Annotated in this window: 99 protein-coding genes and 1 riboswitch (2 of these 100 running past the window's edge); of the genes, 64 read left to right on the top strand and 35 right to left on the bottom strand. The window is 72.6% G+C overall.

Annotated features, from left to right (window positions below; genetic code table 11):
• A protein-coding gene (locus tag ACIB24_RS11205) for a GMC oxidoreductase (RefSeq protein WP_398279680.1) crosses the window boundary here: on the bottom strand, window positions 1–490 show its start. The gene continues 1157 nt to the left of window position 1, outside the view; 490 of the gene's 1647 nt are visible here — the first part of the coding sequence; its start codon is at window positions 488–490; its stop codon lies off the left edge, out of view.
• A 279-nt stretch (window positions 491–769) separates the two neighbouring features.
• Between ACIB24_RS11205 and ACIB24_RS11200 the strand changes: the two genes are divergently transcribed.
• From ACIB24_RS11200 to ACIB24_RS11190, 3 genes are all read left to right on the top strand, one after another.
• Window positions 770–1006, top strand: a complete 237-nt coding sequence (locus ACIB24_RS11200; protein ID WP_398279678.1) for a DUF3046 domain-containing protein — start codon at window positions 770–772, stop codon at window positions 1004–1006.
• Between the two features lie 220 nt (window positions 1007–1226).
• Window positions 1227–2273: a recombinase RecA gene (recA, locus tag ACIB24_RS11195; protein ID WP_398279675.1), complete on the top strand. Its 1047-nt coding sequence runs from the start codon at window positions 1227–1229 to the stop codon at window positions 2271–2273.
• Window positions 2212–2841: a regulatory protein RecX gene (locus tag ACIB24_RS11190; protein ID WP_398279672.1), complete on the top strand. Its 630-nt coding sequence runs from the start codon at window positions 2212–2214 to the stop codon at window positions 2839–2841. Before recA ends, ACIB24_RS11190 begins: the two co-directional genes overlap by 62 nt.
• Before the next feature lie 30 nt (window positions 2842–2871).
• Here the strand turns inward: ACIB24_RS11190 and ACIB24_RS11185 are convergent, their stop codons facing one another.
• Complete coding sequence (locus ACIB24_RS11185; protein ID WP_398279670.1) at window positions 2872–3675, bottom strand: DUF2510 domain-containing protein; 804 nt, start codon at window positions 3673–3675, stop codon at window positions 2872–2874.
• Between the two features lie 5 nt (window positions 3676–3680).
• Window positions 3681–4394 (bottom strand): TVP38/TMEM64 family protein, encoded by a 714-nt coding sequence (locus ACIB24_RS11180; protein ID WP_398279667.1) that lies wholly within the window; start codon window positions 4392–4394, stop codon window positions 3681–3683.
• Window positions 4395–4486: 92 nt separating this feature from the next.
• Between ACIB24_RS11180 and lpdA the strand changes: the two genes are divergently transcribed.
• From lpdA to ACIB24_RS11145, 7 genes are all read left to right on the top strand, one after another.
• Complete coding sequence (lpdA, locus tag ACIB24_RS11175) at window positions 4487–5887, top strand: dihydrolipoyl dehydrogenase (protein ID WP_398279664.1); 1401 nt, start codon at window positions 4487–4489, stop codon at window positions 5885–5887.
• Between the two features lie 9 nt (window positions 5888–5896).
• Window positions 5897–7354 (top strand): flavin-containing monooxygenase, encoded by a 1458-nt coding sequence (locus tag ACIB24_RS11170; RefSeq protein WP_398279661.1) that lies wholly within the window; start codon window positions 5897–5899, stop codon window positions 7352–7354.
• A 21-nt stretch (window positions 7355–7375) separates the two neighbouring features.
• Entirely contained in the window at window positions 7376–8899 is a 1524-nt protein-coding gene (gene miaB / locus ACIB24_RS11165) for a tRNA (N6-isopentenyl adenosine(37)-C2)-methylthiotransferase MiaB (protein ID WP_398279658.1), read from the top strand.
• A gap of 110 nt (window positions 8900–9009) precedes the next feature.
• Entirely contained in the window at window positions 9010–10035 is a 1026-nt protein-coding gene (locus tag ACIB24_RS11160; RefSeq protein WP_398279655.1) for a 3-oxoacyl-ACP synthase III family protein, read from the top strand.
• Between the two features lie 5 nt (window positions 10036–10040).
• Window positions 10041–11711: an AMP-binding protein gene (locus ACIB24_RS11155; protein WP_398279652.1), complete on the top strand. Its 1671-nt coding sequence runs from the start codon at window positions 10041–10043 to the stop codon at window positions 11709–11711.
• Window positions 11712–11740: 29 nt separating this feature from the next.
• On the top strand, window positions 11741–12019 hold the full coding sequence (locus ACIB24_RS11150; protein ID WP_398279649.1) for a hypothetical protein: 279 nt from the start codon (window positions 11741–11743) through the stop codon (window positions 12017–12019).
• A 4-nt stretch (window positions 12020–12023) separates the two neighbouring features.
• A complete protein-coding gene (locus ACIB24_RS11145) occupies window positions 12024–12863 on the top strand; it encodes an SDR family NAD(P)-dependent oxidoreductase (RefSeq protein ID WP_398279646.1) in 840 nt (279 codons plus the stop codon).
• A gap of 3 nt (window positions 12864–12866) precedes the next feature.
• Here ACIB24_RS11145 and ACIB24_RS11140 read toward each other — a convergent pair whose 3' ends face one another.
• Window positions 12867–14531: a CocE/NonD family hydrolase gene (locus ACIB24_RS11140; RefSeq protein WP_398279643.1), complete on the bottom strand. Its 1665-nt coding sequence runs from the start codon at window positions 14529–14531 to the stop codon at window positions 12867–12869.
• Window positions 14532–14677: 146 nt separating this feature from the next.
• Between ACIB24_RS11140 and ACIB24_RS11135 the strand changes: the two genes are divergently transcribed.
• The 3 genes from ACIB24_RS11135 to dapF are packed head-to-tail and all read left to right on the top strand — an operon-like array spanning window position 14678 to window position 17123.
• Window positions 14678–15259, top strand: a complete 582-nt coding sequence (locus ACIB24_RS11135; protein WP_398279640.1) for a hypothetical protein — start codon at window positions 14678–14680, stop codon at window positions 15257–15259.
• Complete coding sequence (miaA, locus tag ACIB24_RS11130) at window positions 15259–16185, top strand: tRNA (adenosine(37)-N6)-dimethylallyltransferase MiaA (RefSeq protein ID WP_398279637.1); 927 nt, start codon at window positions 15259–15261, stop codon at window positions 16183–16185. Before ACIB24_RS11135 ends, miaA begins: the two co-directional genes overlap by 1 nt.
• Window positions 16182–17123 carry a diaminopimelate epimerase gene (gene dapF / locus ACIB24_RS11125; protein WP_398279634.1) on the top strand — a complete coding sequence of 314 codons (942 nt, stop codon included), beginning with the start codon at window positions 16182–16184 and terminating at the stop codon, window positions 17121–17123. The genes miaA and dapF overlap by 4 nt, the downstream gene beginning before the upstream one ends.
• 7 nt (window positions 17124–17130) lie before the next feature.
• Here the strand turns inward: dapF and ACIB24_RS11120 are convergent, their stop codons facing one another.
• A complete protein-coding gene (locus tag ACIB24_RS11120) occupies window positions 17131–17742 on the bottom strand; it encodes a class I SAM-dependent methyltransferase (RefSeq protein ID WP_398279631.1) in 612 nt (203 codons plus the stop codon).
• A 69-nt stretch (window positions 17743–17811) separates the two neighbouring features.
• On the opposite strand from ACIB24_RS11120, the gene hflX reads away from it, so the two are divergent.
• The 3 genes from hflX to ACIB24_RS11105 all read left to right on the top strand — a co-directional run bounded on the left by hflX (window position 17812) and on the right by ACIB24_RS11105 (window position 21909).
• Entirely contained in the window at window positions 17812–19272 is a 1461-nt protein-coding gene (gene hflX / locus ACIB24_RS11115; RefSeq protein WP_398279628.1) for a GTPase HflX, read from the top strand.
• A gap of 237 nt (window positions 19273–19509) precedes the next feature.
• Window positions 19510–20124, top strand: coding sequence for a DUF6230 family protein (locus tag ACIB24_RS11110; RefSeq protein WP_398279625.1), 615 nt, complete (start codon window positions 19510–19512; stop codon window positions 20122–20124).
• Between the two features lie 168 nt (window positions 20125–20292).
• Window positions 20293–21909 (top strand): DUF6114 domain-containing protein, encoded by a 1617-nt coding sequence (locus tag ACIB24_RS11105; RefSeq protein WP_398279623.1) that lies wholly within the window; start codon window positions 20293–20295, stop codon window positions 21907–21909.
• A gap of 72 nt (window positions 21910–21981) precedes the next feature.
• Here the strand turns inward: ACIB24_RS11105 and ACIB24_RS11100 are convergent, their stop codons facing one another.
• Window positions 21982–22383 carry an ATP-binding protein gene (locus ACIB24_RS11100; RefSeq protein ID WP_398279620.1) on the bottom strand — a complete coding sequence of 134 codons (402 nt, stop codon included), beginning with the start codon at window positions 22381–22383 and terminating at the stop codon, window positions 21982–21984.
• Between the two features lie 205 nt (window positions 22384–22588).
• Between ACIB24_RS11100 and ACIB24_RS11095 the strand changes: the two genes are divergently transcribed.
• Window positions 22589–24694, top strand: coding sequence for an ATP-dependent DNA helicase (locus ACIB24_RS11095; RefSeq protein WP_398279617.1), 2106 nt, complete (start codon window positions 22589–22591; stop codon window positions 24692–24694).
• Here ACIB24_RS11095 and ACIB24_RS11090 read toward each other — a convergent pair.
• Together ACIB24_RS11090 and ACIB24_RS11085 are read right to left on the bottom strand one after the other, a co-directional pair.
• Entirely contained in the window at window positions 24691–24930 is a 240-nt protein-coding gene (locus ACIB24_RS11090) for an acyl carrier protein (protein WP_398279614.1), read from the bottom strand. The genes ACIB24_RS11095 and ACIB24_RS11090 overlap by 4 nt on opposite strands.
• A 141-nt stretch (window positions 24931–25071) precedes the next feature.
• Complete coding sequence (locus ACIB24_RS11085; protein WP_398279612.1) at window positions 25072–25449, bottom strand: LysM peptidoglycan-binding domain-containing protein; 378 nt, start codon at window positions 25447–25449, stop codon at window positions 25072–25074.
• Window positions 25450–25640: 191 nt separating this feature from the next.
• On the opposite strand from ACIB24_RS11085, the gene lexA reads away from it, so the two are divergent.
• The 6 genes from lexA (at window position 25641) to ACIB24_RS11055 (ending at window position 36108) form a co-directional block, all read left to right on the top strand.
• Window positions 25641–26387, top strand: coding sequence for a transcriptional repressor LexA (lexA, locus tag ACIB24_RS11080; protein ID WP_398279609.1), 747 nt, complete (start codon window positions 25641–25643; stop codon window positions 26385–26387).
• A 400-nt stretch (window positions 26388–26787) separates the two neighbouring features.
• Window positions 26788–27261 carry a transcriptional regulator NrdR gene (gene nrdR / locus ACIB24_RS11075; protein ID WP_398279606.1) on the top strand — a complete coding sequence of 158 codons (474 nt, stop codon included), beginning with the start codon at window positions 26788–26790 and terminating at the stop codon, window positions 27259–27261.
• A gap of 92 nt (window positions 27262–27353) precedes the next feature.
• A complete protein-coding gene (locus tag ACIB24_RS11070) occupies window positions 27354–30299 on the top strand; it encodes a vitamin B12-dependent ribonucleotide reductase (RefSeq protein ID WP_398279603.1) in 2946 nt (981 codons plus the stop codon).
• 126 nt (window positions 30300–30425) lie between these two features.
• On the top strand, window positions 30426–31910 hold the full coding sequence (locus ACIB24_RS11065; protein WP_398279600.1) for a DUF3375 domain-containing protein: 1485 nt from the start codon (window positions 30426–30428) through the stop codon (window positions 31908–31910).
• A complete protein-coding gene (locus ACIB24_RS11060) occupies window positions 31907–32617 on the top strand; it encodes a DUF4194 domain-containing protein (protein ID WP_398279597.1) in 711 nt (236 codons plus the stop codon). Before ACIB24_RS11065 ends, ACIB24_RS11060 begins: the two co-directional genes overlap by 4 nt.
• Window positions 32614–36108 carry an ATP-binding protein gene (locus tag ACIB24_RS11055; protein ID WP_398279594.1) on the top strand — a complete coding sequence of 1165 codons (3495 nt, stop codon included), beginning with the start codon at window positions 32614–32616 and terminating at the stop codon, window positions 36106–36108. The genes ACIB24_RS11060 and ACIB24_RS11055 overlap by 4 nt, the downstream gene beginning before the upstream one ends.
• Window positions 36109–36259: 151 nt before the next feature.
• Here ACIB24_RS11055 and ACIB24_RS11050 read toward each other — a convergent pair whose 3' ends face one another.
• On the bottom strand, window positions 36260–37333 hold the full coding sequence (locus ACIB24_RS11050) for a 5'-3' exonuclease (protein ID WP_398280409.1): 1074 nt from the start codon (window positions 37331–37333) through the stop codon (window positions 36260–36262).
• 207 nt (window positions 37334–37540) lie between these two features.
• On the opposite strand from ACIB24_RS11050, the gene ACIB24_RS11045 reads away from it, so the two are divergent.
• Window positions 37541–37984, top strand: coding sequence for a MarR family winged helix-turn-helix transcriptional regulator (locus ACIB24_RS11045; RefSeq protein WP_398280406.1), 444 nt, complete (start codon window positions 37541–37543; stop codon window positions 37982–37984).
• Window positions 37985–38037: 53 nt separating this feature from the next.
• The gene (locus ACIB24_RS11040) at window positions 38038–38541 is read left to right on the top strand and encodes a DUF2505 domain-containing protein (protein ID WP_398279591.1); all 504 of its coding nucleotides are present in this window, start codon (window positions 38038–38040) and stop codon (window positions 38539–38541) included.
• On the opposite strand, the gene hrpA is transcribed toward ACIB24_RS11040, so the two are convergent.
• A complete protein-coding gene (gene hrpA, locus ACIB24_RS11035) occupies window positions 38538–42572 on the bottom strand; it encodes an ATP-dependent RNA helicase HrpA (RefSeq protein WP_398279588.1) in 4035 nt (1344 codons plus the stop codon). The genes ACIB24_RS11040 and hrpA overlap by 4 nt on opposite strands.
• Before the next feature lie 102 nt (window positions 42573–42674).
• Between hrpA and ACIB24_RS11030 the strand changes: the two genes are divergently transcribed.
• Window positions 42675–43142, top strand: a complete 468-nt coding sequence (locus ACIB24_RS11030) for a Rieske (2Fe-2S) protein (protein ID WP_398279585.1) — start codon at window positions 42675–42677, stop codon at window positions 43140–43142.
• 30 nt (window positions 43143–43172) lie between these two features.
• Here the strand turns inward: ACIB24_RS11030 and ACIB24_RS11025 are convergent, their stop codons facing one another.
• Both ACIB24_RS11025 and ACIB24_RS11020 read right to left on the bottom strand, forming a co-directional pair.
• Window positions 43173–43910: a M50 family metallopeptidase gene (locus ACIB24_RS11025; protein ID WP_398280403.1), complete on the bottom strand. Its 738-nt coding sequence runs from the start codon at window positions 43908–43910 to the stop codon at window positions 43173–43175.
• Window positions 43911–43912: 2 nt separating this feature from the next.
• Entirely contained in the window at window positions 43913–44899 is a 987-nt protein-coding gene (locus ACIB24_RS11020; protein WP_398279582.1) for a magnesium transporter CorA family protein, read from the bottom strand.
• A gap of 73 nt (window positions 44900–44972) precedes the next feature.
• Here ACIB24_RS11020 and ACIB24_RS11015 point away from each other — a divergent pair, with 73 nt between their 5' ends.
• Window positions 44973–45743, top strand: a complete 771-nt coding sequence (locus tag ACIB24_RS11015) for a MerR family transcriptional regulator (RefSeq protein WP_398279579.1) — start codon at window positions 44973–44975, stop codon at window positions 45741–45743.
• 63 nt (window positions 45744–45806) lie between these two features.
• On the opposite strand, the gene ACIB24_RS11010 is transcribed toward ACIB24_RS11015, so the two are convergent.
• Together ACIB24_RS11010 and ACIB24_RS11005 are read right to left on the bottom strand one after the other, a co-directional pair.
• Window positions 45807–47141: a glycosyltransferase family 87 protein gene (locus ACIB24_RS11010; protein ID WP_398279576.1), complete on the bottom strand. Its 1335-nt coding sequence runs from the start codon at window positions 47139–47141 to the stop codon at window positions 45807–45809.
• A 2-nt stretch (window positions 47142–47143) separates the two neighbouring features.
• Window positions 47144–49030 (bottom strand): penicillin-binding transpeptidase domain-containing protein, encoded by a 1887-nt coding sequence (locus tag ACIB24_RS11005; RefSeq protein WP_398279573.1) that lies wholly within the window; start codon window positions 49028–49030, stop codon window positions 47144–47146.
• An 88-nt stretch (window positions 49031–49118) separates the two neighbouring features.
• Here ACIB24_RS11005 and ACIB24_RS11000 point away from each other — a divergent pair, with 88 nt between their 5' ends.
• The 6 genes from ACIB24_RS11000 (at window position 49119) to ACIB24_RS10975 (ending at window position 55971) form a co-directional block, all read left to right on the top strand.
• Window positions 49119–50825, top strand: coding sequence for an alkaline phosphatase D family protein (locus tag ACIB24_RS11000; RefSeq protein WP_398279570.1), 1707 nt, complete (start codon window positions 49119–49121; stop codon window positions 50823–50825).
• A 91-nt stretch (window positions 50826–50916) separates the two neighbouring features.
• A complete protein-coding gene (locus ACIB24_RS10995) occupies window positions 50917–51663 on the top strand; it encodes a PadR family transcriptional regulator (protein WP_398279567.1) in 747 nt (248 codons plus the stop codon).
• Window positions 51664–51809: 146 nt separating this feature from the next.
• Window positions 51810–52733, top strand: coding sequence for a proteasome assembly chaperone family protein (locus ACIB24_RS10990; protein ID WP_398279564.1), 924 nt, complete (start codon window positions 51810–51812; stop codon window positions 52731–52733).
• Between the two features lie 10 nt (window positions 52734–52743).
• Entirely contained in the window at window positions 52744–53196 is a 453-nt protein-coding gene (locus ACIB24_RS10985; RefSeq protein WP_398279561.1) for a flavodoxin family protein, read from the top strand.
• Between the two features lie 119 nt (window positions 53197–53315).
• Window positions 53316–54629 carry a methyl-accepting chemotaxis protein gene (locus ACIB24_RS10980; protein WP_398279558.1) on the top strand — a complete coding sequence of 438 codons (1314 nt, stop codon included), beginning with the start codon at window positions 53316–53318 and terminating at the stop codon, window positions 54627–54629.
• 58 nt (window positions 54630–54687) lie between these two features.
• Window positions 54688–55971, top strand: a complete 1284-nt coding sequence (locus tag ACIB24_RS10975) for an MFS transporter (RefSeq protein WP_398279555.1) — start codon at window positions 54688–54690, stop codon at window positions 55969–55971.
• On the opposite strand, the gene ACIB24_RS10970 is transcribed toward ACIB24_RS10975, so the two are convergent.
• The 3 genes from ACIB24_RS10970 to ACIB24_RS10960 all read right to left on the bottom strand — a co-directional run bounded on the left by ACIB24_RS10970 (window position 55968) and on the right by ACIB24_RS10960 (window position 59565).
• Window positions 55968–56972 carry an alkaline phosphatase D family protein gene (locus ACIB24_RS10970; protein WP_398279552.1) on the bottom strand — a complete coding sequence of 335 codons (1005 nt, stop codon included), beginning with the start codon at window positions 56970–56972 and terminating at the stop codon, window positions 55968–55970. The two genes, ACIB24_RS10975 and ACIB24_RS10970, sit on opposite strands and share 4 nt — an antisense overlap.
• The gene (locus ACIB24_RS10965) at window positions 56969–57919 is read right to left on the bottom strand and encodes a phosphatase PAP2 family protein (RefSeq protein ID WP_398279549.1); all 951 of its coding nucleotides are present in this window, start codon (window positions 57917–57919) and stop codon (window positions 56969–56971) included. Before ACIB24_RS10965 ends, ACIB24_RS10970 begins: the two co-directional genes overlap by 4 nt.
• 68 nt (window positions 57920–57987) lie before the next feature.
• Window positions 57988–59565 (bottom strand): ATP-dependent DNA ligase, encoded by a 1578-nt coding sequence (locus ACIB24_RS10960; RefSeq protein WP_398279546.1) that lies wholly within the window; start codon window positions 59563–59565, stop codon window positions 57988–57990.
• 132 nt (window positions 59566–59697) lie between these two features.
• On the opposite strand from ACIB24_RS10960, the gene ACIB24_RS10955 reads away from it, so the two are divergent.
• The gene (locus ACIB24_RS10955) at window positions 59698–60669 is read left to right on the top strand and encodes a peptidoglycan-binding protein (RefSeq protein ID WP_398279543.1); all 972 of its coding nucleotides are present in this window, start codon (window positions 59698–59700) and stop codon (window positions 60667–60669) included.
• Window positions 60670–60675: 6 nt separating this feature from the next.
• On the opposite strand, the gene ACIB24_RS10950 is transcribed toward ACIB24_RS10955, so the two are convergent.
• The 3 genes from ACIB24_RS10950 to ACIB24_RS10940 are packed head-to-tail and all read right to left on the bottom strand — an operon-like array spanning window position 60676 to window position 63963.
• Entirely contained in the window at window positions 60676–62310 is a 1635-nt protein-coding gene (locus tag ACIB24_RS10950) for an ABC-F family ATP-binding cassette domain-containing protein (RefSeq protein ID WP_398279540.1), read from the bottom strand.
• Between the two features lie 11 nt (window positions 62311–62321).
• Window positions 62322–62717 carry a YccF domain-containing protein gene (locus ACIB24_RS10945; protein WP_398280400.1) on the bottom strand — a complete coding sequence of 132 codons (396 nt, stop codon included), beginning with the start codon at window positions 62715–62717 and terminating at the stop codon, window positions 62322–62324.
• Window positions 62718–62739: 22 nt separating this feature from the next.
• On the bottom strand, window positions 62740–63963 hold the full coding sequence (locus tag ACIB24_RS10940) for a pyrophosphate--fructose-6-phosphate 1-phosphotransferase (RefSeq protein ID WP_398279537.1): 1224 nt from the start codon (window positions 63961–63963) through the stop codon (window positions 62740–62742).
• A gap of 89 nt (window positions 63964–64052) precedes the next feature.
• Between ACIB24_RS10940 and mgrA the strand changes: the two genes are divergently transcribed.
• Window positions 64053–65093, top strand: a complete 1041-nt coding sequence (gene mgrA / locus ACIB24_RS10935) for an L-glyceraldehyde 3-phosphate reductase (protein ID WP_398279534.1) — start codon at window positions 64053–64055, stop codon at window positions 65091–65093.
• On the opposite strand, the gene ACIB24_RS10930 is transcribed toward mgrA, so the two are convergent.
• From ACIB24_RS10930 to ACIB24_RS10915, 4 genes are all read right to left on the bottom strand, one after another.
• A complete protein-coding gene (locus ACIB24_RS10930; protein ID WP_398279531.1) occupies window positions 65062–65724 on the bottom strand; it encodes a hemopexin repeat-containing protein in 663 nt (220 codons plus the stop codon). The genes mgrA and ACIB24_RS10930 overlap by 32 nt on opposite strands.
• 89 nt (window positions 65725–65813) lie before the next feature.
• On the bottom strand, window positions 65814–66293 hold the full coding sequence (locus ACIB24_RS10925; protein ID WP_398279528.1) for a hypothetical protein: 480 nt from the start codon (window positions 66291–66293) through the stop codon (window positions 65814–65816).
• Between the two features lie 4 nt (window positions 66294–66297).
• Entirely contained in the window at window positions 66298–66870 is a 573-nt protein-coding gene (locus ACIB24_RS10920) for an RNA polymerase sigma factor (RefSeq protein ID WP_398279525.1), read from the bottom strand.
• Between the two features lie 15 nt (window positions 66871–66885).
• On the bottom strand, window positions 66886–68196 hold the full coding sequence (locus tag ACIB24_RS10915; RefSeq protein WP_398279522.1) for a S8 family peptidase: 1311 nt from the start codon (window positions 68194–68196) through the stop codon (window positions 66886–66888).
• A gap of 122 nt (window positions 68197–68318) precedes the next feature.
• Here ACIB24_RS10915 and ACIB24_RS10910 point away from each other — a divergent pair, with 122 nt between their 5' ends.
• Window positions 68319–70949 (top strand): CHAT domain-containing tetratricopeptide repeat protein, encoded by a 2631-nt coding sequence (locus ACIB24_RS10910; protein ID WP_398279519.1) that lies wholly within the window; start codon window positions 68319–68321, stop codon window positions 70947–70949.
• Between the two features lie 146 nt (window positions 70950–71095).
• On the opposite strand, the gene ACIB24_RS10905 is transcribed toward ACIB24_RS10910, so the two are convergent.
• From ACIB24_RS10905 to ACIB24_RS10885, 5 genes are all read right to left on the bottom strand, one after another.
• On the bottom strand, window positions 71096–71608 hold the full coding sequence (locus ACIB24_RS10905) for a Pycsar system effector family protein (protein WP_398279516.1): 513 nt from the start codon (window positions 71606–71608) through the stop codon (window positions 71096–71098).
• Window positions 71609–71650: 42 nt separating this feature from the next.
• Window positions 71651–72301, bottom strand: coding sequence for a GOLPH3/VPS74 family protein (locus ACIB24_RS10900; protein ID WP_398279513.1), 651 nt, complete (start codon window positions 72299–72301; stop codon window positions 71651–71653).
• Entirely contained in the window at window positions 72291–72512 is a 222-nt protein-coding gene (locus tag ACIB24_RS10895) for a hypothetical protein (protein ID WP_398279510.1), read from the bottom strand. The genes ACIB24_RS10900 and ACIB24_RS10895 overlap by 11 nt, the downstream gene beginning before the upstream one ends.
• Window positions 72513–72527: 15 nt before the next feature.
• Window positions 72528–73445: an SPFH domain-containing protein gene (locus ACIB24_RS10890; RefSeq protein ID WP_398279507.1), complete on the bottom strand. Its 918-nt coding sequence runs from the start codon at window positions 73443–73445 to the stop codon at window positions 72528–72530.
• An 83-nt stretch (window positions 73446–73528) separates the two neighbouring features.
• Window positions 73529–74557 carry an alpha/beta fold hydrolase gene (locus ACIB24_RS10885; protein ID WP_398279504.1) on the bottom strand — a complete coding sequence of 343 codons (1029 nt, stop codon included), beginning with the start codon at window positions 74555–74557 and terminating at the stop codon, window positions 73529–73531.
• Between the two features lie 269 nt (window positions 74558–74826).
• Here ACIB24_RS10885 and ACIB24_RS10880 point away from each other — a divergent pair, with 269 nt between their 5' ends.
• The 5 genes from ACIB24_RS10880 to metX all read left to right on the top strand — a co-directional run bounded on the left by ACIB24_RS10880 (window position 74827) and on the right by metX (window position 81635).
• Complete coding sequence (locus tag ACIB24_RS10880) at window positions 74827–76536, top strand: diguanylate cyclase (protein WP_398279501.1); 1710 nt, start codon at window positions 74827–74829, stop codon at window positions 76534–76536.
• Between the two features lie 63 nt (window positions 76537–76599).
• On the top strand, window positions 76600–77511 hold the full coding sequence (locus tag ACIB24_RS10875; protein ID WP_398279498.1) for a matrixin family metalloprotease: 912 nt from the start codon (window positions 76600–76602) through the stop codon (window positions 77509–77511).
• 104 nt (window positions 77512–77615) lie between these two features.
• Window positions 77616–78821 (top strand): DUF4192 domain-containing protein, encoded by a 1206-nt coding sequence (locus ACIB24_RS10870; protein WP_398279495.1) that lies wholly within the window; start codon window positions 77616–77618, stop codon window positions 78819–78821.
• Between the two features lie 73 nt (window positions 78822–78894).
• Window positions 78895–79019, top strand: a riboswitch (SAM riboswitch).
• A gap of 80 nt (window positions 79020–79099) precedes the next feature.
• The gene (locus ACIB24_RS10865) at window positions 79100–80416 is read left to right on the top strand and encodes a bifunctional o-acetylhomoserine/o-acetylserine sulfhydrylase (protein WP_398279492.1); all 1317 of its coding nucleotides are present in this window, start codon (window positions 79100–79102) and stop codon (window positions 80414–80416) included.
• A gap of 37 nt (window positions 80417–80453) precedes the next feature.
• Window positions 80454–81635, top strand: a complete 1182-nt coding sequence (metX, locus tag ACIB24_RS10860; protein WP_398279489.1) for a homoserine O-acetyltransferase MetX — start codon at window positions 80454–80456, stop codon at window positions 81633–81635.
• Window positions 81636–81710: 75 nt separating this feature from the next.
• Here metX and ACIB24_RS10855 read toward each other — a convergent pair whose 3' ends face one another.
• The gene (locus ACIB24_RS10855) at window positions 81711–82196 is read right to left on the bottom strand and encodes an NUDIX domain-containing protein (RefSeq protein ID WP_398279486.1); all 486 of its coding nucleotides are present in this window, start codon (window positions 82194–82196) and stop codon (window positions 81711–81713) included.
• Between the two features lie 80 nt (window positions 82197–82276).
• Between ACIB24_RS10855 and ACIB24_RS10850 the strand changes: the two genes are divergently transcribed.
• From ACIB24_RS10850 to ACIB24_RS10820, 7 genes are all read left to right on the top strand, one after another.
• Window positions 82277–82729 (top strand): universal stress protein, encoded by a 453-nt coding sequence (locus ACIB24_RS10850; RefSeq protein ID WP_398279483.1) that lies wholly within the window; start codon window positions 82277–82279, stop codon window positions 82727–82729.
• A gap of 19 nt (window positions 82730–82748) precedes the next feature.
• Window positions 82749–83324, top strand: coding sequence for an HhH-GPD-type base excision DNA repair protein (locus ACIB24_RS10845; protein ID WP_398279480.1), 576 nt, complete (start codon window positions 82749–82751; stop codon window positions 83322–83324).
• 322 nt (window positions 83325–83646) lie between these two features.
• Entirely contained in the window at window positions 83647–85296 is a 1650-nt protein-coding gene (locus tag ACIB24_RS10840; protein WP_449619055.1) for an RNA polymerase sigma factor, read from the top strand.
• A gap of 16 nt (window positions 85297–85312) precedes the next feature.
• Entirely contained in the window at window positions 85313–86023 is a 711-nt protein-coding gene (locus ACIB24_RS10835; protein ID WP_398279475.1) for a response regulator transcription factor, read from the top strand.
• A gap of 10 nt (window positions 86024–86033) precedes the next feature.
• Window positions 86034–87176, top strand: coding sequence for a HAMP domain-containing sensor histidine kinase (locus ACIB24_RS10830; protein ID WP_398279472.1), 1143 nt, complete (start codon window positions 86034–86036; stop codon window positions 87174–87176).
• A 10-nt stretch (window positions 87177–87186) separates the two neighbouring features.
• Complete coding sequence (locus ACIB24_RS10825; RefSeq protein WP_398279469.1) at window positions 87187–88713, top strand: DUF4153 domain-containing protein; 1527 nt, start codon at window positions 87187–87189, stop codon at window positions 88711–88713.
• A 40-nt stretch (window positions 88714–88753) separates the two neighbouring features.
• Window positions 88754–91177: an ABC transporter permease gene (locus ACIB24_RS10820; protein WP_398279466.1), complete on the top strand. Its 2424-nt coding sequence runs from the start codon at window positions 88754–88756 to the stop codon at window positions 91175–91177.
• Window positions 91178–91180: 3 nt separating this feature from the next.
• Here the strand turns inward: ACIB24_RS10820 and ACIB24_RS10815 are convergent, their stop codons facing one another.
• Both ACIB24_RS10815 and ACIB24_RS10810 read right to left on the bottom strand, forming a co-directional pair.
• Complete coding sequence (locus tag ACIB24_RS10815) at window positions 91181–91657, bottom strand: DUF456 domain-containing protein (RefSeq protein WP_398279463.1); 477 nt, start codon at window positions 91655–91657, stop codon at window positions 91181–91183.
• 36 nt (window positions 91658–91693) lie between these two features.
• Window positions 91694–91924, bottom strand: a complete 231-nt coding sequence (locus ACIB24_RS10810; protein WP_398279460.1) for a DUF7455 domain-containing protein — start codon at window positions 91922–91924, stop codon at window positions 91694–91696.
• A gap of 270 nt (window positions 91925–92194) precedes the next feature.
• Here ACIB24_RS10810 and ACIB24_RS10805 point away from each other — a divergent pair, with 270 nt between their 5' ends.
• The 3 genes from ACIB24_RS10805 (at window position 92195) to ACIB24_RS10795 (ending at window position 96880) form a co-directional block, all read left to right on the top strand.
• Window positions 92195–94303, top strand: a complete 2109-nt coding sequence (locus ACIB24_RS10805) for a type IIA DNA topoisomerase subunit B (RefSeq protein ID WP_398279457.1) — start codon at window positions 92195–92197, stop codon at window positions 94301–94303.
• Between the two features lie 22 nt (window positions 94304–94325).
• Window positions 94326–95348 (top strand): GNAT family N-acetyltransferase, encoded by a 1023-nt coding sequence (locus ACIB24_RS10800; RefSeq protein WP_398279454.1) that lies wholly within the window; start codon window positions 94326–94328, stop codon window positions 95346–95348.
• 143 nt (window positions 95349–95491) lie between these two features.
• Entirely contained in the window at window positions 95492–96880 is a 1389-nt protein-coding gene (locus ACIB24_RS10795; protein WP_398279451.1) for a glycosyltransferase, read from the top strand.
• Here ACIB24_RS10795 and ACIB24_RS10790 read toward each other — a convergent pair.
• Together ACIB24_RS10790 and ACIB24_RS10785 are read right to left on the bottom strand one after the other, a co-directional pair.
• On the bottom strand, window positions 96862–99975 hold the full coding sequence (locus ACIB24_RS10790) for an AAA family ATPase (protein ID WP_398279448.1): 3114 nt from the start codon (window positions 99973–99975) through the stop codon (window positions 96862–96864). The genes ACIB24_RS10795 and ACIB24_RS10790 overlap by 19 nt on opposite strands.
• Window positions 99976–99979: 4 nt before the next feature.
• Complete coding sequence (locus tag ACIB24_RS10785; protein ID WP_398279445.1) at window positions 99980–101212, bottom strand: exonuclease SbcCD subunit D; 1233 nt, start codon at window positions 101210–101212, stop codon at window positions 99980–99982.
• 143 nt (window positions 101213–101355) lie between these two features.
• Between ACIB24_RS10785 and ACIB24_RS10780 the strand changes: the two genes are divergently transcribed.
• The 8 genes from ACIB24_RS10780 (at window position 101356) to ACIB24_RS10745 (ending at window position 109042) form a co-directional block, all read left to right on the top strand.
• Complete coding sequence (locus ACIB24_RS10780; RefSeq protein ID WP_398279442.1) at window positions 101356–102828, top strand: glutamate--cysteine ligase; 1473 nt, start codon at window positions 101356–101358, stop codon at window positions 102826–102828.
• A gap of 93 nt (window positions 102829–102921) precedes the next feature.
• Window positions 102922–103545 (top strand): ECF RNA polymerase sigma factor SigK, encoded by a 624-nt coding sequence (gene sigK, locus ACIB24_RS10775; RefSeq protein ID WP_398279439.1) that lies wholly within the window; start codon window positions 102922–102924, stop codon window positions 103543–103545.
• On the top strand, window positions 103538–104233 hold the full coding sequence (locus tag ACIB24_RS10770; RefSeq protein ID WP_398279436.1) for an anti-sigma factor: 696 nt from the start codon (window positions 103538–103540) through the stop codon (window positions 104231–104233). Before sigK ends, ACIB24_RS10770 begins: the two co-directional genes overlap by 8 nt.
• 59 nt (window positions 104234–104292) lie before the next feature.
• Window positions 104293–105816 (top strand): molybdopterin-dependent oxidoreductase, encoded by a 1524-nt coding sequence (locus ACIB24_RS10765; RefSeq protein WP_398279433.1) that lies wholly within the window; start codon window positions 104293–104295, stop codon window positions 105814–105816.
• Window positions 105817–106017: 201 nt separating this feature from the next.
• Window positions 106018–106665: a fasciclin domain-containing protein gene (locus tag ACIB24_RS10760; protein WP_398279430.1), complete on the top strand. Its 648-nt coding sequence runs from the start codon at window positions 106018–106020 to the stop codon at window positions 106663–106665.
• Window positions 106666–106788: 123 nt separating this feature from the next.
• Window positions 106789–107436, top strand: coding sequence for a fasciclin domain-containing protein (locus ACIB24_RS10755; protein WP_398279427.1), 648 nt, complete (start codon window positions 106789–106791; stop codon window positions 107434–107436).
• 20 nt (window positions 107437–107456) lie between these two features.
• On the top strand, window positions 107457–108665 hold the full coding sequence (locus tag ACIB24_RS10750) for a cytochrome P450 (protein WP_398279424.1): 1209 nt from the start codon (window positions 107457–107459) through the stop codon (window positions 108663–108665).
• 35 nt (window positions 108666–108700) lie between these two features.
• Window positions 108701–109042, top strand: a complete 342-nt coding sequence (locus ACIB24_RS10745) for a TFIIB-type zinc ribbon-containing protein (protein ID WP_398279421.1) — start codon at window positions 108701–108703, stop codon at window positions 109040–109042.
• Here the strand turns inward: ACIB24_RS10745 and ACIB24_RS10740 are convergent.
• A complete protein-coding gene (locus ACIB24_RS10740) occupies window positions 109032–109886 on the bottom strand; it encodes a phosphotransferase family protein (protein WP_398279418.1) in 855 nt (284 codons plus the stop codon). The two genes, ACIB24_RS10745 and ACIB24_RS10740, sit on opposite strands and share 11 nt — an antisense overlap.
• Before the next feature lie 137 nt (window positions 109887–110023).
• On the opposite strand from ACIB24_RS10740, the gene ACIB24_RS10735 reads away from it, so the two are divergent.
• The 5 genes from ACIB24_RS10735 to ACIB24_RS10715 all read left to right on the top strand — a co-directional run.
• Window positions 110024–111715 (top strand): hypothetical protein, encoded by a 1692-nt coding sequence (locus tag ACIB24_RS10735; protein WP_398279415.1) that lies wholly within the window; start codon window positions 110024–110026, stop codon window positions 111713–111715.
• 106 nt (window positions 111716–111821) lie between these two features.
• On the top strand, window positions 111822–112817 hold the full coding sequence (gene bioB / locus ACIB24_RS10730) for a biotin synthase BioB (RefSeq protein ID WP_398279412.1): 996 nt from the start codon (window positions 111822–111824) through the stop codon (window positions 112815–112817).
• A 13-nt stretch (window positions 112818–112830) separates the two neighbouring features.
• Window positions 112831–113043 carry a biotin synthase auxiliary protein BsaP gene (gene bsaP / locus ACIB24_RS10725; protein ID WP_398279409.1) on the top strand — a complete coding sequence of 71 codons (213 nt, stop codon included), beginning with the start codon at window positions 112831–112833 and terminating at the stop codon, window positions 113041–113043.
• A gap of 10 nt (window positions 113044–113053) precedes the next feature.
• A complete protein-coding gene (locus tag ACIB24_RS10720) occupies window positions 113054–114364 on the top strand; it encodes an adenosylmethionine--8-amino-7-oxononanoate transaminase (protein ID WP_398279406.1) in 1311 nt (436 codons plus the stop codon).
• Window positions 114361–115006, top strand: the 5' portion of a protein-coding gene (locus ACIB24_RS10715) for an 8-amino-7-oxononanoate synthase (protein WP_398279403.1). Its footprint extends 497 nt past the window's final position; the window shows 646 of its 1143 coding nt (coding positions 1–646); the start codon lies at window positions 114361–114363; its stop codon lies beyond the right edge, outside the window. The genes ACIB24_RS10720 and ACIB24_RS10715 overlap by 4 nt, the downstream gene beginning before the upstream one ends.

Here is a 115006-nt window from a genome sequence, read left to right as displayed (position 1 = left end):
TCGTGGCGCCGGTGTAGACGATGGAGCCACCGCCCACGGCCGCACCGTGCCAGACGTCGAGGCCGTCGAACTCGGTGACGTCGAGGACGCCGCCGAAGTCGTCGAAGCTGTTGGTCAGGCCGGAGACCCCGGTGAACTTCGTCCGGTGCCAGAAGCCGCGGCCGTCCGGGTTCGCGTCGGTGGTGAAGATGTTGCGGTTCAGGTCGTTCGGCCAGCGCGAGCCGCGCTCCAGGACGGCGGTCTGGACGCCGGCCTGGCCCAGGCGGTACGCCGTGACGGCGGCACCGAAGCCCGAGCCGATGACGATCGCCTTGTTGGTGGCGGGGGCGTCCGGGAGGGCCTTGAAGATCTCCGGGACGAGGAGCTTGTACTTCGCGACCTGGATCGGGTTGGCGGCCTCGGCCTCGGCGGCGGTCGCGACGCCGACGGACGTGACGGCGGCGGCGGCACCGGTCGCACCGGCAGCCTTCATGAAAGTTCGACGATCCACAGTGATCTCCAAACGGCGTCTTCGTGTCAGGGAGTCCGGGACGTCGTTCGCGCAGGTGGCTTCCTGCGGAGGTGGTCGCCGGGGGACGAACTGGCCATACCTGGCCAGGGCAAGCGTCATCGGTGCCCCCGGGCGGACCTGGGGATGCCGGTCTGCCGACCGGGCCGGGCGGCAACATAACTCGTGACGGGCGCCACAAGCTACCCTTCAGTAAGAATTCGTTTCGGGGTGGTTTCGGACCGAGATTCTTCCGTCGCCGGCGGGTGGCATGCTCGAGGCGTGCGGCAGAGCGAGTTCTGGAACCTGGTGGACGGCGAGTTCGGCGCCGCCCGCGGACGGCTGCTCGCACGCGAGCACGTGCTGCTCGACCTGGGCGGACGCACCGCCGAGCAGGCCCTGGCGGACGGCGATCCGCCCGTCCGCGACGTGTGGTTCGCGCTGGCGCGCTCGCTCGACGTCCCGCAGTCGCGCATCTGGGGCTCGGACGACGCCCCGCCCCGTTCCCGGGGCCGCTGAACTTCTCGCGGCCCTCCCGGCGTGTCGCGCGCCGGAACTCCCTCACGTCGAACATCTGTTCGGATACCGTGACGGGCACGTCCTGCGATCCACACCCGCTCGACCGGCCCGTCGTCCACAGCCTCACCGCTCGTGGAACCGGACTGTCGGTGGTCGGTCCTAGCGTCGGGGCGACGAGAAGACGAACGAGCTCAGACTCGGCTAGCCCAGAGGTGAGGACATGCCCGCTCCCGCAGACCGCGAAAAGGCCCTAGAGACCGCTCTCGCCCAGATCGACCGCCAGTTCGGCAAGGGGTCGGTCATGCGCCTGGGTGACGACGTGCGCCCGCCGATCGAAGTGATCCCGACGGGGGCCATCGCGCTCGACGTCGCGCTCGGCATCGGCGGCCTGCCGCGCGGCCGGGTGATCGAGATCTACGGTCCGGAGTCGTCCGGTAAGACGACGGTCGCGCTGCACGCCGTGGCCAGCGCCCAGCGCCAGGGCGGGATCGCGGCGTTCATCGACGCCGAGCACGCGCTCGACCCGGAGTACGCCAAGAAGCTCGGCGTCGACACCGACTCGCTGCTGGTCTCCCAGCCCGACACGGGTGAGCAGGCGCTCGAGATCGCCGACATGCTGATCCGGTCCGGCGCGCTCGACATCATCGTCATCGACTCGGTCGCGGCCCTCGTGCCGAAGGCTGAGATCGAGGGCGAGATGGGCGACAGCCACGTCGGCCTCCAGGCCCGGTTGATGTCGCAGGCCCTCCGGAAGATCACCGGTGCGCTGAACAACTCCGGCACGACCGCCATCTTCATCAACCAGCTGCGCGAGAAGATCGGCGTCATGTTCGGCTCGCCCGAGACGACGACCGGTGGTCGGGCGCTGAAGTTCTACGCCTCGGTCCGCCTCGACGTGCGGCGCATCGAGACCCTGAAGGACGGGTCCGACGCGGTCGGCAACCGGACTCGGGTGAAGGTCGTGAAGAACAAGGTCAGCCCGCCGTTCAAGCAGGCCGAGTTCGACATCATCTACGGCCAGGGCATCTCTCGCGAGGGCGGCCTGATCGACATGGGCGTGGAGCACGGCTTCGTCCGCAAGTCCGGTGCCTGGTACACGTACGAGGGCGACCAGCTCGGCCAGGGCAAGGAGAACGCCCGCAACTTCCTGCGGGACAACCCCGACCTCGGCAACGAGCTGGAGAAGAAGATCAAGGAGAAGCTCGGTGTCGGAGCCACCCTCGACGCGCCGGTCGAGACGGCCGTCGAAGCACCGGTCGAGTTCTGAAGCTTCCGGGTCGCGAGCGGGCGCCGGTTCCGGGGCGGTCCCGGCCTCCGCTCGTGACCCGGAGACCCGCGACCCTCTGGAGCTCGGTCGTGAGATCGCGCTGCGGCAGTTGAGCATGGGCCCGCGCACACGGGCCCAGCTGGCCACGTCGCTGCGGCGCAAGGGCATCCCCGAACCGGCGGTCGAGGCGGTCCTCGACCGGTTCGAGGAGGTCCAGCTCGTCGACGACGGGGAGTTCGCGCGGCAGTGGGTGGAGTCCCGGCACCACGGTCGGGGCCTCGCCCGCCGCGCGCTCGCCCACGAGCTACGCCAGCGCGGGGTCGAGGGGGAACTCGTGAAACAGGCGGTGGCCCAGGTCGCCCCCGAGGACGAGCTGGCCGCCGCGCGCGAACTGGTGCGCCGCCGGGCCCCCGGCATGGCCCGCGACGACCCGCAGCGGCGGGTGCGCCGGCTGGCGGGCATGCTCGCCCGCAAGGGGTACGGCCCGGGCGTCGCCATGCAGGCCATCCGCGAGCAGCTGGCCGCCGACGACGAGGCGGCCGCAGCCCTCGAGGCAGAGTTCGACTAGAGGCCCGGTTCGACTAGAGGCCCGGTTCGACTAGGCGGAACCGACCAGCTGGGCGTGCGCCTCGAGCGACTGTTTGATGACGGCGCGGCCCAGCAGCATCTGCGCGACCCCCGCCACCGTGCCCAGCGCCACGACCACCGCGCCCGCGGGCAGCGCGACGAACGCGATCCCGACCCCGACGGTGCCCAGCACGAGGTGGGCCAGGTAGGCCGTGAACCAGAGCCGAGCCGTGCGCCGGGCCGGGTTCCCGGGCGGGAACAGGTCGCGCAGGCCCTGGTAGGGGAACCAGAGGCTGATGACCGGGACGAAGAAGCCGGCGACGGTCCAGCCGGGGGAGTGCGTGGCCGGCAGCCCCGCGCGCCGCGCCAGCAGCGCGGCCCGGTAGACCCAGATCGCGAACAGGATGCGCACGACGATCAGCGCGAGCCAGAGCAGCTGGGTGAACCCCTGCGTCACCTCGAGGCCGCGCGGCATCTCCGGGAGCGGCGGCGGGGCGGAGGACCCGCTCTCGGCCGCGTCGAAGATCAGCCGGAGGCTGTCGCGCATCCAGGGCACCAGGTCGCGCAGCATCAGCAGCGCGAGCGCGTCGTAGGCGACGACGAGGACGACGCCGACCAGCTGGGCCAGTCCCGCCCGTCGTCCGCCCGCCCGCTCCGACTCCAGGTCCGCCTGGGCGCTCATCGGCGGCGGGGCGAGGATTCCCGGCGCCGCGGCCGGCGGGGTGGCGGCCGGGGCGGCCGCCGGCAGGGGGGCGGTGTGCTCGGTCCAGCGTTCGCCGTCCCAGTAGCGCAGCCGCGTCGGATCGTTCGGGTCCGGGAACCAGGCGGCACTCACGCCGCTCACGGTAGCGGCTCGTGCTCCTGGCGACGGACCCACAGCAGGAGCGCGAGGCCCAGGGCGCCGGCGCCGGCCATGACGGCCAGCGCGAGGCCCCCTCCGGCGGACAGCGGGTCGTCGGCGTTGGCCCCCACGAGCGCGTAGGCGAGCGCCCAGGGCAGTGAGCCGATCAAGGTGCCGGTCAGGACGGTGCGCAGCCGGAACCCCAGGGCCCCGTAGCCGTAGGAGGACCAGGCATCCGGCAGGCCGGGACCGGCCCGTTGCACCACGACGACGGCCAGACCGAAGCGGTCCCGCCGAGCCTCCAACCAGGCCAGCTGCCCCGGGGGTACGAAGCTGCGCACAGCGTCGTACCCGGCCAGTCGGCCGACGGTCACGGCGAAGGTGGCGCTGATCAGCGACGCGAGGAGGTTGGCGACGGTGCCGAGCAGCGGCCCGTACAGGATGCCCGACGCCGCCCCGAGCACCGGCCGCGGCAGCATCACCGATTCCAGCAGGCCGGCGGCCAGGGCCCACAGCAGCAGACCCGCCGTCCCCTGCTCGTCGGCCCAGGCGCGCACCGCCGACACGTCGGGAGTCGCGCCGAGCAGGACGGCCGTCAGGGCCCCGAGCAGTGCGAGCACGAGCAGGGCGAGCCGCAGCCGCGCCCCGCGACGCCGGGGTGCTGGGGGTGGGCCGGTTGACTCGTCGTGACCCGTCGGCTCGTCCTCGTTCATCGTCGTCCTGTTGTACCGGGTGTGACACGCGAGTCACCGTGCTCAGGACTCCGGAGGCCGTCGGGGATGTTGGGAGGGATATGGTCGACAGCATGACTTCGCACTTCGACGTGGTTGTTCTCGGTGCCGGTCCCGGAGGGTACGTCGCGGCGATCCGCGCGGCCCAGCTCGGTCTGAAGACGGCGATCGTCGAGAAGCAGTACTGGGGCGGTGTCTGCCTCAACGTCGGGTGCATCCCGTCCAAGGCGCTGCTGCGCAACGCGGAGCTGGCGCACATCGTGAAGAACGAGGCCGACTTCTTCGGCCTCAGCTTCCCCGGCGGCGTCACCGCCGACTACGGCTCCGCGTTCAAGCGCAGCCGTGAGGTCGCCGACGGCCGGGTCAAGGGCGTGCACTTCCTGATGAAGAAGAACAAGATCACCCAGTTCGACGGCTGGGGCACCTTCACGGACGCCAAGACCCTCAGCGTCGCGAAGAACGACGGCAGCACCGAGACCGTCACCTTCGACAACGTCATCGTCGCGGCGGGCGCCACCACCCGGCTGCTGCCCGGCACCCAGCTGTCGGACAAGGTCGTCACCTACGAGGAGCAGATCCTCACCGACAGCCTGCCCGGCAGCATCGTGATCGCCGGGGCCGGCGCGATCGGCGTCGAGTTCGGGTACGTGCTGCACAACTACGGCGTCCAGGTCACCATCGTCGAGTTCCTCGACCGGATGGTCCCGACGGAGGACGAGGAGGTCTCCAAGGAGCTGCTGCGCCGGTACAAGCGGCTCGGCATCGACGTGCGCCTCTCCACCCGGGTCGAGTCCATCGACGACTCGGGCGACACCGTCAAGGTCACCGTCTCGTCGGGCGGCCAGCAGAGCGTCATCGAGGCCGACAAGGTCCTGCAGGCGATCGGGTTCGCCCCGCGCACCCAGGGCTACGGCCTGGAGAACACGGGCGTCGCGCTGACCGAGCGCGGCGCGATCGCCGTCGACGGCCGCGGCCGCACCAACGTCGAGGGCGTCTACGCGATCGGCGACGTCACCGCGAAGCTGATGCTCGCGCACGCCGCGGAGGCGATGGGCGTGATCACGGCCGAGACCATCGCCGGCGCCGAGACGATGGAGCTGGACTTCGCGATGATCCCGCGGGCCACCTACTGCCAGCCGCAGATCGCCAGCTTCGGCTACACCGAGGCGCAGGCCCGCGAGGCCGGGTACGACGTCAAGGTCGCCAAGTTCCCGTTCCAGGCCAACGGCAAGGCTCACGGCCTGGGTGACCCGGGCGGGTTCGTGAAGCTGATCAGCGACGCGAAGTACGGCGAGCTCATCGGCGGGCACCTGATCGGGCCCGACGTCACCGAGCTGCTGCCCGAGCTGACCCTGGCCCAGAAGTGGGACCTCACGGTCCACGAGGTGTCCCGCAACGTGCACGCCCACCCGACCCTCGGCGAGGCGATCCAGGAAGCGGTGCACGGTCTTTCGGGACACATGATCAACTTCTAGTCTGCGTGGATGCCCCCACGTGACCTGTCCGTCCTGATCATCGGCGCCGGGGCGGGCGGGCTCGCGGCGGCCGCGGCCATGCGGCGGGACGGCGTTCGCGACCTGACCGTCGTCGAGCAGGCCGGCGAGGTCGGCGGCGTGTGGGCGGCCAACACGTACCCGGGCGCGCAGTGCGACGTCCCCTCGCACCTGTACTCCCTCTCGTTCCGGCCGAACCCGCGCTGGTCGCGCACCTACGGCGACGGCCCGGAGATCCTCGAGAACCTGCGCGACGTCGTCCGGGCCCACGGCCTCGAGCCGTACCTGCGCCTGCGCACCACGGTGCGCCGGGCCCGCTGGGACGACGGGGGCTGGCTCGTCGAGCTCGACCATCCCGAGGAGGGCCTCACCGAGGTGCGGGCGGACGTCGTCATCGCCGCGACCGGGCAGCTGAGCCGCCCCGCGGTGCCGGCCCTCGACGGTCTCGAGTCGTTCTCCGGCCAGGCTTTTCACAGCGCCGACTGGCCGGCGGAGCTCGACCTGAACGGGAAACGGGTGGCCGTCGTGGGGACGGGCGCCAGCGCCGTGCAGTTCGTGCCCCGGATCGTCGAGGCGGCGCAGCGGGTCACGGTGTTCCAGCGGTCGGCGCCGTACATCGTCGGCAAGGCGGACCGCCCCTACCGTGAGTGGGAGAAGGCCGCCTACGCGCGGGTGCCCGGGCTGCTGAGGCTGAGCCGGCTGCGCCAGTACCTCTGGAACGAGATGCTGGGCCTCGGGTTCGTGAAGTACCCCGTGCTCATGCGGTTCGCCGAGGTCGGCTGGCGGCTCCGGCTGCTGCGCGCCGTCCGCGACCGGTCGCTGCGGCGCAAGCTCACGCCCGACTACCGGATGGGCTGCAAGCGCATCCTGCGCGCCCCCGACTGGTACCGGACGCTGGTCCGGCCCGACGTCGACCTGGTCACCGAGCCGATCAGCGGCGTCACCCCCGAGGGCGTGCGCACCGCGGACGGCGCGCTGCACGAGGCCGACGTGTTGATCTTCGGCACCGGCTTCGAGACCACCGACTTCCTCGCCCCGATCGAGATCACCGGACCGGACGGCGTGACGCTGGCCGAGCGCTGGCGGGACGGCGCGACGGCCTACCTCGGCACCGTGGTCGCCGGCTTCCCGAACCTGTTCACCCTCTACGGGCCGGGCACGAACCTGGGCAACACCTCGATCCTGCTGATGATCGAGGCGCAGCTGGGCTGGGTGCGGCAGGCGCTGCGCCGGCTGCGCTCGGGCGGTGCCGAGACCATCGAGGTGCGGCCCGAGGTGCAACAGGCATACCTCGACTGGTTCCACGCGGCGAGCGCGGGCACGATCTGGGAGACCGGGTGCCGCAGCTGGTACCTCGTCGACGGGCACAACGTGAACAACTGGCCCGACTCGGCCCACGCCTTCCGTCGCCGGCTGCGCCGCCTCGACCCGGCGGACCTGATCTCCTGAGGGACGTATCCTGGGCTGGCCATGAGCACCCAGACCGTTGAAGCCGCGCGCACCTACGAGGTGCGCACGTTCGGCTGCCAGATGAACGTGCACGACTCCGAACGCATCTCAGGGCTGCTCGACGCCGCCGGGTACGCCCCCGTCGAGCAGGGCGAGCAGGCCGACGTGGTCGTGTTCAACACCTGCGCGGTGAGGGAGAACGCCGACAACCGGCTGTACGGCAACCTCGGCCAGCTGGTCCCGGTGAAGAACGCCCGCGACGGCATGCAGATCGCGGTCGGCGGCTGCCTGGCCCAGAAGGACCGCGACACCATCGTGTCGAAGGCGCCCTGGGTCGACGTCGTGTTCGGCACCCACAACGTCGGGTCGCTGCCCGCGCTGCTGGAGCGCGCCCGGCACAACACGGAGGCCCAGGTCGAGATCCTGGAGAGCCTCGAGGTCTTCCCGTCCACCCTGCCGACGCGGCGCGAGTCGGCGGCGTCCGGCTGGGTGAGCATCAGCGTGGGCTGCAACAACACGTGCACGTTCTGCATCGTGCCGAGCCTGCGGGGCGCCGAGCGGGACCGCCGGCCCGGCGACATCCTGGCCGAGGTCGAGGCCCTGGTCGCCGACGGCGCGGTCGAGGTCACGCTGCTGGGGCAGAACGTGAACACGTACGGGGTGGACTTCGACGACCCGGCCGACCGGCGCAGCGCCTTCGCCGACCTCCTGCGCGCGGTCGGGAAGGTGCCCGGGCTGGAACGGGTCCGGTTCACCAGCCCGCACCCGTCGTCCTTCACCGACGACGTGATCGAGGCGATGGCGCAGACGCCCACGGTGATGCCGCAGCTGCACATGCCGCTCCAGTCGGGCTCCGACCGGGTGCTGAAGGCGATGCGCCGTTCGTACCGCTCGTCCCGGTTCCTGGGCATCCTCGAGCGGGTCCGGGCGGCCATCCCCGACGCGGCGATCTCGACCGACATCATCGTGGGCTTCCCCGGCGAGACCGAGGAGGACTTCCAGGCCACCCTCGACGTGGTCGCGCAGGCCCGGTTCGCGCAGGCGTTCACCTTCCAGTACTCGCCCCGCCCGGGCACCCCGGCGGCGACCTACGCCGACCAGGTCCCGAAGGCCGTCGTCCAGGAACGCTACGAGCGGCTCGTCGCGCTGCAGGAGGAGATCTCCTGGGCGGCGGCGAAGGAGCTGGTCGGGCGGCGGGTGGAGCTGCTGGTCGTGCCCGACGGCGGCGGCCGCAAGGACTCCGCCCACCAGCGCCTGTCGGGCCGCGGCCCGGACAACCGACTCGTGCACTTCGCCGTCCCCGCGGGTGGCGAGCTACCGCGCCCGGGTGACTTCGCGACCGTCGAGATCACCTACGCGGCGCCGCACCACCTGGTCGCCGACCCGGTGCCCGCGGACGTGTACGCCGTGCGGCGTTCCCCGGCCGGGGACGCCTGGGACCGGCGCCAGGCCGAGAGCTGCGGGACGGGCAGCCGGACGGCGTCCGCCCCCTCGGGTGGGCCGGTTCCGGTCACGCTCGGTGTGCCCACCCTCCGCCGTAGCTGATATCCGCCGGGAGACCGTCCGGGTGGTTTACACCCACCGCCGTCACGGTTAGCCTCGTGTGTTCCTACTCACGGGTAGCGTAGCCCTGGGCAGTCGATGGAGGGTTCCTGGTGCGAGCGGTCGTTACCGGTGTCGGGCACTACCTGCCGGAGAACGTCGTCACCACGGGTGATGTCGAGGAACGTCTCCGGGGCAACGGGTTCAAGATCCCGTCCGGGCTGGTCCAGCTGCTGACCGGGGTGAAGTCGCGGCACTACGCCGCCGACGACCAGGCGTCGTCCGACCTGGCCGCCGAGGCCGGCCGCGCCGCCCTCGACCGGGCCGGCATCGACCCCGAGGCCCTCGACCTGATGATCTTCGCCGGGGCCTCGCACGACGTGGCCGAGCCGTCGACCGCGGCGATCACGCAGAGCAAGATCGGTTGCCGCAACGCGGCGACGATGGACGTCAAGAGCGCCTGCAACAGCTTCATCAACGGGGTCGACGTCGCCGCCTCGATGATCGAGACCGGCCGGGCCACCAAGGTCCTGGTCACCACCGGTGAGGTCATCACGCCCGTGATCGACTGGAACATCGAGAGCATGGCCGACCTGCGCCGCAAGTTCGCCGGGCTCACCCTCGGTGACGCGGGCGGGGCCATGGTGCTCGAGGCCCGGCAGGACGACGGGGAGGACCCGGCCACGGCGTCCGGGGTGCGGGCCGGTGACTTCATGACCGACGGCGAGTACTGGCGGCTGTGCACCGTGCTGGGGGGCGGCTCGCTGGTGCGCAACGGCGCGCCCGAGGCGATGGTCTTCGACTGCAAGAGCGACGAGCTCGGGGCGCTCGCGCTGAAGCACCTGCCCGACATCTTCCCGAAGACCCTCGAGCGGCTGAACTGGCGCTCGGACGAGGTCTCCCTGGTCGTCCCGCACCAGGTGTCGCGCTCGGTGGTCATCGAGCTCGCCCGCCGGTGGGACTACCCGACGGAGCGGTGCATGATCACGGTCGGTCAGTACGGCAACTGCGCGGCGGCCAGCATCCCGCTGGCGCTCAGCCTGGCGGTCGAGGAGGGCCGGGTGGCCAAGGGCGACAAGATCGCACTGGTGGGCGGGGCGGCGGGGTTCAGCGCCGGCGTCGTGCCGATCGTTTGGTGACGCCCGTGGGTGTGCGTTCCGGGATCGGCGGTGTGGCCACCACGACCGTCCTCGACCTGCTCGCCGAGGCGGCCACGGGTACCGGGGTGTGTCGCTTCGAGCCGTCCGGGGTGGAGAAGTCGCTGGGCGCCATGTGGCAGGACGCCGAGCAGGTGGCCCGCTGGTTGCGGGCCCGGACCGGCACCGGCGGCCGGATCGGTGCTTTCCTGACCAACACCGAGAACTGCCCGGCCGTGGTGATCGGCACCTGGTTGTCCGGCAACGACCTGGTCTCGCTGCCGTATCCGGGCCGGGGGGCCGACCTCGAGTCGTTCATCCGCCAGATCGAGCTCATGTGCGAGCTGTCCGGCGTGCAGCTGTTGCTGCTCGACGACGCCTACCGCGGCCTGCTGCCGCCGATGTCGGTCCCGACGGCCGCCTTCGGCGAGGCGGTGGCCGGCGCGGGTTCAGAAGCGCTGCCGGACCTGCCCACCTTCAGCCCGGCGGGCGCCGGCGCGGAGGCCGGCGGTGGCGGGCTCGTGCAGTTCACGTCGGGCAGCCTGGGCAACCCCAAGGGGGTCGTGCTGACCGGCCAGGCGCTGGCCGTGAACATCATCGACATCCTCGACGCGATCGAGGTCGGTCCCGGGGACCGGGCGGGCAGCTGGCTGCCGCTGTCGCACGACATGGGCTTCGTGGGCATGTTCCTGGCCTGCCTGGCGGCCAACGCCCCCCGGGTCGGCGGAGACATGCTGGTCCTGCAGACCCCCGAGTCGTTCCTGGCCGATCCGGCCTCCTGGTTGCGCCTGTGCGCGACCCACGGGGTCACGCACACGACCGGGCCGAACTTCGCCTTCGAGCTGTCGGTGAAGGCGGCGCCGATGCTGGCCGGGCTCGACCTGTCCCGGTTGCGGGTGTGCATCACGGGCGCCGAACGGGTCAAGGCCGACACGGTCGCCCGGTTCACGGAGACGTTCGCCCCGATGGGGCTCTCGCCCGAGGTGATCTGCCCTGCTTACGGCATGGCCGAGGCCTCGCTGGCCGTCACCATCAGCCGGCCCGCCGACGTCTGGCGGACGTCGGTCCGCCCCGGCACGGAGACGCTGGCCGGTGGGCCGGTGCTCGACGTCGGCAACGGCAGCCTCCTGGAGCGGGTCGACCTGCGCATCGTCGACGACGCCGGCCGCCCCACCGACGGGGTCGGCGACGTGCAGATCCGGGGCGCGTCCCTGTTCAGCGACTACCTCGGCGCCGAGCGCCGGCTGACGCCCGAGGGCTGGTTCCCGACCCGCGACGTCGGGTACCTCGCCGACGGTGAACTGTTCCTGGTCGGGCGGGCCGACGAGAGCATCATCGTCGGGGGCCGCAACCTGTACTCCACCGACATCGAGCAGGCCGTCCGGCACGACGCGGTGCGGGCCGGCTGCCTGGCGGCGCTGCCCACGCTGGACGGGTACGGCCTGGTCGCCGAACCGGTCCGGGCCGCCTCGGCGGACGGCGACCTCACCCGGTTGCGGGCGATCTGCCGTGAGCTGGCCTCCGACGCCGCCCGCCAGTTCGGCGCCCGGCCCGAGTTCGTGGGCTTCGTCGAGCGCGGGCAGCTGATGAAGACCCCCAGCGGCAAGCTGCGCCGGCTGTCCATGGTGGCCGCGCTGGACGCGGGAGAGTTGCCCCTGATCGCCTCGATCGGGCGCTGACCGAGTAGGACCCGAGAAGGAGAGTCCCCATGAGCGCCACTGTCACCGACGACGAGCTGATCGGCTTCGTCCGCGGCTACGTCCGCGACAACGGTCTCGTCGACGAGGCCGAGGTCGACGCCATCACGGTCACGACGACCCTCGACAGCCTCGGCCTCGACTCCATCGGCACGGCCGAGATGCTGCTCGGCGCCCGCGCGGAACTCGTTGCCGCCGGCCGGATCTCGCCCGACGCGACGTTGCTCGACCTGCCCGTGGTGACCACGGTCGGCGACCTCGGCGGGCTGCTGCGCGCGTTGGAGGGCTGAGGCGATGAGCGCCACCCTCGCGGGCAAGGTCGCCCTCGTGACCGGCGGCAACCGCGGGCTCGGGGCGGCCTGCGTGCGGGAGCTGGCGGCCCGCGGCGCGACCGTCGCCGTGCTGGCCCGCGACCCCGAGGCGGCCGCGGTCGTCGTCAAGGAGCTGCCAGGGGAGGGGCACCTGGCCCTGCCGGGTGACGTGACCCGCCAGGAGACCCTCGATGCGGCGGTGGCCACGGTCCTGGCCGAGCGCGGGCAGCTGAACGTCGTGGTGGCCAACGCCGGCGTCAACCGGCACGGCAGCCTCGGCGAGGTGACCGGTGACGAGTACGCCGAGGTCGTGAACACCAACCTGATCGGCACGTACCGCACGGCCCGGGCCACCGCCGACGCGCTGGCCGCCGGGCGCGGCTACCTCATGATCGTCTCCTCGGTCGCCGCGTTCGCCGCGGTCGGCGGGATGGCGCCCTACGCCAGCTCGAAGGCCGGGCTCGAGATGCTCGCCCACACGTTGTGGCTCGACCTGGCCCCGCGCGGGGTGGACGTCGGCACCGTCGTCCCGACCTGGATCACCACCGACATGCTCGCCGAGGCCGAGGCCGGGATCGACGACTTCGCCGAGCTGCGCAACACCACCGAGGGGCTGCTGTCGATGTACACCGACGGCGTCCCCGGGGGCCCGCTGGGCGGCAGCGTGAGCGCCGAGGAGTGCGCCACCCGCATCGTCGACGGCATCGAGGCGCGCGAGCGCCGGATCTGGATCCCGCCGATCCTCGAGGAGATCTGGCGCCTCGGCCCGCTGCTGAACTCTCCGCTGGGTGAGATCCTCACCCGCAAGCTGCTGGAGAGCTGAGCCCTACTTCCCGAGCTGCGAAGTCACGGTCAGCGGCGTCGCGGCCGACGAGACCAGCCTGATCGTCGAACCCTTCGGGTTCTCGCTGGCGTACACCGGGTCCCCGGTGCTGAGGCCCACCGCGAGCCGGTGACCGGCCGGAACGTTGTACGCGGTCGGCTGCAGGGGGAACGAGATCCGCAGGGGCTGGCCGGCCTTCACGTTCTTGAAGGTGTACGGGCGGTGCGAGATCAGGTAGCCGGTGCCGCCCGGGGCCCCCGCGTCGGAGTCGTACAGGTAGGCGACCAGGGTGCCCCGGGTGGCCGACGGCACGATCGTGAAGCTGACCGTCGTGTCGCCGCGCAGCACGAGCGGGGAGGCCTGCTTCGGGCCGACCCACAGGGCGGCCTTGCTGCGGTCGGTGGCCCACAGCAGGTCCGACGGCGGCCGTCCGGTCAGGGCCTCCTGGGCGAACCCGGCGATCGGCGCGCCGAGGCCGCCCGCGACGTCGCCACCCGCCTTGAGGGTCGTCGTCCACGAGGTCGCGGCACCGGTGGTCATCCCGCCGGTCGGCTGGACCAGCCCGGTCGGCGCGGTCAGGGTGAGCGTCTGCGTGCCCGTCGTCATCGCGGCCAGGTTCGGGTAGGTCTCGTTCGCGGGCTTCGCCCCGGAACTGCGCGGCTTGATCCACACCGGGGGCGCCGTCGTGACCGAGGTCGGCTGGCCCATCAGGTAGGTCTGCATCCAGTCGTAGAGGTGGTCGTACTCGACCGTCGCCGGGCCGACCCCGATCGCGCCGGGCACCTCGTTGATGACGTGGTCGCCGGGCCGGATCTCCAGCCGCTTCGGCACGGTCAGCTTGTTGTAGAACTCGGTCATCTGGTCGGTGCCGTAGGCGATGTCGTTCCACGACGTGGCCAGGTAGACGGCGGGGTGGTTCTTGTTGATCGCGTCCGTCATGAACAGGGGCGAGCGGGTCTTCAACGAGGCCAGCGCGTCGGCGATCTCGGTGCCCTTGGGCTCCTTGCCGGTGAGCAGGGCCTGGAACCCGGTCTTCAGCTCGGGGGAGAGCTTCCCGGCGATGACGGCGCCGAACCACAGCCCGGCGATCAGCACGGTGGCACGGGTCCCGTTGGGGGTGGCGGTGCGGGGCAGGTCGGAGAAGCCCTCGAGGGAGCCGACCGCCTTCAGTCGCGGCTCGTAGGCCGAGGCGAGCAGCGAGAGCCCGGCGCCGTAGGAGAGCCCGAACATGCCGACCTTGTTCGTGTCGGCGTTCACGTTCTTCCCGGCCCAGTCGATCAGGTCGCTGACGTCGTGGATGTCGTTGGGGCCCGCCAGCTCGACCTGACCCTGAGACTCCTTGAAGCCGCGGGTCGCGTAGTTGATCGCGATCATCCCGCGCTTCGCGAGAACGCCTGCGGCAACCTGCATCTGACCCTTCTCGCCACCCCAGGCGGAGGGGATCAGGACGAGCGGCTGCTTGCCGGTGACGCCCTTCGGGACGACCACGAGGGCGGTCAGGACGATGCCGTCGCGCATCGTCATCTTGTAGGTCTTGCTCACCGTCTTGTAGACCGGCGGCAGCTCGGGGGCGGCCTGCGCGGGGGAGGCCGGGCCGGACAGGCCCGTGACGGCCAGGGCCGCGCCCACCAGGACGGCGACCGCCGCACGTGCGATCCGTCGGCTCACCTGTCGCGGCATAATGCGTCCTCCTGGCACGTCCCTGTGTCCTGACTCGATCACCTGCAGTTACCGGCAAGTAACCAGGCTCTGGACCCTACCCGACGTGACGGCGGTCTCAGAAGGTTTCCCGGCCTCTTCACTAGGGTGAGCCCGTGCTAGCCGCGGCCGTCGTCCCGCACCCGCCCCTGCTCGTGCCCGCGCTCGCCGCCGGGCGCGCCCCCGAACTGGCCGGCCTGCTGGCCGCCTGCGACGCAGGCGTGGCCGACCTGCTGGCCGTCGCGCCGCAGGTGATCGTCCTCGTCGGGGCCGGTGAGCGCACCACCCGGCACCTGCGCAACGCCTGGGGCACCTTCGCGGGGTTCGGGGTGGACGTGGCCGTCAGCCCGGTCCCGGGTGTCGAGCCGGCCGCCCTCCCGCGGCTGCCGCTGCCGTTGACGATCGGTCGCTGGCTGCTGGAACGCGCCGGCTGGCGCGGCGAGGTGGTGTGCCAGGAAGTGGCCGCGGGGGCCACGCAGCAGCAGTGCGCGGACGTCGCCCGCGGGCTGGTCGGCGAGCTCCCGGCCGGTGCGGCCTGGCTCGCGCTCGCCGACGGCGACGACCTCACGAACCACCCCGCCGTGATGGTGCTGGCCGCGGCGCAGGACGGTGCCCGGCGCGAACGCGAGCTCGTGCAGTACGACGACACCCCCTACGACGTGCGGTACCGGGTCGCCGGCTGGCGGCTCGTGCCCTGATGGACCACCTGATGGGCGACCGGATCGTCGCCGTCGTCGGGGCCACCGCGACCGGGAAGTCCGACCTGGCCCTGGACCTGGCCGAACGCCTCGACGGGGAGATCGTCAACGCCGACGCCCTCCAGCTGTACCGGGGGATGGACATCGGCACCGCCAAGGTGCCCCTCGAGGACCGCCGCGGCGTCCCGCACCACCTGCTCGACGTCCTCGACGTCACCCAGGAGGCCGCGCTCGCGGCCTATCAGCGCGACGCGCGCGCGGCGATCGGCGAGATCCACGCCCGCGGGCGGGTCGCCGTCCTGACCGGAGGTTCGGGCCTGTACGTGCGCGCCGCGCTGGACCGGCTGGAGATCCCGCCGACCGACCCGGCCGTGCGCCGGCGGCTGGAGGCCGAGGCGGCCGATGCCGGGGCCCCGGCCATGCACGCGCGGCTCGCCGAGCGGGACCCGGCCGCGGCGGCGGCCATCCTGCCGGGCAACGTGCGTCGCGTCGTCCGCGCCTTGGAGGTGATCGAACTGACCGGCCGCCCGTTCAGCGCCACCCTGCCCACGCGTGAGTACGCCGCCCCCGCGGTGCAACTCGGGCTCGAGGCGCCCCGCGAGGAGCTCGACGTCCGGATCGCCGCCCGGGTCGAGCGGATGTGGGCGGCCGGGTTGGTGGCCGAGACCGAACGGCTGCTGGGGCTCGGCCTGCGGACGGGCCGGACGGCGGGGCGCGCCATCGGGTACGTCCAGGCCGTGCAGTTCCTGGACGGTGAACTGAGCGAGACCCGGGCCCGTGAGGACACGGTCACGGGCACCCGGCGGCTGGCCCGGCGGCAGGAGTCGTGGTTCCGGGCCGACCCGCGGGTGCGGTGGCTGCCCTACACGGCGCCCGACCTGCTCGAGCGGGCGCTCGCGGCGGCTCGCGTACCCTCGACCCCGTGAGCGGTCGACGGGTCAGGTTCGCCAAGGGGCACGGCACCCAGAACGACTTCGTGCTGCTCGACGACCCGGACGCCGCGCTCGACCTCGCCCCGGCCCTCGTGCGCACCCTGGCCGACCGGCACACCGGGCTCGGCGGCGACGGCGTGATCCGGGTGGTCCGCAGCGCGGCCCTGGCCGACGAGGAACCGACGGCCAAGGAGGCCGCCGCCGCCGGGGCGGACTGGTTCATGGACTACCGCAACGCCGACGGATCGGTCGCCGAGATGTGCGGCAACGGCGTCCGCGTGCTCGTCGCCTACCTGCTCAAGGAGGGGCGCCTCCTGCTGCCCGAGGGGGCGACCGGCGCCGTCGGGACGCGCGGCGGGGTGAAGGCGGTGCGCCGGGAGGGCGGCCCGGACGGCGAGATCTTCGCGGTCGGGATGGGCCCGTGGCGGGTGGACGGTGGGGGCGCGGCCGTGGCGGCCGGCGGCGACGTCACCGTCCGGGTGGGCATCCTCACGGGCGCGGAACTGCCTGCGCTGCCGGGGCTTTCGGTCGACCTGGGGAACCCGCACGTCGTCGTCCTGCTGCCCGACCTGGACACCCTGAGGTCGCTGGACCTGTCCGTGGCGCCACGCGTCGAGCCGGTGCCGCCGCACGGTGCGAACGTCGAGTTCGTCGTGCCCACGGGCGAGGGTCAGCTGGCCATGCGCGTGCACGAACGGGGCGTCGGGGAGACCCGCTCCTGCGGGACCGGGGCCGTGGCGGCCGCCGCCGCCGTGCGGGCCTTCGAGCTCGGCGTCCCCGGCGCGGCGGTCCCCGACGAGTGGCTGCTCGACGTGCCCGGTGGGCGCGTGCGGGTGCGGTTCACCCCGGGGGACGGCTCGGACGGCGGGGCCGCCTCGGAGCTGGCCGGGCCCGCCCGGCTCGTGGCCGAGGGTGAGCTCCTGCACCTTTAGTCTTTGTCTAGCCTTGGCCCGGTCCTCGGGTGACCCTCAGGACGCGGTATCCCTTGGCGCTGCCGGCCCGCACGACGCTCCAGCCGTCGCCCAGCTCGCCCGCGAGCCAGGCGTGCAGGGAGTCGGCGCCGAGGTTGCGCTGCACCACCAGGTGCGCCTGGCCGCCCGGCACCAGGCGGGGCAGCCAGCGCAGCAGCAGCGCGTGCAGTTCCGCCTTGCCGATCCGGATCGGCGGGTTCGACCAGATCGCCGCGAAGCGCACGTCGTCCGGTACGTCGTCCGGCCGGACGGCCCGCACGCGCACCCCGGCCCGTCCGGCGTTCTCGGTGGTCAGGGCGAGCGCGCGCTCGTTCACGTCCACCGCCCACACCGTCGCGTCGGGCTGCAGCAGCGCCTGGGTGATGGCCACCGGCCCCCAACCGCAGCCGAGGTCGAGCACGTCCCCGGGCGGCGGCGGGGGAACCTCGCGGAACAGCACGCGCGTTCCCAGGTCGAGGCGGTCGCCGCTGAACACACCCCCGGCCGTGTGCAGGGTGAGTTCGCGTCCGGCCAGGGTGACGTCCAGCTCGCGGGTCTCGGCCGGGCCGGACGGCGTCCGGAAGTAGTGCTGCTGTTCCACCGTTACACCGTAACGAGGGCGGCGAAATGCGGTCGCGGGGTGGTTCGACGAGCTGGGAAGCTGGGGTACGTGGAAGAAGATTCGGGACGTAGCGCGGCGGTCGAGCGCATCCTCTCCCGGGCCGGTACGGCCGTCGCCGAGGGGCGCACCCAGCACCACGAGCGCGACGGTGAGCAGGCCGACCTGGCCGATCGCCAGGCGTTGCGCCGGGTGGCCGGCCTGTCGACCGAGCTCGAGGACGTCACCGAGGTCGAGTACCGGCAGCTGCGCCTGGAGCGGGTCGTGCTGGCCGGGGTGTACAGCGCCGGGACGGCCACGGAGGCGGAGAACAACCTGCGCGAACTGGCGGCGCTGGCCGAGACGGCCGGGTCGAGCGTGCTGGACGGCGTGCTGCAGCGGCGGCCCGCACCCGACCCCGGGACGTTCCTCGGGTCCGGCAAGGCGGAGGAGTTGCGCGCGCTCGTCTCGGCGGCGGGGGCCGACACCGTGATCTGTGACGGCGAGCTGTCGCCCTCGCAGCGGCGCGGCCTGGAGGACCTGGTGAAGGTCAAGGTCATCGACCGGACGGCGCTGATCCTCGACATCTTCGCCCAGCACGCCACCTCCAAGGAGGGCAAGGCGCAGGTCGAGCTGGCGCAGTACGAGTACCTGCTGCCCCGGCTGCGAGGCTGGGGTGAGTCGATGTCCCGCCAGGCCGGTGGCCAGGCGGCCGGCGGTGTCGGCATCGGCTCGCGCGGGCCGGGGGAGACGAAGATCGAGCTGGACCGGCGCCGGATCCGGACGAAGATGGCCAAACTCCGCCGCGAGATCGCGGCCATGAAGACGGCCCGGGTGACCAAGCGCGACAGCCGGCGGCGCAACGCCGTCCCCTCGGTGGCCATCGCGGGGTACACGAACGCCGGCAAGTCGAGCCTCCTGAACCGGCTGACGGGGGCCGGGGTGCTGGTGGAGAACGCGCTGTTCGCCACGCTGGACCCGACGGTGCGCCGGGCCCGGACGGAGGACGGCCGGGTCTACACGCTCACCGACACCGTCGGATTCGTCCGGCAGCTGCCCACCCAGCTGGTCGAGGCCTTCCGCTCCACGCTGGAGGAGGTCGCGGAGGCGGACGTCGTCCTGCACGTCGTCGACGGGAGCCATCCCGACCCGCTCGGTCAGCTGTCCGCGGTGCGTTCCGTGCTGCTGGAAGTGGGTGCCCAGGACCTGCCCGAGCTGGTGGTGGTGAACAAGGCCGACGCCGCCGACCCGGACGTGCTGGCCGAACTGCTGCGCCGGGAGACCGACGCGGTCGTGGTCTCCGCGCGCACCGGCGACGGCCTGGACAAGCTCCGCGATCGGCTGTCCGGGCTACTGCCGCACCCGGAGGTGACCCTCGAGGTGCTGATCCCGTTCGACCGTGGTGACCTGGTGTCGCGGGTCCACGCGGAGGCGGAGGTACTCGCCCAGGAACACACGGCGAGCGGCACCCGCCTCCGGGCCCGCGTGTCGCCCACGCTGGCCCGGTTACTGAATGCAGCCTCGACGGGCTGAAATCAGCATAAACTTGACGGATCAGGTTTACCCTCAGTAACAGGCGTCGCACCTGATGTCAGATCTGCCCGCCACTCGAACGTATGTGACAACTTCGTGACGTGACTTTGCGCGTTCCGCTGGAATGTCTACTCGTAGGTAGCCTAGGTTGTGTTCGTCACACCCCTGGGGCGCGACTGGTCGCCCATCCCTGACAGAGTGGGCGTACGTGCCTAAGACGACATATGGAGGTCAACGGTGACTGTTGAGAAGAGTGCTGGGCGCCGGAAGACCGCGACCCACTGGAAGCGGTTCGGGCTCATCGCGGTCCCCGCTTTCGTCGTTTCCGGGGCGATGCTCGCCGCCACCGGCACCGGGGCGGTCGCCGCTTCGTTCGCCATCGCCGGCACGAACTTCAAGATCCACGCCAACAAGCTGCACGGCGAGGGCATGACGCAGTACGGCACGGTCGACAAGACCGTCGACGGCAAGAGCCAGGCCGTGGCCGTCAACGCCTTCAAGAAGGTCGAGCTGTACAGCCTCTGCCAGTCGATGGTGATCCCGACCCCGGTCAAGGACATCACCATCAAGCTGACCGCGGGCTCGGACACGGACCCGGTCGAGGCCACCAACATGGTCACCGACCTCGACCTGCTGCAGGGTGACGTGGTCTTCAACAACCCGCGCATCGGCATCGACGCCTCGACGTCGGACCGCGGCCCGGTCTCCGGCGACAAGGGCGCCTTCTCCCTCGACGCCACCTCGGTCGACATCAACGACGTCGACATCCAGGCGTGGGCCACCACGGCCGGCACCTTCAAGCTCAAGGGCCTGAAGATGACCGCCGCCTTCGGCAAGGACGAGTGCTTCTAGTACCTCCTGGGTTCTGAGCCCAGCGGTGTGGCCCGGCTCCTGAGGTCTTCAGGAGCCGGGTGCACCGGCCGAAGCAACTCAAGCTGGAGTGCAACGGAATGCCCAACGACCTGCGCAGCACCGACGCTGCGAAGATCGACGCCGTAGGGAGAGCGGAGGCGAGCTGGAATGGCCAGCCGTAAGGAGGCCTTCGCCGCTTGGCGTCGCGAACGGCCCTTCTGGGGCGCGACCCTCGCCATCGCCGCCGGCCTGGAGATCTACTCGGTCGCCATGGCCCCGATGCACGTGGTGGTCATGCAGGGCCTGCCCGGCCTGCTGACGATCTTCATCGCGCTCGTCGCGGTGATCATGGGCGCCATCACGCTCGCCCAGCCCCCGCAGCGCGTGATCACCGGTTGGGTGATCCTCGTCCTCGGACCGCTGAGCATCCTGGCCACGAACCTCGGGGGTTTCGTGATCGGGATGATCCTGCTGGTCGTGGGCGGGTCGCTCGTGCTGTCGTGGGAGCCCCTCGGGGCCGAGGTCCGTGAATTCGACGACCCGGTCCCCGCGGAGGACGTCTCACCGGTCGCTGCGGCCGGTTACGAGACCGAGACGACCGTGGCCGACCCGTACGAGTCGAACGAGGCGAACGAGTCGAACGAGGACTACTCCTACGACGACTCGTACCAGGGCTCGCACCGGTCCTCCACGTGGGCCGACGAGACCGAGGCGGACGCGGAGCCGGCGCCCGTCGCCGAGCCGGTGAGCCGTTCGGCGTTCGATGACTACTCGTACTCGTCGGGCACGTCGAGCTCCTCCTACTCGGCGGAGCCGGCCGCCCCGGCGGCGGCGCCCAGCGCCGCGGACGAATCCGACGAATCGGAGCGTCCGATGCGCAACCCGTGGCGTTCCCGCATCCCGACCCCCGAGTCGTCCGAGCTGGAGCCGCCCAAGGCCCAGGTCCGGTCGACCCTGCTGGTCCCGCTGGTCATCGCCGCGATCGCCGTGTCCGGCATCGTCGCGGCGCCGGCCCAGGCGGCCGGCAACGCCCAGGCGGGCCTGTTCGACTGGCTGATCCCCCCGGCTCAGCCGGCGCCGTCCGCCTCGGCCAGCCCGTCGCCCTCGGCGACGCCCTCCGCCTCGGCCAGCGCCGGGACGGGCGGCACCAAGATCGGTGGCATCACGATCCCCGGTCTGGGCGGCAACAAGGCCGACGGCAAGTCGACGGACGGCGACGTGGCGGCGGCGGCGAACTGCCCGGACACCGTCACGAGCGCCACCCAGCCCGGGGCGGCGGCCGACAAGGCGGCCTCCGAGCTGAAGGCGTGCACCGCCGCGCAGAAGGCCGCCGGTGACACGGCGGTGAAGAAGGCGGCCGCCCCCGACTTCGTGGTCGCGAACAGCAGCTCCAAGCTCAACGCGAAGCGCCTCACCCTGAACGGCTTCGCCTACCAGGGCACCACGACGGTCACGAAGGCCAACGGCGACACCGTCAAGGTGTTGAAGATGCACGCTTCGAAGCTGGTCGTGAGCGGCATGGAGCAGTCCTACGAGTTCGACGGGCACACGGTTCTGATCACGGACCCCAAGGACGACGTCACCATCTACAACGTCGACCTGTACGTGAAGAAGATGTCGGGCAGCCTCTTCGGGCTGATCCCGACGACGTTCACCCCGGACCTGCCGAACGTCCAGCTGCCGGCCCTGCCGCTCCAGGTCTTCATCACGAACGGCGTCGCCGACGTGGCGCTCGTGAAGGCCGAGAAGATCACGCTGCCGAGCCTGGTGTCGACGGTCGATTGACCCCCGCAGTCCCATCGCAGAACCCGGTCGACCCCTGGTCGGCCGGGTTCTGCGCTGTCCGGAAGCCTTGTCTCACAGGGCGTGCGGGTCGGCGCGCGGCACGTCGAGCGTGACGGTGATCGTGGCGCCGCCGGTAGGGCGCGCCTCGACCGAGACGCCTCGGGCCAGCTGCGCGACGAGGTAGAGCCCGCGTCCGCCGGTGGCCAGCGGATCCTGCGGCAGCACCCACGGCAGGTCCTCGGTCCCCGGCCCGTGGTCGACCACCTCGAGCTGTGGGTACCGGCCGTCCCAGCTCAGGCAGACCCGGGCCGGGCCGCTCGTGTGGACGACGACGTTGGAGAGCAGCTCGCCGACCACGAGCTCGGCCGAGTCGAGGTCGCTGCCGGGGACCGCGGCGTCCCGCAGGGCCTGGGTGATCAGGTGCCGGATCGTGCGCGCGGACCCGGCGTCCCCCGGGCCCAGCGACCACTCCACGCTCACTCCTCGGCCGGCGGAACCGACCGGCCCGTCGTCGCGGTTCTGTTGCCTCGCGCCACCCATGCGCCGCCCCTGAAACCTCGACTGTGGCGCGCCGCCTGGTGATCGGAACGCTCTGTACGAACGGTGCCAGGTCGGCGCGTCCGACACGGGCGGACCGTGGGCATTCAGCAGTTCAGTGGAGGCAGGTTAGGGTTCTTTGGTGCCCGGAGATCACGAGCCGAAGGATGCCGCGCTCGGGCGGGCGGACGTCCCGGTCCTGTTGTCGGCGGCGGTGGCCTCGATCGGCGGCTCGCCGCGTCCGGGTCAGCTCGCGATGGCCGAGTCGGTCGCCAAGGCCGTCGATGCGCACGAGCACCTCCTGGTCCAGGCCGGCACGGGCACCGGCAAGTCACTGGGGTACCTGGTGCCCGCGGCCGCGCACGCCGTCGAGTCCGGCGGGCCCGTGGTCGTGGCGACCGCGACCTTGACCCTGCAGGCGCAGATCGTCGAGCGTGACCTGCCGCGGCTGGCCGACGCACTCGAACCCGCCCTCGGCCGGCGGCTGACCTGGCAGCTGGTGAAGGGGCGCAGCAACTACCTGTGCCGGCACAAGCTGGAGGGCGGCTTCCCGCAGGACGCGCTGTTCGACGTCCCCGACGCAGGCGATGCCACGGAGGCGGCCGACCACCCGGACCCGGCGCCCGCCGCCGTGACCGGACAGTGGATCGGTGCGGGCCCGTCGCGACTGGGCCGGGAGGTGGTGCGGCTGCGGGAGTGGGCCGAGACCACGACCACGGGCGACCGCGACGAGCTGGTGCCCGGCGTCTCGGAGCGGGCCTGGCGGCAGGTCTCGGTGACCGCGCACGAGTGTCTCGGCGCGACCCGCTGCCCGCAGGCCCTGCAGTGCCACGTCGAGATCGCCCGGGAACGGGCCCGCGACGTCGACGTCATCGTCACCAACCATGCGTTCGTCGCGATCGACGCCTTCGGGGGCGGGCACATCCTGCCCGAGCACGACGTCCTGGTCGTCGACGAGGCCCACGAGCTGCCCGACCGGGTCACGTCGGTGATCACCGACGAGCTGACCGCCTCGGGCGTGGAGGCCGCGGCCCGGGCGGCGCGCCGGGCCGGGCTGGCCGACACCGACTCCCTCACGCTGGCCGGCGAGACGTTCGGCGACGTGCTGGCGTCCCTGCCGGCGGGGCGGCTGGAGCAGGGCCTGCCGGAGGGGCTGCAGGCGGCCGTCGTGGCGTTGCGGGATGCCGCCCGGGCCCTGATGTCGCTGCTCGGCCAGGGCGAGAAGGACAAGGCCAAGGACTCGACCGACGGAACCGCCGACGGGGCAAGGCAACTCGCGCGCGCCGCGGTCGGTGAGGTGTTCGACGTGACCGAGCGGCTGGCCGGGGGAGCGGGGGGCCCGGGCAGCTTCGACGTGGTCTGGGTGTCGCGGTCGCGGCGCCCGTCGGGCCCGGGGGACGGCGGGGAGCGGATCGGGTTGCACGTGGCGCCCCTGTCGGTCGCCGGGTTGCTGCGGGAGCGGATCTTCTCGGACCGGTCGGTGGTGCTGACCTCGGCGACACTCTCGCTCGGGGGCTCGTTCGACTCCATGGCCGGTTCGCTGGGCCTGGCCGGTGACGAGTCGCCACCGTGGTCCGGACTCGACGTGGGCAGCCCGTTCGACTACCCGCGCCAGGCGATCCTCTACGTGGCCAAGACGCTGCCACCGCCGGGCCGCGACGGGTTGCCCGCGGCCGTGCTCGACGAGCTCGAGACCCTGATCCGGGCTGCCGGCGGGCGCACCCTCGGCCTGTTCTCCTCGCGACGGGCCGCGGAGGAGGCGGCCGACGCGTTGCGCGACCGGCTCGACGTGCCGATCCTGTGCCAGGGCGACGACACCACCGCGACGTTGGTCCGGACCTTCGCCGCGGAGCCGGAGACCTGCCTGTTCGGGACGCTGTCGTTGTGGCAGGGCGTCGACGTGCCGGGCGCCTCGTGCCAGCTGGTGGTGGTCGACCGGATCCCGTTCCCGCGGCCCGACGACCCGTTGCAGTCGGCCCGGGCCCGCGCCGTCAGCGAGGCGGGTGGCAACGGCTTCATGGCCGTCTCGGCCGTGCACGCGGCGCTCCGGCTGGCCCAGGGGGTGGGGCGCCTGGTGCGTTCGGACGACGACCGCGGGGTGGTGGCGGTGCTCGACCCGCGCCTGGCGACGGCCCGCTACGGCGGTTTCCTGCGCTCCTCGTTGCCGCCGTTCTGGTCGACGACGGACCGGGAGGTCGTGCTCGGAGCGTTGCGCAGGCTCGACGAGCGGGCCAAGGGTTCGAGCTAGGAGAGTGACACGCGGACCGCGGTGGTCAGGTCGGCGTAGGTGTGCAGCCCGTCGAGGAAGTCGTCGGGGAAGCGGACGTCGAGCGCGCGGCCCATCTCGGCCAGCAGCGCGACGGCCTGCTCGTCATCGATCATGCATTCGTACAGGTCGAGGTCGGCGGTCACGTCGTCGGGCGGGACCTGCAGCTGTCTGGCGACGACCGCGCGGACCATCAGATCCATCGTCGGATCACTCACGTGCCAATCCCTTCGGGGACTGAAGTACAGCCCTCCAGGGACTGCTGGACACCGGGACCATACCCGCAGGCTGCGCCCTGGCGGCGGAGAAGGACGCCCGGATCAGCCGTTGACCCGACGAATCGGGTCGAACTCCCCGGCTCAGGCCTGTGCGGGCACGGCGAGCCTCTGACCGACCTGGACGGCGGCCGTGGGCAGCGCGTTCAGCTCGATCAGCGCGTTCACGGTGTCGCGGCGGTCGACCCCCGGTGCCACCTCACCGGCGATCTGCCAGAGCGTCTCGCCCGGCAGCACCACGTGATAGCCGACCGGGACCTGGTGCACGTCGCTACCCGCCTGCGCGGTGCCGCTGAGCAGCAGGGCCCCCAGCACGACCGCGAGCAGCAGCCCGGTGGCCACGAGGAACCCGACGAGGCGCCGGCCACGGGCGGTCAGCCGCAGCGTGGAGGACCTCAGGGCCGGCGCCGGGACGACTGTGCCGACGGTGCCGACGGTACGGGGTGCGACGAGGGTGCTCACGGCGGCCTCCTGCTGGCTCGATCTTCGAACAACTGTCCGTCGAACGGGCGTTCGATCGAACAGGTGTATGTCTATCAGGCGGCACCGACAGAATCGAGACACGTTCGAACACGTGTTTGATTGTGTCGCGTCCGGCCCCTACGGTGATCGCGAAGACAGAGGTTGTCCGCCGGCTCACCAGGGAGGTCGTCATGACAGGTCGTGACCCGCAGGAGGAGGCCGGTGCCCAGGTGCACACGCTGCCCGACGGCCCACCCGGGGGCGACGGGCTGACGGCCCGCCAGCGGCGCGTCCTGGAGACCATCCGGTCGGCGGTCGAGCGGCGCGGCTACCCGCCGAGCATGCGGGAGATCGGCGAGGCGGTCGGCCTGACCAGCCCCAGCAGCGTCGCGCACCAGCTCACGGCCCTGGAGCGCAAGGGCTACCTGCGGCGCGACCCGAACCGGCCGCGGGCCATCGAGGTCATCCTGCCCGGCGAGTCCGGTCGCGTGGAGGTCCAGGTCGGCGAGGGCGCCGGCCTCGGGGTGGGCCTGGGTGAGGGGGCGGCCGGCGACGATCGCCCGGCACCGGCGTACGTCCCGGTCGTGGGGCGCATCGCGGCCGGTGGCCCGATCCTGGCCGAGCAGGCCGTCGACGAGGTGTTCCCGCTGCCCCGCCAGCTGGTCGGCGAGGGTGAGTTGTTCCTGCTGAAGGTGGTCGGCGACTCGATGATCGAGGCGGCGATCTGCGACGGCGACTGGGTGGCCGTGCGCCGGCAGCCCGTGGCCGAGCAGGGCGAGGTGGTCGCGGCCATGATCGACGGTGAGGCGACCGTGAAGACTTTCAAGCGGCGCGACGGTCACATCTGGCTGCTGCCGGCTAACCAGGCCTACCAGCCGATCCCCGGTGATGACGCCACGATCCTCGGCCGCGTCGTCGCCGTCATGCGCCGGGTCTGAGCGCGCGTCAGGTCCCACGCGAAGGTTCGCCGAGCGCCCGGTGCCCCGTCCGCGGGGGCCGGGCGTTCGTCGTCCCGCCCGTCCAGGGGGCGAACGGATGAGCCCCGAACTCATCACGGCGGGTAGAGTTTTGGTTGCGCAAAGTCACGAAGCCGTCGTGACCAGCGGCGGTCCCGCAGGCCGGCCCGGATTCCTCGCGACTTCCGAGCGACGCGGGCGTGGCAGGGTTGCGCCTCCTGGGGTTGAGGCTTAACGTCTACCCCCAGATGTTGTAGTTACACCGATGTGTTTCACCCAGATGTAGTCGCTCTTCCGCCTCGTACGTGGAAGGGGTCGGGGCGCCCGGGTGTTCTACGGAGTGCGACTGCGATACAGGTCGGGATCGCTGAGGAGGGTCGAGATGAACTGCCCGTTCTGCCGTCACGGTGACTCCCGGGTCGTCGATTCCCGCAGCACCGACGACGGCACCGCCATCCGGCGGCGCCGCCAGTGCCCGGAGTGCGGCCGCCGGTTCAGCACGGTCGAGACGGCCAGCCTCACCGTCGTGAAGCGTTCCGGGGCGAGCGAGCCGTTCAGTCGCTCGAAGATCATCACGGGCGTCCGCAAGGCCTGCCAGGGCCGCCCGGTGAGCGAGGACGACCTGGCCCACCTCGCCCAGCGCGTGGAGGAGACCATCCGCAGCACCGGGTGCGCCGAGATCGACGCGCACGAGGTGGGGCTGACCATCCTGGCTCCGCTGCGGGAGCTCGACGAGGTGGCGTACCTGCGGTTCGCCAGCGTCTACCAGGCGTTCGACAACCTCGAGGACTTCGAGTCGGCGATCACGCTGCTGCGGGCCGAACGCGAGCCCACGGGTGTGGAGCCACCCACATGAACCACCGCCGGCGGCGGGGCTGGGGAAGGTTTCGTCGCCGGCGGTCACCAAGCAACTCATACGTCCACTCGCACGATAAGGGGAATTCCAGCATGACGGAGACGGCTTCCGGCCGACCCGCGCATGACGCGCGACAGGGTTCCGAGCACGGCGACGCACCCCGGGTCCAGACCACCGGCCTGACCATCGACCGCGTGTACACCACCGAGGGGGTCCACCCCTACGACGAGGTGACGTGGGAGCGGCGGGACGTCGTCCAGACCAACTGGAAGTCCGGCGAGACGATCTTCGAGCAGAAGAACGTCGAGTTCCCGGAGTTCTGGTCGGTCAACGCCTCGACGATCGTCACCACCAAGTACTTCCGGGGGGCGGTCGGTACCGACGCGCGAGAGTGGAGCCTCCGTCAGCTGATCGACCGGGTCGTCCTGACCTACGTGAAGGCCGGCCGCGAGAACGGCTACTTCGCCTCGCCGGCCGACGCCGAGGTCTTCGAGCACGAGCTGACCTGGATGCTGCTGCACCAGGTGTTCAGCTTCAACTCCCCGGTCTGGTTCAACGTGGGAACCGCCTCCCCGCAGCAGGTCTCGGCGTGCTTCATCCTGTCGGTCGACGACTCGATGGACTCGATCCTGAACTGGTACAAGGAGGAGGGCTTCATCTTCAAGGGCGGCTCCGGGGCCGGCCTGAACCTCTCCCGCATCCGTTCCTCGAAGGAGCTGCTGGCCAGCGGCGGCACCGCATCCGGGCCGGTCTCCTTCATGCGCGGGGCCGACGCCTCCGCGGGGACGATCAAGTCCGGTGGCGCCACCCGGCGGGCGGCCAAGATGGTCGTGCTCGACGTGGACCACCCGGACATCGAGGAGTTCATCGAGACGAAGGCGCGCGAGGAGGACAAGATCCGCGCGCTGCGCGACGCCGGGTTCGACATGGACCTGGGCGGCCGCGACATCGTCTCGGTGCAGTACCAGAACGCGAACAACTCGGTCCGCGTGAACGACGAGTTCATGCGCGCGGTCGAGAACGGTGAGCAGTTCGGCCTGCGCGCCCGCACCACCGGTGAGGTCATCGAGACCGTCGACGCCAAGGCCCTCTTCGACAAGATGGCCCTGGCCGCGTGGGAGTGCGCCGACCCGGGCATCCAGTACGACGGCACGATCAACGACTGGCACACCACGCCGGAGTCGGGTCGCATCACCGCGAGCAACCCGTGCTCTGAGTACATGTCGCTGGACAACTCGTCCTGCAACCTGGCCAGCCTGAACCTGCTGAAGTTCCTCAAGGACGACGGCAGCTTCGACTCCGCGACGTTCGTCAAAGCCGTCGAGATCGTCATCACCGCGATGGACATCTCGATCACCTTCGCCGACTTCCCGACCGAGTCGATCACCGAGACCACGCGGGCGTTCCGCCAGCTCGGCATCGGGTACGCGAACCTCGGCGCGCTGCTGATGGCCTCGGGCCTCGGCTACGACTCCGAGGGCGGTCGGGCGCTGTCCGCGGCCATCACGTCCCTGATGACCGGTACCGCCTACCGCCGCTCGGCCGAGCTGGCCGGCGTCGTGGGCCCGTACGACGGCTACGCGCTGAACGAGACCGCGCACCGCCGGGTGATGCGCAAGCACGCGGCCGCCAACGACGCGATCCGCACGATGCACCCGATGGACGCCGACGTGCAGCGTGAGGCGACCAGGCAGTGGGAGACCGCGCTCGAGATCGGCAACGTGAACGGTTGGCGCAACGCGCAGGCCTCGCTGCTGGCCCCGACGGGCACCATCGGCTTCATGATGGACTGCGACACGACGGGTATCGAGCCCGACTTCTCGCTGGTCAAGTTCAAGAAGCTGGTCGGCGGCGGCTCGATGCAGATCGTCAACCAGACGATTCCGCGGGCGCTGCGCAAGCTCGGCTACGCCGAGGAGACCGTCGAGGCGATCGTCGAATACATCGCCGAGAAGGGCCACGTCGTGGACGCGCCCGGTCTCAAGCCGGAGCACTACGAGGTCTTCGACTGCGCGATGGGCGAGCGGGCCATCAAGCCGATGGGCCACGTCCGGATGATGGCGGCCACCCAGCCGTTCCTGTCCGGCGCGATCTCGAAGACGGTCAACCTGCCGGAGACGGCGACCGTCGAGGAGATCGGTGACGTCTACTTCCAGGGCTGGAAGCTCGGTCTGAAGGCGCTGGCCGTCTACCGGGACAACTGCAAGGTCGGCCAGCCGCTGTCCGACGGCAAGAAGGAGGACAAGGCCGAGCCGGTCGCGACCGAGAAGGTCGTCGAGACGAAGATCGAGTACCGGCCGCGGCGCACCAAGCTGCCCCGTTCGCACGCCTCGACCACGACGTCCTTCACGGTCGCCGGGGCCAAGGGCTACATGACCGCCGGGATGTACCCGAACGGTGAGCTGGGCGAGGTGTTCCTAAAGCTCGGCAAGCAGGGTTCGACCCTGGCCGGCGTGATGGACGCCTTCTCGATCGCGGTCTCGGTGGGCCTGCAGTACGGCGTGCCGCTGGAGACCTACGTCCAGAAGTTCACGAACCTGCGGTTCGAGCCGGCCGGTCTGACCGACGACCCGGACGTGCGGATGAGCGCTTCGATCATGGACTACATCTTCCGGCGCCTGGCGCTGGACCACCTGTCCTTCGAGGAGCGTTCCGCGCTGACCATCTACACGGCCGAGGAGCGGGCCCGTGAGGTGCAGACCGGCTCGTACCTGCCGCTCGAGGACGACGAGAGCGACCCGGAGACGCTGGCCCAGTCGGCGCCGTCGGGCGTGAAGCAGGCCGAGACCCGCGCGGTCGAGGCCAAGGCCAGCGAGGCTCCGACCGAGGCCGCGGCCGAGGTCGCGGACAAGACCGGTTCCGGGGCCGCCGCGGTCAAGGCCGTCCCGGTGCAGGTGCACTCCTCGGCCGAGCTGATGGAGAAGCTGCAGGGCCGCACCAACGACGCGCCGATGTGCTTCACGTGCGGCACGAAGATGCGCCCGGCCGGCAGCTGCTACGTCTGCGAGGGCTGCGGCAGCACCTCCGGCTGCAGCTGAGGTCAGCTCGCCAGCTCGGGCCAGCTAGGACGACGAACCGCCCCGGCGCCACGCAGGTGCCGGGGCGGTTCCACGTCCGGCGGGTCCGTTACGTCCCGATTCCCCAACGTCAGGTGGCCTCTGCCCATGAGTCAGATCGTCGGTGAGATCGCCCGCGTCAGCGGAGCTTTCGACCAGCCGACGCTGCGCCTGCTGCACCGTGCCGACGCCCGCGTCGTCATCGCCGTCTTCCGATCGGCGTTCCCCCGCGACGTCCGCTCGGTCCCGGCGGCCCAGCTGCACGGCATGGTCGAGACCTACACGGCGGAACTGCGTTCCGCGCAGGTGCCGAGCGTGCCCGACGGCACCGGCCGGGAGCTGTGCCTGCGCTGGATGCACGGGCAGTGGCTGGTGCGCAGCATCGAGGACGACGGCACCGAGGTGTACACGCTCACCAGCCACGCGCGCGACGCGTTGGAGCTGGTCGCCGGGCTGATGCGGGAACGCGCCCACCTGTCCGAGCACCGGGTGGCCACCATCGTCAGCGCCGCCCGCCGGTTCAACACCGAGGTCAACCCGGACCGCTGGGCCCGGCTGGAGATCCTGGACAAGGAGATCGCCCGGCTCCAGGCCGACAAGGACCGGCTGCTGGCCGGCGAGGAGGTCGCCGAGGTCTCCGACGACTACATGCTCGAGGGGTACGGCGAGCTGTTGGCCCTCGTCGCCGGCCTACCGGGCGACTTCGCCCGGGTGGAGGAGGCTTTCACGTCGTTGCGCGGTCAGATCCTGGCCTCCTTCCGGCAGGAGGAACGCCCCGCCGGCGCGGTGGTCGACGACTACCTGCGCCGGGTCGAGAACCTGACCAAGGCGACCGCCGAGGGCCGGGCCTTCGAGGGGGCGTTCACGCTGCTGCGGGACGACGAGCTGCTGGTCCAGATGACGGAGGACCTGCAAGCCCTGCTCACGCACCCGAAGGCGCAGGAGATCCTCGGCAGCGACGACCGCCGCGAGCTGCGGGGCACGGTCAGCCTGATCCGCCGCGGGATGGAGAGCGTGCTCAACCAGCGCACGCGGGTCACCCGGGCGCTGCGCGAGTACATCACCACCCACAACGTGGCCCGCGACCGTGAGCTCGACGCGACCCTGCGCCAGCTGGACGCCGAGCTGCAGGACTGGCTCGGCCGCTCCGGTCCGCGCGCGCACGTCGAACTCGCCCTGATCCCGGGGCAGATCGAGCTGGACCACCTCCGCGAACGGTTCCACAACCCGGCGGAGGAGAGGCCCGCCCCCGGGTTGCGTGACGTCAGTGCCGAACGCCCCGAGGAGGTCTCGCTGCGCGAACTGCGGGAACTGGGCGGTCCGAACCTGGGCCGGCTGCGCCACGCCGTCCGCGAGGCCCTGGAGTCGGGCACGCCGGCCGCCTCGCTGGGCGAACTGTTCGCCGGCCTCGACGACTCGTTGCGCCGTCCGGTCGAGATCCTCGGCCTGCTGCACGTGGCCGCCAACACCCCGGGCCTGCCGCCGCCGGGGGAGGGGCGGGAGAGCTACGTGACCGTGCGCCCCGACGGCACCCGGCGCGAGTTCCTCGTGCCCGTCGTCCCCCTGCCCGCCCGGAAGGATCAGAAGGCATGAGCATCACCGACGATGTCGCGGAGCTCGAGGGCGAGCTCGCCGAACTCGACGCCGACGAACGCGAGAGCAGCTCCAGCGTGGCCCTTTTCGAGGGCGACGAGGGGCGTCTCGAGCTGGCCCAGCGGCGCACCCTGGTCGCGTTGCTGAAGCACCGGTTCATCACCGCCCGCACGCACCAGGCCGAGTGGCGCACGCTGCTGGGCAACCCGGGGCTGATCCGGTCCCGGTTGAACGACGTGTTCCTCGACCTGCACCTGGACACCGACCGCGAGGTCGCCTTCAAACGGCAGGCCGTGGCCGAGGGCGGCGGCCGGTTCCCGACGCTACTGTTCGACACCGCCTGGTCGCGCGAGGAGACGATCCTCATGGTCTACCTGCGCTCCCGCAGCCGGGCCGAGGAGGCCACCGGGGTGTCCCGCGTCTACGTGGCCCGTGACGAGATGCTCGAGCACGTCGAGGCGATGCGGCCCGCGCACGCGACCGACCGCGCCGGTGACGCCAAGCGGGCGGCGCGGGCCGTGGAGGCGCTGAACAAGGCGGGGCTGCTGGTCGGCCAGCGCGACGCCGAGCGGTTCGAGATCAGCCCGGCGATCGACGTCGTCCTGCCCCTCGAACGCCTGCAGGAACTGCTGGCGTGGTTGAAGTCGGGGGTGGAAGCCCCCACCGACGAAGAGCTTCCGGAGCTCGAGGACGGGGAGGACGCATGAGCCAGGTCGACGAGGCCGCGGAGCTGACCCTGCTGCCCGAGTCCGCCGTCCGCTCGACCCGGGCCGGGGGGACCGGTGAGGGCCCGCTGTTCTACCTGGAGGGCGCTACCGAGGGCACCACGCAGTGGAAGGCCGAACTGCTCCAGGTGGTCAACTGGGGCGGGTTCGAGGGCGCCGTCAAGGTGCCGTTCAACCCGGGCTCGACCCTCGTGTCGGGGGCCTCCGGCAGTGGGAAGAGCACGCTGCTCGACGCCTACATCGCGCTCATGATGCCCTCCGACGTCGCGTTCAACGGCGCGTCCAACGACGCGGTGTCGGGCCGGGCCCGCAGCGCCGGCCAGCGAAACCTGTTGTCCTACCTGCGCGGTCAGACGGACGTCGTGCCCGACGCGAACGGGCGCGAGCGGCCGAAGCTGCTGCGCGGTGACGGCGAGGCCACGTGGGGCGCCATCGCGATGACCTTCGTCGACGACCACGGGATCCGGTTCACCGCGCTGCGGATCTACTACGTCCCGGCCCGGGCCACGGTCTACGGCGACGTGGTCTCCCGGTTCGTCACCGTCGAGGGGCCGCTCGACCTGGCCGAGCTGGCCCCGCTGCGCGACGTGCAGTTCCAGCCCAAGGCGCTGAAGGCGGCGTTCGACGGCCTCGTCACGCACGACAACTACGGGTCGTTCGCCACCCGGCTGCACACCCGGCTCGGCATCGGCGCCAACGGCGACGGCAGCAAGGCGCTGCGGCTGCTGGCCCGCATCCAGGCCGGTCAGCAGATCCGCACGGTCGACGACCTGTACAAGGAGATGGTGCTGGAACGGCCCGGCACCTACGAGGCGGCCGACCGGGCCATCGAGCACTTCGACGACCTGGACACGGCCTACCGGGCGATGCTCGTCGAGCAGGAGAAGGCCGACGTCCTCCACCCGATCACCGCCAAGTACGAAACCCTCACCGCGGCCCGGGACCTGATCGAGCAGATCGACACCTTCGGGCTCGCGCGCCCGGAGGAGAGCCCGGTCACGCTGTGGAGCCGTTACCGCGAACGCGGCCTGCTGGAGACCGCGGTCGCCCGGACCCAGGCCGAGCGGCGGACGGTCGCCGGGGAGCTGACGACGGCCCTGACCGCCGAGCAGGAGCTGGACGTCGCACTCGCCCGGGCTCGGCGCGAGCACCAGGAGTCGGGCGGCGCGGAACTGGTCGGGCTCGGTGAGCAGATCGCGGCGGCCGGGGTGGAGCGGGAGACCCGCCGGGCGCGGCGCGCGCTGCTGGCCGAGGCGACCCGGGCCCTGCCCCTGCCCCTGGACGACGAGGCGGCGTTCGCGGCCGCGAAGTCCGAGGCGGTCACGTTCCTGGCCTCCGCCGACGAGCAGGCCCGTGACCTGCGCGACCGGCGCGAGGCCCTCGTCCGCGAGGAACACCCGCTGCTGTCCCGGCGCGGCGAGCTGCAGCGCGACCGCGACTCGCTCGACGGCCGGGCCAGTCGCATCCGCGGTCCCCTGCACCAGATGCGCCACCAGGTCGCCGAGGCCGCCGGGATGTCCGTCGACGAGCTGCCGTTCCTGGCCGAGCTGATCGACGTCCGCGCGGGTGAACAGCGCTGGCGGACGGCGATCGAGACCGTTCTCGGGGCCAGCGCCTGCACGCTGCTGGTGCCGAAGGACCGGCTCGCGGCCTTCAGCCGGGCCATCGACGGGGTCCGCCTGGGCGGCCGGCTCTCCTTCGAGGGGGTGCCGGTCGGGCTGTCGGAGACCGGGCCCGCCGACGCCGGAACCGTCGCCGGGAAGCTCGATTTCAAGGACTCGCCGTTCTCCGGCTGGGTCCGGCGGCACCTGGCCGAGGCGTCGCGCAACGCGCGGTGCGTGGAGACCGCGGCCGACCTGGACGGCGAGGGGTACCGGGTGACGGCCGCCGGGCAGACCCGGCGGGGCAGCCGGGGGACGCACGGCCGCTCCGGCGGCTCGGACGTGATCGGCTTCTCGAACGAGGCGGCGCTCGCGGAGATCGAGGCGGAGCTCGAGGGCATCGAGCGGCAGCTGGCCGACATCGACCGGCAGCGCCGCACCATCGACGACGAGGCGGCGGGCGTCGACTCGCGGCGCCGGGCCGGGGAGGCCGTGGCGGCGGTCAGCTGGGCGGAGATCGACGTGGCGGCCGCCGAGCGGCACGTCGCCGACCTGGAGCGCCAGCGGGCCGACATCCTGAGCGCCAGCGACGTGCTCCAGGCGCTGCAGCAGCGCATCGACCGGCTCGGCCAGGAGCTGGAGGCCGCGCGCGAGCAGCGGTTCGCACTCAAGCGCCGCGGCGACGACCTCGAGCGGCGGTGGGCCGAACTCGTGGAGCAGCAGGACGTCGTCAGCGCGGCGATCGAACGCTTGGAGGCCTCGCAGGCCGCGGCCCTCGACGACGGGCAGCGGGCGGCGCTCGACGAGTTCTTCGCCGAGGCCGTCGGGCCGGGCGACCCGGACGACCTCGCCGCGTTCCCCCAGAACCTGGCCCGGCTGAACGCCCGGCTGGCCGACAAGCTGCGCGCGGCCCGCGACGACGTGGCCGCCGCCGAGGCCGACCTGGTGGGCATCTTCGCCGCCTACAAGCGGCGTTTCGAGGACCCGAACCTCGGTACCGCGGTCGCCTCCTACCCCGACTACGCCTTCATCCTCGAGCAGATCGTGGCGACCGGCCTGAACCGGCAGAAGGACGCCTGGCGGCAGAAGCTCATGCAGTGGTCCGGTGAGGACCTGGTGCCGCTGGCGGGGGCGATGGAGTCGTGCGTCCAGGAGATCGAGGAGCGCCTGGAACCGATCAACGACATCCTGCGGAACCTGCCGTTCGGCGCGACCGCCGACCGGCTGCGGATCAGGTTGCGCCGCACCACGCCCGAAGCGGTGACCGACTTCCGGCGCTCGCTGCGGGAACTCGCTTCCGGCGCCACCCGCGACCTGGCCGACGAGCAGCTGGAGAAGCGGTTCGCTGCGCTGCAGGACTTCATGGTCCGGATCCGCCGCCGGCAGGACCCGCGCTCGCACCCCGAGCGCTCCGACCGGGACGGGCTGCTCGACGTCCGGCGGCACGTGTTCGTGACCGCCGAGCGGGTGGGCCCGGACGGCGAGGTGCTGAGCACCCACTCGTCGCTCGGCGACAAGAGCGGCGGCGAGAGCCAGGAGCTGATCGCCTTCATCGTCGGGGCCGCGCTGCGGTTCCGACTGGGTGACGAGCTGCGGGCCCGGCCACGGTTCGCGACCGTGGTCATCGACGAGGGGTTCATCAAGTCGGACTCGGAGTTCGCCGGGCGGGCCGTCGAGGCGTGGAAGGGGCTCGGCTTCCAACTGATCGTCGGCGCCCCGCCGGACAAGGTCTCGGCCCTGGAGCCGCACATGGACGACCTGCTCCTCGTCACCAAGAACACCCGCAAGAACTACTCGTACGTCTCCGCGGTGAGCGACGCGCGGGACCTGGAACTGCGCCTGATGGCCGACGGCCTGCCCCTGCCGCAGTAGCACCGATCGGGCCCGGTTTTCGACACGGCTGTGTCGAAAACCGGGCCTGATCAGTCCTGTTCGGGCGCTCTACGCCCGGCCCGCCGGGGCCCGCCGACCAGACCCGCCGCCGCCCCCTGAGGGGCGCTGGTGGCAGCGTCGCCGGAGCTGATCAGAACAGGGACAGCTGCCCGGTGACGGGTTCGGCGGAGTGCCGCGGCCGGCGCGGCGCGGCCACCGAAGGCCCGCGTACGTCGATCACCGCCGGCTCCGCGCCGAGCGGCCCCGGTTCGGCGGGCGGGTAGAGCCCGGCGCCGTAGTGGTCGCCGGCGGGAGGTGTGCCGCCGACCAGCGCCCACAGCGACGGCCCGAGGTAGATCTCGCGGGTGGCCAGGGCCGTCTGCAGGGTCTTCTTGTCCATCGGCACGGCCATCGCGGCGAGCGGCGGGACGGGCACGTCGCGCCGCATCTCCATCAGCTTCTGGTTGCGGGCCACGTTCTCGCGGGACAACGGGTCGGCCAGGCGGCGCGTGGCGGCCACCCCGATGGCGGCGACCACCTCGGCCTCGCGCCCGGTGTCGATCGCCTCGTAGGCGGCGTCGACCGACGGGAACACCTCGAGGAGCTTGGTCGCCGTCTTCTGCCCGATGCCCATCGCGCCCTGCAGGTTGTCGGAGCTGTCGCCGCGCAGGGCGGCCAGGTCGCGGTACTGACCGGCCGCGACGCCGCACACCACGGGCAGCGTCTTCGGGGTCAGTACGGGGGAGCCGTCGATGCCGCCGTTGAGCACCCGCAGTACGGAGGTCGACTCGTCGATCAGGGCGAACGAGTCTCGGTCGGAGGTGACGACCGTCGTCCGCCAGCCCTCGGCCGCCGCGGACGCGGCCGCCGAGGCCAGCACGTCGTCCGCCTCCCAGCCCGTCGGGCACACGACGCTGAACCCCGCGGCCCGCAACACCTCCGGGGCGTCGGCGAGCTGTTCGACGAGGGGTTCGGGCTTGTCGGGGCGGTGGGCCTTGTACGCCGGGTACGACTCGCGCCGCCGCGACGTCTCCGGACAGTCGAAGCCGATCACCACGGCGTCCGGCGTCAGCCGCGCCGCGGCCCGCGCGAGGAACCCGACCAGCCCGCGCAGCGCCCAGACCGGGCGGCCCGTCGCATCGCGCTGCCCGTGCAGCCCGCCCGGCTCGGGCTCGGCGGAGTGCATGGCGTGATAGGCGCGATGGAGCAAACTGTTCCCATCCACCGCGAGCAGCAGAGGTGTGGGGGAGTCGGGCACCGGTCCAGAATGCCCCCAGGCACCGACAGATGCACGCACCGCCCCGCCGCCTCCGGACACTTGACTTATTGAAGTTTCAATAACAGGAGTAGGATGGTTGCCGTGAGCACCGAGAACGTCGAGCCACGATGGCTCACCGACGACGAGCAGCGCGCCTGGCGCCAGCTCGCCAGCATGCTCCAACGCCTGCCGGCCGCCCTCGACGGCCAGCTGCAGCGCGACGAGGAGCTCACCCATTTCGCCTACTTCGTCCTGGCCATGCTCTCCGAGGCGCCGGACCGGGCCCTGCGCATGAGTCAGCTGGCCAGCGCGTCCAGCTCCTCGCCGTCCCGGCTCAGCCACACCGTGCGGCGGCTCGAGGAGCGGGGCTGGGTCACCCGCACGCGCTCGGCGGACGACGGGCGCGGCCAGGTCGCCCGCCTCACCGACGCGGGCTGGGACAAGGTCGTGGCCACCGCTCCCGGCCACGTCGAGCAGGTCCGGGCCCTCGTCTTCGCGGGCCTGACCGCCGAACAGGTCGGGCAGCTGGAGGCCATCGCCACCGCCATCATGACCCGGGTGGACGGCGACTGCGCCGACCAGGGCTTCGACGTGACGGACCTGCCCGAAACGGCCTGAGATCGGTACAGTCGGCATCCCCTGACTCCACCCCGACGCTGCGGAGCCTCTTCATGCCCACCTCGCTCGACTTCGAATGGGAACTGCCCTACCCCCCGGCCGCCCTCTACGAACAGGCCGTCAAGCGGGAGTTCATCGAGGAGCTGGCCAAGGCCACCGGGCTGCGCGGCCTGAACATCATGGAGCTCGAGCACGGCCCCGAGGGCGGCAACGTCGCGCTGCGCTACGAGATCTCCGTCGAGCTGCCCAAGTGGGCGCTGAAGTTCGTGCCGCCGAACGAGACGATGACCGAGCGCCGGCAGTGGGGCCCGCCCGCGGCCGACGGCAGCATGGAGTACACGGTCTCGATCAAGCTGAACCGGGTACCGATGAGCATCGAGGGCGTCATCTCGCTGGAGCCGCGCGGCAACAGCACGCTGAACAAGGTGCACTTCGACATCGCCGCGCAGATCGCCATCCTGGGCAAGAAGCTCGAGGAGATCAGCGCCGCCGACCTGGAGAAGAACACCATCGCGCAGCGCGACTTCACGCTGCAGTGGATGAAGACCCACTCCTAGGAGAGCGCCGCCAGGGCCTTGGTGATGCGCTGCGGTGAGACGGGGTAGGCGGTGCGGATGCCGCCGCCGAACAGGCTGACCCGCAGTTCCTCGATGGTCCACCGGATCGACGTCACGTCGGGGTCGCCGCGCCGCTCCCGGGGCAGCGCGGCCACCACGGTGTCGTACTCCTCCTGCGCCGAACGCACCTGGTAGAGCAGGGCCTGGTCGCGCTGCGCCCGTTCGGGCAGCCTCTCCAACCGGTGCAGCAGCGCCTGCAGGTACCGCTCCAGGTCGGGCAGTTTGCGCACGCCCGCCTCGGTCACGAAGCCGGGGTGCACGAGACCCTCCAACTGGGCCCGGGCGTCGGCCAGGCTCGCGAGCAGGGCGGGGGACGACGTCCCGCGCACGAGAGTGCCCGCCTGCCGGGCCAGGTCGAGCACCGTGGCGGTCTGCACCATGACCCGCGTGGTCTCGACCAGCAGGGCCGAGCGGACGGCGCCGAGCAGGTCGGCGAAGCCGCTCGCCGTCCACTCGGGGCCGCCGTGCTCGAGCACGAGGTTGTCGATCGCGGCCTGCAGACAGTCGTCGAACAGGGCGCTCGCGTCCCGGTGCGGAGCCGAGGCCAGGGCCAGCTTCTGCGCCTGGCTCAGCCCCGGCAGGACGTTCTTGGCGGGGGAGGGCACCTGGACGGCGATCAGCCGCCGGGTGCCCGGGCCCATCATCCGCTGCTGCTCGGCCCGCGACTCGAAAACCCTGATGCTGACCGACTTTCCGCGGTCGACCAGGGCGGGGAATCCGGTCACCGGGATGCCGCCGCTGCCGGGCGTGGGTGGGCCCTCGACCGTCTGCGGGAGCTCGGGCAGGTCGTCCGGCCAGGCGGTCAGGCCGTCCCGGTTCAGCGCGTGCCCCGCCGAGGTGGTGGGCTTCCCGGGGCCGGGCCGGGCGGTGACCGCCCCCGAGATGGCCGCTCGCAGCTTCGCGGCCAGCCGCTCGCGCAGGGCGTCGAGGTCCTTGCCCTCGCCGACCGGACGCCGGTCCTCGTCCTCGATGCGGAACGTGATCCGCAGATGGGTGGGCACCTTCGTCAGGTCGAAGGCGTCCACCGGTACGTCCACGCCGCGCATGGCCGCCAGCTCGGCGGCCAAGGTCGGCAGTAGGGCGCCGGGCGGCGTGGCCTCGGTGGCGTCGAGCCGCTGCAGTACGGTGCGCGCATTGTCCGGGGCCGGGGCGAACTCCTTGCGCACCGCCTTGGGCAGCGAGCGGATCAGCTCGGTCACGAGTTCCACCCGCAGGCCCGGGATCTGCCACCCGAAGGGCTCCGACGGCACCTGGTTCAGCACCGCCAGCGGCACGTGCACCGTCACCCCGTCGGCCGCCGTGCCCGGCTCGAACTGGTAGGTGAGCGGCAGGTCCAGCTCGCCGGCGGGCGTCGGCACCTTCCAGGACGTCGGGTGCTCGGCCTCGTCGACCCCCCGCGCCGCGGGGGTGAGCAGCATCGACGTCCAGAAGCTGAGCAGGTCGGGGCGTTCGCGGCGGGCACCCTTCCACCAGCTGTCGAAGTGCACCGCCGAGACCACGTCGGCGGGCAGCCGCTGGTCGTAGAAGTCGAACAACGCGTCGTCGTCGACCACCATGTCGCGGCGCCGGGCCCGGTCCTCCAGCTCGCCGACATCCTCCAGCAGGCGCCGGTTCTCGTGGAAGAACCGGTGATTGGTGCGCCAGTCGCCCTCGACCAGCGCGTGCCGGATGAACAGCTCACGCGACACCTCGGGGTCGACCCGCGCGTAGCCGACCGTCCGAGCCGGGACCACCGGGACGCCGTACAGCGTCACCTTCTCCGTCGCCACGGCCGAGCCGCGCCTGCGTTCCCAGCGCGGCTCGGAGTAGCTGCGCCGCACCAGATGTCCGGCCAGCCGCTCGATCCACAGCGGGTCGATCTTCGCCGCCGTCCGGCCGAACAGCCGGCTGGTCTCCACGAGCTCGGCGACCATGACCCAGTCGGGCCCGGTGCGGAACAGTGAAGACCCGGGCGCGATCACGAACTTCGCGCCGCGCGCGCCGAGGTACTCCTTCATCGGTGGACGCCGGCCCTTCTGGCGCGCCGCCTGCGCGGCGGCACTGGCGCTGCGCTCGTCCAGCACGCCGACCTGCGACAGCAGGCCGGCCAGCAGGGCCAGGTGGACGGCGTCCGCGTCCACGGTCTCGGCGACCTCACCGCGGGGCGGGGCCATCCGGGCGCGCTTCAGCACCGTCACGAGTTGCTGGTGCAGGTCCTGCCACTCGCGCACCCGCAGGTAGTGCAGGTACTCGGCCCGGCACAGCCGGCGGAACGCCGACGACGACAGCTCGCGCTGCTGTTCCTGCAGGTAGCGCCACAGATTCAGGTAGGCCAGGAAGTCCGACGTCGGGTCCTTGAACCGGGCGTGCGCCTGGTCGGCCTGGGCCTGCGCGTCCGTGGGCCGCTCGCGCGGGTCCATGATCGCCAGCCCGGCCACGATGGGCAGCACCTCGCGCAGCACCCCGCCGTGGTGGGCCTCGACCAGCATCCGGGCCAGCCGCGGGTCGACCGGCAGCCGGGCCAGCGTGCGGCCGATGCCGGTCAGCCGCCGGTTCGGGTCCGACTGGGACGGGTCGATCGCGGCCAGTTCGTGCAGCAGCGCCACGCCGTCCTTCACCTGCCGCGCGTCGGGCGGGTCGAGGAACGGGAAGTCCGCGACCTCGCCGAGGCCGAGCGACGTCATCTGCAGGATGACGGCGGCCAGCCCGGTGCGCAGGATCTCGGGTTCGGTGAACTCGGGCCGGCTCTCGTAGTCCTCCTGGCTGTACAGCCGGATGCAGACCCCGTCCGCGAGCCGCCCGCACCGGCCGGCCCGCTGGTTGGCCGAGGCCTGTGAGATCGGCTCGATCGGCAGCCGCTGCACCTTGGTGCGCTGGCTGTAGCGGGAGATCCGGGCGGTGCCGGTGTCGACGACGTACCGGATGCCCGGCACCGTCAACGAGGTCTCGGCGACGTTCGTGGCCAGTACGACCCGGCGCACGCCGGCCGGGTGCGCGGCGAACACCCTGTGCTGCTCGGCCGCGCTCAACCGCCCGTACAGGGGCACGATCTCGGTGTTCGCAGGCAGCCCCCCGCGCCGGGTGGCATCCCCGAGAGCGTCTGCGGTGTCGCGGATCTCGCGTTCGCCGGAGAGGAAGACCAGGATGTCGCCGGGGCCGCCGCGCTCCGGCTCGGTGGCCAGCTCCTGGACGGCGTCCAGGATGCCCTGGGTCTGGTCGCGCGGTTCGGGGCGGGCCTTCTCGCCCAGCTCGTCGTCGTCCGGTACCTCGGCCTCCAGCGGCCGGTACCGGACCTCGACGGGGTAGGTCCGCCCGGAGACCTCGATGATCGGGGCCGGCTCGTCGGGCGTGCCGAAGTGCCGCGCGAACGCCTCGGGGTCGATCGTGGCGGACGTGATGACGACCTTCAGGTCAGGGCGGCGGGGCAACAGCCGTTTGAGGTAGCCGAGCAGGAAGTCGATCGTGAGGCTGCGCTCGTGCGCCTCGTCGATGATCAGCGTGTCGTAGCGGTTCAGCAGCGGGTCGCGCTGGATCTCGGCGAGCAGGATGCCGTCGGTCATCAACCGGACCAGCGTCGAGGTGCTGACCTGGTCGGTGAACCGGACCGTGTACCCGACGACGTCGCCCAGGTCGGTGCCCAGCTCCTCGGCGAGGCGTTCGGCGACCGAGCGGGCCGCGATCCGCCGGGGCTGGGTGTGCCCGATCAGCCCACGGACCCCCCGGCCCAGCTCCAGGCAGATCTTGGGCAGCTGGGTGGTCTTGCCCGACCCGGTCTCACCGGCGACCACCACCACCTGGTGGTCGCGGATCGCCGCGAGCAGGTCGTCACGGCGTTGGGCCACAGGGAGGTCCGGGTAGGTGACGGAGCCGTCGAGCCGCTCGTACCGGGCCAGGCGGTGGGCGGCCGCGTCACCGTCGCGGCCCGAGATCGGGTCCGTCGCGAGACTTCTCTCGAGCTCGGTGAACCGAGCGGCCCAGGCTGTCGTTTCCATCTGTGAGCAGTTTATGGTCCGTCCGTGTCTGGGAGTGCATCCACAGACTCGCTCGATAGCGTGACGATTCAAATACCCCGCCCCGCTCCGGAGGTTTCCCCGATGACCGACACGACCGCCCTGCCGACCGGCCCCGCCCGCCGGACGATGATCGTCACGGCCGGTGCCGCCTGCCTCGTCGGGGGTGGCCTCGCGGCCTGCAGCAGCGACTCGGGCAGCGCCGGTGGCTCGGACACCGGCACCGGGGCGTCTGCCGACGGTGGGTCGTCGGCCGCGGCGGGGTCGACCGTCATCGCGGTGGCGGACGCGCCGCTCGAGAAGGCCGTGCCGGCCACGATCGGCGGCGAGGAGGTGCTGGTCACGCGCACGGGTGACAGCACGGCTGTCGCCTATTCACCGGTCTGCCCGCACCAGGGCGGTCACGTGGCCCAGCAGGGCACGAAACTGGTGTGCCCGCTGCACGGTTCCACGTTCGCCCTGGACACCGGCGACGTCACCCAGGGCCCGGCCACGAAGGGCCTCACCACCTTCGACGTCAAGGTCGACGGCGCCAACATCGTCACCGCCTGACTCGGCGCCTCGTCAGCCTGGTCAGCCTGGTCAGCGCAGCAGCAACCACCCCGCGCTGACCAGGCAGCCGACCCCGACGACCCAGAAGACGAGCACCCAGAACAGGCCGCCGACGCCGGTCAGCCGGGCCAGCTGGTCGGCGTCGGACGACCGGGAGCGCGACCGGCGTCGGGTGCGCTGCAGCTCGACCGTGGCCCGCACGCCGCCGACCAGCAGCAGCCAGCAGATCGAGGCGCCGTAGACCGCGCTGACCCACGGGGTGGCCCACCAGATCACCGCCCCGGTCGCCGCGGCGGTCGCCAACACGGACAGGGCGCCGAAGGCGTTGCGGATGTTCACCAGCATCAGCACCAGCAGCACGATGCAGGCCCACAGCATGGCCGTGGTCAGGTCGGCCGCGATCAGCACCGCCAGCCCCAGCCCGAGCACGCCCGGCGCCGGGTAGCCCGCCGCCGCCGTCAGCACCATGCCCGGCCCGGTCGGCCGACCCGACGAGACGGTCACGCCGGACGTGTCGGAGTGCAGCCGGATGCCCGTCAGCCGCCGCCCGACCATGACCGCCACCAGCGCGTGCCCGGCCTCGTGCACGATCGTCACGACGTGGCGCAGCACGTGCCATGTGGTCGGCTGGCCGGTCAGCACCACCGCCCCGGCCAGCGTGGCCCACAGGATGAGCGTGGCCGTGCGCACGTCGTGCCCGAACAGCTCGACCGCGTCGGGCATGACCCCACCGCGGTCGATGAGCGAGAGTCGTTCGGCAGCGAGCATTCTCACAGCCAATCGTTCTTCTTGAACAGCGCCACGAGCCCGAGCGAGAGGGCCACGATGATCACCGTGGACAGGACGAACCCCGACCAGTGCCCGTACCCGGGGTAGGGCACGTTCTGCCCGTAGAAGCCGGTGACCGCGGTGGGCACGGCGATCACCGCGGCCCAGCTGGTCACCTTCTTCATGATCGAGTTCATCCGGTTGCCCTGGATGGTCAGGTTGGTCTCCAGCACGGTCCCCACGACGTCGCGCATCGAGTCGGTCCACTCGGTGACCCGCAGCACGTGGTCGTAGACGTCGTGGAAGTAGGGCGTGGCCGCCTGGTCGACGAGCGGCACCTCGCCGATCCGGATGTCGCGCCGCAGCAGCGTGTTCACGACCTCGCGCATCGGCATCGCCAGCTTGCGCAGGTGCACCAGGCTCTTGCGGACCTCGAACGAGCGCCGCTGCACCTTCGTCGTGCTCGGCCGGTCGGCGAACAGCAGGTCCTCGAGCTTCTCCAGCTCGTCGTCCAGCGCCTCGACGGTGGTGAAGTGCGAGTCGACCACGATGTCGACGAGGCCGTGGACCATGGCGCCGACCGACGTGACCGGCAGCCCGCCGGAGTCCCAGCGGCGGAGCATCTCGTCGATCGGGAAGTCGGCCGTGGTCGGCACCGTGATCAGGGCCCGGTCGGTGATGAACGTCGAGACCTTGCACAGGACGAGTTCGCCCGTGGCCGGATCGAGCCGCGTGCCGGTCGCCGTGAGGAACAGGTGCGAGGCGTAGACGTCGAGCTTCGGCCGCTCGTGGTCCTCCAGAGCGTCCTCGACGGCCAGCTCGTGCAGCTGGAACTCCTCGACGATGACGTCCAGCTGGTCGCCGTCCTCCGGGTCGAGGTCGAGCCAGATCAGGCTCCCGTCGTCCGCCTCCAGGTGGTCCGAGATCTCCGCGGGCGGGAAGTTCTCGGCCACCAGCTTCCCGTCGCGGTAGAGCCGGGTGCGCGCCATGGCGGCCACGGTAGGGCGTCCGGCTGAAAAGTGCCTGGACCCTGACGCGGCGTCAGGTCCTAGCGTCGTTCCCATGAGTACCGAGAACGAGGTGAGCTGGTCGGTCGGGGAGGTCGCCCGGGCCGCCGGGGTCACGGTGCGCACCCTGCACCACTACGACCGGATCGGGCTGCTGAGCCCGGGACGCCGGGGGGGCGGGGAGTACCGCGAGTACGGCCCGGACGACGTGGCGCGCCTGCAGCGGATCCTCGCCTATAGGGAGCTCGGGTTCGGGCTGGACGACGTCGCGCGGCTGCTCGACGCCCCCGACGAGGACCCGGTGGCGAGGTTGCGCGCGCAGCTGGCCCTCGTGCGGATGCGGATGGAACACCTGCGGCAGGTCGCCGCGGTGCTGGAGAAGACGATGGAGGCGCACGCGATGGGAATCCGGCTGACCCCGGGCGAGATGCTCGAGGTCTTCGGCGAGCATGATCCGACGGAGCATGCGGCGGAGGCGGAGGAACGCTGGGGCGACACGGACTCGTACCGTGAGTCGCAGCGGCGCACCGCCGGCTACACCAGGGACGACTGGCTGGCCATCAAGGCCGAGGGTGACGAGATCCTGCGTCGGCTGGCCGAGCTGAAGCGTTCGGGGGCCGCGGCCGACGGCTCCGAGGCGACGGACGCCGTCGAGGCCCACCGGCAGCACGTGACCCGGTGGTTCTACGAGCTCTCGAAGGAGGCGCAGGTCGGCCTCGGCGAGATGTACGTCGCCGACCCACGGTTCACCGCGACCTACGAGGCGCTGGAGCCCGGGCTCGCCGTGTGGGTGCGCGACGCGATCGTGGCCAACGGCTCGCGCTGACGGTCAGGGGAGGGCGAATAATGCTCAGAAACCGACACTGACGTGTTGAATTCTGAGCATTATTCATCCCTCGGCCGGGTCGCGCTCGGGGTAGCGGCCCCGGACGATCCGCGCGACGACCAGCGCGCACAGCAGCAGCACCAGCCCGTCGCGGATCAGCACCACGGTCACGAAGTGCTCGGGGGTGGTGCCCTGACCGGGTTCGGCCAGCCCCAGGAAGTACTGCAACCGCGGGTACCAGAGGTAGGCGTCGAACGACATCCAGGCCAGCAGCGGAACGACTTTCGGCAGCGCGAGCACGGCCAGCGGCACCAGCCAGAGCGAGTACTGCGGGCTCCACACCTTGTTGGTCAGCAGGAACGCGGCGACGGTCAGGAACGTCAGTGCGGCCAGTGGTGGGCGCTGCTTCGCGAGGAATCCGAGCGCGCCGATCGCCAGGCACAGCAGCAGGAACAGGCCGAGGCTGACGGCGTTCAGGATCCGCGGGCTCTGGCCGGCGGCCAGCGGCCCGTCGAACCCCGGCCATCCGGTGAGCACCGAGATCGCGTTGTAGACCGAGTCGTGGTCGGCGGCCCGGGTCGAGTTGAGCCGGAAGAACTCCCACCAGCCGCGCGGGTACAGGACGGCGATCGGCCCGTTCACGACCAGCCAGCCCGCCAGGGTCGACAGGGCCGCCTCGCGCCAGGCGCGCATCCGGTGGTCACGCCAGCACAGCACCAGCAACGGCCCGAGCAGCAGCAGCGGGTACAGCTTGGCGGCCGCCCCGAGCCCGAGCAGCAGTCCCGCCCACCCGGGCCGCCCACGGGCCCAGGCCAGCAGGCCGCCCATCGCCAACGCCACGGCGAGCGTGTCGAAGTTGGTGAACGCGTGCACCACGACGAGGGGTGACAACGCGACAAGAGCTATGTGCCAGGGTTTCTCGAGGAGCGGCCGGGTGGCGAGCACGGCCGCCAGCCAGGCCGCGGCCAGCACCAGCGCCATGATCAGGAAGTAGACGACGACCTCGGGCGGGTCGGGGTTCTCCGCCTGCCCGGTGGCCACCAGCCAGGCCTTCGTCACCCGCATCACGCCGTACTGCAGGAGGCCGGTGACCACGGGGTACTCCATGTACCGCAACTCGCCGCCGCCCGGGTCGACCCAGGCGGTCTTGTACGGAAAGCCGCCGTCCGCCAGGCGTTCCAGCCCGTACAGCGGGATCGTGTCCGAGTAGCAGTAGTCGCGGTACTGCCGGTAGTCGTTCCAGTCGATGGACACCGCGCCGTCGGGGGTGCGCACGCTGCTCAGGCAGGCCGCCTTGGTGGCCAGCCCGCCGCCCAGCCCGATCAGGGTGAGCAGGACGACGACCGCGAGGGCGCCGGTACCGGCGCGCCGGACGGTCCGCGACGAACCGGGGGCCAACCTCAGCCGGCCAGGTCGCTCAGGAACGCCTTGGCGATCGGGGCCGCGGTCTCGGCGCCGAATCCGCCGTCCTCGACGATCACGGCGAAAGCCACCCGACCCTGCCAGCCGGTGAACCAGGCGTGGGTCTTGGGCGGGTTGTCGCTGCCGAACTCGGCGGTGCCGGTCTTGCCGTACACGGCGCCGCCCGGCGTGTTGCGCATGACGGTCGCCGTCCCGCCGGTGACCACCTGCCGCATCATGGAGCGCATCGCCTTGACGTCGGAGGCCGGTAGGTCCTTGGTCGAGGGCTCCGTCGAGGCGACCAGGTGCGGCGCGTGCCAGGTGCCCGAGGCGATCGCGGCGGAGACCCCAGCGACGGTGGCCGGGCTGGCCAGCACGGGCCCCTGGCCGATCATCGAGGCGGCGTGCTCGGTCGGTTGGTCGGAGGTCGGCACCGAGCCGGTGTAGGTCTGCACGCCCATCTGGTTCTTGGCGCCGTAGCCGAGTTCCCGGGCCGCCTTGGCCAGCTCGTCGGTGCTGACCTTGCCCGCGCTGCCCACGAACGCGGTGTTGCACGAGTGCGCGAAGTCGGACCGGAACGCGACGGTGCCCAGCACCTCGCCCTCGGCGTTGGAGAACTTCTTGCCGTTGACGGTCACCGACGGCGGGCACTTGATGGGGGTGTCCGGCGTGACCCCCGAGTCGAGCAGCGCCATCCCGGAGACGACCTTGAACGTGGAGCCCGGCGGGTACTGGCCGAGCAGGGCCCGGTTGTACCCGGAGGCGTTGGGCCCGCCGTTGGCGACGGCCAGCACCGCGCCGGTGGCCGTGTCCATGGCCACCAGGGCGGCGGGCTTCTTGGCCTTGGTCAGCGCCTTCTCGGCCGCCTTCTGGGTGGCCGCGTCGAGGGTCAGCTCGAGATCCTTACCGGCCGTCGGCTTCGCCGTGTACAGCGTCTTCGCCGCGCCGGACTGCGGTTTCAGCGTCACGGTGAGGCCCGGCGTCCCCGACAGCTGCTCGTCGAACTGTCGCTGCACCCCGTACAGGCCCGTGTACTGCCCGGCCTGGACGCGCCCCTTCGAGGCCTTGATGATCTCGTCCGTGGCGGGCCCGACCGAGCCGAGCAGGGCGCGGGCGAAGTCGGCCGAGGGGGCCAGGGCGAGCGTGCGCTCCTGGAAGACGGTGCCCGGGATGGGCTGCAGCTCGTCGCGCACCGCCTGGTAGGCGGACTCGCGCAGGGTGATCACCTGGACGAAGGCGTCCTTCTTCGCGGCCTTCACCCGCTTCACCAGGTCGCCCGCGTTCACGTCCACGATCGAGGCGACCTGCTGGGCCGTGGCGGTCAGGTCGTCGGCCCGCGAGGGCTGGATGCCCACCACGACCACCGGACGCTCGGCGACCAGCACCTGACCGCCCTTCCCGAGGATCCGGCCGCGGTCGGCGTCCGTGGTGCTGGCGCTGAGCGTGGCGCCCGTCGTGAGGTCGGGGTGCGTGGTGGCGGGGGACCAGGCGGTCAGCCAGCCGCTGCCGGTCTTCTGCAGGGTGACCGTGCTCGTGTAGCGCCACGTGCGGCCGCCGTTGAGCGTCCAGGTCACGTCGAGCGGCGCGGTGGCGGTCTTCCCGTGCCGGGTGATCTCGCCGGCGCTCACCGCGCTCGGCCGGTCCTGGGCGGACGACGTCACGCCCGCGGTCTCGGCCTGCACCTCCTTGGCCACGGTCGCCGCGTCGCCTCCTGCGTAGCCGATGGTCGACAGGCCGCCGGTCTGCCAGGCGTGCGCGAAGTCCGCGGCCGCGCGCGCGGCCGCGTCGTCGTCCCGCTTCTGCAGCAGCAGGTACCCGCCGCCCCCGCCGGCCGCCAGGACCACGAGGACGACCACCGAGATGATGGCCCAGAACGTCTTCCCCACGTCAGCACCGTAGCGTCCGCGACGCTCCGGCGGCTGGGCCGTGTCGCCGCGCTGGCGGGTCGAGGTCGCCTCAGGTTGTACTTCTGGGGTGTCGTCCTCCCTCGTGATCGGGCCGTTGCTGCGCCACGTCGGCCGGACCAGCGCCACCGTGTGGGTGGAGGTCGCCCAGCGGGGCACCGTGCGGGTCACGTGCGGGGCGGTCGTCGTGGAGGCGCCGACCTTCGAGGTGGCCGGACACCACTACGCGCTCGCCGTCCTCACCGGACTGCCGCCCGGCAGCCGCACCCCGTACGCCGTCGACATCGACGGACGACCGGTCTGGCCGCCCGAGCGGGGCACGGCGCGGCTCTTCGCCGAGGAGGCGGCTCCCGAGCAGGTGCCCGACCCGGTGATCACCACGCTGGACGCCGGCGACCGCCGCACGATCGCGTTCGGCAGCTGCCGCGTGGCCAGCCCCGGGCGCGACACGGTCGACGGCGACGGCACGGGCGGCCTGGGCATCGACGCGCTGGACGCGTTCGCCGTGCGGGCGGCCCGCGGTGAGGGCGAGTTGCCGGACCTGTTGCTCATGCTCGGCGACCAGGTGTACGCGGACGAGACCGGCGACGCCGTGCGGGAACGGATCCGGCGCCGCCGCGGGGACTCGCTGCCGCGCCACCAGGTCGCGGACTTCGAGGAGTACACCTGGCTGTACCGGGAGTCGTGGGGCGACGGGCCGGTCCGCTGGCTGATGGCCACGACCCCCGTGGCCATGATCTTCGACGACCACGACGTGCACGACGACTGGAACACCTCGGCCTCCTGGCGGGCCGACATCGCCCGGCTGCCCTGGTGGCGGGAACGGCTCCTCGGCGGCCTGGTGTCGTACTGGGTCTACCAGCACCTGGGCAACCTCTCCCCGGAGGAGCTCGCCCTCGACCCGGTGCACCGGGTGGTGGCGGCCGCGGCGCACGACGGTTCGGACGCGATGCCCGCCCTGCGCGAGCTGGCCGCCGACGCCGACGCCGCCGTGGGCCGGCGCGAGGGCGGCGGCTACCGGTTCTCGTTCTGGCGCGATCTCGGCGTGCTGCGCCTGGTGGTGCTCGACTCCCGGTGCGGGCGGGTGCTCGTCGACGACGACCGCGACATGCTCGCCGACTCCACGTTCGACTGGCTGCAGGAGCGGTTGGACGACGGCGGGTACCGCCACCTGGCGATCGGCACGTCCGTGCCCTGGCTGCTGACCCCGACCCTGCACGCGGTCGAGGCGTGGAACGAGCGGTCGGTGGCGCGCGGCGGCCGCCGCCGGGTGGTGGGGGAGCGCCTGCGCCGACTCGTGGATCTGGAGCACTGGGCCGCGTTCGGCTCGTCGTTCGAGCGGTTGGCCGCGGTGCTGCGCGCGGTCGGCTCACGGGAGGGGGCGCCGCGGACCGTCAGCGTGCTGTCCGGCGACGTGCACCACAGCTACGTGAGCCGGGTGGACCTCGGCCTGCCGGCCGGGTCGCCGACCCGGGTGCATCAGCTGACCTGCTCGCCGGTGCACAACCTCGTGCCGCGCGTCGTCCGGATCGGTTTCACCGCCGCCTGGAGCCGCCCCGTGGGCCGGATCGTGACGGGGCTGCTGCACGGAGCCCTCGGCGTGCCCCGGCCGACGCCGACCTGGCAAACCCTCGAGGGGCCGGTCTTCGGCAACTGCATCGCGACCCTGCGGGTCGACGGCGACGCGGCCGACGTCGTCCTCGAGACCCCGGTGCCGCAGTCGCGCCGGGGCGCCGACGGGGCGCTGCTGCGCGCCGTGGCCCGGCGCCGGCTGTAGGCGGAAGAAGTGTCGACGATCGGGAATGAACCCTTCTTCTCGATAGGTTACCGATATATCGTCAACGTATCGAGCTGAGAGGAGCTTGACGATGAAGAGCCACACGAGGCATGAGAAGAGGGCCCGCGGCTTCGGCCGGGGCGAGTTCGGCCGGGGCATGGGCCCCGGCTTCGGCGGTCCGGGATACGGACCGCGGTTCGGTCCGCGGTTCGGTCCGGGTTTCGGCCCGGGTTTCGGCCCGGGCTTCGGCCCGGGCTTCGATCCGGAGGGACCCGGCTTCGGTCCCCGCGGCCGCCACGGCGGTCACGGGCGCGGACCGGGTGGACGGCGGGGGCGCGGCAACGTGCGGGCCGCCGTCCTCTCGCTGCTGGCCGAGGAACCCCGGCACGGCTACGCGATCATGACGGAGCTGGCCGAGCGCAGCGGCGGCATGTGGAGGCCGAGCCCCGGCTCGGTCTACCCGGTGCTGCAGCAGTTGCAGGACGAGGGCCTGGTCACGGCCGACGAGACCGGTGGCAAGAAGGTCTTCAGCATCACCGACGCCGGCCGCGAGCTGGTGAACGCCAGCCCGTCCGAGTTCGACGAGCCCTGGAAGGTCGCCGACGCCGGTGGCCGGGCCCGGTTCCGGGCCATGTTCGAGGCCGTCGGCGGGTTGGGCATGGCGGCCCGGGAGGTGTCCCGGCACGGGTCGCCCGAGCAGGTCGAGCGGGCGCTCGCCGTCCTGGACGACGCTCGGCGGGCCCTGTACGGCCTGCTCGCCGAGGCCCCCACCCAGGGTTCGGCCCAGAGTTCGCCCGAGGCGGAAGCCGCAGGTGAGACGCCGGATCCGGAGGCATGAGCCCCGGATCCGGGGGCCTTTCCGGGGGTCGGCCCGGTGATCCCGGCCTCGCCGCGGCGAGCGTCGGGATCATCGGGCGGCCCGGTAGCGTTGCATACCTCGAGGCCGGGAATCGCGGCCTCGAGTGAGCATTCAGGAGGCCCGGGGTGCAGGACCCGCGAGATCTGTACACGTTGTCCGACGACCAACCGGTCGCCGGTGAGCTGGGGCGGCCCGTGATGTTGCACGCGCTCGGCGGTTTCGTCGACGCGGGCTCCGCGGGGCGCCTGGCGTCCGAGAACCTGCTGGAGAACCTGGAGTCGCGCATCCTGGCCACGTTCGACGTGGACCAGATGTACGACTACCGGGCCCGCCGGCCCGCGATGACCTTCGTGCAGGACCACTGGGAGAGCTACAAGGCCCCCGAACTGGTCCTGCGCGCGGTCGCCGACAGCGATGGCACCCCGTTCCTCATGCTGACCGGCCCCGAGCCGGACATGCAGTGGGAGCGGTTCGTGGCTGCCGTCCAGCAGCTCGTGGAGCGCTACGACGTGGGCCTGACGGTGGGCCTGCACTCCATCCCGATGGCCGTCCCGCACACCCGGCCCGCGGGGATCACCGCGCACGCCACCCGTGACGGGCTCGTGGAGAGCCGCCCGAACTGGGTGGGTACCGTCCAGGTGCCGGGCAACGCGGCCGGTCTCCTGGAGCTGCGCCTGGGCGAGAGTGGGCGCGATGCGGCGGGTTTCGCCGTCCACGTGCCGCACTACCTGACCCAGGCCGAGTTCCCCGACGCGTCCGTGGCGCTGCTCGAGGCCACCGGTGAGCTGACGGGTCTGCGACTGCCGATCGGCCAGCTGATCGAGGCCGGGGTGAAGACGCGCGCGGCCATCGCCGAGCAGATCGAGGACCAGTCCGACGTGGCCGCGGTCGTCCAGGCCCTGGAGCAGCAGTACGACGCCTACATGGCTGGGCAGGGGCAGTCGCTGCCGCTGGCCGAGTCGAACCAGGAGCTGCCCACCGCCGACGAGCTCGGCGCCGAACTCGAGCGCTTCCTGGCCGAGGAGAACGACCGCCGCGGCCGCGAATAGCCTCGGGCGCATGCCCAGGTTGCTCGTCGTCCACCACACCGCCTCGCCGGCGACCCGCACGCTCCTCGAGGAGGTGCTCGCCGGGGCGAACCACCCCGACCTGGAGGGGGCGGTGGAGGTGGTCGACCGGCCGGCGCTGGTCGCGAGCGCGGTCGAGACGCTGGAGGCCGACGGGTACCTGCTCGGCTGCCCGGCCAACATCGGGTACATGGCCGGGGCCATGAAGCACTACCTGGACACCGTCTACTACCCCTGTCTCGGGCAGACCGACGGCCGGCCGCTGGGCCTGTGGGTGCACGGCAACGACGACACCGCCGGGGCGGTGAGGGCTCTGACCGCCATCACCGGCGCTCTGGGCTGGAAGCTCGCGGCCGAGCCGCTGAGCGTCACCGCGCCGATCGATGCGACGACCCGCGCGGCCTGCCGGGACCTCGGAGCCACCCTGGCGGCGTCCCTGCTCTGAAGCTCCTCACCCGATCGGCGCAACGCCGGTCGCGGGTCGCCACACGCTTGAGGCGTGGGCGCACAATTCGAGCCCCTCAGCCCATCGGGTTCCGGCGATCGCCTGCCGACAGTGATGTCGTGGACCTGATCTCTCGCCTGCCTCAGGGCGCCCAGCTGACCCAGGAGTCGTGGCTGCAGCGGCACCGGATCCTGACCTGGATCCTCTGGCTGCACGTGCCCGCCCTCGTCGCCGTCGGCCTGTTCGGGCCGATGCCGGACTGGGAGGCGCTGACGTTGCCGCTGATCCCGGCGGCGTTCGGGGCGCTCGCGGTGCTGGCCCGGGGTAACCGGGCGACCTCGGAACTGACGAGTCTGGGCCTGATCTCGACGTCGTTCGTCGCGATCGAGTTGTCCGGCGGCGAGTTGAGCTGGCACCTGCACCTGTTCCCGATGCTCACCCTGGTCGCCCTGTACCAGATGTGGACGCCGCTGCTGCTGACGATCGGCGTCACGGTCGTGCACCACCTGACCCTCGGGCTCGTGGCTCCCGACCGGGTGTTCAGCACCATGGCCGGGATGGGCGGCATGGACATGGGGATGTCCGACGGGGCCGTGATCGCGATGGTCGTCCTGCATGCAGGCCTCGTCGTCCTCCAGGTCGTCGCCATCCTGCTGATGTGGCACTTCGCCGAGCAGACGGAGGCCCAGGCGGACGCCGCGCACGCCGCCGCCGAGAACGCCCGGGTCGACGCGCTGCGCGCGGAGCAGGACGCCGCGATCCGGGCCGCCGAGGCCAAGGCCGCGGAGGCGGCGCAACGCGAGGAGGTGGCCCGCAACCTCGGCCGCGAGGTGGAGTCGGTCCGCGAGGGGGCCCGGGAGGCGGCGACCGCCCTGGGCCGGATCAGCGAGACGCTCGAGGAGTTGGCCGTCGCCGTCCGCGAGATCGCCAGCCAGTCCCAGAACGCCGCGACGTCCGCCGCCACCGCGCACGGCACCGCCGTCCAGGCCGCCGACGAGGCGCACCGCCTGGAGCGGTCGACGAGCGAGATCGCCCAGGTGAACTCGCTGATCGGTCAGCTGGCCGACCAGACGAACCTGCTCAGTTTGAACGCCACCATCGAGGCGGCCCGCGCCGGTGAGGCCGGTCGCGGCTTCGCCGTCGTCGCCAACGAGGTGAAGACGCTCGCGAACGAGACGGCCACCTCGGCCGGCAAGGTCGGCGAGGTCATCGGCGGGGTGATCGGTGAGACCGGGGCCGTGGTGCGCAGCGTCTCGACCACCAACGAGGCGATCGAGGCCATCCAGAGCATCCAGAACATGATCGCCGCGGCGGTCGAGGAGCAGAGCGTCACGCTCACCGAGGTGAGCCAGCAGCTGACCACCGCGACGACGGCGGCGCAGGACATCCACGCCTCCCTCGACCGGTTGTCGGCGGCGGCGTCCGCGCTGTAGGTACCTCGACTCGCGGGAAAGGTTGCCCGGAGCCACCATCCGTACCGGAGGTGGCGCCATGGCCGGTCCATCGACGTCGAGCGGAATTCTCGACCAGGCCCGAGGTCTGACCCCGGACCAACGCAACAGTTTCCTCGCCGCGTTCCTCGGCTGGACCATGGACGCGTTCGACTACTTCATCGTCGTCCTCGTCTACAGCGAGATCGCCGAGGAGTTCGACGTCTCCCTGACGAAGATGGCCTTCATCACGACGGTCACGCTCGCCATGCGGCCCGTGGGCGCGTTCCTGTTCGGCCGGTGGGCCGACAGCGCCGGACGACGTACGCCCCTCATGGTCGACGTCCTCTTCTACAGCGTGGTCGGGTTCGCCTGCGCGTTCGCGCCGAACTACACCGTGCTGCTCGTGCTGCGGTTGTTGTACGGCATCGGGATGGGCGGCGAGTGGGGCCTCGGTGCGGCGCTGGCCATGGAGAAGATCCCGGTCGAGAAGCGCGGCTTCTACAGCGGCCTGCTGCAGGAGGGCTATTCGTTCGGGTACCTCCTGGCGGCGCTCGCGTTCCTCGTGATCGAGCCGGTCTGGGGCTGGCGCGGGCTGTTCGCGTTCTCCCTGCTGCCGGCGCTGGTCTCGCTGTACGTACGGTTGCGGGTCAAGGAGTCCGACGCGTTCATCGCGACCAGGGAGCGGATGCGGCAGACCCGGACCTCACCGGGCCGGGTGTTCCGGAACCCCGTCGTCCTGCGCCGTTTCGGCTATCTCGTGCTGCTGATGACCGCCTTCAACTGGATGTCCCACGGTACCCAGGACGTGTACCCGACGTACCTGAAGGAGGGGCTCGGCTACAGCGGGCACGAGGCCATCGCCATCGCGATCGTCTACAACCTGGGCGCGATCATCGGTGGGATCGCGCTCGGTGCCTGGTCCGAACGGCTGGGCCGGCGCCGCACGATCATGCTGGCGGCCCTGCTGGGGCTGCCCGTCGTCCCGCTGTTCGCGTTCTCCACGGTCACCGGGCTGATCGCGCTGGGCGCGTTCCTCATGCAGCTGTTCGTGCAGGGTGCGTGGGGCGTCATCCCGGCGCACCTGACCGAGCTGAGCCCCGACGAGATCCGCGGCTTCTACCCCGGCGTCACGTACCAGCTGGGCAACCTGATCGCCTCGCTGAACCTGCCGATCCAGCAGGCGCTGGCCGACTCCCACGGCTATCACTTCGCGCTCGCCGTGACCGTCGTACCGGTGCTGCTCGCGGTCGCGTTCCTGACCTACGTCGGGTCGGAGGCGCGCGGTGCGCGGTTCGGGGACGGCGGGACGAGGTCCGCCGGCCGGCCGGCCGCCGTCACCTAACGCTTCGGGGCGGGCGGGTGGACGGGCGGGCGGATGGACACCGCGTCCAGGGGCGGCAGCTGCCAGTCGTCGAAACGGACGGTACGGGTGGCGTTCTTGGGCGCGAGCGTCTTGCTCAAGCTGTGCTGCTCGATCGTCATGCCCGCCTGGTCGAAGGTGAGCAGCGCCCAGTTGCGCAGCGGTCGCTTCGGCGCGTGCACCGTCTTGCGGGCCACGCCCGACGTGACCACCTCGAGCAGCCCGCGGGCCCCGGTCAACCGGTTCACGTGGATGTCGCCCGAGACGACGACCGTGCCGGGCCGGTCGCCCAGCAGGCCGAGCAGCCGCTCGTAGGCGGCGGTGTAGCGCTCCCAGCTCTCGACGTTCCTGTCCTCGACCTCCGGGTCGGCCGCGAAGTTGTGCACGGTCGTCCCGGACAGCAGCACGGTGTACCGGGCCGAGGTCGGCTGGGCCAGCTCGCGTTCCAGCCAGTCCCACTGCGGCCTGCTGAGGAACGCCACCGGACGGGCGGCCTCCTCCGCGTTCAGGGAGTGCCGGTGGTAGCGGCCGTCGACCACGAAGATGTCGACCAGGCCCCGGCGCAGCACCCGGTAGACCCCGCCGCTGTCCGGCGCCTTGACGCCGAACTTCGCGAACTGGCGGACGAACTCGTCCCGCGCGGCCCGGCGCAGCGAGGCGGCGCCGCCCCGCTTGTTGCGGTCGTCGCGGCCGCACCGGTTGTCGCCGAGGAAGTCGTGGTCGTCGTAGATCGGCACGACCTCGCCGCCGCGCCGCTTCAGGTCGGCGAGCAGCGCCTTGAAGGTCGGCACGGCGAACTGCTTCTTGTACTGCGCCCGCAGCCCGGCGGTGAGCGCGGCGGGCGTAGCCAGCGCGTCGTTCGCCAGGTAGACGTTGTCACCGCCGAGCAGCAGGACGTCGGGCTCCGCAGCCTGGATCTCGGCCCACGCAAGTTGTTCGGCGTCCTCGGACAGTTTCGCGCACGACGCGGCAGCGATCTTCACCGTGTTCCTCCCCGTGGGACGTCTGCTGAATCAGACGCCCCGAACCCTTCCGACGGTTGCCCGCACAAGGGTACGAAACGGACAGGATCTTCGCGACGGTCTACCGCCCGGCCCGGGTGCTCGATCGGCACCGCGCCGCCGTGTGCCCCGGGGAACGGGTCGGGCGGAGGGCTGTAGGTGCCCTGGACGTGTGGTTCCTCGGGCGTCGGGCTCGGCGTGGCGGTGCTCACACCGGGCAGGACGAGAGGGCTCTGGGTGGGGGCGATCGCCGAGAGTCCGGCCAGCGCCGCGACGCCCAGGACGCCGCCTACAGCGATCCGTGCGCCGGTCGAGACGTGCTGCGAGACTGCTGAACTCGCACGTCCGGGCCAGCTCGCGTCGTCCACCCCGAAGGCGCTGAAGGCCGCCACGACGGCCAGGCCCAGCGCCCACCCGGCCACGACATCGCTGACGTGGTGCACGCCGAGCAGGACCCGGTCGGCACCCACGCCCAGCGCGAGCACGGTGCCGACCGTCGCGGTGAGAACCCGCAGCCGGGGCCCGATCACCGGCCAGAGGACGGCGGCCGTCGACGCGGTGAAGGCCGCCACGTTGACGGCGTGCCCGGACGGGAACGTGTAGCCGTCGATGTGGACGTAGCTGCCGGGCCAGTCCGGGCGGGAGCGCGCCACCAGGACCTTCAGACCGATCCCGGCCAGGCCCGCGACCGCCATCGTGGCGATCCACCAGAGCGCCGCCGAACCCCGGCCGCGCCGCCAGAGCAGCGTTGCCGCCAGGAGGACGACGATGCGCCACACCCACGGCTCCGTCACGTGGCCCACGACCTCCGCGATCGCCCGCACGTGCGGCCGGTAGCGGGCGTAGTCGAAGACCCGCTGCGACCAGCGCTGGTCGAGCGCGTACCAGGCGTGCTGGTTCACGGTGAGCTCGCCGATCGCGAGGGTCACGGTGAGCAGCAGGACAGCCCCGACGATCAGGGCCGGGCGGCGGAACGCGCGCGGGACGCGGGCGGGGGTCAGGACGGGGCCTCCTCGCCGGGCTGGTGGTACCCGCGCACGGTGGCGACGGTGTCGGCCTGGCTCGCGGGCTTGTCGGGCCGGTGGGCCAACACGCGGGCGAACCGCAGCGCCATCCCGGCCGGGTAGCGCGGCGAGGACTGCACGCCGTCGAACGCGATCTCCACCACCAGTTCGGGTTTCACCTCGACGACCCAGCCGGTGCCGCCCGTCGCGATCGCCTGCAGGTGGTCCGTCTGCCAGCGCAGCATCGCGTCGGTCAGGCCCTTGAACGTCTTGCCCAGCATGACGAAGCCGCCGGGCGGGCCGTACTCGCCCTCAGGGTCGCGCGCCCCGAGGTGCAGGTTGGACAGCAGGCCGGTGCGCCGCCCGTGCCCCCACTCGACCGCCAGCACGACCAGGTCGAGCGTGATGCGCGGCTTCACCTTGACCCAGCCGGCGCCCCGACGACCCATCGTGTAAGGCGCGGTGAGCCCCTTCACGACCACGCCCTCGTGCCCGGCGGCGAGCGCCCCCGCCGCGAACGAGGCAGCCGCGGAACGCTGTTCGTCGTCGCTCGGGTCCTCGACGACGTGCCGGGGGACGAGCAGGTCGCCGCCGAAGGCCTCGAGTCGGGCCCGCCGCTGCGCCCCGGGCCGGTCGATCAGGTCCTCGCCGTCGGCGTGCAGCACGTCGAACAGGGTGAGCTCGAGCGGGACGTCGGTGCTGGCCGCCGCCGCCCGGGTCATCACCCGGGCGTTGGTGATCTGGAAGGGGGCCGGGCGGCGGCGCCCGTCGACCTCCGCACCGTAGGCGAGCAGCTCGCCGTCGAGGATGGTCCGGTTGACGGGCAGTTCCCGCACCCGGGCGACGACCTCCGGCACCCGGTCCGTGATGTCGTCGAGCGTGCGGGTGAACACGGCGACGTCGTCCCCGTCGCGGTGGATCTGGGCCCGCACCCCGTCGAGCTTCCACTCCACCCCGGCCGCGCCGGTCTTGCCGAGCGCGACGTCGAGGTCGGAGCCGGGCTGGGCCAGCATGGGCGACAGCCCGCGCCCCACCGCCAGGCTGAACCCGGCCAGCGACGCCGGGCCGCCGGTCAACGCCGCCAGCGCCACGTCAGGCAGGTCGCCGTGCACCGCGACGGCCCGGCGGACCGCCTCGACCGGCACCCCGGCGGCCGCCGCCACCGCGGGCAGCATCAACCCGGCGCCCGCGCCCTGCCGCAGCTCACCGGCCAGGAGCCCGGCCAGCAAGCGCTGCTCCGGGTGGGTGGCGGCCCCCAGGAGGCGGGCCACGATCTGCTGGCGGACCCCGGTCGACCCGGCCCCGGAGGCGTCGGCGCTCGCGGTGAGGGCGTCGTCCACCTCGGTGACGGTGAGCGAGGCGACCTCGGCGGCCGGCGGCGAGTCCCGCAGGGAGGCCCACCCGAGGCCCGTGCGGCGCTGCAGCGTCGCCCCGCTCAGCCAGGCCGTCACCGCCCGGACCTCACCGGGAGCGGCGTCGCGCAGGGCGCGGGCGAGGGCGGCGACCTTCTCGTTCCGGGCGCTGCTGGCCGCCACGACCTGCGACGCGGCGGCGACCTCGGCGAACTGCATGCCGACAGTCTGTCGGGCGGCACCGACAGGCGCGCGTGTATCAGGACCCCGGGGACCGCCTCTGGCCAGGTGAACAGCCACGGACGATCCGTGCCGAAGCCGCGGGCCGTGGCGTCACCCCTGGGAGGGACCATGGCACCCACGAAGACCGCCGCCCAGAAGGCGGCGGAGGAGAAGAAGGCCGAGGAGCGGGCCGCCCGGAAGAAGGCTCTCGAGGCCGTGGCGACCGGGAACGCCGACGTCTCGGTGAAGGCCCTGGACACCAAGGCCCGGGACACGCTGGCCCGCGCCGTCCAGGCCCGGCTCATCGCGCTCGGCTGCCTCGACCCCAAGGTCGACGGCGAGTTCGGGCCCAACAGCCAGCGGGCGCTGATGGCCTTCGCCAGGCACCAGCACCTGCCCTACGACGGGGCGCTCACGCCGAAGATCGCGCACGCGCTGCTCGAGGAGACCCCCGACTCGTTCCTCCCGCTGACGCTGGGCAAGGACCTGGCCAGCCGGATCGTGAAGTACATGCTCGCCCAGAAGCAGTTCGTGGCCCGGCTCGACGGGTACCTGACGATCGTCTACCTGGAGGGCTCGACCAAGGCCGGTGTCCCGGCCCGGAACGTCTTCGACCAGTGGAACGACCGGCGAATGCTCCTGCGGATCGCGCCCGGCGGGAAGCCGGAGATCGTCCTCAACATCCTGGCCACGACCGAACCGGGCCGGCTGCAGAAGGAACGCGCGGACGGGACCGCGCACATCGCCCTCGGGCAGCAGAAGGGCTGGGTCGTCGGCACCCACACGGGGGCGAGCGGCAACAACCCGCACGAGGCGCTGATCCAGCGGGGCCGCCTGGCGATCGTGCGGGACAAGAACCACTCCGGGCACCGGGACAAGGGTGACACCGCCCTGACCGGCAGCGGGATGGGCATCAACCAGCACTCGGCGTTCCGGGACCCGTCGCACGTCGGGGAGTGGTCGGCCGGCTGCCTCGTCGCCCAGGACCACGAGGGGCACAAGAAGTTCATGCGGCTGGTCAAGAAGGACCCACGCTACAAGGCGACCCACGACTACCGGTTCATGACCGCAGTGATTGCGGCCAAATCGCTTCCGAAGTAAGGGAACTCAGAGTTCGCGAACGTGCCCGTCGTCCACCTCGAGGCGGCGGGTCACGCGCACGGCCTCCAGCATCCGGCGATCGTGCGAGACCAGCAGCAGCGTGCCCGGGAACGACTCCAGCGCCTGCTCCAGCTGTTCGATCGCCGGGAGGTCGAGGTGGTTGGTCGGTTCGTCGAGCACGAGCAGGTTCACCCCGCGGGCCTGCAGCAGGGCGAGGCCGGCGCGGGTGCGCTCGCCGGGGGACAGGCCGGACGACGGGCGTTTGACGTGTTCGGCGCCGAGACCGAACTTGGCCAGCAGGGTGCGCACGTCGGCGTCCGGCCAGTCCGGCAGCTCGGCGCCGAACGCCTCGACCAGGGTCGCGTCACCGTCGAAACGCGCTCGGGCCTGGTCGATCTCGCCGACCAGCACGCCCGGCCCGAGCGAGGCCGAACCGTCGTCGGGGGCCAGCCGGCCCAGCATCAGCGCCAGCAGCGTCGACTTGCCGGCCCCGTTGGCGCCGGTGATGGCCACCCGGTCGGCCCAGTCGACCTGCAGGTTGACCGGCCCGAGCGTGAAGCCGTCGCGCCGCACGACGGCGCCGTTCAGCGTCGAGACCACCGCCCCGGAGCGCTGCGCCACCGCGATCTCCAGCTGCAGCTTCCACTCCTTGCGCGGCTCCTCGACCTCCTCCAGCCGTTCGATCCGCCGGTCGGTCTGGCGGGCCTTGGCCGCCTGCTTCTCGCTGGTCTCGCCGCGGAAGTGCTTGACGTGCTTGTCGGGGTCGGTGGCCTTGCGACGGGCGTTGCGCACGCCCTTCTCCATCCAGGCCCGCTGCGTCCGGGCGCGTTCCTCCAGGCCGGCCCTCGTGTCCGCGTACTCCTCGTAGGCCTCGCGGGCGTGCTGCCGGGCCCGCTCGCGCTCCTCCAGGTACGACGTGTAGCCGCCGCCGTAGACGCCGACCTGCTGCTGCGCGAGGTCGAGCTCGACCACGCGGTTCACGGTGCGGGCCAGGAACTCCCGGTCGTGGCTGACCAGTACCGTGCCCACCCGCAGGCCGGTGACGAACTCCTCCAGGAGGGCCAGCCCGGCCAGGTCGAGGTCGTTGGTCGGCTCGTCCAGGAGGTACAGGTCGTAGCGCGACAGCAGCAGGGCGGCCAGCCCCGCCCGGGCGGCCTGGCCGCCCGACAGGGAGGTCATCAGCGCCTCGGGGGCGGGGACGTCGAGCCGGGAGCGGACGTCGTCCGCCCGCTCCTCGAGGTCGGCGCCGCCGAGCGCCAACCAGCGTTCGAGCGCGGCCGAGTAGGTGTCGTCCGACCCGGGCGCGCCCGCGGCGAGGGCCTCGGCGGCGGCGTCCATCGCCTCGGTCGCGGCCGTGACACCCGTTCGGCGGCCGAGGAACTCGGCGACCGTCTCGCCCGGACGGCGGTCCGGCTCCTGGGCCAGGAAGCCCACGGCCGCGTCGGTGGGGGAGAGCTGGACGACGCCGGTCTCCGGTGTCTCGAGACCGCCCAGCAGGCGCAGCAGCGTCGACTTCCCGGCGCCGTTCGCGCCGACCAGCCCGACGACGTCCCCGGGCGCCACCGACAGGTCGAGGCTCGAGAACAGCACGCGCGCACCGTGACCGGCGCCGAGATCCTTCGCGACCAGCGTCGCGGACATGTGGAGCTCCTTCAGTCCGTGACCCGGCGGTCCCGGTCGGAGGCGACGATCTCCTTGCCGAGCGGGAACAGCGCCACCGCAGCCAGTTTGAGATTGGCCCAGCCGAACGGGATGCCGATGATCGTGAGACACAGGGCCACGCCGGCCAGCACGTGGGCGATCGCGATCCACAGGCCCGCCAGCAGGAACCAGAGCACGTTGCCGATCGTCGACGGCGCCCCGGCCCCCGGCCGGTCGGCCAGCTCGCGCCCGAACGGCCAGAGCACGAAGTTGGCCAGCCGGAACGACGCGATGCCGAACGGGATGGTGACGACCAGGACGCACATCAGCAGCCCGGCCAGCGCGTAGCCGACGGCCAGCCAGAACCCGCTGACCACCAGCCAGACCAGGTTCAGGACGAGCCGGATCATGCGCCTCCTCAGGCCGGTACTAGTGCTGGACGGTGACCTTCGCGCCCTTGGGCTGCCCGATGGCCCCCAGCAGATCATCGAACCAGGGCTGGTCCGTGTCGAATGCTTTTCCGCCCTTGATCCGGGGGAACTCGATGGCCCGCAGCAGGTTGCCGCGTTCCTCGTCGTGCCCGACGACGCCGCTCTCGCCGCGCAGCGCCGCGTCGACGGCGTAGTCGGTGCACGACTTGATCAGCCGCAGGTCGTCGGTGTTGGCCGGCGCCGAGCGGGAGAAGTAGCCGCTCTTCCAGACCATCGTCTTCTCGGCCTCGACCAGCTCGGAGAACTGCGACGCGAACCACTGGCCGGGGTTGACCTTGTCGAGCTTCACGTGGCCGAACGCGTCGCGCTCCGGCTCCTCGCCACGGGCGATCATCTCGTTCACGATCGTCTCGACGCCCGCGCCCTCGGAGAGGAAGACGTTCACGCACCGGTTGGCGTCCATGATCGCCTTCAGCCGCTCCGCCTCGGCCTTGATGTCGAACTCCAGCTCGGGCACGTAGACCGCGTGCACGTCCCACTGCTCCTGCTCGTGGCCGAACCCGATGTACTCCTGCGCGGTGACCCACTCGCGGTACTTCGCGGCCGTGGCGGCGGTCAGCCACCCGCAGTTGCGGCCCATCACCTCGTGGATGATCAGCATCCGGATGTTCGAGGAGTGCTCGGCGATGATGTTCTGCGCGAACCGGGCGCCCTGCTCGGCGGCGGTCCAGGCGCCGAGGCTCTGCCGGATCGGGATCACGTCGTTGTCGATCGTCTTCGGCAGGCCGACGACGGTCAGCTCGTAGCCGTTCTCGTGCAGGTACGCGGCCAGGTCGGCGGCCGTCGTGTTCGTGTCGTCGCCGCCGATGGTGTGCAGGACGTCGATGCCGTCGGCCGAGAGCCGGTTGGCGGCGACCGCCAGTGGGTCCTCACCCTCCTGCACCAGCCCGCGCTTCACGCAGTCGGCGACGTTGGTGAGCTTCACCCGGCTGTTGCCGATCGGGCTGCCGCCGAACCGGTGCAGCACGTGGGCGCGCTCCCGGATGTGCGGGGTGACCTCGAAGTAGTCCCCGCTGAGCAGGCCGGCGTAGCCGTTGCGGTAACCGATGATCTCGATCTCGGGGGCGAGCTCCGTGTACCGCTCGATCAGACCGCCGACGGCGGAGGAGAGGCAGGGAGCGAGGCCACCCGCGGTGAGGAGGGCGACACGGCGGACAGTCATGCGCGTAAGCCTAGTGGGGGTGGGTGGGCGCGCAGGGCTCGGCAGGTCCGGACAGGTCCGAGTCGTCCGGGGGTGGCAGGGTGAGCGGCATGGACACGCTGCAGACGTTCGTCGCCGACGCCGACCGTTACGACGGGCGCATGCCCTACCGCCGCACGGGGCGCAGCGGCCTGCTGCTGCCCGCGATCTCCCTGGGGCTGTGGCACAACTTCGGCGACGACAAGCCGATCGAGACGCAGCGGGCGATCCTGCGCCGGGCCTTCGACCTGGGGGTCACGCACTTCGACCTGGCCAACAACTACGGCCCGCCCTATGGCAGCGCCGAGCAGAACTTCGGCTCGATCTTCGCGCAGGACTTCCGCCCCTACCGTGACGAGCTGGTCCTCTCGACGAAGGCCGGTTACGACATGTGGCCCGGCCCGTACGGCCAGTGGGGGTCGCGGAAGTACCTGCTGGCCAGCCTCGACCAGTCGCTGAAGCGGATGGGCGTCGACTACGTGGACGTCTTCTACAGCCACCGGTTCGACCCGGACACACCGCTGGAGGAGACGATGGGTGCGCTGGACGCCGCCGTGCGCTCCGGCCGCGCCCTGTACGCCGGCATCTCCTCGTACTCGCCCGAACGCACGCGCGAGGCGGCGGCCATCCTCAGCGAGATGGGCACGCCGCTGCTCATCCACCAGCCCAGCTACTCGATGCTGAACCGCTGGATCGAGGAGGGCCTGCTGAGCGCCCTCGACGAGTTGGGCGTCGGCTGCATCGCGTTCTCGCCGCTGGCCCAGGGCATGCTCACCGACCGCTACCTGGGCGGCATCCCCGAGGGGTCCCGGGCCGCGCAGGGCAAGTCGCTCGACCCGTCGCTGCTCACCGACGAGGCGATCGGGCACATCCGCAAGCTCAACGAGCTGGCCGGCAGCCGCGGTCAGACGCTGGCGCAGCTGGCGCTGTCCTGGGCGATGCGCGACGAGCGGGTCACCTCGGTGCTGATCGGCGCCTCGAGCGTGGCGCAGCTGGAGGACAGCCTGGCCGCCGTGCGCGGGCCCGAGTTCACGGACGACGAGCTGGCCGAGATCGACCGCGACGCCGTCGACGCCGGCATCAACCTGTGGGCTGCATCGAGCGAGCACTGAGCGCGCCGGCGGAACCGTTGAGCGAGAGCGGGGTGTTGCACCAGGCGGCGTCGAACGGTCCGGACAGTCCGTGCCAGTCGGCGGCGATCGGCCGGGGCGACCCGAGCTGCGTGCCGGTCCGGGTGTCCAGCCGCACGTACTCCGTACCCCGGAACAGGTAGGCGAAGCCGTAGCCGGGGTTCACCGCGGCGTCCACCCCGGAGCCCAGCCAGGTGTCCGACACGCCCGTGAACAGGCTCGAGACCGGTTGTGGGCGACCTGCCCGGCGCAGCACCGGGTCGTAGCGAACGCAGTACCGCCCGGTGAAGAGGTAGGCGCTGCCGTCGTCCCACGGCGTCGCGGCGTCCAGCCTCGCGACCCCGAGCCCGGGGAAGTCCGCGCGGATCGGGACCGGGCCGTCGTCGTCCGCCCGGTGCGTGTCGCACGGGATGCGCACGCACTCACCGCCTCGGAACACGTACAGGTAATAGGTGCCCAGGTCGAGCGCCGCGTCCATCCCGGCCGCGAAGGCCGGCGGCAACCCGGCCCACACGTCGTCCAGCTGCCAGCGCACGTCGACCGCGACGTCGTCGTCGAGGTCGTACGGCAGCACGGTGCTGCCCTTCACGAAGTAGACCCGGTCGACGCCCATCACCCTGCTCCTGCTCCACCCCGTGATGTCCGCTGAATGCCGTTCACGGGGAAGGAGGCCAGCACCCCGGCCCCTGATACACGGGACGTTCAGCCGATCCAGGGTGTGACGACGCCACCGCAGCGCAGCCGGAACCGACCGGACGCGAACGGGAACGGGGCGACCGCGAAGTAGCCGACGTCGTCCACGGGCACCGGCAGCGGTTCGGCCCCGACCGCCTCGGCGACCACCTCGACGGGCAGCTCGCCGCGCTCAGAGCTGAGCTGGCCGCGCAGCGCCGGCGGGTGCACGTCGAGGTCGACGTCGATCAGCAGGTCGCGGGCGCGGAACGTCAGGGTTCGGGGGCCCTCGTCGGCCCCGGAGGTCGACCGGACCAGCGCCCCGGCCGCCTCCTCCACGAGCTCGGCCAGCTCTGCGTCAAGTGTGCGAAACGTGAACAGGTCACGCCCCGAGCGTGCGAAACCAGGCGGCACGTCGGTGGTTTCGGCCAGAGCCGCAGCCAGCTCGGCCAGCAGTGCGGCATCGTCGGAGTAGTCGGAGTAGTCGGAGTAGTCGGGCCCCTCGCTCATGACGTCACCCCCTCCCGCCGTCGACGGTCAGCAGCGCCGCCAGTTCGGGCGTGCGGCGCAGCGAGTCGAGGCACCGGGCCCGGGTGGGCCCGATGCTGCCGACGGGCATGCCGAGCTCGACACCGATCTGCTCGTAGCCGGGGGCCGGGTCGCGCATCAGCAGGGCCAGCAGCGCCCGGCACCGGTCGCCGAGGGCCGCGAACGCCGCCCGCAGGGCGTCGAACCGCTCGGCCCGCAGCAGCCCGGCGTCCACGGCCGGGGCCCGGTTCTCCGGGACGACGTCCTCCACCAGTTCCTGCTCCTGCCGGTTCCCGCTCACGCGCGTCACGCGCAGGCACTCGCGGCTCGTCGTGGTCGCCAGCCAGCCGGGCAGGGCCGCCGGTTCCCGCAGTCGCGGAAGGTGTTCCAGCAGCTTCAGCCAGACGGCCTGCGCGACGTCGTCGGCGTCGGTGGCGGAGAGCCGGTAGCGGCGGCAGACCGACCACAGCAGCGGCGCGAACCGGTCGACGAGCGCCCCCCAGGCCGCCTCGTCGCCGTCGTGTGCGCGCCGCACCAGGTCGGCCACGTTCCCGCTCACCGTCGTCTCCTCCATCTACGGGGTCGCCACGCCGGGCGTGTACTTGCGGATCTCGCCCGTGGCCGTGCTCCGCAGCACCTCCAGCGCGGCGTGCGCCGACAGGCCGGTCTCGCTCATCAGGCGGGCGATCTCGCCGGTCACGGCGGCGGCGGCGAACGACGTCCCGGTCCACTTCGCGAACCCGTCGAACTCCACCGCGGCGGCCAGCAGCGCCGACCTGGTCTCGGCCTTCGCCTCCTCCTCGGTGAGCGGCACGTCGTCCGCTCGGAACAGCGGCTGCGGCAGCACGGGCCCGATCAGGAAGGGGCCGGTCACGTCGTCGCCGGGGGCCACCAGGTCGAGCCAGTCGCCGTCCACGGACGTGACGAGCGGCTGGTCATCTGCCGGGCTGTTCGAGGGGATCGCGGCAGAGCCGACGGCCGTCACGTCCTCGAAGGCGGCCGGGTAGGGCTTCTTGGGAGCCATCGACTCGTCGACGTCGTCCCGGACGTTCCCACCGGCCGCGACCAGCACGATGCCCGCCGCGTGCAACCGCTGGACCGCTCGGGCCAGGGGCAGCGGGGGCGTGCTCGTCCAGGTGGCGAAGGACATGTTCACGACCTCGACGTCGTCGTCGACGAAGCGCACGAGCCGGCGGGCGACGTCCCAGACGCTGTTCTGCGGCACCGAGTGGTACAGGGCGCGGGGTTCGAGCACGGTGCGCACCACGACCTGCGCATCGGGCGCGCGCTTGAGGATCAGACCCGTGACGAACGTGGCGTGCCCCGGCAACCAGGTCGCGTGCGGACCGGAACTCAGCTGGACGTCGCCGCTCACCCGGCCGTCCAGCGCCGGGTGGTCGAGGGGGCGGGCGTCCGCCACGCCGATCCGCGGCCCGGTGGGCTGTCCCGGGGCCAGCCACGGGCCGGTGACCGGCGTCTGCTCCGGGAAGGGCGTGGACCCCTTGACGTGCGGCAGGCCGGTGACGAGTTCCCCGCCGACGGGCTCCGCGGTCAGCCCCTTCACGTGCGGTTCGGAGTCGACGTCCGCCCCGCCGAAGCCGACCATCGGGGCCGGGACCGTCAGGCGCGCGCCCCAGCGGCGCAGCGCGGTCACGGCCAGCTGCGCCCCGTCGACCGGGCCGTCGGGGAACGCGGCGGCGGCTTCGGCGACCAGCTCGGCGTCGGCCTGCAGCCCCTCCTGTGCCTCGCTCAGGTCGAGGACCAGGCGGGTGAGCCCCAGGTAGGGGTCCGTCTCGCTGTACCGCAGCTTCGCCTGCGGGATCGCTTCGCCGAGGTTGGCGAGGACCAACCGCTCGTCCGCGGAGTCGATGAGCAGGTCGTCCATGGCGTGCCACCCGTTCCCACGGCGTCCGGCCGCGGCTCGTGGCGCCCGCCTTCCGGGGCGCCCTCACAGTCACAGAGTCGTTGGTCGTGCCGGTGATACTTGCGCCATTCTGGTCGGCAGACATGATCTCGACAACGATCGACACCTCGGTCACGGCCGACCTGGCCGCGGCCCACGACGTGCTGCACACCGCCGAGGCCGACCCGGCCCGGGCGGTGGCTCCTGCCACGCAGCTGGCCCGGGCGGCGGTGGCGGCCGGTGAGTACGCCGTCGCCTCGATCGCCACCCGGGCGCTCGGCGTCGCCGCGCTGCACCTGCAGAACACCGACGAGGCGGTGCGGCACCTGCGGGTCGCCGCCGGGCACGGCCGCCGCGCCGGCTCGCCCGAGCTGGAGGCCGAGGCCCGGTTGCGGCTGGCCGCGGTGCTCAGCACCCGGGGCCGGGCGGCGGCCGCGTTGCGCGAGACCGACGCCGCGCTGGGCGGTCTCGAAGGAGTCCAGAAGGCCCGCGCCTACGCGCAGAAGGGTGCGGTGCTGGTCCAGCTGGTCCGGTTGGACGCGGCGGTCGAGAACCTCGAGCTGGCCGTCTCCGGGCTGCGCCTGGCCGGTGACCTGATGTGGCTGAAGCGGGCGCTGGCCAACCGCGGTATCGCCAGCGCGCGCCGGTTGCGGTTCGACGACGCGCTGGCCGACTTCACCGAGGCGCTGCAGATCAACCGCGACCTGGGGCTCGAGCTGCCCGCGGCCTTCCTGGAGCAGAACCTCGGCTGGGCGCACGGCCTGCGCGGGCACGTGCCGCTGGCGCTGGAGCACCTCGACCGGGCCGAGGCCACGATGCGCCGGCTCGGCGCCCAGCTGGGTTTCCTGCTGGAGGACCGGGCCGGGTTGCTGCTGTCGGTCGGGCTGCTCGGCGAGGCCCGGGCGGTCGCGGGGGAGGCCGTGGCCGCGCTGCGCCGCGAACGGCAGTTCGTGGCCGTGCCCGACGTCCGGCTGCTGCTGGCCCGGCTGGCCCTGTTCGAGGGCGATCCGGTCGACGCCCGCACCCAGGCCCGGCGCGCGCTGGCCGAGCTGCGGCGCCTGGGTCGCACCGAGACCGCTTCCCTGGCGCGCTTTCTCGCGCTGGCCGCCGACCATCTCGATCCGTCGTCCGGGCCGGTCTCGGTGGCCCGGGTGCGGGCCGTCGCCGCCGAGCTGGACGACGCGGGGTGGCGGGCCGACGCCACCGCCGCACGGTTGCTGGCCGCCGAGCTGGCCACCCGCAGAGGCCGTTCCCCGGAGGCGGATCTCAGCGCCGCGGCCGCCGCGCGTGGTGCCGGGCCGGCCGCCACCCGGGCCCTCGGCTGGCAGGCGGAGGCGCAGCTGCGGGCCTGGCAGGGACGCCGGTCCGCCGCCTTCGCGGCCCTGACCGCCGGGCTACGCCTGCTCGACGAGGGGCGGGCCGGGCTGGGCGCCGACGACCTGCGCGCCCACAGCGGGCGACAGCGGCTGGCGCTCGCCGACACCGGGCTCCGGCTGGCGGTCGAGAGCGGCCGGGCCGAGACGATCCTGACCTGGGCCGAGCACGGCCGGGCCAGCCACCTGCTGCTGCCCGCCCTGCTGCCGCCCGAGGACCCCGAGTTCGGGGCCGAGTTGGCCGACCTGCGGGCGGCGGCCGGGGAGGTGGCGCAGGCGCGAGCCGGTGGCGGTGACGTCGAGGCGGCCATGCGGCACCAGGTGGCCGTCGAGCGCCGCATCCGGGACCGGGCCCGCCGGCGCCCCGGCGTCCTCGGCCCGGTCTCGAAACCCGTCGCGCTGCAGGACCTCACGGATCGGCTGGGCCACGCGAGCCTGGTCGAGTACGTCGAGCTCGACGGGCGGCTGTACGCCCTCGTCGTGGTCGCGGGGCAGCCCGGCTGGCGCGACCTCGGCCCGCTGGCCCCGGTGCGTGACCTCGTCGAACGGTTGCCGTTCGCGCTGTCCCGCCTGGCCCGGGGGAGTGGATCGCCGGAGTCGGCCCGTGCCCTGCTCACGCACACCGCCCGCGCTCTCGACGCCGCGCTCGTCGCGCCGCTGGGGCTCGGGGACCGGCCGCTGGTCGTCGTCCCGACCGGTCCGTTGCAGTCGCTGCCCTGGTCGGTGCTGCCGTCGATGCGTGGTCGCGCGGTGACCGTGGCGCCGTCGGCGACCGCCTGGCACGCGGCGGTCTCCGCGTCGCCGCGGTCGTCGGGTGGGCGGGTCGTGGTGATCTCCGGGCCGGGTCTGCCCGGCGCCCGGGACGAGGCGGCGGCCGTGGCGGCCCTGCACGGGACGACGGCCACCGCGCCCGGCGTCGAGGCCGCGCTGGGTGCGCTGGCCGGGGCCGACGTCGCCCACCTGGCCACGCACGGGGTCGTGCACCGGGCCAACCCGCTGTTCTCGTCGCTGGTGCTGGCCGACGGGCCGTTGACCGGTTACGACCTGGAGCGGCTACGGCCGATGCCGCGGTTAGTGGTCCTGGCCGGCTGCGACACCGGCCGCCTCGCCGTCCGCGCCGGGGACGAACTGCTCGGGCTGGTGGCGACGCTGCTGGCCCGGGGGGCCCGCCAGGTGGTGGCCTCCGTGGTCCCGGTACCCGACGCCGAGACGGCGCCGCTGATGCGGGCCTTCCACGCCGAACTGGTCGCGGGAGTCTCTGCGGCACAGGCTCTTTCGCGAGCGCAGTCCGCACTGCAGGACGACGGGCACCCGGCCGCCGCCGTGGCCGCCGCGGCTGGTTTCGTCTGCATCGGCGCCTAACCCCTCCCGTTGATCATGCACAAACGCAGCATCCGAGCCGTGATCATGCGCGAATGCATCATGCGTTTGCGCATGATCAGCGACGGGTTCATGCGTTTGTGCATGATCAACGAGAGGGGAGGGTGGGGCGGTCAGCCGGCGGCGGACTAGAAGGCGGCGCAGATCCCGGCCAGCACGGCGGAGCCGGCGGCCAGGCCCAGGAGGCGCATCGACCAGTTGACCTGGCGGTAACGACGGCGCAGCAACCGGGACAGGGCGTGCACCTGCCGGGCGTCGCGCTCGGCGACGTCCTGCTCGGACATGTCGGCGACGACGTCGAGCAGCTGGGTCGGCTTCTCGTAGGCCGCGAAGTCGTTGAAGTAGTCGTGCGCACCGGCGTGCGACGGGGCCAGTCGTGGGGCCACGGCCCGGGCGAGGGTGGCCAGCGCGGCGACCACGAGGACGCCGGCCAACGCCGAGAAGCCGCGCACGCCCCAGTTGCCGTGCTCGATCGCCGGCGGGTTCGTCGACGCGAGGCCGACCAGCAGGCCGGCACCGGTGATCATGGACCCGAGCAGGCGGTTGGCCTTGACCTCGGCCTTCTCGGTCTCGTTGCGGATCTCGTCGAGCAGCCGGACGACGTACGCGGCCTGGGCGTCGGGATCTAGGGCGTCGGACACGGCGTGATTAGACCAGACCAAAAAGTCGACAATCGACCCAGGTCAGCCGGCGGCCGACGCCTGTTCGTCCCGGACGACCTCGCGCAGGGCCTTGGCCGCCGGCCCCGACCGGGCCGCGAACTCGGCGATCCGGTGCCGGTGGGCACGGCGCTCCTTGCCGGTGAACACCGTGTTCCACTCCGCGGCCGCCACCAGGGCGACCAGGGCCGCGTCGGCCGCCTCGACGTCCGCCACCGGCACCCGGTGGTCGAGCACCGCGGCCCGGCACCGGGCGACCAGCTCGTGCACGGTGTGCGTGTCGCGCACCGTGATCCGCGGCCTCGGGACCACCCACAGGAGCGTGCGCTCCTCGACGCGCAGCACCCGCCGGGTGGCGAGCCGGTCGCGCACGGCGCGTTCCGCCGTCCGGTGCCCCCGGCGCACCCAGTACTTCCAGCGGTGCGGCCGGCCCTCCCGGATCTGGCGGATGACGTCGGCCTCCAGGCCGGCGTACCCCCGCGCCGCCCGGGCCGCGGGGACGAGCGCGACCCGGCGCCCGTCGTCCGTCAGCACCCCGGCCAACCAGAGGTCGACCAGGACCGCCGCGTTGACCACGGTGCCGCGCCGGGCGCGCCCGGTCATCCGCTGCTTCACCGGGTCGTAGGCCAGCAGGTAGACGCAGTCGCCCAGGCGGGCGGGGGCCTCACCGTTCATCGGTCGCCTCCTCGGGTTCCACTCTGGCCGGACGGCCGCGCCCGCGCATCCCTGCCGCGTTCGACGGCATCCGGCCGGCCTCGGACAGGGCGCGCCTCAGCATGAACTCGATCTGGGCGTTGGTGCTGCGCAGCTCGGCCGCGGCCCACCGCGCGATCGCGTCGTGGACCGCGGGGTCGAGCCGCAGCAGTACCTGCTTGCGTTCGGGCATCGGTCTCGGAACCCGTTACTGGTAGAGCGATCCCGTGTTGACCACGGGCTGGGCGTCGCGGTCGCCGCAGAGCACGACGAGGAGGTTGCTGACCATCGTGGCCTTGCGCTCCTCGTCGAGGTCGACGACATCGTGCTCGGCGAGCTGCTGCAGCGCCGTCTCGACCATGCCGACCGCACCCTCGACGATCCGCTGGCGGGCGGCGACCACGGCCCCGGCCTGCTGGCGGCGGAGCATGGCCTGGGCGATCTCGGGGGCGTAGGCGAGGCGGGTCAGGCGGGACTCGACGATCCGGACGCCGGCTGCCGCGACCCGCTGCGAGATCTCCGCGCTGAGGGTCTCGGTGATCTCCTCCGCGTTGTCGCGCAGGGTCATGCCCTCGGCGGCGTCGTAGGGGTAGCTGTTGGCGATGTGCCGGACCGCCGTCTCGGTCTGGATGGCCACGAACTCGACGAAGTCGTCGACCTCGAACTTGGCCCGCGCGGTGTCCTGCACCTGCCAGACGACGACCGCGGCGATCTCGATCGGGTTGCCGTCCGCGTCGTTCACCTTCGCGACGCCGGTCTCGTGGTTGCGGATCCGGGTGGAGACCTTGGCCCGCGTGGTGAGCGGGTTGACCCAGCGCAGGCCGTCGGTGCGGATGGTCCCGCGGTACTTCCCGAGCAGCTGGACGACGCGGGCCTGGCCCGGGGCGACCGGGGTGAGACCGAGGAAGGCGACCAGGCCGGCCACGTAGACGACGACGTTCACGACGATCGCCAGCGTCAGCAGCCAGGGGCCGAGATCGCCGTTCGAGCCGGCCACCGCGATGACGGTGGTGGCGAGGGCGGCCACCACCAGGGTGGCGAGGGCGGCGGTGAGCATGCCCCAGCCGGATCGGTCGTGGGCCTCGCGCTCAGTGACGTGCGGGGCGGGCATGTCGACGGTCGTCATCGGATCCTCCTGTGGTTCGGCTAGCAAAGTGATATCACTTTTTCGAACGGGAGGCCAGAGCTGGACGGAGCCGGAGCGGGAGGTCAGGTGGCGCTACGGGTGGCGGCGTCGATGGTCTCCTCCGTCAGGGCGGCCCGCGCGTCGCTGTACTCGTCGGGGCGGCCCCGGCGCAGCAGGTCGCGCCAGTGCTCCATGTCGTGGTCGCTCGGGTCGGTCTCGGCCAGGAACTCGGCCAGCAGGGTGGCGAAGACGGCCGGCTCGGTGTGGTGCGGGAAATGTCCGGCGCCCTCGATGATCTCCAGCCGGCTGCCGGGCATCGCCGCGTGCGCGACGTGCGCGTGCCGGACCGGGATGATCGGGTCGCGGTCACCCCAGACCAGCAGCACCGGCATGCTGCGGGCCAGATAGGCGCGGTCGAGCATCGTCACCATCTGCCCGCGCCAGTCGACCACCGCGCGCAGGGTGCGCACGATCGCCGTCCGGGACGTCGCGTCGGGCATGGCCTCGAAGACCCGCAGGAGGTCGGCCGCGTCGATCCCGATGTCCGTGCCCAGCCGGCGCAGCAGCGCACCGCCCAGCCGGCCCACGAGCTGCGAGCCGGGCAGCCGCAGGAGGAGCAGCCCGGCGTCCGCGTTCGGCATCGAGACCAGCCGCAGCGCCGGGTGCACCTCGCGGCCGACCCCGCCCGTGCTGACCAGGACGAGCCGCTCGCACAACGACGGGTACTGGTAGGCGAACTGCATCGCCACCCCGCCGCCCAGCGAGTGCCCGACCACGGTCACCCGCTCGTGCCCCAGGACGCCGATCAGGTCCCGCAGGCCGTTGGCGAAGGCGGCCACCGAGTAGTCGGCCCGGGGCTTGTCCGAGTGGCCGTGCCCCAACAGGTCGGGGGCGATCACCGTGTGGTCGCGGGCCAGCACCGGGATGAGGTCCCGCCACGTGTCGCTGTTGTCGCCGATGCCGTGCACCAGGAGCAGGACCGGGGCGTCCGGGTCGCCCGAGCCGGCGCGCACGAACGCCCGCCGGTAGCCGTGCACCGTGCGGTACTCCCGCTGCGGCAGCACGTCGTCGCCGACGGGCGCCAGGGCGGCGGGACGGGAACGACTGGGCACGGGCGACCTCTGCACGGGGCGTCAGGGATTTCTCGTGCATTGTCATCGGCCGGGGCACCCTCACGCCATACCCCCGGGTAACTGGAGTTCTGTGTCACGCGGGACGGAAGTGGGTAAGGATCTGGCGACCAATCATGGCCAATCATGGGCAATCGTCGCCGTCGGTGACGGTTGTCTCAGTTGATCGGGTTGTGCAGTGATCGTGGCTGAGTGGGACCATTTCGATACGGGGCGTGTTTGGCGATGCGTCCCAGTCGGGGGTGATGAGCGTGGGCGAGAGCGACTCTCCTGATGAGCACTCGCTGCGCTCGTTGGGTACCGACGAGCACTCGCTGCGCTCGCTGGGCGCCGACCAGCACTCGCTGCGCTCGCTGGGCGCGGTGCCCGTCGCCGTCGGCGACGACCGCCTCGACGGCGCCCCCGTCGTGCGCAACCTCGGGGCCGACTGGGTGGTCCGCGCCCAGGACGGCGACGCCGCGGCCGTGCTGCGCGAGGTCGAGGCTCTGCTGTCGCTCGACCCGAACCCCCGCGACCGCGCCCAGGCCATGTACGCGCGGGCCCTGTGCCTGATCGCCTTCGACGATCTGCCGGGGGCGATCCGGGCGTGCCGGGCCCTCGTCGGCCACTGCCGCACCGCGGGTCTCGACGCCGCGGGCCTGCGCGGCCGGGCCGTGCTCGTCGACCTGCTGCGCCGCGCCGGCCGCCTCGAGGAGGCCATCGGACAGCTGGCCCGGGCGATGGCCATGGAGTCGACGCTGACCGACCTCTCGCAGCCGGACGTGCAGGCCGCGCTGGGCGCGCTGGCCGTGGCCCTGCGGCACTGCGGGGTGGGCGAGGAGGCCGACCGGCTGGAACGGCGGCTGGCCTCCGTCGAGCCGGAACTCAGCCTGCCGCAACGCAGTTCGCGCCTCAGTAACCTCGCCTTCGAGCACGCCGGCCAGGCCATGGAGGTCTCCCGCCGTCCGCCGTACGCGATCGACCGGCTGCTGCTGCGCCAGGCGCTGGTGGAGATCGACCGCGCGCGCGAGCTGGCCGCGCACGGCGGCTACCAGGTCGTCACGGTCGAGTCCGAGGTGCTGCACGCCTTCGCCGAGGCGGCCACCGGTGACGCCGAGTCCGGCCTGCGCCGGTTACGCGGGCTGGCCGACGTCCTCGACCTCGGCCCCGAGGCCACCTCCGCCCAGGTCTTCTGGGTGGCGGGCGTCGTCCGGGCCCTGTGCCGGCTCGGCCGGGCCGCCGAGGCCCTGCGGGAGGGACGGGACGCCGCCGCGCGGGTGGGTGCCTCGGCGCGGGCCGCGTGGGGGCTGTCGGGGGAGCGGCTGATGCTCAGCTACGAGCTGATGCGGGCGGAGAACCCCGACGCCGAACGCCCCGGGTCGGCCACCGCCGACTACCTGGGCCTGGGCGAGCAGCGCACCGACACCGACATCACCCTGCTCGGCGCCCTGTTCCGGGCCCGGGTGGCCCTGCTGCGCAACGCCGACGAACGGCGGATCCTGGCCCGGGAGGCGGCCAGCGACGCGCTCACGGGGCTGGTCAACCGGCGCGGCGCGATCGGCGCGGTGGCCGACGCCGCGGCCCGGCCCTCGCCCGACGCGATCGCCCTGCTGCTCATCGACCTCGACGGGTTCAAGGAGGTCAACGACTCCAGCGGGCACCTGGTCGGGGACGGCGTGCTGCGGGAGGTGGCCGGGGAGCTGCGCACGGCGGCCCGGCAGGACGACATCGTGGCCCGGTGGGGCGGCGACGAGTTCGTTGTCATCGCCGTGCTCGACCAGGAGCGGGCCGTGGCGCTGGCCGACCGGCTGCGCGAGCGGGTCCGGGCCTGCGCCGAGCGCATCGGCGCCCCGGGCATCACGGCCAGCATCGGCGTGGTGGTCCGGAACGGGCCGATCGTCACCGACCAGTGGCTGCGCACCGCCGACGAGGCGATGTACCGGGCCAAGCGGGCCGGCGGGGACGCCACCGTCTGCGGCTGACGCGTTGCTCCGAACGGGGTAACCCGGCTGTAGCCGCGGGGGAGAGCGGTCGACGGGGCTCCTGTGAGCCTGGACCCCGGCCCTGGAGTCGACGCTGCCCAGTCGCAGGTGTCGGTCGGCTCCGGGGACGTCGTCCGGCTGCTCCCGCAGCCCCGGCACGTGGCCGTCAACACGCCCTCCCGGCGTCCCGTGCTGCTGGTCGCCCTGCTCGTCGCGGCCGTCCTGGCCGGGCTGCTGTGCGGGGTGGCCGCAGGCCGCGGCCACGGCCCGTGGGCCGGCACGCTGGCCGGTCGCTGGGCCCGCCCGGCGCTGCCCGCCGACGCCGCCCGCGCACCGCTCGCCGTGCCCCTGGCCGCGCCCTCGGGAAGCGGCGGGTACCGGTTCCTCGAGCTCGAGGACGACGGGTCCGGCACCCCGGTGCGCTGGGACCCGTGCCGCCCCATCCACTACGTCATCCGCCCGGACGGCGCCCCGCCCGGCGGTCTCGCGGCCGTGCGGTCCGCGATCGCCCGCCTCGAGCAGGTCACGGGCCTGCGCTTCACCTCCGACGGCACCACCGACGAGGCTCCCCGCACCGGCCGCCCGTCCATGGACCGGGCCCGGTACGGCGACCGCTGGTCGCCCGTCCTGATCGCCTTCACCGACCCGACCGAGTTCCCCTCGATGGCCGGGTTCGCCGGCCTCGGCGGCCCGGAGTCGATCGGCGGGAACGACCCGGGTGAGCGGCGCTACGTCACCGGCGTGGTGCTGCTCAACCGCGAGAACCTGGCCCAGATCGCCACCTGGGACGACGGTTCGGCGCGGGTCGAGGCCGTGGTCCGGCACGAGTTCGGGCACCTCGCCGGGCTCGACCACGAGAACGACGACGACTCGCTGATGAACCCCCGGCCCGACGGCACGCCCGCCGACTACGCGCCGGGTGACCTACGCGGCCTGGCCAAGCTGTCCGGTGGGCCCTGCTTCCGCGACTACTGAGCCGTGCTCGTCCTGTAATTCACAGGCCCTGAAACGGCTGGTTGTGCACAGGTTCTCGGGTGCACGCCCGCGTCGCGGGTCGATCCGGGCCAGGCTTGCTCGGCATGACGTCGAGTGCGATGCAACCCGGGCCGGGGCCCGATGAGGACTTCGAGTACGACGTGGTGCTGTCCGGTTCCGGGCCGGCCGATGCGGTGGCCGCGGTCTGGTACCGGCTGGGCTACAAGCCCGCCGAGAGTCTCGTGATGGTGGCCGTGCACGAGCCGAAGGGGCGGTTGGGGCTGACCCTGCGCGGCGACGTCCCGCCGGACCTGCCCGGCCGCCGTGAGCTGATCCGCCAGCTGTACCAGCCGATCCGGGCCGCCGGAGCGGTCCGGGTGCTGGTGATGCTCTTCCAGGCCGACCTGTTCGACGCCCGGCCCGGTCGGGCGCCGGGGTCGCGGCCGTCGGTGCGGGTCGCTCAGCTGCGAGACGAGGTACGTCGATTGGGCGGGTCCGTCATGGACGTGATCGGCGTCGGGCGGGACTCGTACCGTTCGCTCGACTGCCGGGACCGGACGTGTTGTCCCGCGGCGGGTTTCCCGATCGCCGAGATCGAGACCAGCCGGGCGGCAGCCACGTTCACGGTGGCCGGCCGGGCCCTGGTCTCCTCGATGGAGGGGCTGCTGGACGACGTCCAGCCCGAGCCGTTCGCGGGTGCGCCTGCGGAGGACCCGGGGCCGTGGACCGTCGCCGATCGCCTCGGGTGGTGGGAACGGTGGGCGGCCGCCTTCGACGCGGACCAGCTGGGCGACGGGGAGGTCGCGGCGCTCGGGCCCACGCTGGACGATCCGTGGCTGCGCGACGCGGTGGTGCTGGCCGGGCTCGGCGGGGACCGCGACGTCGTCCGCGCCGGTCTGCACCTTTCGGAGGACGGCTGGGACGGCTTCCTCACGTCCGGCGGCGGGCCCGAGTACGACCGGGTGCTGGCGCTGGACCCGGAGACCGAGCACCGGGCGGCGCTGCTGGAACGCAGCCGCGTCGTCCTGGCCGCCGTGGCCCGGCGGTCGGCGCCGGGCGCGCGGGGCGGGGCGCTCGCCGTCCTGGCCCTGCACGCCTGGTACCAGGGCGACACGACCCGGGCGCGGCTCCTGGTCGAACGGGCCCTGGCCGACCGGCCCGGGCAGTCGCTGGCCCGCCTCGTCGGCCAGCTGCTGCTGACCGGTACGGCCCCCGGGTGGCTGCCGCCGGCGTGGGTCACCCGGCCGGGTGTGACCCCGGCGACATCCAGGGCCCGCTCGGGCCCGAACACCCAGGAGAAACACGGGTGAAATATCGACCTGTCTGGTGCACAATGGAAGGCACGGTTCCGCAGGGGCGCGGGGTTGGTTATCCTGTGCCCACGGTCATGAGTGCCAGCGACAAGCCCCGGCTAGCTGGCCGGCAACCCTCCTTCCGCGGTGGGGTGCCCCGGGTGATGACCTGGTCGCCGTCCCGGGCGCATCCCAGGGCGGCGGCAAGCGCGGTCGACTCCCCGTCGACGCGTCGGCTGCGGGCCCTGCCCGCGCGGGCACGCCTGGCGTGCCCCTGACCTGGAGGAGAGACACCCATGTCCGACGGCTGGTCCTTCGAAACCCGGCAGATCCACGCCGGTCAGACGGCAGACGGCACCACCGGGGCCCGCGCCCTGCCGATCTACCAGACCACCTCGTTCGTCTTCGAGAGCACCGACCAGGCCGCGGCCCGGTTCGGGCTGGCGGAGCTCGGCAACATCTACACCCGCCTCAACAACCCGACCACCGACGTGGTCGAGCAGCGCATCGCCAGCCTCGAGGGCGGCGTCGGCGCGCTGCTGGTGGCCAGCGGCCAGGCGGCCGAGACCCTGGCCATCCTCAACCTGGCCCAGGCCGGCGACCACATCGTCTCCAGCCCCAGCCTCTACGGCGGCACGTACAACCTGTTCCACTACTCGCTGCCGAAGCTGGGCATCGAGGTCTCGTTCGTGGAGAACCCCGACGACCTCGAGTCGTGGAAGGCGGCCGTCCGGCCGAACACCAAGGCCTTCTTCGCCGAGACCATTTCCAACCCGAAGCAGGACGTGCTCGACATCGAGGGCGTCGCCGGGGTGGCGCACGAGGCCGGCGTCCCGCTGATCGTCGACAACACCGTCGCCACGCCCTACCTGATCCGCCCGATCGAGCACGGCGCCGACATCGTCGTGCATTCGGCCACGAAGTACCTGGGCGGTCACGGTGCGGCCATCGCCGGCGTGATCGTCGACGCGGGCAAGTTCGACTTCGGCGCCGACCAGGCCAAGTACCCGGGCTTCAACGAGCCCGACCCCAGCTACCACGGCCTGGTCTACGCCGAGACGCTCGGCGCGAACGGCATCTTCGGCGTCAACCTGTCCTTCATCCTCAAGGCGCGGGTGCAGCTGATCCGCGACCTGGGCCCGGCGGTCTCGCCGTTCAACGCCTTCCTCATCGCGCAGGGCCTGGAGACGCTCAGCCTGCGGATCGAGCGGCACGTGGCGAACGCGAAGGCCGTCGCCGAGTGGCTGCAGGGTCGCGACGAGGTCGAGTCGGTCTCTTACGCGGGCCTGCCGTCCAGCCCCTGGTACGCCAACGCGCAGAAGTACGCGCCGAAGGGTGCGGGTGGCGTGCTGGCCTTCGAGATCAAGGGCGGGGTCGAGGCCGGCAAGCGGTTCGTCGACGCCCTCGAGCTGCACAGCCACGTGGCCAACATCGGTGACGTGCGCAGCCTGGTGATCCACCCGGCCAGCACCACGCACAGCCAGCTCACCCCCGAGGAGCAGGCCGCGACCGGCGTCACGCCCGGTCTGGTCCGCCTCTCGGTCGGCCTGGAGAACGTCACCGACATCATCGCCGACCTCGAGGCGGGCTTCCGGGCCGCCAAGGGCGACTGAGCGCGCTGTCCGAGCGAGAAGGCTGAGTACACCACGCATGTCAGCGGCTGAGGCGGAGACCCCGTCCCCGGGTGAGAACCCGGGGACGGGGTACCCCGTCGTGCTTCCACCGGCGTCCGGCGCCTGGTTCGAGGGTGACGAGGTCGGGCACCGGCAGTTCGTGGACGTCGGCGACATCGGCCTGGAGCGTGGCGGCCGGCTGGCGGGGGTCCGGATGGCGTACGAGACGTGGGGCGAGTTGTCCCCGGCCCGTGACAACGCCGTCCTGGTGCTGCACGCGCTGACCGGCGACAGCCACGTCGCCGGTGACGCCGGCCCCGGGCATCCCACCCCCGGCTGGTGGAGCGAGCTGATCGGGCCGGGCCGCGCCCTCGACACCGACCGCTGGTTCGTCGTGGCCCCCAACGTGCTCGGCGGCTGCCAGGGCACGACGGGCCCGGCCTCCACGGCCCCGGACGGCGTCCCGTACGGCAGCCGGTTCCCGTACCTGACGGTGCGGGACCAGGTCTCCGCCGAGGTGCGGCTGGCCGATGCGCTCGGTCTGGACCGGTGGGCGCTCGTCGTCGGCGGCTCGATGGGTGGCATGCGCGCCCTCGAATGGGCCGTCATGCAGCCCGACCGGGTCGAGCGACTGTTCCTGCTGGCCACCACGGCGGCCGCCTCCGGCGACCAGATCGCCTGGTGCTCACCGCAACTGGCGGCCATCAAGGCCGACCCGGCCTACCGGGGCGGCGACTACTACGGCGGTGCGCCCGGCACCGGGCCGCACCTGGGCCTGGGCGTCGCGCGCCGCATCGCGCACGTCACCTACCGCACCGAGCACGAGATCAACCTGCGCTTCGGGCGCCGCCCGCAGCCGGGGGAGGACCCGCTGGGCGGGCGCGGCCGGTTCGCCGTCGAGTCGTACCTCGACCACCACGCCGAGAAGCTGGTGCACCGGTTCGACGCGAACTCCTACCTCGTGCTCACCGAGGGCATGAGCAGCCACGACGTGGGGCGCGGCCGCGGGGGCGTCGCCGCGGCGCTGGCCCGGGTTACGGCGAGGACGGCGGTGGCCGCCATCGACTCCGACCGCCTCTACCCGCCCGACCAGAACGCCGAGATCGCCGCCGGCATCCGGCACTGCACCGGGATGCGGCTGATCTCCTCGCCGTACGGGCACGACGGGTTCCTCGTCGAGACCGAGCAGGTCGGCAAGGTCCTCGGCGAACTGCTCTGAGCGCTCATGCTCCCGCTAACCACCCCCTAGGCCGCGAAATAGCCTCTCGAACGGTGGCTTCCGGGAGTATGAGCGTCAGGGGGTCGTGATCCAGGACTGGACGGCGGGCCAGGTGGCCGCGAAGCCCGAGTGCAACGCGAGACCCGGGACGGCGTCCAGGTCGACCCAGGCCAGCGCCTCGCTCTCCTGGGTCGGCGGGCCGATCGTCAGGTCGTCGGGGGCGAAGGCGAGAACGTACGTGTAGGACCACTCGCCGTGGTCGGTGCCGACCAGCAGCGGGTTCTCGGGGAGTTTCAGGGCTGCGCCGTCCAGCCCGGCCTCCTCCTCCGCCTCGCGCACGGCGGCGGTCTCGATCGACTCGTGCGAGTCCCGGGCCCCGCCGGGTACACCCCAGGTACCGCCCTCGTGCGTCCAGGCGGCCCGCAACTGCAGCAGGATCTGGCGCGGCGCCGGTTCGTCGCGAGCCCCGCGCACCAGCACCAGACCGGCCGCGCCGTAGCGGCCCCAGTGCCGGTGCCCGAGGTGGCAGTGCACCCAGGCGTTCCCGTCACCGGCACTCATGCCGCCACGGTACTTGGCCACTCGCAGCCACCGTGACCGCGACCTGTTCCTGGGGTAGCTTCAGGGGCGGGAGGTGCTTCATGTCGGTTCTGGTCGGATTCGCGCCAACCCCCGAGGGCAGGGCCGCCATCGAACGGGCCGTCGCGGAGTGCGCCATGCGCTCGGCGGACCTCGTCGTGGTCGTCTCGCAGGCCCGCCCCAACCCTCTGGTCGCGGAGCCGGCCCCGGTCACCGCCGGCGACATCCTGAGCCTGCTCGCGGAGCTTGGTGCCGCCGACCTGCCCTGCACCGTCCAGCCCTCCGATCCGCAGATGGACTTCGCCGACCAGGTGCTCGAGGTCGCGGACGACCCCCAGGTCGAGCTCATCGTCATCGGCCTGAGGCGGCGCTCGGGCTCCGGGAAGCTGATCCTCGGCAGCTCGGCCCAGCGCATCCTGCTCGAGGCGTCCTGCCCGGTGCTCGCGGTCAAGGGCGTCCGGGTGAGCATTCCCGCCGACGAAGGTGTCCCGGCCGGCGCCCGCGAGGCGCTCTGAGACAGGGCAGGATGCCGCCATGGGTTTCCAGATCACCGGCCTGCCGGAGGCCGACGCCGTCCTCGACGAGTACCCGCTGGCCCTCGTCATCGGGATGCAGCTCGACCAGCAGTACGGCATCGAGCACGCCTTCCGCGGCGGCTGGAAGATCCTGACCCGGTTCGGGACGCTCGACACGGGCGCGATCGCGGCGGCCGACCCGGAGAGGTTCTCCGAGCTCTGCCGCACCCCGCCGGCCATCCACCGGTTCCCGGCCGCCAAGGCCACCGCCGTCCAGAAGCTCGCGACCCTCGTCGAGGACAGCTACGCCGGCGACCCGGCCCGGATCTGGACCGAGGCCACGACCGGTGACGACCTGCTGAAGCGGCTCAAGCAGCTACCGGCCTTCGGCCCGCAGACGTCGAAGATCTTCGTCGCGCTGATCGGCAAGCAGCTGGGGGTCCGGCCGGAGGGCTGGGAGGCGGCGGCGGGCGACTATGCGCTGCCCGGGTACCGCTCCGTGGCCGACGTCGTCGACGCCGAGTCGCTGACCAGGGTCCGCGACTACAAGAAGCAGAAGAAGGCCGCGGCCAAGGCGGCCGCGACCCCGGCGTAGCCGGCCCGGCCACGCGGACGTAGGGCGGGACATAGGGCACGTACAGGGCCCTCCGGTACGTGACAACCCTGGGGACGTGCCACAATGAATGGTTGACCGGCGTGTGACAGTGGATTGCGGACGACAATACGGGCATGTTTGAGCCGTGCCCGGCGTTGAGTCCTGCGTCTGGCTGCCCGCGCGCCGACTTTCATCTGCTCCAACAGCTGTGCTCGACGAAAGGTAGTCAGTGTCGTCGGTTCCGACCTCCCGTCCGCTTCCGCCCGAGTTCGGGCATCCCGCTCTGCAGGACCTGCTCCGGCTCGCGAAGACGCGGGGGAGCGTGGACGCGATCGTGCTCAGGGAGGCCTGCGAGCAGGCCGACGTCCCGATGAACCGCATGCGTGGCGTGCTGAGGGCGCTCGACGACCTCGGCGTCACCATCGAGGTGCCGCACGCGGCCACCGGTAAGGTCGCCGCTGCGGCGACCTCGCGGGTGACCACGACGACCGCCCGGGCCGGCGCGACCAAGCGTCCCGCCGTCCAGGCCGTACCCGATCCGACCGACGAGCCCGCCGACCAGAACGACGCTGAGGGGGACCTCGTGACCAGGTCCGCGACGAAGACCACCAAGGCCGCCGCGACGAAGACCACGGCCAAGACCACGGCCAAGAAGGCGCCGGCGAAGAAGGCCGCCGCCACCGCCGAGGCGGAGCCGGCCCAGAAGACCACCGCGAAGAAGACCGCCGCCAAGAAGACGGCCGCCAAGAAGACCTCCGACTCCGCGGCCGAGGCGTCGGACGCCGAGGCCACCGACGAGGACGCGGACGCCGAGCTCCAGGAGCCGGACGGCACCGAGATCGAGGGCGAAGAGGTCGAGATCGAGGACGTCGAGGTCGAGGAGGTCGCGGCGGAGGAGAGCGCCGAGGACGGCGACTCCGACGAGGAGGAGTCCGGCGACGCCGCGGCGAAGACCGAGGGGGCCCCGGTCGCTGCGGCCGAGAAGCCCAAGGAGGAGGAGGGTGCGTTCGTCCTGTCGGACGACGACGACGACGCCCCCGCCCAGCAGGTCGTCACGGCCGGCGCCACCGCCGACCCGATCAAGGACTACCTGAAGCAGATCGGCAAGGTCGCCCTCCTGAACGCCGAGCAGGAGGTCGAGCTCGCCAAGCGCATCGAGGCCGGCCTGTTCGCCGAGGAGAAGCTGAACTCCGGCGAGAAGCTGGAGCAGAAGCTGCGCCGTGAGCTGTTCTGGATCGCCGAGGACGGCCGCCGCGCCAAGAACCACCTGCTGGAGGCCAACCTCCGTCTGGTCGTCTCGCTGGCCAAGCGGTACACCGGCCGCGGCATGCAGTTCCTGGACCTGATCCAGGAGGGCAACCTCGGTCTGATCCGCGCGGTCGAGAAGTTCGACTACACCAAGGGTTACAAGTTCTCGACCTACGCGACCTGGTGGATCCGCCAGGCCATCACCCGCGCGATGGCCGACCAGGCCCGCACCATCCGCATCCCGGTGCACATGGTCGAGGTCATCAACAAGCTGGCCCGCGTGCAGCGGCAGATGCTGCAGGACCTGGGCCGCGAGCCCACTCCGGAAGAGCTCGCCAAGGAGCTCGACATGACCCCGGAGAAGGTCATCGAGGTGCAGAAGTACGGCCGCGAGCCGATCTCCCTGCACACCCCGCTCGGTGAGGACGGCGACAGCGAGTTCGGCGACCTGATCGAGGACTCGGAGGCCGTCGTCCCGGCCGACGCGGTCAGCTTCACGCTCCTGCAGGAGCAGCTGCACTCGGTGCTCGACACCCTGTCCGAGCGCGAGGCCGGCGTCGTCTCGATGCGGTTCGGCCTCACCGACGGCCAGCCGAAGACGCTCGACGAGATCGGCAAGGTCTACGGTGTGACGCGCGAGCGGATCCGCCAGATCGAGTCGAAGACGATGTCCAAGCTGCGCCACCCGAGCCGGTCCCAGGTCCTGCGCGACTACCTGGACTGAGTCCGGCCCGGTAGTCGTGGGGGAGCAGCGGATCCTGGTCGTCGAGGACGACCGGGTGATCGCCGACGCCATCACCCGGCGGCTGTCCAGCGAGGGGTTCGCCGTCGACGCCGTGCACGACGGGCTGTCCGCCGTCGAGCGGGCGAGCGCCACCCCCTACGACGCCGTCGTCCTGGACGTCATGCTGCCCGGGCTCGACGGGCTCGAGGTCTGCCGCCGGGTCCAGGCCGAGCGTCCGGTGCCGGTCATCATGCTCACCGCCCGGGCCGACGAGACCGACCGGCTGATCGGCCTGGGCGTGGGCGCCGACGACTACCTGACCAAGCCGTTCAGCCCGCGGGAACTGGTGGCCCGCGTGCGCGCTCTCCTGCGCCGGGTCGAGCGCGCCGCCCTACTCGCCCGGCGCCCGGTGGACGACGGGACGCTCGACCTGGGCGGCGGCCTGCGGCTGTTCGTCGGGTCCAGGCGGCTGGAGCGCGACGGCGTCGAGGTGCACCTGACCCGCACCGAGTTCGACCTCCTGCACGCCCTCGCCCGCCGGCCCGGACACGTCGTGACCCGCGAGCAGTTGCTGGCCGACGTCTGGGACTGGGACTCGTCGGCGCCGGCCCCCGGCAGCGGCCTGCGCGCCGCGGACAGCCATGTGAAGGCGCTGCGCCGCAAGGTGGGTGGCGACCGGATCCGCACCGTGCACGGCGTGGGGTACGCGCTGCAGCAGGCGCCGTGAGGTGGTCACCGTGAAGCAGCGACTCGCCCGGCTGTGGGACGCGCTGCGCCCCCTCGACCCGCTGCGTTCGATCCAGGCGAAGCTCGGGGTGCTGATCGTCGCCTCGGGGTTCCTGATCGCCGCGTTCGAGTGGTTCGGCGTGGTCGTTCTGGGCTGGCGGGTGCGCTACGGGCTCGCCGTCGCGGTGGTCGTCTCGCTCGTCATCACCCGGGTCCTGGCTCACGGCATGACCGCCCCGCTGCGTCAGATCACCCGGGCGACAAGGGAACTCGCAGAGGGCGAACCGATGCCGCCGATCCAGGCGAGCAGCCGTGACGAGGTCGGCGAACTGGCCCGGGCGTTCACCGACATGGCGGGGCGGCTGGCCGCCGTCGACAGCCAGCGCCGGGAGCTGCTCGGCAACGTCTCGCACGAGCTGCGTACCCCGGTCGCCGCGCTGCGCGCGCAGCTGGAGAACCTGGTGGACGGCGTCCGCCCGCCCGACGCCGACGCCCTCGCCGACCTGCTGGGCCAGGTCGAGGCCCTCGGCGGGCTCGTCGACGACCTGCTCGACCTGGCCCGGGTGGACGGCGGCGCGGTGCGGCTGCGCTACGAACCGGTGCCGGTGCGCGAGCTGGCCGAGTCCGTGGCCGCCCAGGTGCGGCTGGCCCGCCCGGGCCCGACGATCGCCGTCCGGGTCGAACCGGCGGACCTGACGGTCGACGCCGACCGGCACCGGCTCGCCCAGGTCGTGCTCAACCTGCTCGACAACGCCGCCCGGCACGCCGGGGCCACCGGCCGGGTCACGGTCGAGGCGCGCGTGAGGCGCGCCCACGTCGTCGTGGACGTCACCGATGACGGCCCGGGCATCCCGGCCGACCGCTGGGAGACGGTGTTCGAACGGTTCCGCGGGGGGACCGGCGAGTTCCCGCTGCCGGGGGCCGCGGGGGCGCCCGGACGGCGGGACGGCGGCACCGGGCTCGGCCTCGCGATCGCCCGCTGGGCGGTGGCCCTGCACGGGGGCACGATCGCCGTCGTCCCGGTCGAGGAGGCGGACCCGACCGCCCCCGGCTGCCGCGTACGGGTGGAACTGCCCATCTCCCGGCCCATCTCCCGGCCGATCTCCACAGAATCTCCAGATCGCGCGCCCGGGAGATCCACAGCCGCCTCCTAGCGTCAGACCCATGACGACGGGAACGAACACAGGGGTCGGTGACCGCAGCGGGTACGCGTACACGGTCGACCAGGTGACGGAGCCGTTCACCGCCGGACGGGCGGCCGGACCGGCGGTGATGATCGCCGGGGTGGCGGCGGGCGGCGTCGCGACGGTCCTGCTGCCGAACGCCGACCGGATCGGCATCGGCGTCACGCTCAGCGCCGCCGCCCTGGCGGTGCCCGGCCTGCTGTCGGCCCGGCGGAGGGGACGGGCCGACGGCAGGCCGTTCGGCCGGGTCAACGCCGCGACGGTCGCGGTGGCCGCCGGCCTGCTGCTGATCCCGACGCTGCGCGCGGCGGACTGGCTGGCGGTCCTCTGCCTGCTGGCCGCCGCGGGTCTGGTCGCCGTCGTGCAGCTCGACGTGCGCCGGCTGGCCCCGATCGTGCTCGCCGGGCCGTTGATCGCCTGGGCCGGCCTGCGCACGCCCGGCTGGGTGCTGACGTCGGTGCAGGAGGAGGTGCCGTCGTTGCCGCGCCCGTCGGGCCGCGCGGCCCGGGCCTGGGCCCGCGGGCTTCTGCTCGGGGCCGTCGTGGTGCTCGTGGTGGGTGCGCTCCTGGCCAGTGCGGACGTCGTCTTCGCGCGCCTGGTCGACCGGCTCTGGCCGTCGGTGGACGTGGGGCAGGTGCCGGCCTATGCGATCACCTTCGTGGTCACGACCGGCCTGGCCCTGGCCGGCGGCTACGCCGGAGCCCACCGGGTCCGCCGCCGCTGGCTCGCCCCGACGGCGGGTCCGGACGACCAACCCCGCCACCCGGCCGAGTGGCTGCTGCCGCTGGTGCTGGCGGGCGTCGTCCTGGCGCTGTTCCTGGTCGTGCAGGTGACCGCCCTGTTCGGCGGCGCCGCCGAGACGGTGCTGCGCGAGGAGGGACTGACGTACGCCGACCGGGCCCGCCAGGGGTTCGGCCAGCTCACGGTGGTCACGCTCATCCTGGTGGCGTTGCTGGCCTGGGCCGGTCGGGCCGGGGCCGGGCACCGGCGGCTGCTCGCCGCCGCCGGTGGCCCGTTGCTGGCGCTCATCCTGCTGCTGGCCGCCTCGGCGCTGCGCCGGCTGTGGCTGTACGACGACGCCTACGGCTGGACGGTCCGCCGGGTGAACGCCGCCGCCTTCGAGATCTGGCTCGTGGTGGCCCTTCTCGGCCTCGGTGTGCTCTGGCTGACCCGCCGCACCGGGCTCGCGCCGAGGCTGGTGATCGGCTCGGCCGGGGCCGGGCTGCTGTGTCTGGCCCTGGTGAACCCGGAGGCGATGGTGGCCCGGGCCGACGTCCACCGCTACGAGCAGTCCGGCTACCGGGCCGAGGCGATCGACGTCGAGTACCTGGCGGCCCTGTCTGCCGACGCCGCCCCCGCGCTGAGCGAGTTGCCGCCCGCGGAAAGGCAACTCGTGCTGGCCCACCTGCGCGACTCGTACGAGCGGCTGCCCGACACGTGGCGTACCTGGAACCTGGCCCGGCACCACGCGCAGGGGGTGTTAGCACCCGGCGGGTCGTCGTCCTAGCCGTCTGGTCGCGACGCGCGGGGCGCGGTGGAATGGCGCCGTGACCCTCGCGTGGCAGTGGCTCCGGCTCGACGCGCGCCGGCGGGCGGCCCAGCTGGTGCTGCTCGCCGTGCTGGTGGCGCTGAGCACGGGCGCGCTGCTGACCGCGCTCGACTCGGCCCGGCGGGCCGACACCGCCGTCGACCGGCTCGTGGCCCGCACCCTGCCCGCGACCGCGGTGGTGCGCACCAACACCAACGGCGAGATCGACTACTGGCCGATGATCCGGGACCTGCCCTCGGTCGCGGCCGTGTCGACGTTCCCCGGCTACTCGGGGTTCTCGGTGGACGGTTCGGCGCAGGACCCGGTGCAGGCCTACCTGCCGCTCGACGACGACGCGATGCGCACCGTCGAGCGGCCCGTCGTCCTGCGCGGGCGGCTCGCCGACCCGGCGCGGCCCGACGAGGCGGTGGTGACCGAGGGGTTCGTCCGCGACACCGGCCAGGACGTCGGCGACGTCGTCACCGTGCGCCTCTTCTCGGACTTCCAGGTCGACACCGGCATCAGCGGCGTACACACCACCGTGCGCCCCGCGCCGGACGGCCCGATCGTGCGCACCCGGGTCGTCGGCGTGGTCCGGTCACCCTGGCTGCGCGACGAGACCGGTCGGCCCGGAAGGCTTTTCCCATCCCAGGCGCTGGCCCAGACCTACGAGCGCAACGTGCTGGGCGCGAACCGCGACGGCGAGAAGTGGGGCCTGGTACGCCTCGTCCACGGGGACGCCGACCTCGGCGCCTTCCGCGCCCAGCTGGCCGCCGCCGGGGTGGGCTTCGCCGACGTCAGCCCCCGCACCCCGGTCCTGCAGCACCTGCGGGACGTCACCCGGTTCGAGGCGGCCTGCGCGCTCGGCCTCGCCGGGTCGGTGCTGCTCGCCGCGGTCGTCGTGGTGGGCACCGCCGTCTCCCGCCAGACGGCGGCCCTGCTGGACGACGTCCGGCTGCTGGGTGCCCTGGGCGCGGCCCACCGGCAGGCGATTCTGGTCGGATCGTTGGGGACGGCGGTCGCGGGCGTGCTCGGGACGCTCGCCGGGCTGCTGGTCGCCGTGGCGGTGTCACCGTGGAACTCGTTCGGCGTGGCCGCGACCCTGGAACCGGACCCCGGCCCGCACGCCGACCCGCTGCTGCTGGGGGTCGGCACCCTGCTGGTGGGGTCCGCGGTCGTCGGCTGGTCCGTGCTGTCGTGCGTGCTGTCCCTCGCCCGGCGCCCGGACCCGGCCGGGCGGCGATCGGTGGTGGCGGTCGCGGCGTCGCGGGCCCGGCTGCCCCTGGCGGTCGCCGTCGGCGTCCGGCACGCCCTCGAACCGGGGCCGGGCCGGGCCCCGGTGCGGACCGCGCTGGCCGGTGCCGTGGTGGGGGTGCTCGGAGTGTCGGCGGCCGTCACGTTCGGGGCGGCGATCGATGCGGCCCGGTCGGCCCCGGAACGGTTCGGGCAGGGGTACCAGCTGGTGCTCGCCCTGGGGATGCTCGGTGAGGACGACGAGATCTCCGACGTGGCGGGTGCCATGCAGGTGGTGCGGGCCGACCCGGACGTCACGTCCGCCGTCGACGTGCTGCTCGCGCCCGTCCAGCTCCCCGCCCTGTCCTCGGCCCCGGGCGCCGACCGCACGCTGACCGTCTACGCCACGGCCCCGGCCCACATGACGGTGCTGCGTGGCGATCCGGCCACCGACCCCGGGCAGGTCGTCCTCGGGCGGGCGACCGCCCGTCGGCTCGGCGTCGACGTCGGGGGCCGGGTCCGGCTCAGCGGGGAACGGGGCACGGTCGACGCCGTCGTCAGCGGGGTCGGCTTCGTGCCCCAGACCAGCTACAACGAGTACGACACGGGCGCGTGGGTGTCCCCGGAGGGGTTCTGGCGCCTGAACCGGGCGTTCCTCAACCGCGAGGCGTTGATCACCGTCCGACCGGGCCGCGACCCCGTGGCCGTGGCCGCTCGGCTGCGCTCGGTGATGGCCCCCCTGCGCTCCAGCGAGTTCCTCTTCCTGGACACGGCGGTGCCGATCCCGCGGCAACTGGAACTGGCCAACCTCCGGGTGCTGCCGATCGCGTTGGGCGGCTTCCTCGGGCTGCTGGCCCTGGCCGCGACGGCCCACGCCCTGCTGGTCTCGGCGCGCCGCCGGCGGGGCGAGTTCGCCGTCCTGCGGGCGTTGGGGATGACGGGCCGCCAGGTGCGCGCGGTGGCCGCGTTCCAGGCGGGCGTGATGTGGCTGGTCGGTCTCGCGGCCGGGCTGCCGATCGGCGTCGCGGTCGGGCGGATGTCGTGGCGCCTGGTCAGCGACGTGACGCCCCTGGTCTACCGCGCGGCCGCGGCCCCGCTCGCGACCGGTCTGGTGGTGGGCGGCAGCCTGCTCCTGGTGCTGCTCCCGGCCCTGCCCGCGGGCCGGAGGGCGGCGCGGATGCGGCTCGCCGACGTCCTGCGGGCGGAGTGAGCCTCAGCTGGCGAGGACCCCGCCGATCCAGGCGACCGTGACCAGCAGGCCGGTGACGAACTCGATCAGCATGCTCAGGCCCACGGCCTTGAGGGCCTGCACCGTCGACGGCCAGGCCTGCGCGGACCCCACCCGGCCCAGCTCGGCCAGGTAGACGCCCAGCACGAAGCCGAGGGGCAGCCCGACGATCGGGACCACGAAGAAGCCGATGACGCCGAGCGCGGCCCCGGCGAACAGCGTGAGCCCGGGGACCCCGGCCGCCTGCATCCGCCGTCCGGGCACGAGGTACTTGACCACCGAGCCGATCAGGACCAGGACGGTCGCCACGCCCAGCACCGACCAGCCCACGGGCTCGCCCAGCGCGACGGCCCACACCAGGACACCGGCCCAGACCAGTAGCAGGCCGGGCAGCAGGGGAACGACGACGCCCACCAGCCCGACGGCGATCATCACCGCCGCGAGGGCGGTCCAGAGCGTCATCGGTACGGGTGGGCGTCGTCTACGGAGCGGGCTCGGTCAGTGCTCACCGTCGGGGGCGATGGCGGGCGTCTTCTCGGCGAGTTCGGACGATTCGTCCTGAATCGTGGCCTCGACGGCCTCCAACGCGGGAGCGTGCGTGCGGCCGTGGTGAGCGCAGAAGAGGAGCTCACCACCACCCGGGAGGGTCACCCGGATGTAGGCCCGTGCACCGCAACGGTCGCAGCGGTCGGCTGCGGTCAGAGCTTCGGGGGCGATGGCTGCGGCCATGGTTACCTCCTCAGGGAACGGACATCGGTGATGCACCTTCCGAAACAGTGAACCAGCCCGAACGCTTCCCGGCCCGCGGTTAACGGGTCGTTCGCTGTCCGCGTAGTCACTCACAGGTGGTTTCGGTGAGCACCCCCTGCACTCGTACAGACGCACGACACCGTCGTCCGGTTGCCTGCGTGTTGCCTGCGTGCCGACCCCTGGTTGACCGATCTGCCAGGTAATCTGCCCTCAGCCCCCCAAAACGTCCCATCGAGGAGTGCTCAGCCCGTGGCCGTACAACCCAGCCAGCTCGCGTCGTCCGACTACACGGCGCGGCACCTGTCTGTGCTGGAAGGGCTCGAGGCGGTCCGCAAGCGCCCCGGCATGTACATCGGCTCCACCGACTCGCGCGGGCTGATGCACTGCCTGTGGGAGATCATCGACAACTCGGTCGACGAGGCCCTGGCCGGCTTCTGCAACCGGATCGAGGTCGTGCTGCGGGCCGACGGCTCGGTCGAGGTGCTGGACGACGGGCGCGGCATCCCGGTCGACGTCGAGCCGAAGACGGGGCTGACCGGCGTCGAGGTGGTCTTCACCAAGCTGCACGCGGGCGGCAAGTTCGGCGGTGGCTCCTACACGGCCTCGGGCGGCCTGCACGGCGTCGGCGCCAGCGTCGTCAACGCGCTGTCGGCCCGGCTCGACGTCGAGGTCGACCGCAGCTCGAAGGTCCACCGGATGAGCTTCCGCCGCGGTGAGCCCGGCACGTTCGCCGGCGAGGGCCCCGAGGCGACGTTCACGCCGTTCGTCGACGGGTCCGTGCTCGAGATCGCCGGCCGGGCCAAGCGCGGCGTCACGGGCACCCGGGTGCGCTACTGGGCCGACCGGCAGATCTTCCTGAAGGACGCGGCGTTCTCGTACGACGAGCTGGTCACCCGCGCCCGGCAGACCACGTACCTGGTGCCCGGGCTCGAGATCGTCCTGCGGGACGAGCGCGACCTCGACGGCTCCGGCGTGCACGAGGAGAAGTTCCGGCACGAGGGCGGCATCGGCGAGTTCGCCGAGTTCCTGGCCACCGACCCGCCGGTCACCGACGTCTGGCGGTTGCAGGGCACGGGCAAGTTCACCGAGACGGTGCCCGTCCTCGACAGCCGGGGGCACATGACCCCGACCGACGTGGAGCGCGAGTGCGAGGTCGACGTCGCCCTGCGCTGGGGCACGGGCTACGACACCGAGGTCCGCTCGTTCGTGAACATCATCGCCACGCCCAAGGGCGGCACCCACATCTCGGGGTTCGAAGCGGCGCTGCTGAAGTCGTTCCGAGCCGTCGTCACCGAGAACGCGCGGAAGCTGAAGTTCAGCGCCAAGGACGACAAGCTGGAGAAGGACGACGTGCTCGAGGGCCTGACGGCCGTCGTCACGGTCCGCCTCGCGGAACCGCAGTTCGAGGGGCAGACCAAGGAGGTGCTGGGCACGAACGCGGTGCGCGGCATCGTGTCCCGGGTCGTCGACCGCGAGCTGACCGCGCTGCTCACCTCGACCAAGCGCACCGAGAAGGCGCAGTCGGCGCTGCTGCTGGAGAAGGTCGTCGGGGCCATGCGCACCCGGGTCACGGCCCGCCAGCACAAGGAGACGCAGCGCCGCAAGAACGCGCTCGAGACCTCCTCGCTGCCGACCAAGCTGAAGGACTGCCGCTCGGAGGACGTGGAGCGCTCCGAGCTGTTCATCGTCGAGGGGGACAGCGCCCTCGGCACCGCGAAGGACGCGCGGGACAGCGAGTTCCAGGCGTTGCTGCCGATCCGCGGGAAGATCCTCAACGTCCAGAAGGCGTCCATCGCCGACATGCTGAAGAACGCCGAGTGCGGGGCGATCATCCAGGTGATCGGGGCCGGTTCGGGGCGCACGTTCGAGCTCGAGGCGGCCCGCTACGGCAAGGTCATCCTGATGACCGACGCCGATGTCGACGGCGCCCACATCCGCACGCTGCTGCTGACGCTGTTCTTCCGGTACATGCGCCCGCTGGTCGAGGCCGGCCGGGTCTACGCCGCGGTCCCGCCGTTGCACCGGGTCGAGGTGATCGGTCAGGGCCGGGCCAAGAACGAGTTCGTCTACACGTACTCCGAGCCCGAACTGCACCGGCTGCTGTCCGGGCTGGAGAAGAAGGGGCGCCGCTGGAAGGAGAACATCCAGCGGTACAAGGGTCTCGGCGAGATGGACGCGGCCCAGCTCAAGGAGACCACGATGGACCCGCGGCACCGCACCCTGCGCCGGGTCCGGATGAGCGACGTCGCCGCTGCGGAGCGGGTCTTCGAGCTGCTGATGGGCAACGACGTGTCGCCGCGCAAGGACTTCATCGTGGACGGCGCGGCCCGGCTCGACCGGGAACGCATCGACATCTGAGGGCGCCTCGGAGGGTTGCAGCGTGCTGCCGGAGCGGGCGGGTCGACGACGACTCACCTGGCACCCCCTCACCCCCGACCTCGTGCCGGCCTGGTGGGAGCTGCTGGGCGCCCTGCGGGCGGCCGACGGTGGCGGGCGGGCGTTCACGGCCGCCGAGCTGCACGACGAGTTGCGCCCGGCCTGGGCCCGGCCGGAGGCGAACAGCCGGATCGCGATGGACGACGACGGCGCGGCGCGGGCGTTCGGCCTCACCCAGGTGCGTCCGGGCGACCACGACCTCGTACGCGCCTGGCTGTGGGGCGGCGTGCACCCCGACTGGTGCGCGCTGGGCCTCGGCCGGTCCCTGCTGCGCTGGCAGCTCGACCGGGCGCGGGCACTGGTCGCCGAGCGCCGGGCGGAACTCACCGGGGCGTCGTCCGCCCGGGTGGTGCCCCGGGCCATGGCGTTCACGGTGGCGGAGAACGAGTCCCCGGGGGTGCAACGGCTGGCCCGGCGGCTGGGGTTCGAGGCGTCCCGGTACTTCGCGGGGATGCGTCGCGACCTGGGCGCGGCCACCGGGCCGCTGCCCCGGCCCCCGGTCCCGGCGGGGGTGCGGCTCGTGCCCTGGCGGCTCGACCTGGACGAGCTCGTGCTCGCCGCGCACAACGAGGCGTTCGCCGAGCACTGGATGTTCCAGCCGTGGCCGCTGGCCAGCTGGCGGCACTGGCAGACCGGCCACCGGACGTTCCGGCCCGCCTGGAGTCTCGTCGCCGTCACCGGGGACGGTGAGGTGGCCGGGTACGTGCTGAACAGCGAGCCGGGCCCGGCCGAGGGGGATCCAGGGCCGGTCGGCTGGACCGACAAGATCGGGGTGCGGCCCGCCTGGCGGGGGCGGGGCCTCGGCCGGGCGTTGCTGGCCGGAGCCCTTTCCGCGTTCCAGGCGGCCGGGATGGTCGCGGCGGGCCTGGACGTCGACGTGGACAACACCACGAGCGCGGTGCGGCTCTACGAGGAACTCGGGTACGTCGTGCACGACCGGGCGGTCCAGCTGACGCTGGCGGTGTAGGGGGTTGGACGATCGGTCCAAGCGTTCTTTCGGACTTGGGACCGTTCGCCGCCGTTCGCTGGGGTTACCCGTCGGTACTGTCTTGATCCACGGCGGCGTCACTGACCGGAGCCGCCCACGTCCCGGAGGGGTGGAACCGACGCGTGCGCAGGAAGTCCGAGCAGAAGTCCGAGCAGAAGCCCGAGCAGAAGCCCGTGCCGGGGCCCGGCAGCGTCTGGATCTTCGTGGACCTGCCGATCGGGGGCCCGACCGGCGCGGCCTACATGGCCGAGTCGTGGGCCCGGGAGCTGCGCGAACTCGGCTGGCAGGCGCGGATCTACTCCCCGACGACCCGGTTCGGTGACCACTGGGAGACCCCCGAGCACGTCGCCTTCCGGACGATCATGGGCGTCGGGTTCAAGGACGACCACCACCCCGTGTTCTCGATGCTGCGCCAGCTCTGGAAGTACCGCCGGCGCCGCGACCGGCCCTCCGCCATCGTCGTGACGACCCCGATGCGGATGGGCTCGCTCGGGCTGGCGCTGGCCAACGTCTTCCGGATCCCGCTGGTGATCGCCGTCTCGACCGACACCACCGCGTGGGCACAGCACCACTCGAGCACCCGGCTGATCCTCGCGTCGTGGCCGAAGTTCCTGCTGTTCGGCCTGATCCGGCCCGACCTGGGCTGGAAGATGGCCTACCCGAGCCTCTGGTGGATCCGGAAGTACGGGTGGTCCTGGTCCGCCGGCGTCGCGGCCCGGTACTCGTGGGTCTTCCAGCACTCCGCGAAGGAGCTGATCCTGCTGGGTGAGCGCAACGCGCTCGACTACGCGCATCCGCACAAGAAGCAGCGGGTGAACACCTTCAGCGCGGGCATCGACCGGCTGCCGGCGTCCGACACCCCGATCGAACTGCCCTGGCGTCCCGGTGCCCTCCGGCTGCTCTTCGTCGGCCGGCTGGTCACCGAGAAGGCCATCCACGTGCTGGTGAACGCCGTCGGCATCTGCAAGGCGCGCGGCCTCGACATCCAGCTCGCCTGCGTCGGCGAGGGGCAGTACGCGGCCGAGCTGCCGCGGCTGGCCGAGTTCCAGGGCATCGATGACCTGATCGTCGCGGGGCCGTTCCCCCGCAACCAGCTGCGCAGCGTCTACGCCTCCGGTGACGTCTTCGGTTTCGCCTCGACGTTCGACACGCAGGGTTTCGTGCTGAACGAGGCCGCCCACGAAGGGCTCCCGCTGCTGGTGGCCGACGACATCAACCGGGTCTGCGTGCACGAGGAGTCGGCGCTCGTCGTCGACCAGACCCCGGAGGCGTTCGCCGAAGCCCTGGGGCGGCTCGCCGACCCGCAGCTGCGGGCCCGGCTCGGCGCGGGCGCGCGGCGGTTGGCCGAGCGGTTCAGCGAGAAGGGGCAGATCCGCGACGTCGCCGTCATCCTCGACCGGGTGACGGGCCGCAGTACCTTCTCCCAGGAGACGACGGCGCCGGAGGTCGTCGACCTGCGCGAGCCGGCCGACGCCGCTGACGAGACCGCTGCTCAGCCCGCGATGAGCTGACGCACCGTCGAGCCGCTGCGGGTCTTCACGACTTCCAGCTGCGAGGGGATGCGCTGGCGCAGGTCGGCCACGTGCGACACGAGGCCCACCGCGCGGCCGCCGCTGCGCAGCCCGTCGACGACGTCGAGGACCAGTTCCAGCGTGTCCTCGTCGAGGGAACCGAACCCCTCGTCGACGAGCAGGGTCTCCAGCCGCAGGCCGCCCGACTCGGCGCTGACGACGTCGGCCAGGCCGAGGGCCAGGGCCAGGGACGTGCAGAACGTCTCGCCGCCGGAGAGGGTGGCGGGGTCGCGTTCGACCCCGGTCCAGGCGTCGACGACGACGAGACCGAGACCGGCCCGGGCGCCGCCGCGGGCGGGACCGTCGGAGTGCTTCAGGGTGAAGCGCTGTTCGGTCATGGCGGCCAGCCGGACGCTCGCGGCCTCGGCCACCTGCTCCAGCCGGGCGGCCAGCACGTACGCGGAAAGCCGCATCTTCAAACGGTTCTCGCCGTTGCCCTCGACACTGCTGGACACCGACTCGACGAGCGCGAACCGCTCGCGCAGCGGGCGGGTGGCCGCCTCGTGCGCCTTCAGCCGCTCCAGCAGCTCGCGCACCTCACCGGTCGCCCCGGTGGCCAGCGTGTGCCGTTGCGCCGCGGCGGCGCGCCGCGTCCGGGCCTGCTGGACGGCGGCCCGCGCGGCCTCCAGGTCGGGTTCGGGGCCCGTCGCGGCGGTGGTCAGGTCGGGGTCGGCGAGCTGGCCCTGCAGCTGCGCGACCTCGTCGGTCCAGGCGGTCACGGCCGTCTTCAGGGTGGCCCGTTCGGCGTCGGGCAGGGCGGCGGCCTCGGCGTCGGTCAGGGTCTCGAAACCGGCGTCGCGGGCGGCCTGGACGCCCGCCTCCTGGAGGTCGTCCAGCCGCTGCTGCAGGGCTCCGTGCCGGGTGTGGGCCTCGGCGAGCCGGGCCCAGGCCTCGACCTGCGCCGTGAGCGCGTCGACCCGCTCGGTCAGCGCGGTGAGCACCGCGTCGGGGGCGGCCGCGGCGGGGGCCTCCACCCGGGCGGCCAACTCGTCGCGCCGGCCCAGCAGAGCTCCGGCGGCACCGGTCGCGGCCTCGACGGCCGCCCGGGCGGCGCTCACCCGGTCGGTGGTGAGCGTGGCCTGCTCGGCGAGGGCGGCCAGCGCCACGTCGATCTCGGTGAGCCGACCGGCCGCGGCGACCGCCTCGGCCTGCCTCTGCGAGGCCTCGCGCAGCGCCTGCGCGGCGACTTCGGGGGTGGCGCCGTCGGCCTCGGCGTCGGCGCCGGCGCGGGCCAGCCGGCTCTCGTCCCGGGCCGCCTCCGCCGCGCGCAGGGCCGCCTCGGCCGACGTGGCCCGCTGCTGGGCGGCCTGTTCGTCGGCCTCGGTGACGTGGCCGACGGCCGGCGCGGCCGGGTGTGGGTGCTCGGGGTTGCCGCACACGGGGCAGGCGTCGCCGTCGTGCAGCCCGGCGGCCAGTTCCGCGGCCATCCCCTCGAGTCGCCGGGTGCGCAGCCGCAGCACTTCCTCGGTGGCCGTGCGGTAGGTCTCGAAGGCGGCCTGAACCACGGATTCCCGCTCCGTCAGCCGGTTCTCGGCCTCGAGCCGGGCGGTCACGGCCCGGACCACGGCCCCGGCCCGCCGGACCTGAGCCTGCGTCGCCTCGACCAGCGCGGCGGTCGTGGCGATCGTCGCCCGCTCCGTCTCGAGGGTCGCGCGCCGCCCGGCCAGCCGGGTCACCTCGGCCTCGGCCGCGGCCAGCGCCTCCCGGGCCGTGGTCTCGGCCGCCGTGGCCCGGGTGAGCCGGGCGGCGACCTCGACGTACTGGCGGGCGGCGGGCAGCGCGTCCCGGGCGGCGGCCAGCTGACCGGTCAGGGCGGCCAAGCGGTCGCCCGGGTCCGCCTGCGCCGTGGGGTCCTCCGCGAGCCCGGCCCGGGCCTGCGCCGCCACCTGTGCCGCCGCCTGTGCCGCCGCCTGTGCCACCGCGTCAGCGGCCTCCGCCGCCTCGGCGCGGGCCGCGTGCAGCCGTTCCAGTACGGACCCCAGCACCGACGCCGCGCCCGCCTGCTCGAGCCGGCGCACCCGGGCGGCCTGCTCCGCCGCGCCCGCCTCCAGCTCCGCGAGCCGGGCCCGCAATGCCCGGCCCCGGGCCCGCAGGGTGGCCCGCGCGGTGGCTTCATGTTCGGCGCGCACCGCCGCCCGTTCGGCCGGTTCGGCCGCCTGGACCGCCGCGTAGGCCTCACCGGTGGCGAACTCGAGCCGCCGCAGCCAGCGTGAGACCCGTTCCACCGCAGGTAGTTCCGCATCGGCCACGGGTGCGGGACCGAAGGCCGGCTCGGCCGGGTCGAGCAGGGAGAGCAGGTCCAGCAGGTCGGGTTCGTCGTCTCCGGCCGGGGCGGCCGGGGGCAGCGCGGTGGGGGAGCCCGCGAGCTTCCAGGCCTGCTCGGCCCTGGCGAGCAGGATGTCGCTGCGCTGGACCGCGGCGTCCACCTGGTTCTTCAGGGTGCGGCGGTGCTCGGCCAGCCAGGTCTCCACCGCGGAGAACCGGTCGGTGCCGAACAGCTTCTGCAGCACCGGACGCCGTTCCTCGGGCTTGGCCCGCAGGAACGCCGCGAACTCGCCCTGCGGAAGCAGCACCAGCTTCGTGAACTGCTCGACGCCCAGCCCGGTGAGCCGGTCGATCAGGTCGGCGGCCTCGTCGATCCGGTTGGTCACGGGCCGCCACTCGCCGCCGACGAGCTCGTTCAGCAGGACCCGCGACTGCTCCCGGACCGTGCCCTCACCGCGCCGTTTGGGCCGGTGCCACTCGGCGTCGCGGGTGATCTCGAACCGGCGCCCGGCGAGGGTGACCTCGCAGACCACCCGCGGCACCTCGCCGTCCGCCGCGTGGTCGCTGCGCAGCCGTGCGTTCCGGCCGCCCCGGGCCCCCGGCACCGAGCCGTAGAGCGCGAAGCAGACCGCGTCGAGCACCGTCGTCTTCCCGGCCCCGGTGGGCCCGTGGAGCAGGAACAGCCCACCCGCGCCGAGCGCATCGAAGTCGACCACCTGACGGCCGCCGAAGGGGCCGAACGCGGTGACCTCCAACCGGTGCAGCCTCACCGCTTCACCCGGCCTTCGCCGCGCGGCGGCGGGTGCCGCGCCCGACCGGCGCGGCGTCGTCCAGGGCCAGCTGGGCGGCCACCGGGTCGTAACCCTCGACGTCCGCGAGCAGCACCGCCTCGAGCGCCTCGTTCAGCAGGGTCGACTCGGGCCCGTTCGTGGCCCGGCCGCGGACGTGCTCGAGGAAGCCGCAGCACACCTCCAGGTCGGGCCGGCCCGCCGTGCGCGCGGCGTACGAGGCCTCGGAGGGGGCCGTGGCCCCGGCCTCGGGTTCGAACCGCAGCTCCAGCACGTCGGGGAACCGCGTGCGCAGCCGTTCCATGGGCGCCGCCGGACGTTCCGCGTCGGTGAGAGTGACCTGGCACCAGGCGTTCTCGGCCTCCGCGTGGGTCACGTCCATCAGCAGGTCGTCGAGCCGGCCGCGCAGCCGGGCCAGGCGCCGCGGCACCGGCGCGTCGACCGCTGTGACGCCGCTGACGCCGTCGGCGCCGAGCTCCACCAGCCAACTGCCCTTCGTGTGCCCCGCCTCGGAGAACGAGAAGGCCAGCGGGGAACCGCTGTAGCGCACCGTCTCGGCCAGCCGCTGCCGCCCGTGCAGGTGCCCGAGGGCCACGTAGTCGACGCCGTCGAACAGCGACGCCGGGACCTGCCCGATCCCGCCCACGGAGAGCGCCCGCTCGCTGTCGCTGCCCTGCCCGCCGGTGACGAAGGCGTGGGCGGCCAGGACCGACCGCGCGCCGGGACGACGCGCCAGGTCCGCCCGCACCGCCGCGGCGGCCGCCCCGAGCACCCCGGCGTGACTGGCCTCCGACCCCAGCGCACGCGCCGCGACCGCCGGTTCCAGGTAGGGGAGCGGGTAGAACGCGACCTCGCCGTGCTCGTCGGCCAGCAGCACCGGGTCGGCGGCGCGGGCCACGTGGGTGCGCAGGTGCAGACCGGTGCCGGCCAGCAGCCGCGAGCCGAACCCCAGCCGCACCGCGGAGTCGTGGTTGCCGCTGGAGACCACCACCTGCGCCCCGGCACCCACGAGGGCCGCGAGCCCGTCGTCCAGCACCTGGACCGCGTCGACCCCGGGCAGGGCCCGGTCGTAGACGTCGCCGGCGACCAGCACGACGTCCACCGCCTCGCTGCGCACCACCTCGACCAGGTGCTCGAGGAACGCGGCCTGCGCCCCGAGCAGGTCGACCCCGTGGAACGACCGGCCGAGGTGCCAGTCCGAGGTGTGGAGGATGCGCACGCCGCGAATCTAGGCACGAGGACCGACAGCCATCGCGCCCAACACGCCGGGCCGCCGGGAGAACCGGTGGAAATCGGACGCCACGCGATCACGGGTGCCACGAGGGATGGTCCCCGACCGCGGAGTGTGGTCGGATCGATCTCGTGGGAGACGAGGTCTCGGCGAGCCGGTTCACGCGCGAGGAGCGCCAGCGCTACCGCGAGAAGGTGCAGCTGTGCCTGGACGTCTTCGAACAGATGTTGGGTGACTGGTCCTACGAGGACCACCAGCCGCTGACCGGCCTGGAGATGGAGCTGAACCTCGTCGGCGACGACTACCAGCCGGCGCTGGTGAACGCGGACGTGCTCGAGGAGATCGCCGACCCCGACTACCAGACGGAGCTCGGGGCCTACAACATCGAGCTGAACGTCCCGCCGGGGCCGTTGGAGCGCCTGGCCGACCTGGAGCAGCACCTGCGCAAGAGCCTCAACGCGGCCGAGGAGAAGGCCCACCGCCGCGGTGCCCACATCATCATGGTCGGCATCCTGCCGACGATCATGCCCCAGCATCTCGCCGACGAGAACTGGATGAGCGCCTCGACCCGCTACGCGGCGCTGAACGACTCGATCTTCGCGGCCCGCGGCGAGGACCTGCACCTCGACATCCACGGCGTGGAGCGGCTTTCCGCGTACGCGACGACGCTGGCGCCCGAGTCCGCGTGCACCAGCGTGCAGGTGCACGTGCAGGTCACCCCCCAGCAGTTCGCGCCCGCGTGGAACGCCGCCCAGCTGATCGCCGGGCCGCAGGTCGCGCTCGGGGCCAACTCGCCGTACTTCTTCGGCCGTCACCTGTGGCAGGAGACCCGCACCGAGCTGTTCCAGCAGTCCACGGACACCCGCCCGCAGGAGTTGCGCAACCAGGGCGTGCGCCCGCGGGTCTGGTTCGGCGAACGGTGGATCACCTCGATCTTCGACCTGTTCGAGGAGAACGTGCGCTACTTCCCGTCGCTGCTGCCGGAGGTCAGCGACGAGGACCCGGTGGCCGTGCTGGCCTCCGGTCGCGCCCCGGTCCTGCAGGAACTGCGGCTGCACAACGGCACCGTCTACCGCTGGAACCGGCCGGTCTACGCCGTGGTCGACGGCAAGCCGCACCTGCGGGTCGAGAACCGGGTGCTGCCCGCCGGGCCCACCGTGGCCGACGTGGTGGCCAACGCGGCCCTGTTCCACGGCGCGGTCCGGGCCATGGTGGACGACGAGCGCCCCCTGTGGTCCAAGCTCACCTTCGCGGCGGCGGAGGAGAACTTCACCGCCTGCTGCAAGCGGGGCATGGACGCCACCGTCTACTGGCCGGGGCTGGGGGAGACCTCGGTCGAGGAGCTCGTGCTGCGCCGGCTGCTGCCGCTGGCCCAGGAGGGGCTGAGCGCGGCCGGGGTGCCCACGGCCGACGTCGACCGGTACCTGGGCATCATCGAGGACCGGGCCAAGACCGGGCAGAACGGTGCCGCCTGGCAGGTGAAGGCCACCGCGGCGTTCGAGGCGCGCGGCGCCGACCGGGCCGCGGCCCTGACCGAGATGCTGCGGATGTACGCGCAGGGCATGCACGCCAACGAACCCGTGCACACCTGGCCGCTGCCCTAGCGGAACCAGCCGGGACCAATCCGCCCGGGCCCGGGCACCGAACACGTGCTGAGCGATCGAGAGCGATCGGATCAGCGCAGAGGAAGGGACGGCATGCCCACGAGCAGCCCCAGCACCGGGTCGGGAGAATCCCGCCGCCCCGGGCTGAGCGCCGTCCCGGCCGGGGAACGCACCCCGGAGGAACTGCTCGAGCTGGTGGCCCGCGGCGACCAGGAGGCGTTCGAGGCGGTCTACGACCGGTTCGCGCCGACGGTGTTCGGGCTGGCCCGCAGCGTGGTCCGCGACCCGGCCCAGGCCGAGGAGGTCGCCCAGGAGGTGCTGCTGGAGGTCTGGCGCACCGCCGCCCGGTTCGACGCCGGCCGCGGCAGCGCCCGGGCCTGGGTGGCCACGATGGCCCACCGGCGGGCGGTCGACCGGGTGCGCAGCGCCGAGGCGTCCCGCACCCGCGACCACGTCGTCGGCGTGGCCCAGCTGGAGCGCGACTTCGACGACGTGACCGAGCGGGTCGAGACCCGCCTGGACGTGGAGCGCGTGCGCAGCTGCCTGGAGGGCCTCACGCCGCGACAGCGCGAGTCGATCGAGCTGTCCTACTACGGCGGCCACAGCCAGACCCAGGTGGCCGGCCTGCTGAAGCTTCCGCTCGGGACGATCAAGACCAGGATGCGCGACGGGTTGATCCGGCTGCGCGACTGCCTGGGGGTGGGTGGCGATGACTGACCTGCATCTGGACACCGGCGCCTACGTCCTCGACGCGCTGGACGACGTCGAGCGTCGGTCCATGGAACGGCACCTGCACGAGTGCGACAGCTGCGCGGCCGAGGTGGCCGACTTCCGGGAGACCACCGCGCTGCTCGCCGAGCGGGTCGCGGTGCCGCCGCCCGCGGTGATGCGGCTGCACGTCATGACCCGGGTGTCCCGCGCCCGCCAGGTCGCGCCCGGACCGCGGCCCCGACGGCCGCGCCTCGTCTGGCGCCCGCTGGCCGCGGCCGCCGCGGTGCTGATCGCCGCCGGGGTCGGCGTCGGCGGGGTCGTGCACGGCCACCAGGTCGCGGGCGACGCGCAGAGCCAGGCCGACGCGATCGTCCGGGTGCTCACGGCGCCGGACCGGGTGCAGGTCTCGAAGCAGATGTCCGGTGGCGGGCGGGCCACGGTGGCCGCCTACGACGACACGGCCGTCCTCGCCCTCGCCGACATGCCCGCCGCGCCGAGCGGGCACGACTACCAGGTCTGGGTCATGCACGGCGACGACCCGGCCCGGTCGGTGGGTCTCGCCACGCTGGAGGCAGGAAGCACCCAGCTGCTGATCGACGACGTCCCGCACGGCTACGAGGTCGGGATCTCGGTGGAACCGACGGGCGGGTCGAAGCAACCGACCACGGCGCCCGTGCTCGCGGTCGAGGTCTGACCGGTCGAAACTCAATCTGACGGGAGGGGTTTGCCTTGTTCAGCCCCGAACGAAAGTCCATGCTGTCCCAGTACTCCCGCGGCGCCCTGAGCGGGCTGCTCGCCGGAGGTCTGGCCCTGGGCGTCGCCGAACTGGCCGCGGGAGCGCTCGGGCGGCCCGTGTCCCCCGCGATCGTCGTCGGGGGCGCGGCCGTCGACCGGACACCGCGGTTCCTCAAGGAGTTCGCGATCCGGACGTTCGGCGAGAACGACAAGCTCGTCCTGCTGAGCGGGGTCTTCGCGACCATCGCCCTGATGGCCGCGCTCATCGGAGTGCTCGCGGTGCGCCGTCGCCGGGCCGGGCTGGTCGCCGTGGCGATGCTCGGTCTGGTCGCCGCCGGGGCCGCCGCCACCCGTCCGACGTTCCGCTGGTACGACCTCCTGCCGTCGTTGCTGGCGGCCGTGGTCGGTGTGGTGGCCCTGGCCCGGCTGCTGGGTTCCCAGGGTCTGGGTGCCGACGCGGAGAGGGAGGACGCGGGCCCGGGACGCCGGGGGCTCCTCGTCACCGGCGGGGCCCTCGTCCTGGCGGGCCTGTCCGGCGTGGGCGGCCGGTTCCTGCTGCGCACCCGCGCCGACGTCGAGGCGTCGCGGCGGGCGGTCGTCCTACCGCGCCCGGTGCAGCCTGCCGAGGCGCTGCCCGACGGCGCCCAGCTGAAACTCCGTGGCCTGAGCACGTTCTTCACGCCGAGCGCCGACTTCTACCGGGTCGACACCGCACTGTCGGTCCCGCGGTTGACCACCGACGAGTGGCAGCTCAAGGTGCACGGGAAGGTCGACCGCGAGCTGACGCTGAGCTACGACGAGCTGCTGAAGCGGCCGGTCGTGGAGCGGGACATCACCCTGACCTGCGTCTCCAACGAGGTGGGCGGCAAGTTGCTGGGCACCGCGCGGTGGCTGGGTGTCGAGCTGGCCCCCCTGCTGCGCGAGCTCGGCGTGCACGCGGACGCCGACCAGCTCGTCGGCACCTCGAGCGACGGGATGACGATCGGCACGCCGGTCTCCGTCGTGCTCGACGGTCGCGACGCCCTGCTGGCCGTGGCCATGAACGGTGAACCGTTGCGGCCCGAGCACGGGTTCCCGGTGCGGATGGTCGTGCCGGGCCTGTACGGCTACGTCTCGGCGACGAAGTGGCTGGTCGACCTGGAGCTGTCCCGGTTCGACGCGTTCGACCCGTACTGGGTTCGTCGCGGTTGGGCCGAGCAGGCGCCGATCAAGACCGGCTCGCGCATCGACACGCCGAAACCGTTGTCACGCACGGCCTCCGGCACGATCGCCGTGGCCGGCGTGGCCTGGGCCCAGCACCGTGGGGTGCAGGCGGTCGAGGTGCGCGTCGACGGCGGCGCCTGGCAGGAGGCCGAACTGTCGAGCGCGGCGTCGAAGGACCTGTGGCGGCAGTGGGTGTGGCGGTGGGACGCGGCGCCCGGTTCGCACACGCTCCAGGTGCGGGCCACGGACGGTACGGGGGCCGTGCAGACGCAGGAGCGCGAGGAGCCGTTCCCGAACGGGGCGTCCGGCTGGCACTCGATCGTGGTCACCATCGTCTGAGCGACGAAAAGGTTTGACGCGCAACCAAATAAGCGTCGGAACCGGCGAAATCGCTTCAGCCTGCCCGTTTTCGGGGGCCCACATCACGGGAAGGTCACGATCGAGGAATTGAGCAATCCGTGAATCGGTTGGGCCCGAACTCCTTTCGTACTCGGGGACCACTCGAGGAGTGAACGTCACCTCGCTTAAGGAGCGAACGACATGCCTCTCACCACCCGCAACACGCTCACGGTCGCCGTCGCGCTGATGGCCGCCACCGGCCTGGCCGCGTGCGGCGGCACCAGCAGCGGCTCCGGCACGGGCTCGTCGTCCACGCCGATGAGCAGCGCGCCCATGACGACGGCGAGCAACGCCGGCCTGGTCGGGCCCGGCTGTGCCGACTACGCGAAGGCCGTGCCCAGCGGCGCCGGCTCGGTCGACGGTATGGCGCAGGACCCGGTGGCCACGGCGGCCAGCAACAACCCGCTGCTGACCACGCTCACCAAGGCCGTGTCCGGGCAGCTGAACAAGAAGGTCGACCTCGTCGACACGCTGAACAGCGGCGAGTTCACCGTCTTCGCCCCCGTCGACGACGCCTTCGCGGCGGTGCCGAAGAAGACCCTGAACGGGATCGTGGGCGACTCCAAGACGCTGACCAGCGTGCTGACCTACCACGTCGTGTCCGGCCAGCTGGCCCCCGACGCCATCGACGGCTCGCACGACACCGTCCAGGGCGAGGCCCTGAAGGTCACCGGCTCGGGCGACTCGCTCAAGGTCAACGGCGCGAACGTGATCTGCGGCGGCGTCAAGACGGCCAACGCCACCGTCTACCTGATCGACCAGGTGCTCACGCCCCCGAGCATGAGCTGACCCAGCCCCTCTGACGCGGTATGCCCCGGTTGGCGGGGTGATTCGGGCCGGAATCGTCCGAATCACCCGGCTGGCTGGGGCATACCGCGTCAAGAACTGGTGGCGGGGCGCCGATGAGGGGGTATGCGCACCAGTCGACGCTCCGTCGCCGTCACCGGCCCCCTCGTCGCGGGCCTGGCCGTGCTCACCCTCGCCGCGTGCGGGGGCGGAGGCGGCTCCACCGCAGCCGCGGCCAAGCCGACCGCCTCGGCGTCGAAGGCCGATCCGATGGACGGTCTGGTCGGGGCCGGTTGCGAGGACTACGCCCGCCAGATGCCCGCCGGACAGGGCTCCCTGCAGGGCATGTCGAACTCGACGCTGGTCAAGGCCGCGTCCAACAACCCGATGCTGACCACGCTGACCGCGGCCGTCACCGGCAAACTGAACAGCGACGTCGACCTGCAGAAGACCCTGGAGTCGGGTGAGTTCACGGTCTTCGCCCCGGTCGACGACGCCTTCGAGAAGATCTCGCGGGGCAAGCTGGCCCGGGCCCTCGGCAGCGAGAAGCTGCTCAACAAGGTGCTCACCTACCACGTGCTGGTGGGCCGGATGGCGCCCGACCAGGTCGACGGCAAGCACGAGACCATGGAGGGCGAGACGTTGCGGGTGTCCGGGGCCGGCAACGGTCTGAAGGTCAACGGCGCGCCGGTCATCTGCGGCGGGATCAGGACCGAGAACGCGACGATCTACCTGATCAACACCGTTCTCATCCCGCCCAGCCTGAACAAGTAGGCCCCGGTTTAGCCTGGGGCATGTTCGATCCGACCGACCCGGCGTTCCTCGACGACCCCTACCCGACCTTCGCCCGGCTGCGCGCCGACGGCCCGGTGCACTGGCACGAGGGACTCGGGCTGTACGTCGCCGTCGCGCACGCGGCCGCCGACGCCGTGCTGCGCGACCGGGGCCTGGGCCGGATCTGGCAGGACAAGGAGCCGGCCGAGCTGTTCCCGGCCTTCAACCTGCTGCACCGGACGTCGATCCTGGAGAGCGAGCCGCCCACCCACACCCGGCTGCGGCGGTTGGTCGCGGGCGCCTTCGGCCGGGGGCACGTCGAGCGGTTGCGGCCCTGGATCGACACCGTGGCGGGTCGCCTGGTCGAGGACTTCGCGGGGCGTCTCGACGATTCGGGCCCGGCCGCCTCCGCCGATCTCATCGAGCACGTCGCCGAACCGCTGCCGGTCGAGGTGATCGCCGAGCTGCTGGGCGTGCCGGCGGCGGACCGGCACCTGTTGCGACCCTGGTCCAACACGATCGTGAAGATGTACGAGTACGGCCTGGACGACGCCGGCCGGGCCCGCGCCGAACGGGCCTCCGCCGAATTCGTCGCCTACCTGCGCGATCTCGTGGCCGAGCGCCGGGCCCGGCCGTGGGAGGGCGACCTGGGTGCCGACCTCGTGACGGACCTGGTCGCCGCCTCCGACGGGGAGGACCGGCTCAGCGAGGACGAGATCGTCGGCACCTGCGTGCTGCTGCTGATGGCCGGGCACGAGGCCAGCGTCAACGTGGTCGGCAACGGGGTGTTCGCGTTGCTGCAGCACCCCGACCAGTGGCGCGCCCTGACCGCCGGCGCGCCCGTCGCTCCCGCCGTCGAGGAGTTGCTGCGCTACGACTCGGCGCTGCAACTGTTCGAGCGCACCGCCACCCGCGACGTCGAGCTCGCCGGGACGACGGTCCGGGCCGGGCAGAAGGTGGCGGCCCTGCTCGGTGCGGCCAACCGCGACCCCGCCGTGTTCGAGCGGCCCGACGACCTCGACGTGACCCGCGAGCGCAACCCGCACATCGCGTTCGGTTCCGGGATCCACTTCTGTCTCGGCGCGCCGCTGGCCCGGGTCGAGATCCAGTCCGTGCTCGGGCACCTGGCGGCCCGGCTACCCGGCCTGCACCTGGACCGGGTGCCACCGCGCCGGCCGGAGTTCGTGATCCGCGGGCTGCGGGAGTTGCCGGTCCGCCACGCAGGGTAGGGAACCCCGATGAGGGCTCGGGCGTTCGAGCCGACATGACCGTCCCCCCGTACCAGCCGCCCCCGCAGGCCGGTTCGGCCGGTGCTCCCGCCGGCCAGCTCACCTGCCCGAAGTGTCGCGGCGCGATGCGCACCTACGAGCGCAACGGCATCCACCTCGAGCAGTGCGACTCCTGCCGGGGGATCTTCCTCGACTTCGGCGAGCTCGAGGCCCTGACCCAGCTGGAGGCCCGGTTCGTGCAGCAGCCCACCGCCGTGCAGCCCGCCCCGGCGCCCGCGCCCTACAACCAGCAGTACGGCTACGGGCCCGGCTGGGGCAGCCACGGCAGCCACAAGTACCGCAAGGGCGGCTTCGGTCGGCTGTTCTTCAGCTCCTGAGCATGCGCGCGCAGGCCTCGACGAGCACCTCGTCGACCTCCTCCAGGCCGGTCCCGGAGCGGCCGGCGTGCACCAGGCCCGCCGCGGCCGCCTGGACGACCGCCGCCGCGGCCACCGCCTCGAGGGCCGGCCAGGGGTCGCCCCGGGCCGGCACGGCGGGTCCGCCGCCGGCCCGATAGGCGTCGACGACGGCCCGCCAGTCGACGTCCGGCAGCAGGCCGGCCGCCCAGAACCCGGCCGGTCGGGCCAGGTCCCAGGCCGGGTCGCCCAGCCCGACGTCGTCCACGTCCAGCAACCGCCAGCCGCCGTCGAGACGCCCGAGCTGACCCAGGTGCCAGTCGCCGTGCACCACGGCGTGCGGGCGCCCCGGCGCCTCGGCGCGCAGCGCCGCCTCCGGAAGCCGGCCCGCGGCTTGGCGCACGGTGCCGGCGGCCGGCGAGCGGTCGTCGTCCAGCCGGGCCAGTGAACGCAGAAGTCGTTGCGGGGCAGCATGTTCCGGTAGGAGCGGCGGGACGGCGGTGTGCAGCCGGGCCAGCAGCGTACCGGCGTCGGCCCAGGGGGCCGTGTCCGGGTCGGGTTCCGGGACGACGGCCCGCGGCCACACGGTGGCCAGCCGCCCGTCGGGGGCCGGTTCGGGATCCGGGGCCAGGGGCGAGAGCAGGACGTCGGACGCGGTGGCCGCGATCAGCCGTTCGGTCAGCGCGACCCGGTCGGTTCCCACCCGGTGCAGCTTGACCACCACCCGGGCGCCCAGCAGGAGGTCCGCCCCCGAGGGCGTACGGCGCCGGTCGCCGTCCCCGCCCCCGTACCGCGCGGCCAGCTCGCGCAGCCATCCCTCGCTCATCCGCTCAGCCTAGGTACCCGTTCGGCCCAACGGGGGTCGCGCACAGTACTCCGTCGGTTGCGATCCTCTGACCCAGGCGGGTGACGAGGCGTAGCCGACTGTTCCCACAGCCCCGTTCCGCGGTGACTCTGGGTGACATGCCCAGCGCTCGCCGTCCTCTCGCCCGTGCCCTGCTCGCCGTCGCCGCCTGCGCGGCGCTCGCCGCGGGTCTGGCCGCCGCCCCGGCCTCCGCCGGGACCGGGACGCAGGACACCACCGACACCGCCGGGACGGCGGTCCAGGCCACCCGCTCGACGCCCGCCACCGTCACGGGGCAGGCGCTGCCCACGTGGCAGATCGACGGCGTCGTCTGGGACACGGTCACGGTGGGCGACATCGTCTACGCGGTCGGGGACTTCGACTACGCGCGACCGCCGGGTACGCCGACGACGTCGGACCAGCGGGTCGCCCGGCACAACATCCTGGCCTTCGACATCACCACCGGCGTGATCACCGAGTTCGACCACTCGCTCAACGGCCCCGGCTACCGGATCGCCGCGTCGCCGGACGGCACGACCGTCTACGTCGGGGGCCGGTTCACGAAGGTCGACGGGAAGAAGCACAACCACCTGGCCGCCTTCGACGTCGCCACCGGTGAGCTGGTGAACGGCTTCAAAGCCGGTGCGGGCAGCGCGGTGCGGGCCATCGCCGTGTCGGGCAGCACCGTCTACGTCGGCGGCCAGTTCGACTCCGCCGGCGGCCCCAACGGCTGGAAGTCCCGTCGCGGTCTCGCCGCCTTCAGCCGCGGCAGCGGCAACCTGACGAGGTGGCGGCCGACGATGGCCGAGGGCTTCGTCAAGGCGCTGGCCGTGCTGCCCGGCGGCCACCGGATCGCCGTGGGCGGCAGCTTCCAGAGGCTCAACGGCAAGAAGAAGGTCGGCATCGGCGCCGTCTCGGCCACCACGGGCGCGACGCGGGTCTGGAAGAGCCGCCCGATCCCGGCCCGGATCGGAGAGCGGCAGTCGTACGTGTCCGACCTGATCGTCTCCGGCGCCTACGTCTACGCGACCGCGGTCGGCGACGGCGGGCACTGGTACGACGGCCGGTTCGCCGCCCGGGCCTCCGACGGCAAGCTGGTCTGGCTGGACAACTGCTACGGCGCCTCGCTGTCCGGGTACGTCACCGGCAACGTCTTCTACTCGGTCAGCCACGCGCACGACTGCTCCAGCCTCGGCGCGTTCAGGGAGACCAAGCCGAAGACGCACTACTTCGCGCTCGCCGAGACCACGTACGCGACCGGCACCGACCGCTCGGCGCCGAGCAAGAACTCGAACTACAAGCACCAGCCGGTCCCGTCGCTGCTGCACTGGTTCCCGACGCTCAACTCGGGCACCTTCACCGGCCAGCACCAGGCGGCCTGGGCGATCACCGGGAACGGGCGGTACGTCGCCCTGGCCGGCGAGTTCACCAAGGTCAACTTCCACAAGCAGCAGGGCCTGACCCGGTTCGCGATCACCTCCATCGACTCGGGCGCGACCCCCAAGTGGTCCAAGTACACGGTGCCCACCCCGAAGGTGTCGACCGGCAAGATCACCGTCAGCTGGAGGCGGACCTGGGACGCCGACAGCCCGACCCTGACGTACCAGCTGCTCCGCCAGGAGGTCGGGACCGACGCCTGGGTGCCGGTCAAGACCCTCAAGGCGAGCACCAAGCCGTGGAAGCTGGGCACGGCCACGGTCAGCGACAAGGGTGTGACGCCGGGCTGCTCGTACACCTACCGGCTGCTGATCAGCGACCCCGAGGGCCACAGCTACCACCGGACGACGACCCAGGCCGTCACCGCACGGTGAGTGAGCGCCGAGTGAGCCTCGTCACCGGGCTGGCCCCGGCCACGCCGGATGTGGAAGTTACAGTGCTCCGAGATCGGTGATTTCTGACCAGAGGTGAGGTGGCAAGGTGGCCGACGTCCTTCAGCGGGCCCGTGCGCAGGTCCTCGAGCAGGGCATCGGCCTCGGCGCCGACGACGTCCTCGAGGTGCTCCAGCTGCGCGGCGAGGAGCTGACCGAGGCGCTGGCCCTGGCCCACGAGGTGCGGATGCGCTGGTGCGGCCCGGAGGTCGAGGTCGAGGGCATCGTCTCCCTGAAGACCGGCGGCTGCCCCGAGGACTGTCACTTCTGCTCGCAGTCAGGCCAGTTCACCTCCCCGGTGCGTTCGGTCTGGCTGAACATCCCGCAGCTGGTCAAGGCCGCCAAGGAGACCGCGGCCACCGGCGCCACCGAGTTCTGCATCGTGGCCGCCGTCCGCGGGCCCGACGAGCGCCTGATGGACCAGATGCGCAAGGCCGTGCCGATCATCCGCGAGGAGTCCGGCATCAACGTGGCGGCCTCGCTGGGCATGCTCACCCAGGAGCAGGTCGACGACCTCGTCGACATGGGCGTGCACCGCTACAACCACAACCTTGAGACGGCCCGCTCGTACTTCCCCCAGGTGGTCACCACCCACACCTGGGACGAGCGCTGGGACACCCTGAAGATGGTGCACGCGGCGGGCATGGAGGTCTGCTGCGGCGGCATCGTCGGGATGGGCGAGACGCTCCAGCAGCGGGCCGAGTTCGCCGCCCAGCTCGGGGAGCTGCAGCCGCACGAGGTGCCGTTGAACTTCTTCAACCCGCGCCCGGGGACGCCGTTCGGCGAGGTCGAGCCGCTCGAGGCCCAGGAGGCCCTGGCCTGCGTGGCCGCCTTCCGGCTGGCCCTGCCCAAGACCATCCTGCGGTTCGCCGGCGGGCGCGAGATCACCCTGGGGGACCTCGGTACCCGTGAGGGCCTGCTGGGCGGCGTGAACGCCGTCATCGTCGGCAACTACCTGACCACCCTCGGCCGCCCGGTCGAGGAGGACCTGGACCTGCTCGCCGAGCTGAAGATGCCGGTGAAGGCCCTCTCCAGCACGCTCTGACGAGGTTCACCACATGGACGACGTCCAACTCACCTACTGCGGGCGCTGCGGCGAACCGTGGGCCGAGGGGTCGCACGACGCCTGTCTGAAGGCGCTGAACCTGGAGCCGCCGCGCTACTGCGCGCAGTGCCGCCGCCGGATGGTGGTGCAGGTCGTCCCGACGGGGTGGACGGCGAGCTGCTCGCGCCACGGTGAGCTGTCCGGCACGACGTCGCACCGGGTCTAGCCGGGTCTCGATGGACGAGCTCCTGGCGTTCGACGCCCAGCACCTGTGGCACCCGTACGGCCCGTCGGCGGCCGCGCCGGTGCCGGCGGGCGCCGGGCCGCGGCTGGTCACGGGCGCGTCCGGGGTGCGGCTCGACGTCGTGGGGCACGGCGACGTGATCGACGGGATGTCGTCCTGGTGGGCCGCGATCCACGGCTACCGGCACCCGGCGCTCGACGCCGCCGCCACTGCGCAGCTGGCCTCGATGAGCCACGTCATGTTCGGTGGGCTCACGCACGCGCCGGCTGTCGAGCTCGGCCGCCGCCTGGTGGAGCTGACGGGCTACGACCAGATCTTCTTCTGCGACAGCGGGTCCGTGTCGGTCGAGGTCGCGGTGAAGATCTGCCTGCAACGCGCGCTGGGGGTGGGGCGGGGCGGCCGGACCAGGATGCTGACGATCCGCGGCGGCTACCACGGCGACACGTTCACGCCGATGAGCCTGTGCGACCCCGACGGCGGCATGCACTCGATGTGGCGGGGCGTCCTGCCCGAGCACGTGTTCGCCGAGCTCCCGCCGGCCTGGGACGGGAACGAGAACGTGCCGGACGACGACCCGGCCGTCCTCGCCTGGGCCGCCGGGGTGCGGGCCCTGGCGGCCGCTCACGCGCACGAGCTCGCCGGGGTGATCGTCGAACCCGTGCTGCAGGGGGCCGGGGGCATGCGGATGTACCCGCCGGCCTGCCTGCGGGTGCTGCGGGCGGTGGCCGACGAGCTCGACGTCCCGCTGGTCCTGGACGAGATCGCCACCGGGTTCGGCCGCACGGGAACGCTCTTCGGCGCCGATCACGCGCCGGTCCGCGCCGACGTCGTGTGTGTCGGCAAGGCCCTGACCGGTGGATACCTGACGCTGGCCGCCGTGCTGTGCACCGCCGAGGTCGCCGCCGCGGTCGACGCGAGCCCCGCCGGCGGCCTGGCCCACGGCCCGACGTTCATGGCCAACCCGCTGGCCTGCGCCGTCGCCGCCGCGAACCTCGACCTGCTGCTGGCGGGCGACTGGAGGGCGGATGTCGCGCGGATCGAGACCGGCCTGCGCGCCGGGCTCTCCGCGCTGACCGGGGCGCCCGGCGTCGCCGACGTGCGGGTGCTCGGTGCCGTCGGCGTCGTGCAGCTGGAGCGGCCCGTCGACGTCCCCCTGGCGACGGACGTGGCCCTGGACCACGGGGTGTGGCTGCGGCCGTTCCGGGACCTGATCTACACGATGCCGCCCTACCCGTGCACGGAGGACGAGGTGGACACGATCACCGGCGCCATCGCGGCGGCCGTCCGGAAGGTGGCGGCATGAGCCGGTTCTCGGACCGCCTGGCCGCCGCGGCGCGGGCCCGCGAGGCCGCCGGGCTGACCCGCCGGCTGGTCGCCCGCTCCGGGGCCGGCGAGGACCTGCTCGACCTGGCCGGCAACGACTACCTGGGCCTGGCCGGTGACCCGCGGGTGATCGAGGGGGCGGTGCGCGCCGCGCAGACCTGGGGTGGTGGGGCGCGCGCCTCGCGGTTGGTCACGGGCACGCTCGCCCTGCACGCCGAGCTCGAGGCGGAGCTGGCCGCGTTCACCGGACACCCGTCGGCGCTGGCCTTCTCGACCGGCTACCACGCGAACCTCGGTGCGGTCACCGGGCTGGCCGGGCGCGGCGACCTGATCGTCTCCGACGCGCACGTGCACGCCTCGATGGTCGACGCCTGCCGGTTGTCCCGGGCCCGCGTGGCGATCACCGGGCACCACGACCTGGAGGCCGTCGAGGCCACGCTCGCCACCCGGGCCGAGGCGCACGCCCTCGTCCTCGTGGAGTCGGTGTACTCGGTGCTCGGCGACGCGGCGCCCGTGGCCGAGCTGGCCGAGATCTGCGCCCGGCACGAGGCCGTGCTCGTGGTCGACGAGGCGCACGCGCTGGGGACGGCCGGGCCCGGCGGTCGCGGCCTGGTGGCCGGGG

This window comes from Spongisporangium articulatum, from assembly GCF_044465595.1.
Classification (GTDB): Bacteria; Actinomycetota; Actinomycetes; order Actinomycetales; family Kineosporiaceae; genus Spongisporangium; species Spongisporangium articulatum.
The sequence above is the reverse complement of the archived record's forward strand: the minus strand, read 5'-3'. Positions and strand labels throughout refer to the sequence as shown.

Excerpts from the sequence above, each read along its gene's own strand:
- recA (WP_398279675.1), top strand. The coding sequence starts at position 1,227 with ATGCCCGCTCCCGCAGACCGCGAAAAGGCCCTAGAGACCGCTCTCGCC.
- ACIB24_RS11180 (WP_398279667.1), bottom strand. The coding sequence starts at position 4,394 with ATGAACGAGGACGAGCCGACGGGTCACGACGAGTCAACCGGCCCACCC.
- lpdA (WP_398279664.1), top strand. The coding sequence starts at position 4,487 with ATGACTTCGCACTTCGACGTGGTTGTTCTCGGTGCCGGTCCCGGAGGG.
- ACIB24_RS11170 (WP_398279661.1), top strand. The coding sequence starts at position 5,897 with ATGCCCCCACGTGACCTGTCCGTCCTGATCATCGGCGCCGGGGCGGGC.
- miaB (WP_398279658.1), top strand. The coding sequence starts at position 7,376 with ATGAGCACCCAGACCGTTGAAGCCGCGCGCACCTACGAGGTGCGCACG.
- ACIB24_RS11150 (WP_398279649.1), top strand. The coding sequence starts at position 11,741 with ATGAGCGCCACTGTCACCGACGACGAGCTGATCGGCTTCGTCCGCGGC.
- ACIB24_RS11145 (WP_398279646.1), top strand. The coding sequence starts at position 12,024 with ATGAGCGCCACCCTCGCGGGCAAGGTCGCCCTCGTGACCGGCGGCAAC.
- miaA (WP_398279637.1), top strand. The coding sequence starts at position 15,259 with ATGGACCACCTGATGGGCGACCGGATCGTCGCCGTCGTCGGGGCCACC.
- ACIB24_RS11105 (WP_398279623.1), top strand. The coding sequence starts at position 20,293 with ATGGCCAGCCGTAAGGAGGCCTTCGCCGCTTGGCGTCGCGAACGGCCC.
- lexA (WP_398279609.1), top strand. The coding sequence starts at position 25,641 with ATGACAGGTCGTGACCCGCAGGAGGAGGCCGGTGCCCAGGTGCACACG.
- nrdR (WP_398279606.1), top strand. The coding sequence starts at position 26,788 with ATGAACTGCCCGTTCTGCCGTCACGGTGACTCCCGGGTCGTCGATTCC.
- ACIB24_RS11070 (WP_398279603.1), top strand. The coding sequence starts at position 27,354 with ATGACGGAGACGGCTTCCGGCCGACCCGCGCATGACGCGCGACAGGGT.
- ACIB24_RS11065 (WP_398279600.1), top strand. The coding sequence starts at position 30,426 with ATGAGTCAGATCGTCGGTGAGATCGCCCGCGTCAGCGGAGCTTTCGAC.
- ACIB24_RS11060 (WP_398279597.1), top strand. The coding sequence starts at position 31,907 with ATGAGCATCACCGACGATGTCGCGGAGCTCGAGGGCGAGCTCGCCGAA.
- ACIB24_RS11055 (WP_398279594.1), top strand. The coding sequence starts at position 32,614 with ATGAGCCAGGTCGACGAGGCCGCGGAGCTGACCCTGCTGCCCGAGTCC.
- ACIB24_RS11045 (WP_398280406.1), top strand. The coding sequence starts at position 37,541 with ATGCTCCAACGCCTGCCGGCCGCCCTCGACGGCCAGCTGCAGCGCGAC.
- ACIB24_RS11040 (WP_398279591.1), top strand. The coding sequence starts at position 38,038 with ATGCCCACCTCGCTCGACTTCGAATGGGAACTGCCCTACCCCCCGGCC.
- hrpA (WP_398279588.1), bottom strand. The coding sequence starts at position 42,572 with ATGGAAACGACAGCCTGGGCCGCTCGGTTCACCGAGCTCGAGAGAAGT.
- ACIB24_RS11030 (WP_398279585.1), top strand. The coding sequence starts at position 42,675 with ATGACCGACACGACCGCCCTGCCGACCGGCCCCGCCCGCCGGACGATG.
- ACIB24_RS11025 (WP_398280403.1), bottom strand. The coding sequence starts at position 43,910 with ATGCTCGCTGCCGAACGACTCTCGCTCATCGACCGCGGTGGGGTCATG.
- ACIB24_RS11020 (WP_398279582.1), bottom strand. The coding sequence starts at position 44,899 with ATGGCGCGCACCCGGCTCTACCGCGACGGGAAGCTGGTGGCCGAGAAC.
- ACIB24_RS11015 (WP_398279579.1), top strand. The coding sequence starts at position 44,973 with ATGAGTACCGAGAACGAGGTGAGCTGGTCGGTCGGGGAGGTCGCCCGG.
- ACIB24_RS10995 (WP_398279567.1), top strand. The coding sequence starts at position 50,917 with ATGAAGAGCCACACGAGGCATGAGAAGAGGGCCCGCGGCTTCGGCCGG.
- ACIB24_RS10985 (WP_398279561.1), top strand. The coding sequence starts at position 52,744 with ATGCCCAGGTTGCTCGTCGTCCACCACACCGCCTCGCCGGCGACCCGC.
- ACIB24_RS10975 (WP_398279555.1), top strand. The coding sequence starts at position 54,688 with ATGGCCGGTCCATCGACGTCGAGCGGAATTCTCGACCAGGCCCGAGGT.
- ACIB24_RS10960 (WP_398279546.1), bottom strand. The coding sequence starts at position 59,565 with ATGCAGTTCGCCGAGGTCGCCGCCGCGTCGCAGGTCGTGGCGGCCAGC.
- ACIB24_RS10955 (WP_398279543.1), top strand. The coding sequence starts at position 59,698 with ATGGCACCCACGAAGACCGCCGCCCAGAAGGCGGCGGAGGAGAAGAAG.
- ACIB24_RS10950 (WP_398279540.1), bottom strand. The coding sequence starts at position 62,310 with ATGTCCGCGACGCTGGTCGCGAAGGATCTCGGCGCCGGTCACGGTGCG.
- ACIB24_RS10940 (WP_398279537.1), bottom strand. The coding sequence starts at position 63,963 with ATGACTGTCCGCCGTGTCGCCCTCCTCACCGCGGGTGGCCTCGCTCCC.
- mgrA (WP_398279534.1), top strand. The coding sequence starts at position 64,053 with ATGGACACGCTGCAGACGTTCGTCGCCGACGCCGACCGTTACGACGGG.
- ACIB24_RS10930 (WP_398279531.1), bottom strand. The coding sequence starts at position 65,724 with ATGGGCGTCGACCGGGTCTACTTCGTGAAGGGCAGCACCGTGCTGCCG.
- ACIB24_RS10925 (WP_398279528.1), bottom strand. The coding sequence starts at position 66,293 with ATGAGCGAGGGGCCCGACTACTCCGACTACTCCGACTACTCCGACGAT.
- ACIB24_RS10915 (WP_398279522.1), bottom strand. The coding sequence starts at position 68,196 with ATGGACGACCTGCTCATCGACTCCGCGGACGAGCGGTTGGTCCTCGCC.
- ACIB24_RS10910 (WP_398279519.1), top strand. The coding sequence starts at position 68,319 with ATGATCTCGACAACGATCGACACCTCGGTCACGGCCGACCTGGCCGCG.
- ACIB24_RS10900 (WP_398279513.1), bottom strand. The coding sequence starts at position 72,301 with ATGAACGGTGAGGCCCCCGCCCGCCTGGGCGACTGCGTCTACCTGCTG.
- ACIB24_RS10895 (WP_398279510.1), bottom strand. The coding sequence starts at position 72,512 with ATGCCCGAACGCAAGCAGGTACTGCTGCGGCTCGACCCCGCGGTCCAC.
- ACIB24_RS10890 (WP_398279507.1), bottom strand. The coding sequence starts at position 73,445 with ATGACGACCGTCGACATGCCCGCCCCGCACGTCACTGAGCGCGAGGCC.
- ACIB24_RS10870 (WP_398279495.1), top strand. The coding sequence starts at position 77,616 with ATGACGTCGAGTGCGATGCAACCCGGGCCGGGGCCCGATGAGGACTTC.
- ACIB24_RS10865 (WP_398279492.1), top strand. The coding sequence starts at position 79,100 with ATGTCCGACGGCTGGTCCTTCGAAACCCGGCAGATCCACGCCGGTCAG.
- metX (WP_398279489.1), top strand. The coding sequence starts at position 80,454 with ATGTCAGCGGCTGAGGCGGAGACCCCGTCCCCGGGTGAGAACCCGGGG.
- ACIB24_RS10855 (WP_398279486.1), bottom strand. The coding sequence starts at position 82,196 with ATGAGTGCCGGTGACGGGAACGCCTGGGTGCACTGCCACCTCGGGCAC.
- ACIB24_RS10850 (WP_398279483.1), top strand. The coding sequence starts at position 82,277 with ATGTCGGTTCTGGTCGGATTCGCGCCAACCCCCGAGGGCAGGGCCGCC.
- ACIB24_RS10845 (WP_398279480.1), top strand. The coding sequence starts at position 82,749 with ATGGGTTTCCAGATCACCGGCCTGCCGGAGGCCGACGCCGTCCTCGAC.
- ACIB24_RS10825 (WP_398279469.1), top strand. The coding sequence starts at position 87,187 with ATGACGACGGGAACGAACACAGGGGTCGGTGACCGCAGCGGGTACGCG.
- ACIB24_RS10815 (WP_398279463.1), bottom strand. The coding sequence starts at position 91,657 with ATGACGCTCTGGACCGCCCTCGCGGCGGTGATGATCGCCGTCGGGCTG.
- ACIB24_RS10810 (WP_398279460.1), bottom strand. The coding sequence starts at position 91,924 with ATGGCCGCAGCCATCGCCCCCGAAGCTCTGACCGCAGCCGACCGCTGC.
- sigK (WP_398279439.1), top strand. The coding sequence starts at position 102,922 with ATGCCCACGAGCAGCCCCAGCACCGGGTCGGGAGAATCCCGCCGCCCC.
- ACIB24_RS10770 (WP_398279436.1), top strand. The coding sequence starts at position 103,538 with ATGACTGACCTGCATCTGGACACCGGCGCCTACGTCCTCGACGCGCTG.
- ACIB24_RS10765 (WP_398279433.1), top strand. The coding sequence starts at position 104,293 with ATGCTGTCCCAGTACTCCCGCGGCGCCCTGAGCGGGCTGCTCGCCGGA.
- ACIB24_RS10760 (WP_398279430.1), top strand. The coding sequence starts at position 106,018 with ATGCCTCTCACCACCCGCAACACGCTCACGGTCGCCGTCGCGCTGATG.
- ACIB24_RS10755 (WP_398279427.1), top strand. The coding sequence starts at position 106,789 with ATGCGCACCAGTCGACGCTCCGTCGCCGTCACCGGCCCCCTCGTCGCG.
- ACIB24_RS10750 (WP_398279424.1), top strand. The coding sequence starts at position 107,457 with ATGTTCGATCCGACCGACCCGGCGTTCCTCGACGACCCCTACCCGACC.
- ACIB24_RS10745 (WP_398279421.1), top strand. The coding sequence starts at position 108,701 with ATGACCGTCCCCCCGTACCAGCCGCCCCCGCAGGCCGGTTCGGCCGGT.
- ACIB24_RS10740 (WP_398279418.1), bottom strand. The coding sequence starts at position 109,886 with ATGAGCGAGGGATGGCTGCGCGAGCTGGCCGCGCGGTACGGGGGCGGG.
- ACIB24_RS10735 (WP_398279415.1), top strand. The coding sequence starts at position 110,024 with ATGCCCAGCGCTCGCCGTCCTCTCGCCCGTGCCCTGCTCGCCGTCGCC.
- bsaP (WP_398279409.1), top strand. The coding sequence starts at position 112,831 with ATGGACGACGTCCAACTCACCTACTGCGGGCGCTGCGGCGAACCGTGG.
- ACIB24_RS10720 (WP_398279406.1), top strand. The coding sequence starts at position 113,054 with ATGGACGAGCTCCTGGCGTTCGACGCCCAGCACCTGTGGCACCCGTAC.